Source organism: Castellaniella defragrans (assembly GCF_014203015.1).
Classification (GTDB): domain Bacteria; phylum Pseudomonadota; class Gammaproteobacteria; order Burkholderiales; family Burkholderiaceae_B; genus Castellaniella; species Castellaniella defragrans.
In genome coordinates this window covers 1-112,475 of record NZ_JACHIB010000004.1, presented here as the reverse complement: position 1 = coordinate 112,475, position 112,475 = coordinate 1, and the positions used below count along the sequence as shown (strand labels likewise).

104 protein-coding genes and 4 tRNA genes (1 of these 108 running past the window's edge) are annotated in these 112,475 nt (G+C 69.6%); 67 read left to right on the top strand and 41 right to left on the bottom strand.

Annotation, left to right across the window (positions count from 1 at the left end; translation table 11 throughout):
• From rpsA to cysM, 8 genes are all read left to right on the top strand, one after another.
• Positions 1-1,703 carry the 3' portion of a 30S ribosomal protein S1 gene (rpsA, locus tag HNR28_RS04340; RefSeq protein WP_043686168.1) on the top strand. 10 nt of this gene lie to the left of the window's left edge, so only the last 1,703 of its 1,713 coding nucleotides appear in the window; its start codon lies off the left edge, out of view; the stop codon is at positions 1,701-1,703.
• Positions 1,704-1,711: 8 nt separating this feature from the next.
• A complete protein-coding gene (locus HNR28_RS04335) occupies positions 1,712-2,056 on the top strand; it encodes an integration host factor subunit beta (protein WP_043686171.1) in 345 nt (114 codons plus the stop codon).
• Positions 2,057-2,180: 124 nt separating this feature from the next.
• Positions 2,181-2,504, top strand: coding sequence for a LapA family protein (locus HNR28_RS04330; RefSeq protein WP_043681460.1), 324 nt, complete (start codon positions 2,181-2,183; stop codon positions 2,502-2,504).
• Between the two features lie 16 nt (positions 2,505-2,520).
• Positions 2,521-3,786: a lipopolysaccharide assembly protein LapB gene (lapB, locus tag HNR28_RS04325; RefSeq protein ID WP_151024935.1), complete on the top strand. Its 1,266-nt coding sequence runs from the start codon at positions 2,521-2,523 to the stop codon at positions 3,784-3,786.
• Positions 3,783-4,841: a D-glycero-beta-D-manno-heptose-7-phosphate kinase gene (gene rfaE1 / locus HNR28_RS04320; protein ID WP_151024936.1), complete on the top strand. Its 1,059-nt coding sequence runs from the start codon at positions 3,783-3,785 to the stop codon at positions 4,839-4,841. The genes lapB and rfaE1 overlap by 4 nt, the downstream gene beginning before the upstream one ends.
• Complete coding sequence (gene rfaD, locus HNR28_RS04315) at positions 4,838-5,842, top strand: ADP-glyceromanno-heptose 6-epimerase (protein WP_151024937.1); 1,005 nt, start codon at positions 4,838-4,840, stop codon at positions 5,840-5,842. The genes rfaE1 and rfaD overlap by 4 nt, the downstream gene beginning before the upstream one ends.
• 187 nt (positions 5,843-6,029) lie before the next feature.
• The gene (locus tag HNR28_RS18290; RefSeq protein WP_184142523.1) at positions 6,030-6,758 is read left to right on the top strand and encodes a ComEA family DNA-binding protein; all 729 of its coding nucleotides are present in this window, start codon (positions 6,030-6,032) and stop codon (positions 6,756-6,758) included.
• A 142-nt stretch (positions 6,759-6,900) separates the two neighbouring features.
• Positions 6,901-7,806, top strand: coding sequence for a cysteine synthase CysM (cysM, locus tag HNR28_RS04305; RefSeq protein ID WP_151025389.1), 906 nt, complete (start codon positions 6,901-6,903; stop codon positions 7,804-7,806).
• A gap of 177 nt (positions 7,807-7,983) precedes the next feature.
• Here the strand turns inward: cysM and mltB are convergent, their stop codons facing one another.
• A complete protein-coding gene (mltB, locus tag HNR28_RS04300; RefSeq protein ID WP_151025390.1) occupies positions 7,984-9,207 on the bottom strand; it encodes a lytic murein transglycosylase B in 1,224 nt (407 codons plus the stop codon).
• A gap of 10 nt (positions 9,208-9,217) precedes the next feature.
• Between mltB and HNR28_RS04295 the strand changes: the two genes are divergently transcribed.
• The 8 genes from HNR28_RS04295 (at position 9,218) to HNR28_RS04260 (ending at position 16,894) form a co-directional block, all read left to right on the top strand.
• Positions 9,218-10,141, top strand: a complete 924-nt coding sequence (locus tag HNR28_RS04295; RefSeq protein ID WP_043681472.1) for a histone deacetylase family protein — start codon at positions 9,218-9,220, stop codon at positions 10,139-10,141.
• 72 nt (positions 10,142-10,213) lie between these two features.
• Entirely contained in the window at positions 10,214-10,963 is a 750-nt protein-coding gene (locus tag HNR28_RS04290) for an electron transfer flavoprotein subunit beta/FixA family protein (RefSeq protein WP_151025391.1), read from the top strand.
• A complete protein-coding gene (locus HNR28_RS04285) occupies positions 10,964-11,893 on the top strand; it encodes an electron transfer flavoprotein subunit alpha/FixB family protein (protein WP_043681477.1) in 930 nt (309 codons plus the stop codon).
• 165 nt (positions 11,894-12,058) lie between these two features.
• Complete coding sequence (locus tag HNR28_RS04280; RefSeq protein ID WP_043681479.1) at positions 12,059-13,873, top strand: acyl-CoA dehydrogenase; 1,815 nt, start codon at positions 12,059-12,061, stop codon at positions 13,871-13,873.
• Between the two features lie 114 nt (positions 13,874-13,987).
• Positions 13,988-14,629 (top strand): peroxiredoxin, encoded by a 642-nt coding sequence (locus HNR28_RS04275; RefSeq protein WP_043681481.1) that lies wholly within the window; start codon positions 13,988-13,990, stop codon positions 14,627-14,629.
• 592 nt (positions 14,630-15,221) lie between these two features.
• On the top strand, positions 15,222-15,473 hold the full coding sequence (locus tag HNR28_RS04270) for a hypothetical protein (protein WP_184142539.1): 252 nt from the start codon (positions 15,222-15,224) through the stop codon (positions 15,471-15,473).
• A gap of 128 nt (positions 15,474-15,601) precedes the next feature.
• A complete protein-coding gene (rplS, locus tag HNR28_RS04265) occupies positions 15,602-15,973 on the top strand; it encodes a 50S ribosomal protein L19 (RefSeq protein ID WP_043681486.1) in 372 nt (123 codons plus the stop codon).
• Between the two features lie 138 nt (positions 15,974-16,111).
• The gene (locus HNR28_RS04260; RefSeq protein WP_244978175.1) at positions 16,112-16,894 is read left to right on the top strand and encodes a CoA pyrophosphatase; all 783 of its coding nucleotides are present in this window, start codon (positions 16,112-16,114) and stop codon (positions 16,892-16,894) included.
• On the opposite strand, the gene HNR28_RS04255 is transcribed toward HNR28_RS04260, so the two are convergent.
• The 6 genes from HNR28_RS04255 to HNR28_RS04230 all read right to left on the bottom strand — a co-directional run bounded on the left by HNR28_RS04255 (position 16,887) and on the right by HNR28_RS04230 (position 22,223).
• Positions 16,887-17,639, bottom strand: coding sequence for an SDR family NAD(P)-dependent oxidoreductase (locus tag HNR28_RS04255; protein WP_151023816.1), 753 nt, complete (start codon positions 17,637-17,639; stop codon positions 16,887-16,889). The two genes, HNR28_RS04260 and HNR28_RS04255, sit on opposite strands and share 8 nt — an antisense overlap.
• A gap of 11 nt (positions 17,640-17,650) precedes the next feature.
• The gene (locus HNR28_RS04250; protein WP_151023817.1) at positions 17,651-18,406 is read right to left on the bottom strand and encodes an SDR family oxidoreductase; all 756 of its coding nucleotides are present in this window, start codon (positions 18,404-18,406) and stop codon (positions 17,651-17,653) included.
• A gap of 71 nt (positions 18,407-18,477) precedes the next feature.
• On the bottom strand, positions 18,478-18,936 hold the full coding sequence (locus tag HNR28_RS04245) for a carboxymuconolactone decarboxylase family protein (RefSeq protein WP_151023818.1): 459 nt from the start codon (positions 18,934-18,936) through the stop codon (positions 18,478-18,480).
• 117 nt (positions 18,937-19,053) lie between these two features.
• Positions 19,054-19,959, bottom strand: a complete 906-nt coding sequence (locus HNR28_RS04240; protein WP_151023819.1) for an RNA polymerase sigma-70 factor — start codon at positions 19,957-19,959, stop codon at positions 19,054-19,056.
• Between the two features lie 127 nt (positions 19,960-20,086).
• Positions 20,087-20,986: a ribosome small subunit-dependent GTPase A gene (gene rsgA, locus HNR28_RS04235; RefSeq protein WP_151023820.1), complete on the bottom strand. Its 900-nt coding sequence runs from the start codon at positions 20,984-20,986 to the stop codon at positions 20,087-20,089.
• On the bottom strand, positions 20,979-22,223 hold the full coding sequence (locus tag HNR28_RS04230) for a M48 family metallopeptidase (protein ID WP_043681501.1): 1,245 nt from the start codon (positions 22,221-22,223) through the stop codon (positions 20,979-20,981). The genes rsgA and HNR28_RS04230 overlap by 8 nt, the downstream gene beginning before the upstream one ends.
• Positions 22,224-22,278: 55 nt before the next feature.
• Between HNR28_RS04230 and orn the strand changes: the two genes are divergently transcribed.
• The 5 genes from orn to pgsA all read left to right on the top strand — a co-directional run bounded on the left by orn (position 22,279) and on the right by pgsA (position 26,870).
• Entirely contained in the window at positions 22,279-22,824 is a 546-nt protein-coding gene (gene orn, locus HNR28_RS04225; RefSeq protein ID WP_043681504.1) for an oligoribonuclease, read from the top strand.
• Positions 22,825-22,890: 66 nt separating this feature from the next.
• A complete protein-coding gene (gene acpS / locus HNR28_RS04220) occupies positions 22,891-23,331 on the top strand; it encodes a holo-ACP synthase (RefSeq protein WP_249043870.1) in 441 nt (146 codons plus the stop codon).
• Positions 23,328-24,404 (top strand): beta-N-acetylhexosaminidase, encoded by a 1,077-nt coding sequence (gene nagZ / locus HNR28_RS04215; protein WP_151023822.1) that lies wholly within the window; start codon positions 23,328-23,330, stop codon positions 24,402-24,404. The genes acpS and nagZ overlap by 4 nt, the downstream gene beginning before the upstream one ends.
• Positions 24,367-26,190, top strand: coding sequence for an excinuclease ABC subunit UvrC (gene uvrC, locus HNR28_RS04210; RefSeq protein WP_043681510.1), 1,824 nt, complete (start codon positions 24,367-24,369; stop codon positions 26,188-26,190). The genes nagZ and uvrC overlap by 38 nt, the downstream gene beginning before the upstream one ends.
• A gap of 110 nt (positions 26,191-26,300) precedes the next feature.
• Positions 26,301-26,870: a CDP-diacylglycerol--glycerol-3-phosphate 3-phosphatidyltransferase gene (gene pgsA, locus HNR28_RS04205; RefSeq protein ID WP_043681514.1), complete on the top strand. Its 570-nt coding sequence runs from the start codon at positions 26,301-26,303 to the stop codon at positions 26,868-26,870.
• A gap of 114 nt (positions 26,871-26,984) precedes the next feature.
• On the opposite strand, the gene queF is transcribed toward pgsA, so the two are convergent.
• Entirely contained in the window at positions 26,985-27,815 is an 831-nt protein-coding gene (gene queF, locus HNR28_RS04200; RefSeq protein ID WP_043681518.1) for an NADPH-dependent 7-cyano-7-deazaguanine reductase QueF, read from the bottom strand.
• A 317-nt stretch (positions 27,816-28,132) separates the two neighbouring features.
• Here queF and aceA point away from each other — a divergent pair, with 317 nt between their 5' ends.
• From aceA to HNR28_RS04150, 10 genes are all read left to right on the top strand, one after another.
• A complete protein-coding gene (gene aceA / locus HNR28_RS04195; RefSeq protein ID WP_151023823.1) occupies positions 28,133-29,452 on the top strand; it encodes an isocitrate lyase in 1,320 nt (439 codons plus the stop codon).
• Positions 29,453-29,731: 279 nt separating this feature from the next.
• Positions 29,732-30,682 carry a P-type ATPase gene (locus HNR28_RS04190; RefSeq protein WP_043681523.1) on the top strand — a complete coding sequence of 317 codons (951 nt, stop codon included), beginning with the start codon at positions 29,732-29,734 and terminating at the stop codon, positions 30,680-30,682.
• 7 nt (positions 30,683-30,689) lie between these two features.
• Positions 30,690-30,851 (top strand): cbb3-type cytochrome oxidase assembly protein CcoS, encoded by a 162-nt coding sequence (ccoS, locus tag HNR28_RS04185; protein ID WP_043681526.1) that lies wholly within the window; start codon positions 30,690-30,692, stop codon positions 30,849-30,851.
• 87 nt (positions 30,852-30,938) lie between these two features.
• Positions 30,939-32,420 carry a cytochrome-c oxidase, cbb3-type subunit I gene (ccoN, locus tag HNR28_RS04180; protein WP_043681529.1) on the top strand — a complete coding sequence of 494 codons (1,482 nt, stop codon included), beginning with the start codon at positions 30,939-30,941 and terminating at the stop codon, positions 32,418-32,420.
• 12 nt (positions 32,421-32,432) lie between these two features.
• On the top strand, positions 32,433-33,089 hold the full coding sequence (ccoO, locus tag HNR28_RS04175; RefSeq protein WP_043681531.1) for a cytochrome-c oxidase, cbb3-type subunit II: 657 nt from the start codon (positions 32,433-32,435) through the stop codon (positions 33,087-33,089).
• A gap of 1 nt (position 33,090) precedes the next feature.
• Positions 33,091-33,267, top strand: a complete 177-nt coding sequence (locus HNR28_RS04170; RefSeq protein ID WP_043681534.1) for a cbb3-type cytochrome oxidase subunit 3 — start codon at positions 33,091-33,093, stop codon at positions 33,265-33,267.
• Positions 33,260-34,162 (top strand): cytochrome-c oxidase, cbb3-type subunit III, encoded by a 903-nt coding sequence (gene ccoP, locus HNR28_RS04165; protein WP_043681537.1) that lies wholly within the window; start codon positions 33,260-33,262, stop codon positions 34,160-34,162. Before HNR28_RS04170 ends, ccoP begins: the two co-directional genes overlap by 8 nt.
• A gap of 95 nt (positions 34,163-34,257) precedes the next feature.
• Positions 34,258-35,763: a cytochrome c oxidase accessory protein CcoG gene (gene ccoG / locus HNR28_RS04160; RefSeq protein ID WP_151023824.1), complete on the top strand. Its 1,506-nt coding sequence runs from the start codon at positions 34,258-34,260 to the stop codon at positions 35,761-35,763.
• A gap of 19 nt (positions 35,764-35,782) precedes the next feature.
• Positions 35,783-36,007: a hypothetical protein gene (locus HNR28_RS04155; protein ID WP_151023825.1), complete on the top strand. Its 225-nt coding sequence runs from the start codon at positions 35,783-35,785 to the stop codon at positions 36,005-36,007.
• A gap of 47 nt (positions 36,008-36,054) precedes the next feature.
• On the top strand, positions 36,055-36,288 hold the full coding sequence (locus tag HNR28_RS04150) for a hypothetical protein (protein WP_043681544.1): 234 nt from the start codon (positions 36,055-36,057) through the stop codon (positions 36,286-36,288).
• Positions 36,289-36,454: 166 nt separating this feature from the next.
• Here the strand turns inward: HNR28_RS04150 and HNR28_RS04145 are convergent, their stop codons facing one another.
• Positions 36,455-37,132, bottom strand: a complete 678-nt coding sequence (locus tag HNR28_RS04145) for a helix-turn-helix domain-containing protein (RefSeq protein WP_052355669.1) — start codon at positions 37,130-37,132, stop codon at positions 36,455-36,457.
• A gap of 355 nt (positions 37,133-37,487) precedes the next feature.
• Here HNR28_RS04145 and nirK point away from each other — a divergent pair, with 355 nt between their 5' ends.
• Positions 37,488-38,894 carry a copper-containing nitrite reductase gene (nirK, locus tag HNR28_RS04140; protein ID WP_184142520.1) on the top strand — a complete coding sequence of 469 codons (1,407 nt, stop codon included), beginning with the start codon at positions 37,488-37,490 and terminating at the stop codon, positions 38,892-38,894.
• Between the two features lie 135 nt (positions 38,895-39,029).
• Here nirK and HNR28_RS04135 read toward each other — a convergent pair whose 3' ends face one another.
• Positions 39,030-41,033, bottom strand: a complete 2,004-nt coding sequence (locus HNR28_RS04135; protein WP_052355670.1) for a ligand-gated channel protein — start codon at positions 41,031-41,033, stop codon at positions 39,030-39,032.
• A gap of 433 nt (positions 41,034-41,466) precedes the next feature.
• Between HNR28_RS04135 and HNR28_RS04130 the strand changes: the two genes are divergently transcribed.
• From HNR28_RS04130 to thpD, 5 genes are read left to right on the top strand one after another with little or no spacing between them, the layout of a single operon-like run.
• Positions 41,467-42,003, top strand: coding sequence for a MarR family winged helix-turn-helix transcriptional regulator (locus HNR28_RS04130; protein WP_043681550.1), 537 nt, complete (start codon positions 41,467-41,469; stop codon positions 42,001-42,003).
• Positions 42,000-42,536, top strand: a complete 537-nt coding sequence (ectA, locus tag HNR28_RS04125) for a diaminobutyrate acetyltransferase (protein ID WP_170288407.1) — start codon at positions 42,000-42,002, stop codon at positions 42,534-42,536. Before HNR28_RS04130 ends, ectA begins: the two co-directional genes overlap by 4 nt.
• A gap of 20 nt (positions 42,537-42,556) precedes the next feature.
• Positions 42,557-43,864, top strand: a complete 1,308-nt coding sequence (gene ectB, locus HNR28_RS04120; protein WP_043686219.1) for a diaminobutyrate--2-oxoglutarate transaminase — start codon at positions 42,557-42,559, stop codon at positions 43,862-43,864.
• Complete coding sequence (locus HNR28_RS04115) at positions 43,861-44,262, top strand: ectoine synthase (RefSeq protein ID WP_043681553.1); 402 nt, start codon at positions 43,861-43,863, stop codon at positions 44,260-44,262. The genes ectB and HNR28_RS04115 overlap by 4 nt, the downstream gene beginning before the upstream one ends.
• 12 nt (positions 44,263-44,274) lie before the next feature.
• Positions 44,275-45,195 (top strand): ectoine hydroxylase, encoded by a 921-nt coding sequence (gene thpD, locus HNR28_RS04110; RefSeq protein WP_242404285.1) that lies wholly within the window; start codon positions 44,275-44,277, stop codon positions 45,193-45,195.
• A 14-nt stretch (positions 45,196-45,209) separates the two neighbouring features.
• Here thpD and ehuA read toward each other — a convergent pair whose 3' ends face one another.
• From ehuA to ehuB, 4 genes are read right to left on the bottom strand one after another with little or no spacing between them, the layout of a single operon-like run.
• Positions 45,210-46,022, bottom strand: a complete 813-nt coding sequence (gene ehuA / locus HNR28_RS04105) for an ectoine/hydroxyectoine ABC transporter ATP-binding protein EhuA (RefSeq protein ID WP_043681559.1) — start codon at positions 46,020-46,022, stop codon at positions 45,210-45,212.
• Positions 46,023-46,028: 6 nt separating this feature from the next.
• Entirely contained in the window at positions 46,029-46,721 is a 693-nt protein-coding gene (ehuD, locus tag HNR28_RS04100; protein WP_043681561.1) for an ectoine/hydroxyectoine ABC transporter permease subunit EhuD, read from the bottom strand.
• Positions 46,722-47,393 (bottom strand): ectoine/hydroxyectoine ABC transporter permease subunit EhuC, encoded by a 672-nt coding sequence (gene ehuC, locus HNR28_RS04095; RefSeq protein ID WP_043681564.1) that lies wholly within the window; start codon positions 47,391-47,393, stop codon positions 46,722-46,724.
• Positions 47,394-47,411: 18 nt separating this feature from the next.
• Positions 47,412-48,272 (bottom strand): ectoine/hydroxyectoine ABC transporter substrate-binding protein EhuB, encoded by an 861-nt coding sequence (ehuB, locus tag HNR28_RS04090; RefSeq protein WP_043681566.1) that lies wholly within the window; start codon positions 48,270-48,272, stop codon positions 47,412-47,414.
• 512 nt (positions 48,273-48,784) lie between these two features.
• Between ehuB and aroG the strand changes: the two genes are divergently transcribed.
• The 6 genes from aroG to mnmA are packed head-to-tail and all read left to right on the top strand — an operon-like array spanning position 48,785 to position 56,330.
• Positions 48,785-49,876: a 3-deoxy-7-phosphoheptulonate synthase AroG gene (gene aroG / locus HNR28_RS04085; RefSeq protein ID WP_151023845.1), complete on the top strand. Its 1,092-nt coding sequence runs from the start codon at positions 48,785-48,787 to the stop codon at positions 49,874-49,876.
• Positions 49,877-49,933: 57 nt separating this feature from the next.
• Positions 49,934-51,346, top strand: a complete 1,413-nt coding sequence (locus HNR28_RS04080; protein ID WP_151023826.1) for an FAD-binding oxidoreductase — start codon at positions 49,934-49,936, stop codon at positions 51,344-51,346.
• 16 nt (positions 51,347-51,362) lie between these two features.
• Positions 51,363-52,859: an FAD-linked oxidase C-terminal domain-containing protein gene (locus HNR28_RS04075; protein ID WP_151023827.1), complete on the top strand. Its 1,497-nt coding sequence runs from the start codon at positions 51,363-51,365 to the stop codon at positions 52,857-52,859.
• Between the two features lie 11 nt (positions 52,860-52,870).
• A complete protein-coding gene (gene glcE / locus HNR28_RS04070; protein ID WP_151023828.1) occupies positions 52,871-53,965 on the top strand; it encodes a glycolate oxidase subunit GlcE in 1,095 nt (364 codons plus the stop codon).
• 9 nt (positions 53,966-53,974) lie between these two features.
• Positions 53,975-55,204 (top strand): glycolate oxidase subunit GlcF, encoded by a 1,230-nt coding sequence (gene glcF / locus HNR28_RS04065; protein ID WP_151023829.1) that lies wholly within the window; start codon positions 53,975-53,977, stop codon positions 55,202-55,204.
• A gap of 7 nt (positions 55,205-55,211) precedes the next feature.
• The gene (gene mnmA, locus HNR28_RS04060) at positions 55,212-56,330 is read left to right on the top strand and encodes a tRNA 2-thiouridine(34) synthase MnmA (RefSeq protein ID WP_043686225.1); all 1,119 of its coding nucleotides are present in this window, start codon (positions 55,212-55,214) and stop codon (positions 56,328-56,330) included.
• A gap of 24 nt (positions 56,331-56,354) precedes the next feature.
• Here the strand turns inward: mnmA and HNR28_RS04055 are convergent, their stop codons facing one another.
• Complete coding sequence (locus HNR28_RS04055; RefSeq protein WP_043681577.1) at positions 56,355-56,969, bottom strand: glutathione S-transferase N-terminal domain-containing protein; 615 nt, start codon at positions 56,967-56,969, stop codon at positions 56,355-56,357.
• Between the two features lie 314 nt (positions 56,970-57,283).
• Between HNR28_RS04055 and purB the strand changes: the two genes are divergently transcribed.
• On the top strand, positions 57,284-58,660 hold the full coding sequence (purB, locus tag HNR28_RS04050) for an adenylosuccinate lyase (RefSeq protein WP_043681580.1): 1,377 nt from the start codon (positions 57,284-57,286) through the stop codon (positions 58,658-58,660).
• Positions 58,661-58,925: 265 nt separating this feature from the next.
• On the opposite strand, the gene HNR28_RS04045 is transcribed toward purB, so the two are convergent.
• Positions 58,926-59,001, bottom strand: a tRNA-Lys gene (locus HNR28_RS04045).
• Positions 59,002-59,166: 165 nt separating this feature from the next.
• Here HNR28_RS04045 and HNR28_RS04040 point away from each other — a divergent pair.
• From HNR28_RS04040 to HNR28_RS04010, 7 genes are all read left to right on the top strand, one after another.
• Complete coding sequence (locus HNR28_RS04040; RefSeq protein WP_151023830.1) at positions 59,167-59,409, top strand: hypothetical protein; 243 nt, start codon at positions 59,167-59,169, stop codon at positions 59,407-59,409.
• 174 nt (positions 59,410-59,583) lie between these two features.
• Positions 59,584-60,327 carry a carbonic anhydrase gene (locus HNR28_RS04035; RefSeq protein WP_151023831.1) on the top strand — a complete coding sequence of 248 codons (744 nt, stop codon included), beginning with the start codon at positions 59,584-59,586 and terminating at the stop codon, positions 60,325-60,327.
• A gap of 18 nt (positions 60,328-60,345) precedes the next feature.
• Positions 60,346-61,062 (top strand): response regulator transcription factor, encoded by a 717-nt coding sequence (locus HNR28_RS04030; RefSeq protein WP_043681587.1) that lies wholly within the window; start codon positions 60,346-60,348, stop codon positions 61,060-61,062.
• Entirely contained in the window at positions 61,059-62,381 is a 1,323-nt protein-coding gene (locus HNR28_RS04025; protein WP_043681590.1) for a sensor histidine kinase, read from the top strand. Before HNR28_RS04030 ends, HNR28_RS04025 begins: the two co-directional genes overlap by 4 nt.
• Positions 62,382-62,433: 52 nt before the next feature.
• Entirely contained in the window at positions 62,434-63,114 is a 681-nt protein-coding gene (locus HNR28_RS04020) for a methyltransferase family protein (protein ID WP_170288408.1), read from the top strand.
• Positions 63,115-63,211: 97 nt separating this feature from the next.
• Positions 63,212-64,126, top strand: coding sequence for a M14 family metallopeptidase (locus HNR28_RS04015; protein ID WP_043681593.1), 915 nt, complete (start codon positions 63,212-63,214; stop codon positions 64,124-64,126).
• Between the two features lie 4 nt (positions 64,127-64,130).
• Positions 64,131-65,063 carry a 2-hydroxyacid dehydrogenase gene (locus tag HNR28_RS04010; RefSeq protein WP_043681596.1) on the top strand — a complete coding sequence of 311 codons (933 nt, stop codon included), beginning with the start codon at positions 64,131-64,133 and terminating at the stop codon, positions 65,061-65,063.
• Positions 65,064-65,129: 66 nt separating this feature from the next.
• Here HNR28_RS04010 and HNR28_RS04005 read toward each other — a convergent pair whose 3' ends face one another.
• The 7 genes from HNR28_RS04005 to HNR28_RS03975 form a co-directional block, all read right to left on the bottom strand.
• Positions 65,130-66,212 carry an ADP-ribosylglycohydrolase family protein gene (locus tag HNR28_RS04005; protein ID WP_043681599.1) on the bottom strand — a complete coding sequence of 361 codons (1,083 nt, stop codon included), beginning with the start codon at positions 66,210-66,212 and terminating at the stop codon, positions 65,130-65,132.
• Positions 66,173-67,708 carry a GGDEF domain-containing protein gene (locus HNR28_RS04000; protein ID WP_151023833.1) on the bottom strand — a complete coding sequence of 512 codons (1,536 nt, stop codon included), beginning with the start codon at positions 67,706-67,708 and terminating at the stop codon, positions 66,173-66,175. Before HNR28_RS04000 ends, HNR28_RS04005 begins: the two co-directional genes overlap by 40 nt.
• 171 nt (positions 67,709-67,879) lie before the next feature.
• On the bottom strand, positions 67,880-68,647 hold the full coding sequence (locus HNR28_RS03995; protein ID WP_151023834.1) for a hypothetical protein: 768 nt from the start codon (positions 68,645-68,647) through the stop codon (positions 67,880-67,882).
• A gap of 15 nt (positions 68,648-68,662) precedes the next feature.
• Positions 68,663-68,989, bottom strand: a complete 327-nt coding sequence (locus HNR28_RS03990; RefSeq protein WP_151023835.1) for a BON domain-containing protein — start codon at positions 68,987-68,989, stop codon at positions 68,663-68,665.
• A gap of 213 nt (positions 68,990-69,202) precedes the next feature.
• Complete coding sequence (locus HNR28_RS03985; protein WP_151023836.1) at positions 69,203-70,072, bottom strand: DMT family transporter; 870 nt, start codon at positions 70,070-70,072, stop codon at positions 69,203-69,205.
• 401 nt (positions 70,073-70,473) lie between these two features.
• On the bottom strand, positions 70,474-70,977 hold the full coding sequence (locus HNR28_RS03980; RefSeq protein ID WP_151023837.1) for a GNAT family N-acetyltransferase: 504 nt from the start codon (positions 70,975-70,977) through the stop codon (positions 70,474-70,476).
• Positions 70,974-71,255 (bottom strand): type II toxin-antitoxin system TacA family antitoxin, encoded by a 282-nt coding sequence (locus HNR28_RS03975; RefSeq protein WP_151023838.1) that lies wholly within the window; start codon positions 71,253-71,255, stop codon positions 70,974-70,976. Before HNR28_RS03975 ends, HNR28_RS03980 begins: the two co-directional genes overlap by 4 nt.
• Positions 71,256-72,166: 911 nt before the next feature.
• On the opposite strand from HNR28_RS03975, the gene HNR28_RS03970 reads away from it, so the two are divergent.
• Positions 72,167-72,853, top strand: coding sequence for a metallophosphoesterase (locus HNR28_RS03970; protein ID WP_151023839.1), 687 nt, complete (start codon positions 72,167-72,169; stop codon positions 72,851-72,853).
• 108 nt (positions 72,854-72,961) lie between these two features.
• Here HNR28_RS03970 and HNR28_RS03965 read toward each other — a convergent pair.
• Positions 72,962-73,038: transfer RNA gene (locus tag HNR28_RS03965), tRNA-Met, on the bottom strand.
• A 286-nt stretch (positions 73,039-73,324) separates the two neighbouring features.
• Between HNR28_RS03965 and HNR28_RS03960 the strand changes: the two genes are divergently transcribed.
• Positions 73,325-74,854, top strand: coding sequence for a sensor domain-containing diguanylate cyclase (locus tag HNR28_RS03960; RefSeq protein ID WP_170288409.1), 1,530 nt, complete (start codon positions 73,325-73,327; stop codon positions 74,852-74,854).
• A gap of 271 nt (positions 74,855-75,125) precedes the next feature.
• Here the strand turns inward: HNR28_RS03960 and HNR28_RS03955 are convergent, their stop codons facing one another.
• The 6 genes from HNR28_RS03955 to mnmH all read right to left on the bottom strand — a co-directional run bounded on the left by HNR28_RS03955 (position 75,126) and on the right by mnmH (position 82,034).
• On the bottom strand, positions 75,126-76,928 hold the full coding sequence (locus tag HNR28_RS03955) for an FMN-binding glutamate synthase family protein (protein ID WP_151023841.1): 1,803 nt from the start codon (positions 76,926-76,928) through the stop codon (positions 75,126-75,128).
• Positions 76,929-77,001: 73 nt separating this feature from the next.
• Positions 77,002-77,490 carry a DUF3293 domain-containing protein gene (locus HNR28_RS03950; RefSeq protein ID WP_184142517.1) on the bottom strand — a complete coding sequence of 163 codons (489 nt, stop codon included), beginning with the start codon at positions 77,488-77,490 and terminating at the stop codon, positions 77,002-77,004.
• A 140-nt stretch (positions 77,491-77,630) separates the two neighbouring features.
• Positions 77,631-78,269 (bottom strand): DNA-3-methyladenine glycosylase I, encoded by a 639-nt coding sequence (locus tag HNR28_RS03945; protein ID WP_151024825.1) that lies wholly within the window; start codon positions 78,267-78,269, stop codon positions 77,631-77,633.
• A 39-nt stretch (positions 78,270-78,308) separates the two neighbouring features.
• Positions 78,309-79,835, bottom strand: coding sequence for a helicase HerA-like C-terminal domain-containing protein (locus HNR28_RS03940; protein ID WP_151024826.1), 1,527 nt, complete (start codon positions 79,833-79,835; stop codon positions 78,309-78,311).
• Positions 79,836-79,861: 26 nt separating this feature from the next.
• Positions 79,862-80,923, bottom strand: coding sequence for a selenide, water dikinase SelD (gene selD, locus HNR28_RS03935; protein WP_043681623.1), 1,062 nt, complete (start codon positions 80,921-80,923; stop codon positions 79,862-79,864).
• 34 nt (positions 80,924-80,957) lie between these two features.
• Positions 80,958-82,034, bottom strand: a complete 1,077-nt coding sequence (mnmH, locus tag HNR28_RS03930) for a tRNA 2-selenouridine(34) synthase MnmH (protein WP_151024827.1) — start codon at positions 82,032-82,034, stop codon at positions 80,958-80,960.
• A 205-nt stretch (positions 82,035-82,239) separates the two neighbouring features.
• Here mnmH and HNR28_RS03925 point away from each other — a divergent pair, with 205 nt between their 5' ends.
• Complete coding sequence (locus tag HNR28_RS03925; protein WP_170288475.1) at positions 82,240-83,457, top strand: GDSL-type esterase/lipase family protein; 1,218 nt, start codon at positions 82,240-82,242, stop codon at positions 83,455-83,457.
• 35 nt (positions 83,458-83,492) lie between these two features.
• On the opposite strand, the gene HNR28_RS03920 is transcribed toward HNR28_RS03925, so the two are convergent.
• The 5 genes from HNR28_RS03920 to rnr all read right to left on the bottom strand — a co-directional run bounded on the left by HNR28_RS03920 (position 83,493) and on the right by rnr (position 89,020).
• Positions 83,493-83,568: transfer RNA gene (locus HNR28_RS03920), tRNA-Val, on the bottom strand.
• A gap of 103 nt (positions 83,569-83,671) precedes the next feature.
• Positions 83,672-83,950, bottom strand: a complete 279-nt coding sequence (locus HNR28_RS03915; RefSeq protein WP_043681629.1) for an HU family DNA-binding protein — start codon at positions 83,948-83,950, stop codon at positions 83,672-83,674.
• Between the two features lie 252 nt (positions 83,951-84,202).
• On the bottom strand, positions 84,203-85,444 hold the full coding sequence (locus tag HNR28_RS03910; protein WP_151024829.1) for a cystathionine gamma-synthase family protein: 1,242 nt from the start codon (positions 85,442-85,444) through the stop codon (positions 84,203-84,205).
• Between the two features lie 173 nt (positions 85,445-85,617).
• Positions 85,618-86,370, bottom strand: coding sequence for a 23S rRNA (guanosine(2251)-2'-O)-methyltransferase RlmB (rlmB, locus tag HNR28_RS03905; protein WP_170288477.1), 753 nt, complete (start codon positions 86,368-86,370; stop codon positions 85,618-85,620).
• A 208-nt stretch (positions 86,371-86,578) separates the two neighbouring features.
• A complete protein-coding gene (rnr, locus tag HNR28_RS03900; RefSeq protein ID WP_184142513.1) occupies positions 86,579-89,020 on the bottom strand; it encodes a ribonuclease R in 2,442 nt (813 codons plus the stop codon).
• 108 nt (positions 89,021-89,128) lie between these two features.
• On the opposite strand from rnr, the gene HNR28_RS03895 reads away from it, so the two are divergent.
• From HNR28_RS03895 to HNR28_RS03885, 3 genes are all read left to right on the top strand, one after another.
• Positions 89,129-89,213, top strand: a tRNA-Leu gene (locus HNR28_RS03895).
• Positions 89,214-89,605: 392 nt separating this feature from the next.
• On the top strand, positions 89,606-90,457 hold the full coding sequence (locus HNR28_RS03890; RefSeq protein ID WP_151024831.1) for a helix-turn-helix transcriptional regulator: 852 nt from the start codon (positions 89,606-89,608) through the stop codon (positions 90,455-90,457).
• A gap of 356 nt (positions 90,458-90,813) precedes the next feature.
• Positions 90,814-92,859 (top strand): TonB-dependent siderophore receptor, encoded by a 2,046-nt coding sequence (locus HNR28_RS03885; RefSeq protein ID WP_244978174.1) that lies wholly within the window; start codon positions 90,814-90,816, stop codon positions 92,857-92,859.
• Between the two features lie 188 nt (positions 92,860-93,047).
• Here HNR28_RS03885 and HNR28_RS03880 read toward each other — a convergent pair whose 3' ends face one another.
• Entirely contained in the window at positions 93,048-93,197 is a 150-nt protein-coding gene (locus tag HNR28_RS03880; RefSeq protein ID WP_170288476.1) for a hypothetical protein, read from the bottom strand.
• 59 nt (positions 93,198-93,256) lie between these two features.
• Positions 93,257-93,478 carry a hypothetical protein gene (locus tag HNR28_RS03875; RefSeq protein WP_151024832.1) on the bottom strand — a complete coding sequence of 74 codons (222 nt, stop codon included), beginning with the start codon at positions 93,476-93,478 and terminating at the stop codon, positions 93,257-93,259.
• A gap of 191 nt (positions 93,479-93,669) precedes the next feature.
• Between HNR28_RS03875 and HNR28_RS03870 the strand changes: the two genes are divergently transcribed.
• The 4 genes from HNR28_RS03870 (at position 93,670) to HNR28_RS03855 (ending at position 100,856) form a co-directional block, all read left to right on the top strand.
• Positions 93,670-94,440 carry an SDR family NAD(P)-dependent oxidoreductase gene (locus tag HNR28_RS03870; protein WP_151024833.1) on the top strand — a complete coding sequence of 257 codons (771 nt, stop codon included), beginning with the start codon at positions 93,670-93,672 and terminating at the stop codon, positions 94,438-94,440.
• A 260-nt stretch (positions 94,441-94,700) separates the two neighbouring features.
• Positions 94,701-95,546 carry a substrate-binding periplasmic protein gene (locus HNR28_RS03865; protein WP_211369316.1) on the top strand — a complete coding sequence of 282 codons (846 nt, stop codon included), beginning with the start codon at positions 94,701-94,703 and terminating at the stop codon, positions 95,544-95,546.
• 34 nt (positions 95,547-95,580) lie between these two features.
• Positions 95,581-98,631: a hybrid sensor histidine kinase/response regulator gene (locus tag HNR28_RS03860; protein WP_244978173.1), complete on the top strand. Its 3,051-nt coding sequence runs from the start codon at positions 95,581-95,583 to the stop codon at positions 98,629-98,631.
• Complete coding sequence (locus tag HNR28_RS03855; RefSeq protein ID WP_249043915.1) at positions 98,628-100,856, top strand: EAL domain-containing response regulator; 2,229 nt, start codon at positions 98,628-98,630, stop codon at positions 100,854-100,856. The genes HNR28_RS03860 and HNR28_RS03855 overlap by 4 nt, the downstream gene beginning before the upstream one ends.
• A 106-nt stretch (positions 100,857-100,962) precedes the next feature.
• Here HNR28_RS03855 and HNR28_RS03850 read toward each other — a convergent pair whose 3' ends face one another.
• The 4 genes from HNR28_RS03850 to HNR28_RS03835 are packed head-to-tail and all read right to left on the bottom strand — an operon-like array spanning position 100,963 to position 106,027.
• Complete coding sequence (locus HNR28_RS03850; RefSeq protein ID WP_151025392.1) at positions 100,963-102,771, bottom strand: solute carrier family 23 protein; 1,809 nt, start codon at positions 102,769-102,771, stop codon at positions 100,963-100,965.
• Between the two features lie 60 nt (positions 102,772-102,831).
• On the bottom strand, positions 102,832-103,800 hold the full coding sequence (locus tag HNR28_RS03845; protein ID WP_043681660.1) for an ABC transporter permease: 969 nt from the start codon (positions 103,798-103,800) through the stop codon (positions 102,832-102,834).
• Positions 103,797-104,813, bottom strand: a complete 1,017-nt coding sequence (locus tag HNR28_RS03840; protein WP_084330565.1) for an ABC transporter ATP-binding protein — start codon at positions 104,811-104,813, stop codon at positions 103,797-103,799. Before HNR28_RS03840 ends, HNR28_RS03845 begins: the two co-directional genes overlap by 4 nt.
• 50 nt (positions 104,814-104,863) lie before the next feature.
• On the bottom strand, positions 104,864-106,027 hold the full coding sequence (locus HNR28_RS03835; protein ID WP_043681663.1) for a COG1470 family protein: 1,164 nt from the start codon (positions 106,025-106,027) through the stop codon (positions 104,864-104,866).
• Between the two features lie 265 nt (positions 106,028-106,292).
• Here HNR28_RS03835 and HNR28_RS03830 point away from each other — a divergent pair, with 265 nt between their 5' ends.
• The 6 genes from HNR28_RS03830 to HNR28_RS03805 all read left to right on the top strand — a co-directional run bounded on the left by HNR28_RS03830 (position 106,293) and on the right by HNR28_RS03805 (position 112,384).
• Entirely contained in the window at positions 106,293-107,123 is an 831-nt protein-coding gene (locus HNR28_RS03830; protein WP_184142507.1) for an energy transducer TonB, read from the top strand.
• A 9-nt stretch (positions 107,124-107,132) separates the two neighbouring features.
• Positions 107,133-108,053, top strand: coding sequence for a MotA/TolQ/ExbB proton channel family protein (locus HNR28_RS03825; protein ID WP_409364704.1), 921 nt, complete (start codon positions 107,133-107,135; stop codon positions 108,051-108,053).
• A gap of 1 nt (position 108,054) precedes the next feature.
• Positions 108,055-108,618 carry an ExbD/TolR family protein gene (locus HNR28_RS03820; protein WP_184142504.1) on the top strand — a complete coding sequence of 188 codons (564 nt, stop codon included), beginning with the start codon at positions 108,055-108,057 and terminating at the stop codon, positions 108,616-108,618.
• A gap of 94 nt (positions 108,619-108,712) precedes the next feature.
• Positions 108,713-109,387: a response regulator transcription factor gene (locus HNR28_RS03815; RefSeq protein ID WP_151025577.1), complete on the top strand. Its 675-nt coding sequence runs from the start codon at positions 108,713-108,715 to the stop codon at positions 109,385-109,387.
• Positions 109,388-109,442: 55 nt separating this feature from the next.
• A complete protein-coding gene (locus HNR28_RS03810; protein ID WP_151025576.1) occupies positions 109,443-110,501 on the top strand; it encodes a sensor histidine kinase in 1,059 nt (352 codons plus the stop codon).
• 8 nt (positions 110,502-110,509) lie between these two features.
• Positions 110,510-112,384 carry a potassium transporter Kup gene (locus HNR28_RS03805; protein WP_084330566.1) on the top strand — a complete coding sequence of 625 codons (1,875 nt, stop codon included), beginning with the start codon at positions 110,510-110,512 and terminating at the stop codon, positions 112,382-112,384.
• Positions 112,385-112,475: the final 91 nt, after the last annotated feature.

Sequence of the window (112,475 nt, the reverse complement as noted above, 5' to 3'; positions counted from 1 at the left end):
TTACCACCGAAGCCGCCCTGGGCGGTGAAAGCTTTGCCGATCTGTTTGCCGCCAGCATCAAGGATCAGAACATGCGCTCCGGCGAGGTCATCTCCGCCGAAGTCGTGCGCGTCGACCACAATTTCGTCGTGGTCAACGCCGGCCTCAAGTCCGAGGCCTACATCCCCCTCGAAGAATTCCTGAACGACCAGGGCGACCTGGAAGTGCAGGGCGGGGACTTCGTCTCCGTCGCCATCGATTCCCTGGAAAATGGCTACGGCGACACCATCCTGTCGCGCGACCGCGCCAAGCGCCTGTCGGCCTGGCTGCAGCTCGAACAGGCCCTGGAATCCGGCGAACTGGTCAACGGCACCATCACCGGCAAGGTCAAGGGCGGCCTGACGGTCATGACCAACGGCATCCGCGCCTTCCTGCCGGGCTCGCTGGTCGATCTGCGTCCCGTCAAGGACACCACCCCCTACGAAGGCAAGACCCTCGAATTCAAGGTCATCAAGCTCGACCGCAAGCGCAACAACGTCGTGCTGTCGCGCCGCGCCGTGCTCGAAGCCAGCATGGGCGAGGAACGCGAAAAGCTGCTCGAAACGCTGCACGAAGGCGCCATCGTCAAGGGCATCGTCAAGAACATCACCGACTACGGCGCGTTCGTGGACCTGGGCGGCATCGACGGCCTGCTGCACATCACCGACATGGCCTGGCGCCGTGTCCGCCACCCCTCCGAAGTGCTGCAGGTGGGCCAGGAAATCGAAGCCAAGGTCCTCAAGTTCGACCAGGAAAAATCCCGCGTCTCGCTGGGCGTCAAGCAGCTGGGCGAAGATCCCTGGATCGGCCTGGGCCGCCGCTACCCGCAAGGCACCCGCCTGTTCGGCAAGGTCACCAACCTCACCGACTACGGTGCGTTCGTCGAAGTCGAAGCCGGCATCGAAGGCCTGGTGCACGTCTCCGAAATGGACTGGACCAACAAGAACGTCGATCCGCGCAAGGTCGTGACCCTGGGCGAAGAAGTCGAAGTCATGGTCCTGGAAATCGACGAAGACCGCCGCCGCATCTCGCTGGGCATGAAGCAGTGCCGCCCGAACCCCTGGGAGGATTTCGCCTCCAACTTCAAGCGCGGCGACAAGGTCCACGGCGCCATCAAGTCGATCACCGACTTCGGCGTGTTCGTCGGCCTGCCCGGCGGCATCGACGGCCTGGTGCACCTGTCCGACATCTCCTGGTCCGAGACCGGCGAAGAGGCCGTGCGCAACTTCAAGAAGGGCGACGAGATCGACGCCGTGGTGCTGGGCATCGACACCGACAAGGAACGCATCTCCCTGGGCGTCAAGCAGCTCGAAGGCGATCCGTTCAACAACTTCGTGGCCACCTACGACAAGGGCGCCGTCCTGTCGGGCACCGTGAAGTCCGTCGAACCCAAGGGCGCCGTCGTGACGCTGTCCGTGGACGTCGAAGGCTACCTGCGCGCCTCGGAAATCTCCGCCGGCCGCGTCGAGGACGCCACCACGGTCCTGCACGCCGGCGACCAGGTCGAAGCCATGATCATCAACATCGACCGCAAGGCGCGTTCGATCCAGCTGTCGATCAAGGCCCGCGACAACGCCGAGACGGCCGAAACCATCCAGCGCATGACCGAAGCCAGCGCCTCCTCGGGCACCACCAACCTGGGCGCCCTGCTGAAGGCCAAGCTCGACCAGCAGCGCGACGAGTGATGCCTGGCCTGACCAAGTCCGAACTCATCGCCGTGCTGGCGGGCCGCTATCCTCAACTGGCGGCCCGCGACATGGACTTTGCTGTCAAGACGGTCCTCGACGCGATGGCCGATGCGCTGGCCCAGGGCCAGCGCATCGAAATCCGCGGCTTCGGCAGTTTTTCCCTCTCGCGGCGCCAGCCGCGCGTGGGACGCAATCCCAAGTCGGGTGAAAAAGTGCATGTGCCGGCCAAGCTGGTGCCGCACTTCAAGCCCGGCAAGGAACTGCGCGAACGCGTGGACCAGGGCCCCGGCGGCGGCGACGCCGACGAGCCCGCCACCGTGGCCGATCTGTACCAGGCCCGCATGATGTGACGCGGGCCGGGCCGCGCCATCGCGGCCGATACGACGGGCGGTGCCTCCTGCGAGGCCCCGCCCGTTTTCATTACCGATTCCCTTTCCGTTTACAATGGCGGGATTGCCCCGAGGAGCTTGTCGCATGCGCTACCTGGTCTGGATTCTGCGGCTGGTGATCTTTGTCATCGTGCTGCTTTTCGCCCTCAAGAACACGGCGCCGGTGGATGTCGGCCTGTTCGCCGACCACGTCCTCAGCCAGGTTCCGCTGATCGTCGTGATGCTCGCGGCCTTCGTCCTGGGCGTGGCCTTCGGCCTGCTGATGGCGGCCACGTCCATGCTGCGCCGCCGCCGCGAGATCAATCGCCTGCGCCGCGAGCTCGCCCGCGTCCAGGATGCCCTGGATCATCCCCAGGCCGCATCCGCCCCGGTGATCCCCGAAACCGTCGCGCCGCTGGCGCCCCTGTAAGTCCGGGGGGCGGGCCGTGGATTTCGAGCCCTGGTGGCTGATCATCGTCCCGGTGCTGTTCGGCCTGGGCTGGCTGGCGGCGCGCTTCGACTTCCGCCAGATGCTGTCGGAGACCCGGGCGCTGCCCGATTCCTACTTCAAGGGCCTGAATTTCCTGCTCAACGAGCAGCCCGACCGGGCCATCGACGCCTTCGTCGAGGTCGCCAAGCTCGATCCGGAAACCACCGAACTGCATTTCGCCCTGGGCAGCCTGTTCCGCCGCCGGGGCGAGATCGAGCGCGCCATCCGCGTGCACCAGAGCCTGCTTTCGCGCGGCGACCTGCCCCTGCCGGACCGTGAAAACGCCCAGCTGGCCCTGGCCCAGGACTTCCTCAAGGCCGGCATGCTGGACCGCGCCGAACAAGGCTTCCGGGCGGTGCTGCAGACCCGCCACGATCTGGAGGCCCTGCGCGCCCTGGTGCGCATCCACGAATCCGAGCACGACTGGGACAAGGCGATCGACACCGTCCAGCAGCTGCGCGCCCGCATCGACGAGCCCGTCCCGCAGCTGGCGCACTACCACTGCGAGCGGGCGCAGGCGCTGATGGAAGCCAGAACGCCCGATTTCGACGCCGCCGCCCAGGCCCTGGACGCCGCCGAGAACGCCGTGCGCCGCAACGGCTCCACCCCCGCCTCCGAAACCCGCGTGCGCATGCTGCGCGCCCGCTGGGCGGCCCTGCGCGGCGACCTGGAATCCCAGCGCGCGCACCTCCAGGACGTCCTGTCCACGGCGCCCGAATTCTCCGGCCTGGTGGCCCAGCCGCTGCTGGACTGCTACGCCGCCCTGGGACGCGCCGCCGAGGGCCTGTCGCTGCTGCGCGAGCAGTACGGGCGGCTGCCCACGCTCGACCTGTTCAACGTCATCTTCCGCGCCCTGCGCGCCACGGAAGGCGCCGTCCCGGCCTGGGCCTTCGCCCGCCAGGCGCTGCGCGCCCATCCCTCGCTGCTGGGCCTGGACCGCCTGCTGGAAGTCGAGCTCGCCCAGGGGGGGGGCGAACGCGCCGGGCGCACGGCGGAGGCCGCGCCGGACGTTTCCCCGGGCGGCGGGGGCCTTCCCGGCGAGCCGCTGGTGCCGGGGGCCGACCTGGGCCTGCTGCGCAGCATGATCCACAAGCACACCCAGCGCCTGGACCGCTACGCCTGCGGCCACTGCGGCTTCGAGGCGCGGCGCTATTACTGGCAATGCCCGGGCTGCAACACCTGGGAAACCTACCGGCCGCGCCGCCTGGAGGAAATTCGATGACCACGCGCCAGAGCGCAGGCCTCGCCGGTCACGCCGGGGCCGAGCGAGGCGGTTCCCATTCGGAGCCGAAGGCTCCCCTGAATAGTGGCGGCGGAGCGCCGGCCCGCGGACCGGAGTCCGTCACCGTATTCCCGGTCCAGGCGGCCGCCGCCGCCCGGATCCTCGTCGCCGGCGACATCATGCTGGACCGCTACTGGTTCGGCGAAGTCGACCGCATCTCGCCCGAGGCGCCCGTGCCGGTGGTGCGGGTCGCCCGCCGGGAAGACCGCCTGGGCGGCGCGGCCAACGTCGCCCGCAACATCGTCGCCCTGGGCGCCCGCGCGGGGCTGCTGGGCGTGATCGGCACCGACGAGGCCGGCGACCGTGTGCGCGCCCTGGCGCGCGAGGCCGGCGTGCGCGACCACCTGGTCGAGGACGCCGAAGGCATGGACACCACCCTGAAGATGCGGGTGCTGGGGCGCCAGCAGCAGCTGCTGCGGGTCGATTTCGAGCAGGGGCCGGGCGCGCGCGCGCTGGACGCCCTGGACGCGGGCCTGGCCGAGGCTCTGGCGGACTACGACCTGCTGGTGCTGTCCGACTACGCCAAGGGCGCCCTGTCCCGGGTCGAGCCCATGATCCGCGCGGCGCGCGCGCGCGGCATCCCGGTGCTGGTCGATCCCAAGGGCCACCGCTACCCGCGCTACCGCGGGGCCACCCTGGTCACGCCCAACCGCAGCGAGATGCAGGACGCCGTCGGCCGCTGGGATTCCGAGGACGACCTGACGCGCCGCGCCCAGGCCCTGCGCCAGGAACTGGAACTGGAAGCCCTGCTGATCACCCGCTCCGAGCAGGGCATGACCCTGTTCACCGCCGAAGGCCGCCAGCACGCGGACGCCCAGGCGCACGAAGTCTTCGACGTGTCCGGCGCGGGCGACACCGTGCTCGCCACCCTGGCCGTCGCCCGGGCTGCCGGCCTGGACTGGTTCGATGCCATGACCTGGGCCAACCGCGCCGGCGGCATCGTCGTCGGCAAGCTGGGCACCTCCATCGTCACCGCAGAGGAATTGACATCATGATCGTGGTCACCGGCGCGGCCGGCTTCATCGGCAGCAACCTGGTCCGCGGCCTGAACGCGCGCGGCATCACCGACATCCTGGCGGTCGACGACCTGACCGACGGCGACAAGTTCCGCAACCTGGCCGACCTGCAGATCGCCGACTACCAGCACAAGGACGATTTCCGCCGCCGCGTGCTGGCGGGCGAGCTGCCGCGGCCCGAAGCCGTGTTCCACCAGGGCGCCTGCTCCGACACCACGGAGCGCGACGGCCGCTTCATGATGGACAACAATTTCCGCGTCACGCTGGAACTGTTCGAGTACTGCCAGGCCCGGGAAGTCCCCTTCCTGTACGCCTCCTCGGCCGCCGTGTACGGGGCCGGCCCGCGCTACGTCGAGGACCCGGCCTGCGAGGCGCCGCTGAACGTCTACGGCTATTCCAAGCTGCTGTTCGACCAGGTGCTGCGCCGGCGCATGGACCGCCTCACGGCCCAGGTGGTGGGCCTGCGCTATTTCAACGTTTACGGTCCGCGCGAGCAGCACAAGGGCCGCATGGCGTCGGTGGCCTTCCACAACATGAACCAGTACGCGCGCGAAGGCCACGTGCGCCTGTTCGGCGGCTGGGACGGCTACCCGGACGGCGGCCAGCAGCGCGACTTCGTCTTCATCGACGACGTGGTCAAGGTCAACCTGCACTTCCTCGATCACCCGGAAGTCTCCGGCATCTTCAATTGCGGCACCGGACGCGCCCAGCCCTTCAACGACGTCGCCCAGACCGTGGTCAACAGCCTGCGCGTGCACAAAGGCCAGCTCGCCCTGCCGCTGGAGGAACTGGCGGCGGGCGGGCAGCTGCGCTACATCCCGTTCCCGGACGACCTGAAGGGCCGCTACCAGAGTCACACCCAGGCCGACCTGGCCCGGCTGCGCGCCGCCGGCTACACGGGCGCCTTCAGCGACGTGCAGACGGGGGTGAACGCCTACGTCGCCCGGCTGCTGGAATCGGGGCGGCTGACGGTCGGCTGATCCCGGGCGGGGCGCCCGCGCCGCGGGCCGGCCGGGTCGGCGGCGCGCCGCCGGCTGCCGCAGCCTGCGTCGCCGGCGCACGCGCGCCGCGCGTGTTTTCCCGGACGGACATTCCGGATCAAGACCCCCTCCATGCGCCGCCCGTCCAGGGCATCATGACCGGACCCTCACACCACAGGAGTCGGTCATGAATCCTTTTCTGCACGAGACGGCCGGCCGGCCGGCGGCCGCGTCTTCCGATGCCGTCCGCACCCGCCCGGATGATGGGTCGCGGATCCGCATTCCCGGCCCCGGCGCGCCGGCCGCCGGCCTTGCGGGGCTTTCGGGCCTCTCCCGGCCGGCGGGCGCCCCCGGGCCTTGCGTTCCCGATGCCGCGGCCCGGGGGCGGTCGGGCGTCCGGCGCGCCGTCCGGCCGCACGTACACCGCCTGTCGCGCCTGCTGGCGGCGGCCGGCGTCGCCGCCCTGGCCTGGGCCGGCGCGGCGGGCGCGGTGGACCTGAACACCGCCACGCTGGACCAGCTGCGCGGCATCCGCGGCATCGGCCCCAAGACCGCCCAGGTCATCCTCGACGAACGCGAGCGGGGCGGACGCTACCTGTCGTTCGCCGACCTGTCGGATCGCGTGCGCGGCATCGGCCCGCGCCGCGCCCAGGCCCTGCAGTCGGCGGGCCTGACCATCGACGGCGGCGGCACGCGCCTGTCGGGGCAGGGCGCCGCCGCCCGGGCCGCCGCCGGGGCGGCCGGCGCCGGTGGCCCATCCGGTTCATCGGGCTTGCCCGGCCCGGCGGGCGCTTCGGGGACAGCGGGCGCTTCGGGGGCAGCGGGCTCGTCCGGGGCAGCGGGTTCGCCCGGCCTGCCCGGCGCGCCAGGCTCGGCGGCTGCGGCTGCGGCGCGGCCGGCGGCGGGCAGGCGCTGAGCCCGCGCCGCTCGTCCCCGGGCCCGGGATGTGCGCACCGGACAGGCGCGGCATGCCGCCCGGTATGCCGTCTTCTCATAAGCATATTCCGGTCCTGGGGACAAGCCCGGCGCGGCGGATGGGCGGGTGTATGATTTCGTCCATGAAAACCTACCCCACCATCGAAGACGTCATCGGTTCCACGCCTCTGGTGCGCCTGCAGCGGCTGCCGGGCGACCTCGGCGAGCCGCGCGGCAACGTGATCCTGGCCAAGCTGGAAGGCAACAATCCCGCCGGCTCGGTCAAGGACCGCGCCGCCCTCAGCATGATCCGGCAGGCCGAATCGCGCGGCGACATCCGTCCCGGCGACACCCTGATCGAGGCGACCAGCGGCAACACCGGCATCGCCCTGGCCATGGCCGCCGCCGTGCGCGGCTACCGCATGATCCTGATCATGCCCGACAACTCCTCCCAGGAACGCTGCGCCGCCATGACGGCCTACGGGGCCGAGCTCATCCTCACGCCCGCCCAGGGCGGCGGCATGGAATACGCCCGCGATCTGGCGCTGCGGATGCAGGCCGAGGGCAAGGGCAAGGTCCTGGACCAGTTCTCCAACGCCGACAATCCCCGCGCGCATTACGAAACCACCGGCCCGGAAATCTGGGAGCAGACCGGCGGCCGGATCACCCACTTCGTCAGCGCCATGGGCACGACCGGCACCATCATGGGGGTGGGGGCGTTCCTGCGCGAGCGCAATCCGGCCGTGCGCATCATCGGCGCCCAGCCGGCCGAAGGCGCGCACATTCCCGGCATCCGCAAGTGGCCCGAGGCCTACCAGCCCAGCATCTACGATCCGGCCGGCGTCGACGCCTTCGAGCCCATCACCCAGGAGCAGGCCGAGACCATGGCGCGGCGCCTGGCCGCCGAGGAAGGCATCTTCGGCGGGATCTCCTCGGCCGGCGCGGCCGTGGCCGCGCTGCGCGTGGCCGCCACGGCGCACGATGCCACCATCGTCTTCATCGTCTGCGACCGCGGCGACCGCTACCTGTCCACCGGCGTCTTCAACTGAACGCTGGACGATCTGGGCACCGGACGACCTGAACACTGGACGACCTGGGCACCGAACGAACCGGTCACCGAACGCGCCGGTCATCGAACGAATCGGTCACCGAACGAACCGGACGCTGAACGACCTGGGCACTGAACGAACGGGCCGCCAGGCCGCGGGGGCTCCCGGCCGGCAGCCTCAGCCGCGGGGGAGGCGTCCCGCGGCCGCCCGCGCTCCCGGCCCGTCGAGCCGGTTCGGATCGCCGTAGCCGATGCGGTCGGCGATCTCGTGCGCCAGATCCGCCACCGACGCCGCGTAGAAATAGCTGCGGTTGTAGTGGGTGATGGCGAAGAAATTGGGCGTGGCGCAGCGCACCTCGTGGGTGCCGCGGATCTCGTCGCGCAGGTCGATCACCCCCAGCGGCTGGGCCTGCCAGGCCGTGCCGCCGCCCGGCAGCGCCCGGGCGCCCGCCGCCCGCAGCGCGGCCCAGTCGGTTTCGGGCTTCAGGCCGTCCTGGGCCCGCCGCACGGCATCGGCGGGCAGGGCCACGGGGGCGAAGACCGGCACGCCCCGCACCCAGCCGTGCGCCTGCAGGAACGCCGCCACCGAGGCGATGGCGTCTTCCGTGTTGCCGGCCAGGTCCACGCGGCCGTCGCCGTCGCCGTCCGCGGCGTAGCGCATCAGGCTGCCCGGCATGAACTGGGGCAGCCCCATGGCGCCCGCGAACGAGCCTTCCACGACCCGCGCATCCAGTTCCCCCCGGTGGTCCAGCACGATCAGGTCGGCCAGCTGTTCGCGGAACATCGCCTGGCGCTCCGGCCGGTTCGGGTCGGGATAGCGGAATCCCAGCGTGGCCAGGGTGTCCAGGACACGGTGGTCGCCGGTGTAGCGGCCGTAGACGGTCTCGATGCCGATGATGGCGACGATGATCGAGGGCGGCACGCCGGTGCGCGCGCTGGCGCGGTCCAGCGCGGCCCGGTGCGCCTGCCAGAACGAGACGCCCTCGCGGATGCGCACCGCATCGACGTGGCGCTGGCGGTAGCTGGTCCAGGCGCGGCGGATGCGGCCCGTGCGCGCGGGCGGCGCCATCAGGCGGGCCGCCGTGGCGTCGTAGCGGGCCTCGGCCAGCAGGGCTTCCACGCCGTCCAGGGGCAGGGCGTGCGCCTGCGCGGTTTCGCGGGCGAAGGCCTGCACTTCGGGCAGCAGGCGGCCGTCGGCGCCGAGGAAATCGCCGCGCACGGGCGCCTGTTTCCCAATGGAAAGTGTTCTGCTAGAATTAATACGATCGTTTGAAACAATTGTTTGATTCGTTGTCCCCGCAAGGGCGGCGGCGGACGGTCCGGAATCGCTATGGCTGCTGGCGCAGCCCGAAATGAAAAGCGACGCTACGGCAACTTGCAAAATACGGGTTGGTCTGAACATAATCGCCCTTATGGAGACACTCTATATTACCCATCCGGCCTGCCGGCTGCATGAGATGGGGGCCTGGCACCCCGAATCCCCCCAACGCCTGGATGCGGTGGCCGATCAGCTGGCCGCCAACGGCTTGATGGATTTCCTGTCTCACCGCACGGGGCGCCCGGCCCGGCCCGAAGACGTGCTGCGGGTGCACACGCCGGAATACCTGGCGTATCTGCGCCAGCACGCGCCGGCGCACGGCTATTTCCCGGTGGATCCGGACACGATCATGAACCCGGACACCCTGCAGGCGGCCTGGGCGGCGGCCGGCGCCGGCCTGACGGCCCTGGACGAGATCATGGCCGGCCATGCGCAGACCGCCTTCTGCGCCATCCGTCCGCCGGGCCATCATGCCTGTCCCGAAAAGGCCATGGGCTTCTGCTTCTTCAACAACATCGCCATCGCGGCGCGCTACGCCCTGGACCACTACGGCCTGTCGCGCGTCGCCATCGTGGATTTCGACGTCCACCACGGCAACGGCACCGAAGAAGTCTTCCTGAAGGAAGACCGGATCCTGATGTGCAGCTTCTATCAATACCCGCTGTTCCCGGATACCCGCCACGAAGACCTGGGGCCGAACATGCTCAACATCCCGGTCGATGCGTATTCCGGCGGCGACGTGATCCGCACCCTCGTGTCGAAATACTGGCTGCCGGCGCTGCGCAGTTTCCAGCCCGAGCTGATCCTGGTGTCGGCGGGCTTCGACGCCCACCGCGAGGACGACATGGGCAGTCTCAAACTGGTCGAGGCGGACTACGCCTGGATCACCGAACGTCTGGTCGAGATCGCGGCCGAATCCGCCCAGGGGCGGATCGTCAGCTTCCTCGAAGGCGGTTACGACCTGTCCGCCCTGGGGCGCAGCGCGGTGGCGCATGTGCGGGCGCTGGGCGGTTACTGATGGGGCCGCGCGCGGTGCGATTCGTCGCCGGGCGCGGCCGTCCTGTTTTCTTTCCATTCTGGAGTATGCTCGATGAAGGTCCTGGTACCGGTCAAGCGCGTGGTTGACTACAACGTCAAGGTACGCGTGAAATCCGATCACACTGGCGTGGACATCGCCAACGTCAAGATGTCGATGAACCCGTTCGACGAAATCGCGGTCGAGGAAGCGGTGCGGCTGAAGGAAAAGGGTGCGGCCGCCGAGATCGTGGCGGTGTCGTGCGGGGTGGCGCAGTGCCAGGAGACCCTGCGCACGGCCATGGCCATCGGCGCGGACCGGGGCATCCTGGTGCAGAGCGATGCCGAGCTGCAGCCGCTGGCGGTGGCCAAGCTGCTCAAGGCGCTGGTGGACAAGGAGCAGCCCGGGCTGGTGGTGCTGGGCAAGCAGGCGATCGACGACGACGCCAACCAGACCGGCCAGATGCTGGCCGCGCTGCTGGACTGGCCGCAGGCGACCAACGCGAGCCGCGTGGAGGTGCAGGGCGATCGCGTCCAGGTCACGCGCGAGGTCGATGGCGGCCTGGAGACGCTCAGCCTGGCGCTGCCGGCGGTGATCACCACCGACCTGCGGCTGAACGAGCCGCGCTACGTGACGCTGCCCAACATCATGAAGGCGAAGAAAAAGCCGCTGGACACGGTCACGCCCGAGTCGCTGGGGGTGGACGTGGCCCCGCGCCTGAAGACGCTGAAGGTGGCCGAGCCGCCCAGCCGCGCGGCCGGCGTGATCGTGCCCGACGTGGCGACCCTGGTGGACAAACTCAAGAACGAAGCGAAGGTGGTTTGAATGAGCATTCTGGTCATAGCTGAACACGACAACGCCCAGCTGGGGGCGGCGACGCGCAACGTGGTGGCGGCGGCTGCGGCCATCGGCGGCGAGGTGCACGTGCTGGTGGCGGGCTCGGGCGCGCGCGCGGTGGCCGAGCAGGCCGCGCAGGTGGGCTCGGTGAGCAAGGTGCTGCTGGCCGACGGCGCGGCGCTGGCCGAGGGGCTGGCCGAGAACCTGGCCGCGCAGGTGCTGGCGGTGGCCGGCGGCTACGGGCACATCCTGTTCGCGGCCACGGCCTCGGGCAAGAACGTGGCCCCGCGCGTGGCGGCCAGGCTGGACGTGGCGCAGATCTCGGACATCGTGGCGGTGGAGTCGGCCGACACGTTCGTGCGGCCGATCTACGCGGGCAACGCGCTGGCGACGGTGCAGTCGGGCGACGCGAAGAAGGTCATCACGGTGCGCACGACGGCGTTCGACGCGGTGGCGGCCGAGGGCGGCGCGGCGGCGATCGAGACGGTCGAGGCGGTGGGCGATGCGGGCAAGTCCTCGTTCGTGGGCCGCGAGCTGGCCAAGAGCGACCGGCCGGAGCTGACCGCCGCGAAGGTGGTCGTCTCGGGCGGGCGCGGTCTGGGCAGCGCGGAGAACTTCAAGATCCTGGATCCGCTGGCCGACAAGCTGGGCGCGGCGCTGGGCGCGTCGCGCGCGGCGGTGGACGCGGGCTACGCGCCCAACGACTGGCAGGTGGGCCAGACGGGCAAGATCGTGGCGCCGCAGCTGTACGTGGCCGTCGGGATCTCGGGGGCGATCCAGCACCTGGCGGGGATGAAGGACTCGAAGGTGATCGTGGCGATCAACAAGGACGCCGAGGCGCCGATCTTCGGGGTGGCCGACTACGGCCTGGTGGCCGACCTGTTCCAGGCCGTGCCCGAACTCGTCCAGGCGCTCTAAGCCTGATCTGACCAAGCTCGCGGGGATGAGCCCGGACACGGGACAGTCCTAGTGGACTGTTCCGTGCCTGGCGAATCCAAGCGGCTTGCGAGCCGCGCGGTGGATACAAGCCGAAGGCGCGGCGTTGGGGGGCCTTTTTAGGCCCCGCGCACCACAGGAATTGCCATGACATACCAGGTTCCCATCCAGGATATCCGTTTCATTCTGCGCGAGCTGGCCGACCTGCGCGGCGTGCTGGCGCTGCCGGGCTTCGAGGAGGTCTCCGAAGACCTCGTCGATGCCGTGCTGGAGGAAAACGCGCGCTTCGTCGAACAGGAGATCGCGCCGCTGAACCGCGCGGGCGACACCGAGCCGGCCCGCTGGAGCGAGGACGGCGTGCGCACCACGCCCGGCTTCAAGGCGGCGTTCCAGGCCTTCGCGCAAGGCGGCTGGCAGGGCCTGCCGCACGAGGCCGAACTCGGCGGCCAGGGGCTGCCCAAGCTCGTCGCCGCGCCGGTCACCGAAAGCATCAACGCCGGCAACCTGGCCTTTTCCCTGTGTCCGCTGCTGACCGACGGCGTGATCGAGGCCCTGTCCATGGTGGGCTCGGACGCGCAGAAGGCCCGCTTCATCCCGCCCCTGCTGGAAGGCCGCTGGACCGGCACCATGAACCTCACCGAGCCGCAGGCCGGCTCCGACCTGGCCCTGCTCAAGAGCCGGGCCGTGCGCCAGGACGACGGCAGCTACCGCATCACCGGCCAGAAGATCTTCATCACGTATGGGGATCACGACATGGCGGAGAACATCATCCACCTGGTGCTGGCGCGCACGCCGGACGCGCCCAAGGGCGTCAAGGGCATCTCCCTGTTCATCGTGCCCAAGTTCCTGGTCCGGGACGACGGCAGCCTGGGCGCCCGCAACGACGTGGTGTGCGCGTCCCTCGAGCACAAGCTCGGCATCCACGGCAGCCCGACGGCGGTGCTGCTGTACGGTTCGGGCCAGGGCGAGGCGGGCGAGGGCGGCGCCGTCGGCTACCTGATCGGCGAGGAGAACCGCGGCCTGGAATACATGTTCATCATGATGAACGCGGCGCGCTACGCCGTCGGCCTGCAGGGCGTGGCGGTGTCCGAACGCGCGCTGCAGCATGCGGCGGCCTATGCGGCCGAGCGCATCCAGGGCAATGCCCTGGAAGGCTCCGCCGGCCCGGTGCCCATCGTGCGCCATCCCGACGTGGCGCGCATGCTGGGGACCATGCGCGGCCTGACCGAAGGCGCGCGCGCCGTCGCCTACGTGGCGGCCGGCTACCGCGACAAGGCGGCCCATCTGGCGGACGAGGCGGAACGCGCCCGCTGCAAGGCCATCTACGAATACTTCGTGCCCATCGTCAAGGGATTCTCCACCGAATCCTCCGTCGAGGTCGCCTCGCTGGGCGTGCAGGTGCATGGCGGCATGGGCTTCATCGAGGAAACCGGCGCCGCCCAGTATTACCGCGACGCCCGCATCCTGCCCATCTACGAAGGCACCACGGCGATCCAGGCCAACGACTTTATCGGCCGCAAGCTGGTGCGCGACGGCGGCGCCGTGGCGCGCGGGCAGATCGCCGGGATGCGCGAGACGGCCGCGGCCCTGCGGGCGGCCAGCGGCGTGCATGCCGATGCGCTGGCCATGATCGGCGAGCGCCTGGACACGGCGGCCGGCGCCTACGAATCGGCGCTGGCCTTCGTGCTGGAGCACGTGCGCGAGGACATCCGCGGCGTCTTCACCGGCAGCGTGCCGTGCCTGATGCTGGCCGGCACCGCGCACGCCGGCTGGCAGCTGGGGCGCTCCGCCCTGGCCGCGGCCGCGGCCATCGGCGAGGGCTCGACCGACGCCTTCCACCCGAACAAGATCGCCACGGCCGTGCAGTACGCCGCCCACGTGCTGCCGCGCACGCTGGCGCTGCAGTCGGCCATCCGGGACGGCGGGCTGGTGGACCGCTATGTGCGCCAGGCGCAGATATAGACATAACGATCCGGTATTTCAATAGCTATTTATATTCTGCAAAAATCTTAAGTGTCTAAACCAATTCGCCGCCCGGATCGTCCGGGCGGCAGACACTTGAAACAGGAGCTATTGATGGCCACTCTGCGTCTGGGCGACACCGCCCCCGATTTTGAACAGGAATCCTCCCTGGGCAAGATCAAGTTTCACGAATTCCTGGGCGACAGCTGGGGTGTCCTGTTCTCCCATCCGGCCGACTTCACGCCCGTCTGCACCACCGAGCTGGGCTACACCGCCATCCTGTCGGGCGAATTCGCCAAGCGCGGCGCCAAGGTGATCGCCGTCTCGGTCGACGGCAAGCAGTCGCACATCGACTGGATCAAGGACATCAACGACACCCAGAAGACCGACGTCCAGTACCCGATTCTGGCCGACGAGGACCGCAAGGTCGCGACCCTCTACGACATGATCCACCCGAACGCCAGCACCACCGCCACGGTGCGCTCGGTGTTCGTCATCGACCCGAACAAGAAGATCCGCCTGATCCTGACCTACCCGGCCAGCACCGGCCGCAACTTCGACGAGATCCTGCGCGCCCTGGATTCCCTCCAGCTGACCGACAACTACAGCGTCGCCACCCCGGTGAACTGGAAGCAGGGCGAGGACGTCATCATCGCCCCCTCGATCAAGGACCCGGCCGTCCTGAAGGAAAAATTCCCCAAGGGCTACACCGAGATCCGCCCCTACCTGCGCATCACGCCGCAGCCGGACCTCTGATTCCCCGATCAGGTTCCGGACCGGATTCCGCATCGGATCCTGTACCCGATCCCCCGCATGCCGGCCCCGCTGCGGGCCGCCCCGACCCCGGCCGCCGGACCCCGTCCGGCGCCGGGGTTTTCGTTTTCGCTGAGCAAGCTGGCGAGCCTGGTGGATCGGTCCCGGGAGCGGAACAGGGCCTTGCAGGCCGCGATGCCCGGCAGGCGCCGCCGGCGGTTTCCGGTCCTGCCGCAGTAGCGGCCCTGTGTTCCAGGGGCGCAGGGTGCGGGGCGTGCCGGCTTCGCCGCCGGCACGGCATCGTCGCCCTCGTTGTCGGATGGATCGGCCAGCGTGGCTGCGCCCGGCGCGGGAACGACGCATGCGGGATTCCTTCCGGAAATTCTCCTCTTGCATCCACCACTGTTTCTTTGTACAGTATCTGCGAATACTGGATAAAACAACAGTTCCGGCGGCTTTCACGCCGGGCGCACCTTGGAGGTTCGACATGGCGGGATCGATGGCTTGGAATGGGGCGTGGGGCTGGAATGGCGCGCACGCGGGCGCTACCGGGCGCGGCACGGCTCGCGGTCCGGCGCACGGCGCGGCGCGGGCCTTGCGTCCGCATGCCCCGGGCGTGCTGCAGGGGCCCTGGGTGCCGGGCGGCTCGTGGGGCGGCCGGCCGGCGGGGCACCCCGTCCGGCGGGGGCGGCCTGCGCGGGCGGCGGTGCGGGTCCATCGGCCCCGTGCCGGCCTGGGGCTGGGCTGGCGCCGTCTGGCGGCGCTGGCGGGCGATGTCCTCATGGTTCTCACCTGGGCCGCCATGATCCCCGGCATGATGTGGCTGGGTGCGGCCGCCGGGTTCTGATGGGTTCCGATGGCTGTGCGGCCGCCGGGTTCTGATATAATCCCTGGTTTGCATCCTCTGGCCCGGTCTTCCCAATACATTCACATTCGTGATCAAAACCCGGTGCCCATGATGCCCTGGAGCCTATCTTGAACCTGATCGAAACCCTCGAAAAAGAAGAAATCGCGCGCCTGACCGAAGGCCGCACCATCCCCGAATTCGCCCCGGGCGACACGGTCGTCGTGAACGTCAACGTGGTCGAAGGTTCGCGCAAGCGCGCCCAGGCCTATGAAGGCGTGGTCATCGCCCGTCGCAACCGCGGCCTGAATTCCGCCTTCACCGTGCGCAAGATCTCCTCGGGCGAAGCCGTCGAGCGGACCTTCCAGCTGTATTCCCCGCAGATCGCCTCGATCGAGGTCAAGCGCCGGGGCGATGTCCGCCGTGCTAAACTGTATTATCTGCGCAACCTGACGGGCAAGGCCGCTCGCATCAAGGAAAAGCTGGTTCGCAAGGCCGTCTGATCGCGGCATCGCGGATCGATCCAAGGGCACCCGTTCGGGTGCCCTTGTTGTTTTTGCCATCGGGATTTCATGTCGTATCGGATGCCGGCCCCGGACAGGGAACGAGTCGCAGGGTTCGATCCCCAGGTCCAGCCCATCTTGCCCTGCACGCCCTTGCCGCCCCTGCCCGCGGCAAGTCTGCGGCTGGACGCCATCCGCGAGGCGTTCCAGCATCCGGTCGAATGGCGGGTCGAGCCCCTGTTCGCCCAGGCCTTCGTCCCCGGCGGGGATTCCTATGCCCGGGCGCGCCAGGCCGCGGTCCTGATGCCGCTGGTCCAGCGCAAGGCCGGCCTGCACGTGCTCTTCACGCGCCGCGCCGCGCACCTGCATCATCATGCCGGCCAGATCAGTTTTCCGGGCGGACGCATCGAGTCCACCGACAGCGGACCGATCGCGGCGGCCATCCGTGAAACCCGCGAGGAAATCGGCGTCGATCAGCGCTTCGTCCAGGTCATCGGCACGCAGCCGACGCTGCTGACCACGACCCAGTTCCTAATGACGCCGGTGATCGGCGAACTGCTGCCGGGCTTCCACATCCGGCCCGACGCATCCGAGGTGGCCGAGGTCTTCGAGGTGCCTCTGGCGGTCCTGATGGACCCCGGCCGGCACGTGCTGCACCGGATGGAATCCGCCCTGGGCCACGGTCGATGCTATTTCGCGATCCGCTGGCAGTCCCATTTCATCTGGGGCGCCACGGCGATCCTGATCCGCAATTTCTACCACTTCCTGGCGGCCTCGCAGGGCATCGTCGCCCCGGGCGTCGCACCCCAGGGCGTCGTTCCTGAGAGCGCCGTTCCGCAGGACGCCGTTCCGCAAGAAGAAATCCCTCAGGAGGAAGCCCCGCACGGGGCCGATCCTCAAGGCGGCAACGACCTCAAGTGACGTCCAGGCCGCCGTCGACGCAGAGGACTTGGCCGGTGATCCAGGCGGCCCCGGGCGCGGCCAGCGAGACGATCCAGGGTGCGATGTCCTCGGGTTCACCGCGCCGACCCAGCGGGATCCTGGCGCGTTCCTCGGCCTTCACCGCCTCGATCCGGGCGGGCGTCAGTTGCATGCGCTCCTGCAGGAAGCGGGTTTCGGTCGGTCCCGCGGCGACCGCGTTGACGCGGATGCCGTCCGCCGCGAGCTCCAGCGCCCAGCAGCGCGTCATGTGCTCCAGGGCCGCCTTGCTGGCGGCATAGTGCGAGAGTCCCGCGGCGGCCTTGTGGCCGAAGGTGCTGGACACGTTGACGATGGCCCCGGCGCTCGCCTTCAGGTGGGGCAGGGCGGCGCGCGCAAGCAGCGAGGGGCCGACGACGTTGGTGGCGAAGATCGCGGCGATGCGTTCGGCGTCGGCCTGCGCCAGCGGCAGGAGGGCTCCGGCACCGGCGTTGTTGACCAGGACGTCCAGCCGTCCCCAGCGCCGGAGGGTGGTGGCGATGGTGCGTTCCGCATCCGCCGCGCTGGCCGCGTCCGCGACGATATAGTCGATGCCCGGCGTCTGCCGGGCGACGGCGGCCAGGCGGGCCTCGTTTCTGCCGGTGATCACGGCGCGGGTGCCGGCCGCTGCGAAGGCCCTGGCCGCCGCCAGGCCGATGCCGGCTCCGCCGCCGGTGATGAGCGCGATCCGGGGTGTGGCTGTCTGCATGGAACCTCCCATCAGTGGGCCGGCACGGCTTGGGCCGCCAACCAGTTTTCCAGGGACAGGGTTCCGAGCCTGGCCTGCGCGCCGGGCATCAGGGTCGTGTCGTCGATCCGGTCGCCGAAATACAGCGCGTCGTCGTCCTGGACGATCCTTGCCGCGGCCGGTGCCGGGAGCGCTTTTCGCAGCAGGTCGGTCAGGCGGAACGGCGCGGGGCCCGCGACCTCGCGCAGGCCGTTCAGGGGCGGTTCGACGGCAACTCGGGCGAGTGCCGCGGCGACGTCATCCGCGGCCATCGGTTGCAGCAGGGCGGCGGGTGCCCGGATGATCCCGTCCCGCGTGAAGGACTGGGCGATGGCATCCAGGAATTCAAAGAACTGCGTGGCGCGGACGATCGTGTAGGGAAGCGGGCCGTCCGCGATCAGAGACTCCTGGGCGATCTTGGCACGGAAGTAGCCGCTTTCGGGCAGGCGCTCGGAGCCCACCACGGACAGCGCGACGTAGTGGCGGATGCCGGCTGCCCGTCCTGCACGCAGCAGCTTGCCGGTGGAGGCGCGGAAGAACGCCATCACGGCGCCGTCTTCAAAGGAGGGGGCGTTGGTGACATCGATCAGGACCTCGGCGCCTTGCAGCGCCTGGTCCAGGCCTTCGCCGGTCACCGAGTTCACGCCCGAGGAGGGCGCGGCGGCCAGCACGCGGTGGTCCGCCTGCCGCAGGCGCGCCGAGAGCTTGCGGCCGATGAGGCCGGTGCCGCCGATAATGACGATGTTCATCAGGGTTCCTTGAGTGAAAATGGGGATCGGAGGGCGCGCGCCCTCCGGGAAATGGCGGGGACGGGCCGCGTTCAGTCGATCGGTTTCGCGGGGATGGGCGCGCGCATGCCGATGGCCATCCGGTTCCAGGCGTTGATCGCGGCGATCATCCAGCAGAGTTCGACGATTTCCTGGTCGCTGAATTCGGCCTGGAGCGCCGCGAAGTCGGCATCCCGGTCGCCGTGCCGGTCGGCCAGGCGTGTCATGGTCTCGGCCCAGTTCAGCGCCGCCCGTTCGCGGGCGCTGTAGAGTTCGGTCTCGCGCCAGGTCGGGAGGCTGTTGATGCGCTGCCAGGTCTCGCCGTTCTTGCGCAGGTCGCGCGCGTGCATGTCCAGGCAGAAGGCGCAGCCGTTGATCTGCGAAACGCGGGTCTGGACCAGATCCGTCAGGATCGGCCCCAGGGCGGAGCCGGAGAGGGTGGCGTTGACGCCGGCCATGGCTTTGTAGGTCCTGGGCGCGATGTCCGTCCAGTTCAGGCGGGGGTACGACATGGAATCACCTCGAGTGGAAAGTGGAAGGGTTCACACTCAAGACGGACGGCACGGCCGTGTTGTGACGGCATCGTCCGAAAAATTTTTCCGGCCCGGTATCCTGGGCCGGTGCGCGGATCAGGCTTGAACGCTCAGTTCACAGCCCAGGAGCCGCGCGAGCCGCGCCAGCTTGTCGGGGTTGCGCTGCGCGTGGATGCGGGTGATGCGCGCGCCGTCGGTCTCCAGGTACTGCGCCGATTCCAGCCTGCCGTCGATGAAGCGCAGCAGCCGCCATTGGCCCGCGGCGAGGGCGATTTCGCAGCGCACCCGGCCGCGGAAGCGCAGGCAGGTCGCCAGGTAGAGCTGCGCGATGCGCTGTCCGCCCCGCAGCGGCACGCCGAAGCTGGCGACCTTGCCGCCGCCGTCGCCGACCAGCTGGGCGTCGGCCGCCAGCACCGATTTGAGCGCGGTGAAGTCGCCGCTCGACGCCGCCTGGGCGAAGGCCCGCAGCAGGTCGCGCTGCGTCTCCGGCGCCACGGGCGCCGGCTTGCGCTCGTCCTTGAGCCGGGTCCGGGCGCGGTGCACCAGCTGGCGGCAGGCGGCCTCGGTCCGGTCCAGCACCCGGGCGATCTCGCCGTAGTCCTCGTCGAACACGTCCCGCAGCAGGAAGGCCGCGCGCGCCTCGGGCGAGAGCCGTTCCAGCACCGCCAGCAGGGCGTAGGAGACGTCGTGCGAGCGCTCCAGCGCCTGTTCCGGCGAGGGCGCGGGATCGGCCAGGTCCGCCAGGTCGGGCTCCGGCAGCCAGGCGCCGGCGTAGTGCTCCCGCCGCGCCTTGGCGGCCCGCAGCCGGTCGATGGACAGCCGGGTCGTGACGGCGACCAGCCAGGCCTCGATGTTCGCCAGGGCGCCCTGGTCCGCCGCGTGCCATTTCAGCCAGGCGTCCTGGACGACGTCCTCGGCCTCGGCCCAGGAGCCGAGCATGCGGTAGGCGATGCCCTGCAGGCGGGGCCGGTGGAGATTGAAGGTAAGGGTCGCGTCGCTCATGTCGGCATCCAGACGATCGAGGCCCCCATTTTGTGACAACCCGGACCCTCGGACCAGGGTCGCAGCGGGAATCGGCGTTGCGCCCATGGCCCGGTTCCAGGGGAGGGCTCAACCGGAATCGCAGACGCTAATACCGCTTTCCCGCCTCGTTTTCCGCCAGGATGCGCATGTAGAGGGCGTGGCGCTCGGCGCGCACCTCGCCGCGCGCGACGGCCGCCAGCACGCCGCAGCCCGGTTCGTGGCGGTGGGTGCAGTTGTAGAAGCGGCATTCGGCGATCGGCCCGGCGAATTCCGGGAAGCCCTGCTCGATGTCGTGGGCGCTCAGGTGCTGCAGGCCGAAGGCCTGGAAGCCGGGCGAGTCGATCAGGCCGCCGCCTCCGGGCAGGGCGTAGCGCTGCGTGCGGGTGGTGGTGTGGCGGCCGGTGCCCAGGGCCTCGGAATGCGCCTGGGTCGCCGCCAGGGCCTCGGGCACCAGCGCGTTGAGCAGGGTGGACTTGCCCATGCCGCTCTGGCCCAGCAGCAGCGTGAGGCGGCCCTGCAGGCGGGGGGCCAGCAGGGCGCGCACCTGGGCCGCGTCCAGGGCGCTGAGCATGATGACCGGCGTGCCCAGCGATTCGACGGTCGCCAGCCGCGCGCGGGCGGCGGCGGCGCCGGGCAGGTCGGCCTTGTTCAGCACGATGAGCGCCGGCACGCCGGCGCTGGCGGCCGCCACCAGGGCGCGGCCGGTCAGGTCGTCGGAGAACCCGGGGTCGGAGGCCAGCACCAGCAGCAGCTGGTCGATGTTGGCGGCGAACTGCTTGCTGCGCTGGGCGTCGGAACGGTAGAACAGGTTGCGGCGCGGCAGGATGTCGAGGATGACGCCTTCCTGGCGGCCCTCGGGGCGCACGCGCACCCGGTCGCCCACGGCCGGACCGGCCTTCTTGCCGCGCGTGTAGCATTGGCGCTGGCCGCCGCCGTCGATCTCGACGTCGTAGTGGCGGCCATGAGCGGCGATGACGAGGCCCTGCAGCGCGGCGGGTTCAGGCATCGCGCAGGTGCGCGATGCGCACGGGGGCCGGCGGGTGGCTGTCGTACCAGGCCGAATGGATCGGATCCGGCGTCAGCGTGGCGGCGTTGTCGTCGTAGAGCTTGACCAGCGCGCTGGAGAGCGGCGCCGCGCCGCATTGCCGCACCGCGTAGCGGTCGGCCTGGAATTCGTCGCGCCGCGACAGCAGGCTGGCGATGGGCGTGGACCAGAACGTCAGCACCGGCAGGGCCAGCATGAACAGCACCAGGGCCAGGCCGTCGTTGGGCCGGCCCAGTTGCGGGACGACGCCCAGGCCGGTGTAGAACCAGAGCTGGGTGGACAGCCACGCCAGCAGGTGCAGCAGCACGCCGGCCGCGGCGAAGCTGATGACGATGCGCCGCAGGATGTGGCGGTGGGCGAAATGGCCCAGTTCGTGGGCCAGGACCGCCTCGACCTCGTCGGTGTTCAGGCGCGCGAGCAGGGTGTCGAAGAACACGATGCGGCGGTGGCGGCCGAAGCCGGTGAAATAGGCGTTGCCGTGGGCGGAGCGGCGCGAGCCGTCCATGACGAACAGGCCCGACAGGCCGAAGTGGCAGCGCTTGGCCAGGGCGTGGATGCGCTGGGCGAGCTCGGGGTCGTCCAGCGGGGTGAAGCGGTTGAACAGCGGGGCGATGAAGCTCGGGTACAGCCACAGCACGAGCAGGTTGAAGCCCACCCACACGCCCCAGGCCCACCAGGCCCAGTCGGTGCCGGCCGATTCCATGATCCACAGGATGGCGGCCAGCAGCGGGGCGCCCAGCACCAGGGTGACGGCCAGCATCTTCAGGGCGTCGGTGACGAACAGGCGGGGCGTCATGCGGTTGAAGCCGAAGCGGGCCTCCAGGCGGAAGGTGCGCCAGGCGGAGAAGACCAGCCCGACGGTGCCCAGCAGGGCCAGTACGACGCCCACCAGGGCCATCTGGCGCCAGAGCTCGGATTCGATGAGGCGGCCCAGGGCCAGGTCCAGGGCTTGCAGGCCGCCCAGCAGGGTCAGGCCCAGCAGCACGGCGGCCTCGACGATGCGTTCGATCATGGCGAGCTGGCAGCGCGCCACGGTGTAGTCGGCGGCGCGCTGATGGCTGTGCAGGCCGACGCGGTCGGCGAAGGCCGCGGGGACCGTGTCGCGGTGCGCCAGCACGTGACGGATCTGCCGGCGCGCCAGCCAGTAGCGCAGCAGCAGGTCACCCACCAGGCAGGCGAGAAACAGGAGGGTCAGCATGTCCGTCCGGCCAATGTGCGAAAATCGATTCTTTGCTAGCAGAGGATTATAGGATATGGCCGCGAACGATCAGCGCCTGATCTGGCTGGACATGGAAATGTCCGGCCTGGATCCCGAAAAGGAACGCATCCTGGAGATCGCCATGGTCGTCACCGAGCCCGACCTGACCCCGGTGGCGCAGGCGCCGGTGCTGGTGATCCACCAGGACGCCGCCGTGCTGGACGGCATGGACAAATGGAACCAGTCCACCCACGGCAAGAGCGGCCTGATCGACAAGGTCAAGGCCTCGACTCTGACCGAATCGCAGGCCGAGGACATCCTGCTGGAATTCCTGGCCCCGCTGGTGCCGGCCGGCAAGTCGCCGATGTGCGGCAACACCATCGGCCAGGACCGCCGCTTCATGGTCAAATACATGCCCCGGCTGGAAGCCTATTTCCATTACCGCAACCTGGACGTCAGCACGCTCAAGGAACTGTCCCTGCGCTGGAAGCCCGAGGTCTACCGCAGCTTCGTCAAGGCGAGCAAGCACGAGGCGCTGGCCGACATCCAGGAATCGATCGACGAACTCAAGCATTACCGGGAACATTTCATCCGGCTGTGACGCCCGCCGGGCCGCCCGCGCGGCGGCCCGCGCAGCGTTCCACCGCCGTTTCTTCGGAGCCTGTCCGTGTCCAGTGCAGCCATCGCCGGCATCGGCACCGACCTGCTGCGGGTCGAGCGCATCGAGCGCATCTACGCGCGGCACGGCGACCGCTTCGTGCGCCGCATCCTGGGCGCCGACGAGCAGCTCGTCCATCGACGCCGCCGGGCGCGCGATCCGCGCCGCGGCATCCTCTACCTGGCGACCCGCTTCGCGGCCAAGGAAGCCTTCTCCAAGGCCATCGGGCTGGGCATCCACATGCCCATGACCTGGTCCCGGGTGCAGATCCTGAACCGGCCCGGCGGCGCGCCCGAAATCCGCTTGTCCGGCCCCCTGGCCGACTGGTACGCCGTCCGTTTCGGCCGGGCGCACGTGTCCATGACCGACGAGGCCGACATGGTGGCGGCCTTCGTCGTGATCGAGGCCCTGCCCGCCGGACTCCACCCCAAGGAAAGCACCGCATCATGACCCCGCACCAGCACACGCATTCCGGCGGCGGCGCCGCCATGCCTCCGGGCCCCGTCATGGTCGACGTGGCCGGGCTCGAACTGAGCGGGGCCGAGCGCGCGCGCCTGCGCCACCCGCAGGTCGGCGGCGTGATCCTGTTCGCGCGCAATTTCTCCGACCGGGCCCAGCTCGCGGCCCTGTGCGCCGCCATCCACGGCGCGCGCGACGAACCCCTGCTGATCGCCGTGGACCACGAAGGCGGCCGGGTGCAGCGCTTCCGCACGGACGGCTTCACCCCGCTGCCGGCGATGCGGATCTTCGGCCAGTGGTACGACCGCGACCCCCAGGCCGCCCTGCGCGCGGCCACCGAGACCGGCTTCGTGCTGGCGAGCGAACTGCGCGCCTGCGGCGTGGATTTCAGCTTCACGCCGGTGCTGGACCTGGATTACGGCGTCAGCCAGGTGATCGGCAACCGGGCGCTGCACGAGGACCCGGCCGTCGTGGCCCTGCTGGCCCGCGCGCTGATCCAGGGCCTGTCCCAGGCCGGCATGGCGGCCTGCGGCAAGCACTTCCCGGGCCACGGCGCGGTGGCGGCCGATTCCCACCTGGCGATTCCCGTGGACGACCGGCCGCTGGAAGACATCCTGGAGGCGGACGCGGCGCCGTACCGCTGGCTGGGCGACCTGGCCCTGCCGGCCGTGATGCCGGCCCACGTCATCTATCCCCGGGTCGCGCCCGAGCCGGCCGGCTTCTCGCGCCGCTGGGTGACCGACATCCTGCGCGGCCGGATGGAATACGACGGCGTGGTGTTCTCCGACGACCTCACCATGGAAGGCGCGAGCGTGGCCGGCGACATCCGCGCCCGGGCCCTGGCCGCGCTGGCGGCCGGCTGCGACATGGTGCTGGTCTGCAACCGTCCCGACCTGGCCGACGAGCTGCTGGCGGCCCTGGCCGGCCGGTCGCCGGACCCCCAGGCCGCGCGCCGCATCCGGCGGCTGATGCCGTCCCGGCCCGCGCCCGACTGGACGGGGCTGCTGTCCGATCCGAGGTATCTCCGTGCCCGAAGCCTTCGATCTGAAAACCTTTCTATCTGATCTGCCGCACCTGCCGGGGGTCTACCGCCACATCGACGCCCAGGGCGAGGTCCTGTACGTCGGCAAGGCGCGCGACCTGAAGCGCCGCGTCAGCTCGTATTTCCAGAAGTCCGGCCACGGCCCGCGCATCGAGCACATGCTGGCGCGCGTGGCGCGCACCGAGATCACGGTCACGCGCACCGAGGCCGAGGCGCTGATCCTGGAAAACAACCTGATCAAGCGCCTCAAGCCGCGCTACAACATCCTCTTCCGGGACGACAAGTCCTACCCCTACCTGCACATCACCGCGCACGAGATCCCGCGCATCGTGTACTACCGGGGCAGCACCCACGGCCCGGGCCGCTTCTTCGGCCCCTATCCCAATTCCTGGGCGGTGCGCGAGACCATCCAGATCCTGCAGAAGGTCTTTCGCCTGCGCACCTGCGAGGACAGCGTCTACGCCCACCGCACGCGTCCGTGCCTGCTCTACCAGATCGGCCGCTGCTCGGCGCCCTGCGTCAACCTGATCTCGCCCGAGGACTACCGGGCCGACGTCGAGCGCGCCATCCGCTTCCTGGAAGGCCGGGCGAGCGAGGTCATGGACGACATCGAGCGGCGCATGACCGCCGCCGCCGAGCGCCAGGACTTCGAGCAGGCCGCCGTGCTGCGCGACCAGATGCGCGCGCTGGCCAAGGTCCTGCAGCAGCAGACCATGGAGCAGGTGGGCGACGACAGCGTCGACGTCATCGCGGTGGAGCCCGCGGGCGGGCGCGTGTGCGTCAACCTGGCGATGGTGCGGGCCGGGCGGCACCTGGGCGACAAGCCGCTGTTCCCCACCCAGGCGCAGGACGAATCCCCCGAGGAGGTGCTGAGCGCCTTCGTGGCGCAGCACTATGCCGACAACCCGGCCCCGCCCGTGCTGGTGTGCTCGCACGCCCTGTCCGACCCCGACCTGCCGGCGCTGCTGGCCGAGCAGCACGGCCACCGCATCCGCGTGCTGACCCGGCCCCAGGGCGCGCGCCGCGCCTGGCTGGAGCAGGCCCAGCGCAATGCCCGGATGGCGCTGGCGCAGCGCCTGTCCGAATCCAGCGCGCGCGAGGCGCGCACCCGGGCGCTGGCCGTGGAGCTGGACCTGGACACGGACGACGCCGCGCTCGACGCCCTGCACATCGAGTGCTTCGACATCAGCCATACCTCGGGCGAGGCGACCCAGGCGTCCTGCGTGGTGTACCGCCACCACGCCATGCAGACCTCGCTGTACCGGCGCTTCAACATCGCCGGCATCGAGCCGGGCGACGACTACGCCGCCATGCGCCAGGCGCTGACGCGGCGCTACGCGCGGGTGGCCGACGGCGAGACCGAGATGCCCGACGTGGTGCTGATCGACGGCGGCGAGGGCCAGGTCGGGGTCGCGCGCCAGGTCTTCGTCGAGCTGGGCCTGGACGTCAGCCGCATCGTCGGGGTGAAGAAGGGCGACCACCGCAAGGTCGGCCTGGAGACCCTGGTCTTCGTCGACGGCCGCCCGCCGGTGGCGCTGGGGGTGGAATCGGCCGCCCTGATGCTGGTGGCGCAGATCCGCGACGAGGCCCACCGCTTCGCCATCACCGGCATGCGCGCCCGGCGGGCCAAGGCGCGCAACGTTTCGCGCCTGGAGGACATCGAGGGCGTGGGCAAGCAGCGGCGCCAGAACCTGCTGGCGCGCTTCGGCGGCTTCAGCGGGGTGGCCGACGCCAGCATCGACGAACTGCGCAGCGTCGAGGGGATCTCGGAAGCCCTGGCCGAGCGCATCTACCACGCGCTGCGGTAGGGGCGCCGCGCATTTCGCCGGGCCTGGCGGCTGCATGGGGCGTGCCGCGGGCCGGGGGCGGGCCAGTGTGCGGGCGGCGGGCGGTTCCTTCAGGTAGTATTACGCTTATCATGCCGCTCAATATCCCCATCGCCCTGACCTGGCTGCGCATCGCCATGATCCCCCTGATCGTGGGGCTGTATTACCTGCCGGACGCCTGGACCGGATCCGGCTGGCGCGACACGGCCGCCGCCCTGGCCTTCATCGTGGCCGCCGTCACCGACTGGCTCGACGGCTGGCTGGCGCGGCGCTGGAACCAGACCTCGGCCTTCGGCGCGTTCCTGGACCCGGTGGCCGACAAGCTGATGGTCTGCGCGGCGCTGCTGATCCTGCTGAACCTGGACCGCGTCGATTCCCTCATCGCCCTGGTGATCATCGGCCGGGAAATCACCATTTCCGCCCTGCGCGAATGGATGGCGAAGATCGGCGCCAGCAGCAGCGTAGCGGTCCACTGGCTGGGCAAGTTCAAGACCGCCGCGCAGATGGTCGCCATCCCCTGCCTGCTGTACTGGCAGCCCCTGGAAGGCGTGCCCACCCACATCGTCGGCGAAGTCCTGATCGTGATCGCCGCCATCCTCACGGTCTGGTCGATGTGCTACTACCTGAAAAAGGCCTGGCCGGAGATCCGCGACCGGTCCTAGGCCGCCCCGGGGCGGGCCGCGCCGCCCGCCTCTCCAGGCGTGCGGCCCGCGCTTCCGGCATTCCTCGCCATCCCCGGCGCCCTTCGGCGCGCCCGGCGCGCTTCCGGTGCCTCTTTACTGCCGCAGCGTGCGCGTCTGGCCGATGTCGGTGGGCTGGTGGCTGGCCCGCCAGGGATTGATGTCCAGCCCGCCGCGCCGGGTGTAGCGCGCGTAGACCAGCAGTTCCTCGGGCGCGCAGCGCCGCATGATTTCCCCGTAGATCTTTTCCACGCACAGCTCGTGGAATTCCTGGTGCTGGCGCAGGGACACGATGTAGCGCAGCAGCCCGGCGTGGTCGATGCGCGGGCCGGCGTAGCGGATCTGCAGGCTGGCCCAGTCCGGCTGCCCGGTCACGGGACAGTTGGATTTCAGCAGCTCGGACACCAGGACCTCGCGCACGAAGGGGGCGGGCTCCGACAGCACCAGGCTGTCGGGCCGCGGCGTCCGGCCGGCCTCGAAATCCAGGTCCTGGTCGTCGATGCAGGTGCCGCGCAGCGGCGCGCAGCTGAGCTCGAAGGCCGGGCGCACCGACAGGATCTCCACGTGCACCGGTTTGCCGCAGGCGCGCGACAGGTCGGTGTGCAGGCGCTGGCGCACGATGTCCGCGTACTCGAAGCGTTCCTCGTTGTAGCTGTTCAGGTAGAGCTTGAGCGACTTGGATTCGATCAGGCTGGGGCTGTCCATCGGGACGGTGAAGCGGCCGATCGCCACGACCGGCTTGCCCTTGGCGTTCAGCCAGGACAGCTCGTAGGCGTTCCAGATGTCGGCACCATGGGTCGCCTGGGGCAGGTCCAGCCCGGCGCGTGTGTCGGCGCGGGCGATGGGAAACAGCAGGGCCGGGTCGTAGTGGGCCGAACCCGGGGTGGAGCGTCCCAGTGGGCTGGCGGAAAGGGAATCGGGGTTCATGGCGTGGGGAAAAGACGGTCTGGTGTCCCGCAGGGGGGACGGCGCTCCCATTCTACCGCCGCCGCCCGCGCCGCCCGGGTCGTTTTTCACATGATGGCATTTTTATTTCATGATGTGAAAGAGAAATGCTGCGCTGCCCTTTCCCCCTTTTCATTGTCAGAAATATAATTTCATGACATGGAATAAAAATGTTAACAATATGATTATAAAGAGAAAAATTTTCTATCTTATATAAGATAGAAGTCATGTGTGCAGCGCATCATCGGCGTAGACTGTTTCCCATCGACGATCCATTTTTTCTTCTCAGGAGCATCATCATGACCTCTCGCGAAACCGAAGTGCGCAATCTGCAACGCAGCTGGGCCGAGGACGCCCGCTGGCAAGGCATCAAGCGGGGCTACGGCGCCGACGAAGTGGTGCGGCTGCGCGGCTCGGTGGTGGTGGAGCACACGCTGGCGCGCCGCGGCGCCGAACGGCTGTGGGATCTGTTGCACACCGAGGACTTCGTCAACGCGCTGGGCGCGCTGACCGGCAACCAGGCCATGCAGCAGGTCAAGGCCGGCCTGAAGGCCATCTACCTGTCGGGCTGGCAGGTGGCGGGCGATGCCAACAACGCCGGCGAAATGTACCCGGATCAGTCGCTGTACCCGGCCAACTCCGTGCCCAGCGTGGTCAAGCGCATCAACAACACGCTGACCCGCTGTGACCAGATCCAGTGGATGGAAGGCAAGAACCCGGGCGACGCCGGCTACATCGATTACTTCGCCCCGATCGTGGCCGACGCCGAAGCCGGCTTCGGCGGCGTGCTGAACGCCTTCGAGCTGATGAAGTCCATGATCGAGGCGGGCGCCGCCGGCGTGCACTTCGAGGACCAGCTGGCCTCCGTGAAGAAATGCGGCCACATGGGCGGCAAGGTGCTGGTGCCCACCCGCGAGGCCGTGGCCAAGCTGGTGTCGGCCCGCCTGGCGGCCGACGTGCTGAACGTGCCGACCCTGCTGGTGGCGCGCACCGACGCCGAGGCCGCCGACCTGCTCACCAGCAACATCGACGAGAACGACGCGCCCTTCGTCACCGGCGAGCGCACCGTGGAAGGCTTCTACCGCACTCGCGCCGGCCTGGACCAGGCGATTTCCCGCGGCCTGGCCTACGCGCCCTACGCCGACCTGATCTGGTGCGAGACCTCCACGCCCAACCTGGAATACGCGCGCAAGTTCGCCGAGGCCGTCCACCGCCAGTTCCCGGGCAAGATGCTGGCCTACAACTGCTCGCCCTCGTTCAACTGGAAGAAGAACCTGGACGACGCCACGGTGGCCAAGTTCCAGCGCGAGCTGGGCGCCATGGGCTACAAGTTCCAGTTCATCACGCTGGCCGGCTTCCACGCCCTGAACTACAGCATGTTCGAGCTGGCCCACGGCTACGCCCGCACCCAGATGAGCGCCTTCGTGGAACTGCAGCAGAAGGAATTCGCCGCGGCGGACAAGGGCTTCACCGCGGTCAAGCACCAGCGCGAAGTGGGCGTGGGCTATTTCGACGCCGTGACCCAGACCATCGAGGGCGGCCAGTCGTCCACCACGGCGCTGACCGGCTCGACCGAGGAAGCCCAGTTCGACCAGGCGCATGAAACCCAGGTGGCCTGATCCCGGGCGGCCTGAACGCAGAGAGACGAGTTGAGAGAGGGCAGGGATGGGCCCGGGCGCGGATGAGTCCTCCTGAGGACGGGTCCGCGCCAGGCGAATCCGAGCGGCCTGCGGGCCGCGAGGAGGAGCGAGGGGCTCCCCTGCGGTGTGCTTTCGGGAAGGCGGATGCCTTCCCGTTTTTTTTGGGTGCCTGGCGGGTCCCGGGCCGTGGCCGGGGTGAAAAATAAGTTTTGATCTGTATCAAGGTTCACATCCCGGCTCGTGGCTATAGTCCACCCCATGCGCAGCCCCTCTCTATTCACCCCTCCGCCGAACATGTCCGATGCCATGCGCCGCGCCCGGCGGCACATGCTCGCCCGCACCGGGCTGGCCTGGCTGGTGATGATGCAGGTCATGATGCTGGCCTTCCCGGGGTACCTGCGCCACGGCGCGCGCGCGCCCGACGCCCAGCAGTCCCTGGAGCAGGCCATCGTGCTGATGAACTGGCTCAGCCTGGTGCTCTGCGTCCCGCTGGTCCTGTACTGTGCCTGGCCAGTGTGGCGCGGCGCCTGGCGCTCGCTGTCGCGGCGGCGCATCGGCATGGACGTGCCCGTGGCGCTGGGCATCCTCGCCGCCTTCGTGCCCAGCGTGGCCGCCACCTGGCGCGACACGGGCGAAGTCTATTTCGATTCGGTGTCCATGTTCGTGGCCTTCCTGCTGACGGCCCGTTTCCTGGAGACCTGTGCCCGGCAGGCCGTCAGCGGCCAGTCCCCCGAGGCCCGGGACGCCGCGCTGCTGCGCTCGGCCGACCGCCTGGCCTTCTGGTTCGTCTGCGCGCAGATCCTGCTGGCCGCCGCCGTCGGCCTGTACTGGTGGCACGCGCAGCCCGGCCAGGCCCTCGCCGTGACGGTCGCCCTGCTGGTCATAAGCTGTCCCTGTGCGCTCTCCATGTCGGTGCCGGCCGCCCTGGCCGCCCGCCATGCGGCGCGCCTGCGCGCGGGCGCGGACGGGGTGCGCGACCCCGCCGCGCTGGATCGCGCCATGCGGCGCATCGCGCGCCAGAATCTCCATGGATCCCTCGCCTGGCATCTGCTGATGGCGCCGCTGGCGGCCGTCGGCTGGGTGCAGCCCTGGGTGGCCGCCATCACCATGCTGCTGTCCTCCCTGGCCGTCGCGGCCAACGCCTGGCGCCTGGTGCGCCCGGCCGGCGGCGGCGTGGCCGGGCGGCGGGCGGCCGCCCAGCCCGTCTGAGGCCGCCATGGACGCGCTGTTCCTGCTTCTGCCGATTTCCCTGCTGTTCGTCCTGGGAATCGGCGTGGCGTTCTGGTGGGCGATCTTCGCCGGCCAGTTCGACGACACCCGGGATGCGGCCTCCGCCATCCTGGACGATGACGATCACGCCCACCCCGGGGGGCCTTGACCTAAATCAAGGAGGTTTCGAGGCGGGTAGGGGATTATTCAGCTTTTCAAAAATTCACTTATTAACCTTGTTCTGAGGGGAACGCTTATGGGCACGACCGGTACAGCCGGAACACCGGCCGAAACCTTCAATTACGGCGTCGTCCGACAGTTCACCATCGCCACGATCTTCTGGGGCGTGGTGGGCATGGCTGTCGGCGTGCTGATCGCTTCGCAGCTGATCTGGCCGGAACTGAACTTCAACACGCCGTGGCTCAGCTACGGGCGGCTGCGGCCGCTGCACACCAACGGGGTGATCTTCGCCTTCGGCGGCAGCGCCCTGTTCGCCACGTCCTACTACGTCGTGCAGCGTACCTGTCAGGTCCGCCTGTTCTCCGACAAGCTCGCCGCCTTCACCTTCTGGGGCTGGCAGGCCGTGCTGGTCGGGGCGGTGATCACCCTGCCCCTGGGCTATACCTCGACCAAGGAATACGCCGAACTCGAATGGCCCATCGACATCCTGATCACGCTGGTCTGGGTGGCCTACGCCATCGTGTTCTTCGGCACCATCGCCAAGCGCCGCGTCAGGCACATCTACGTGGCGAACTGGTTCTTCGGGTCCTACATCCTGACGATCGCCCTCCTGCACATCTTCAACAACCTCGAACTGCCGGTGTCGCTGTGGAAGTCCTATTCCGCCTACGCCGGCGTGCAGGACGCCATGGTGCAGTGGTGGTACGGCCACAACGCCGTGGGCTTCTTCCTGACCACCAGCTTCCTGGGCATGATGTACTACTTCGTGCCCAAGCAGGCCGGCCGCCCGATCTATTCCTACCGCCTGTCGATCGTGCACTTCTGGGCGCTGGCCTTCACCTACATGTGGGCCGGTCCGCACCACCTGCTGTACACCTCGCTGCCCGACTGGACCCAGTCGCTGGGCATGGCGTTCTCGCTGATCCTGCTCGCGCCGTCCTGGGGCGGGATGATCAACGGCATCATGACCGTCTCGGGCGCCTGGCACAAGCTGCGCACCGACCCGATCCTGAAGTTCCTGGTGGTGGCGCTGTCCTTCTACGGCATGGCGACCTTCGAGGGCTCCATGATGTCCATCCGCACGGTCAACGCGCTGTCGCACTACACCGACTGGACGGTCGGCCACGTGCACGCCGGCGCCCTGGGCTGGGTGGCGATGATCACCTTCGGCTCGCTGTACTACCTGATCCCGCGCCTGTACGGCCGCGAAAGCATGGCCCGCCCGGACTACATCAACCTGCACTTCTGGCTGGCGACGCTGGGCGTGGTGCTGTACATCGCCGCGATGTGGATCGCCGGCGTGATGCAGGGCCTGATGTGGCGCGCCACGGGCGAGGACGGCATGCTGACCTACAGCTTCGTCGAGGTCGTGAAGTCCACCTACCCGTTCTACACCATCCGCATGATCGGCGGCCTGTTCTTCCTGTCGGGCATGGGCCTGATGGCCTGGAACACCTGGCTGACGGTGCGCGGCCAGCCCCGGGTCAATCCGGTGGTGCCCCTGGAAACCCCGCACGCACACGCCGTTCCCCAAACCGCCGTGCCGGCATCGGCCTAAGGAGTTGTGACCATGTCTGGTACCAAGAAACGCTTCTCCCATGAAATGCTGGAGCGCAACGTCGGCCTGCTGATCTTCTTCAGCATCCTGGTGGTGTCGTTCTCCGGCCTGGTGCAGATCATCCCGCTGTTCTACCAGCACTCCACCACCACGGCGGTCGAGGGCGTCAAGCCCTACGAGGCGCTGCGGCTGGTGGGCCGTGACGTCTACATCCGCGAAGGCTGCGTGGGCTGCCATTCCCAGCAGATCCGCAAGCTGCAGTCCGAAGTCCAGCGCTACGGCCCGTATTCCATCGCCTCGGAATCGGTCTACGACCACCCCTTCCTGTGGGGCTCCAAGCGCACGGGTCCGGATCTTGCCCGCGTCGGCCAGCGCTATTCCGACGAATGGCACCGCATCCACCTGCGCAATCCGCGCGACGTGGTCAAGGAATCCAACATGCCGGCCTATCCCTGGCTGCAGAAGAACTCGGTCGAGGGCGCCGACGTCCAGGAACGCATGAAGGTGCTGCGCACCCTGGGCGTGCCCTACACGGACGAGGACATCGCCGCCGCGCCCGGGCAGCTCAAGGGCAAGACCGAGGAAGACGCGGTCGTGGCCTACCTGCAGGGCCTGGGCGTGGGCGGGCGCGCCGCCGCGCAGCAGTCCATGGTCGACGGAGGGCGCTGAGATGCTCGGCATCATCAACGGGATCGTGACGGCGCTGGGGATGGCGACGTTCCTGGGCATCGTGTGGTGGGCCTGGTCGACGCATCGCGCCGAGGCCAACCGGCAGGCGGCGATGCTGCCCTTCGCCCTGCCCGAGGAATATCAGAACGACAAGAATACCGGGGAATCAAATGAGTGATTTCGTCAGCAGTTTCTGGAGCTACTACATCGCGGTCATCGCCCTGGGCGGGATCGCCTGGTGCGTGTACCTGCTGTTCTCGCAGCGCGCCTGGCTCAAGCGCAACGTCGAGCAGGTCGAGAACACCGGTCACGTCTGGGACGGCGACCTGACCGAGCTGAACAACCCCGTGCCGCGCTGGTGGACGGTGATGTACCTGGGCCTGTGCATCTTCGCGCTGGGCTACCTGGTGCTGTATCCCGGCCTGGGCACCTGGAAGGGCACGCTCGGCTTCACGGCCGGCAAGCAGGTCCTGCAGGAACAGGAAGCGTTCAATGCGCGCATCCAGCCCGTGTACGAGCGCTTCCGCGACATGCCGATCCCGGACATCGCGCGCGACGCCCAGGCGCAGGACATCGGCCAGCGGCTGTTCCTGAACAACTGTGCCCAGTGCCACGGCTCGGACGCCAGGGGCGGCCGCGGCTTCCCCAACCTGACCGACGGCGACTGGCTGTACGGCGGCGCGCCGGAACAGATCCAGCAGACCATCACGGAAGGCCGCCACGGCGTGATGCCGGCCTGGAGCGCGGCGATCAAGCCCGAAGAGGCCTCCGCCATCGCCCAGTACGTCCGCTCGCTGTCGGGGCTGGCGCACGACCCGCTGCGCGTCAATGCCGGCCGGCGCGGCTTCGAGACCTACTGCGTGGCCTGCCACGGCGCCGACGCCAAGGGCAACCAGGCCCTGGGCGCGCCCAACCTGACCGACGACGTCTGGCTGTACGGCAGCTCGGAGGCCACCATCGTCGAGACCATCCTGAAGGGCCGCGACAACCAGATGCCGGCCCAGAAGGAACACCTCACGCCCGAGCAGATCCGCCTGCTGACGGCCTGGGTGTGGAGCCAGTCCAACCGCTAGACCGCCGGCCGGCCCCGCGACGGGGCCGGCCGACCCTCTCATATCAACCATAAGAGCCTGTCACACAGACCAGTCATCCAGGGACCGAGGACATCATGCAGAAGGAACCCCCGCAACAGGCCGCAGCGCAGACGCCGCGCGATGCCCCGGCCTGGCAGCCCGCGCGCAGGATCCGCAAGGGCTCGGGGGGAGGCGCCTCGCCGCAGGTGGAAAAGGCGCTCGCCGAGGTCCGCTCCAAGATCTACCCGCGCTCCGTCCAGGGAAACTTCGCGCGCATCCGCGTGCTGATGGTGTTCCTGACCCAGCTGGTCTTCTACGGCCTGCCCTGGATCGAATGGAACGGCCGCCAGGCGGTGCTGTTCGACCTGGGGGCGCGCAAGTTCTACCTGTTCGGCATGGTGCTGTGGCCCCAGGACGTGATCTACCTGACGGTGCTGCTGGTGCTGTCGGCCTTCGCCCTGTTCCTGTTCACCGCCATGGCCGGGCGGCTGTTCTGCGGCTACGCCTGTCCGCAGACGGTCTACACCGAGCTCTTCATGTGGATCGAGGCCCGGGTCGAAGGCGACCGCCTGGCGCGCATCCGCCTGGACGAGCAGCCCTGGAACCTGCGCAAGCTGCGCATCAAGGCCACCAAGCATTTCCTCTGGGTCGCCCTGGCCCTGTGGACGGGCTATACCTTCATCGGCTATTTCGCGCCGATCCGCGACCTGGGCGCGCACCTGATGGCCTTCGACCTCGGCCCCTGGCAGTGGTTCTGGATGCTGTTCTACGCCTTCGCCACCTGGGGCAACGCCGGCTTCATGCGCGAGGCCGTGTGCAAGTACATGTGCCCCTACGCGCGCTTCCAGAGCGTGATGGTGGACGACGACACCTTCGTCGTGACCTACGACCACGTGCGCGGCGAGCCGCGCGGCGGGCGCTCGCGCAAGATCGACCACAAGGAAGCCGGCATGGGCGACTGCGTGGACTGCAGCCTGTGCGTGCAGGTCTGTCCCACCGGCATCGACATCCGCGACGGCCTGCAGTACATGTGCATCGGCTGCGGCGCCTGCGTCGATGCCTGCGACACGGTGATGGACAAGATGGGCTACGAGCGCGGCCTGATCCGCTACACCTCCGGCAACGCCATCACGGAACGCCTGAGCCAGTCGCAGGTGCGCCGCCGCATGCTGCGTCCCCGCGTGCTGGCCTATTCGGCCCTGCTGGGGGCCATCGCCGTCGCGTTCGTGTTCTCGCTGGCCACGCGCACCACGCTGCGGGTGGACGTGATCCGCGACCGGGGCGCGCTGGGCCGCGAGGTCGCCGGCGGTCTGATCGAGAACGTCTACCGGCTGCAGATCATCAATTCGGACGAAAGCCCGATCGAACTGGACCTGCGCGCCACCGGCGTGCCGGGCCTGGCGCTGCAGACCGCCGACCAGGGCGCCACCCGGGTGCGGGTCGAGGGCTCGGCCACCCGGCTGGTGCCGGTGGTGCTGCGCGCGCCCGCCGACGGGCTCAAGCCCGGCCTGTACGACATCCAGTTCGAGACCCGCGGCGAGCGCGGTTCCGGCGAGGCCGCCTCGGTGATCGAGCAGTCCAGCTTCTATGTACCGAACTAGGTCCCGAGAGGAAAACACCATGACATCGAAGACACGCGAGACGGACGGACTGTCCGAAGGCCAGCCCTGGTGGCGCCATCGCTGGCCCTGGCTGCTGATCCTGGGCCCCGCCGTGGCAGTGGTCGGCTGCGTCATCACCATCGTGCTGGCGTTCCAGTCTTACGGCGATCAGGCTATCATCGATGGCGGGGTCCGGCAGGGCCTGGTCGTGGCCGCGCCCCCGGCCCCGGCGGCGCAGCGCTGAATTCACTGTTCACGTATGGGAGACAGGCCTTGCACGCACGCAATCTGATGTGGATACTCTGGCCGTCCTTTCTCATGGCGGGCGCCGCGAGCGCGGTCGTGTTCGCGCTGGTCGATCCCCTGGACGTCGTGTTCCTGGGATACCTGCGCGCGGGCCGCCTCACGGTGTACACCGTGGGCTTCTTCATTTTCTGGATCATGGCGGCCCTGTCCAGCGCGCTGACGCTGCGCATCGCCCCGCGCGGGGTGGAGCTGGACGAATTCGGCGATCCCGTGGAATAAAGAGCCCCCACGCTGCGCAGCCTACGGCCGCTTGCATCCACCTCGCGGCCTGCATGCCGCTCGGATTCACCAGGCGCAGGCCAGTCCGCAGGGACTGCCCCGCGTCCAGGCTCATCCCCCCGAGGGGGCGCTTTTCGCCTTGGGGCGGCCCGGCGGCGAAAAGGGCCTAGCTGCAGTCGGTGCCCGACAGGGCCTGCAGGCCGGCCATGTCCAGGATGTGGACCTCGCGCTGCTGGACCCGGATCAGGCCCTCGCGGGCGAAGCGCGAGAACAGCCGGCTGACGGTCTCCAGCGTCAGGCCCAGGAAATTGCCGATTTCCTCGCGGCTCATGCGCAGGATGAATTCGTAGGGCGAATAGCCCAGCACCTGCAGGCGCTGGGACAGGTTCAGCAGGAAGGCCGCCAGGCGCTGCTCCGAGCGCAGGCTGCCCAGCGCCAGCAGCAGCTGGTGCGAGCGGCCGATCTCCTTGCTCATCAGGCGGCGCAGCTGGCGCTGCAGCGAAGGCAGCTGGGGCGCCAGCTGGTCCATTTCGTCCAGCCGGATGATGCAGACCTCGGAGTCTTCCAGCGCGATGGCGTGGGACACCTGCTGGTCGGTCATCAGCCCGTCCAGGCCCAGGACTTCGCCGGGCAGCAGGAAGCCGGTGATCTGCACCTGGCCGTTGGCGTCCTCGATCTGGGTCTTGATCGAGCCGGAGCGCAGGCCGTAGATGGCATCGGCGACGTCGCCCTGGCGGTACAGCGTGCCGCCCTTGGGCAGGCGGAAGCGTTCCTTGATCAGCTCGTCCATCTTGGCCACGTCCTGGCGCGTCATGCCCAGCGGCAGGCAGATGGCATTCAGCATGCAGGTGGAACATCGCGTCGACTCGGGCGCCACGGCAATGCGCCGGGGCGCGTTGATCCTGCGGATCGGCCCGGAAGAGGGAGGGTCAGCCAGCAAAATTAGAACCTGCCAAAAAAAATGAGCGCCAGGGAAAGGCCCCTGATCTCGTGAGGGATTATAAGTTCTTTGCCGGAACATTTGGGGTCTGGACTATCCTTTTCCGGCAGGCCGGGCGCGAAACTTGAGATTTGTCGGCTTTTCGCGCCTGTTTCCCCACGCTTGACGGGGTGTTACCGTATAGTAGATTGACAGAGAAAGTGCGGGCCTACAATATCCAGGCAGAAAATATTTCGTCTTCAATCAATCAGGGGAAATCATGAATCTTTTCGGGCGATTGCTGGGCGGCTTCCTGCTGTGCGTGGCCGGCCTGGGGCTGGCGGGTACGGCGTGGGCCGACCATGACGATGCGTCGGGCGGCAGCCAGGCGGTGACCTACAAGCCGGACGTCATCTTCACGCTGCGCACGTCGATCTCCGGCGGCAAGCTGGTGTTCATCGGCGAGCGCGGGCCGATCGCCGATGCGGTCAATCCCGATCTGAAGGTGCCCGAAGGGGCGGTGGTGCAGATCAACCTCATCAACGCCGACGGCGCGACCCACGACATCGCGGTGCCGGAATTCCATGCGCATTCGGACCAGATCTCGGGCAAGAACGCGGCCACGGCCATCGTGTTCCGCGCGGCCAAGAACGGCACCTTCGAATACCTGTGCACGCTGCCGGGCCACAAGGCGGCGGGCATGGTCGGCAAGCTGATCGTGGGCGAACCGTCCCAGGAAGCCAAGGTCGAGGCGCCGCAGATCGCGCACGATCCGTCCATCGTCGGCACGCCGGTGGGCAAGCGCGGGCCGCAGAAGATCACGGTGGACCTGCTCACCACGGAAGTCGAGGGCCGCCTGGGCGACAACAGCACCTACCGCTTCTGGACCTTCAACAACAAGGTGCCGGGGCCGTTCATCCGGGTGCGGGTCGGCGACGACGTCACGGTCAACGTGTCCAACGCCAAGGACAGCACCCACATCCACTCGGTGGACTTCCACGCGGTCACCGGGCCGGGCGGCGGGGCCGCCGTGACCCAGGTGCCGCCGGGCCAGACCAAGTCCTTCTCCTTCAAGGCGCTGCACCCCGGCCTGTTCGTCTACCACTGCGCCACGCCGATGGTGGCCCAGCACATCACCAACGGCATGTACGGCATGATCCTGGTCGAGCCCGAGGGCGGCCTGTCCAAGGTGGACCGCGAGTTCTACGTCATGCAGGGCGAGCTCTACACCGCCCAGGCGCACGGCAGCAGCGGCCTGCAGGAATTCTCGCTGGAGAAGCTGCTGGCGGAAAATCCCGAGCACATGATGTTCAACGGTGCCATGGACTCGCTGACCAAGATCTACAACATGGAATCCAAGGTCGGGGACACGGTGCGGATCTTCTTCGGCGTCGGCGGGCCGAACCTGACCTCCAGCCTGCACCTCATCGGCGAGGTCTTCGACCGCGTCTATGACCAGGCTTCCCTCACCAGCAAGCCCCTGACCGACGTGCAGACGACGCTGGTGCCGCCGGGCGGGGCCACGATGGTGGAGTTCAAGACCGACTACCCGGGCCGCTACATGCTGGTGGACCACGCCCTGTCGCGCATGGAGAAGGGCCTGGCCGGGTTCCTCACCGTGAAGGGCAAGGAAGACCCCGCGATCTTCCACAGCGACGAGCCGATCGACCCGCATTCGGGGCATTGAACCCCGGGGCCATCGATGCCCCGGGGCACCGATCCCCGGGGCATCGGTCCCCCCGGCCGGCTTGCCCGGCCCGGGGGAAAGGCGGCCAAAAAGGCCTCCGCAAGTCCGTTGCGGAGGCCTTTTTTGCAGGGGCCGTCAGAAGCCGACGGTCATCTGCGCCCAGTAGCGGCGGCCGTCGAGCACCGTGTCGAAGTCCTCGTAGTCGATGCGCTTGTCGAGGACGTTGTAGACCCCGACGCCGAAGCTCGTGTGCTTGTTCAGGCGGTAGTTCAGCCCGACGTCGACGAAGGTGTGCGACGGGGTGCCGTCGGCCATGGCGGTGCGGCTCAGGTATTCGGACGTGCGGCCGCGGAAGTTGACCCGCGACCACAGGCCGATGCGTTCCGTGGCGTCCCAGTCCAGGGTCGCGTTGGCCATGTGGCGCGGCATCTTGTTCAGCGGCTGGCCCTCGAACGGCCCGCTCTTCTGCTTCGAGTGGGTATAGGTGTAGTTCGCGGCCAGGCGCAGGCGTTCGGTGACGGACCAGGTCGCGGTGGCTTCCACCCCGCGCATCACGGCCTTGTCCACGTTGATGCGCTCGCTGATGAACTTGTAGCCCTGGTCGCCCGGCTGGACGTGGCAGTTCGGCTGGTTGGCGGGATCCGTGCAGGTGCGGACTTCGGCGATCTTGTCCTTGAAGTCGGTGTTGAACAGGGTGAGGCTGGCGCTCAGGTTGCTGCGGTTGTCCCAGACCACCCCCAGTTCCTGGCTGAGGCTTTTTTCCGGTTTCAGGTCGGGGTTGCCCATGATGATCGCGGGGACGCCGCCGCCGCCGGTAATCTGGCCCCAGTCGGCCACGGCCTGGCGCAGGCCGGGCGCCTTGAAACCGGTGGACACGCCGCCCTTGACGCTGAGCGTGTCGCTCGCGTGCCAGACGCCGTACAGGCGCGGCGTCCAGTGGCTGCCGTAGTGCTCGTCGTGGGTCATGCGCAGCCCGCCCGTCAGGGCGAAGCGTTCCGTCAGCGACCATTCGTCCTCGGCGAACACGGCCCACTGCTTGCGTTCGAGGCGGTTCACGCTGGCGGCGTACTGGTTGCCGCCGTCCCGCAGCTCCTCGCGCAGGAACTGGAAGCCGCCGGTCAGCGTGTGGCTGGCCAGGGGCAGGGTCCATTGGGTGTTGAATTCGGTGTTCGTCAGGAACATGTCGCGGCCGGGGTTGGCCGTTTCGTCGCGCTGGACGTAGGTGTTCGAGGTGGCCCAGCCCCAGCGGCCGGCATGCCGCAGGGAATAGAGGTCGCGCGCGTACTTGGACTCGGACAGGACGTTGGGCGTGCACGCGCCGCGCGCGCAGTTCTCGCGCGCGACCGTCTTGCCGGGCGTGGCGGTGCGCGTCTGCAGGGTGCGGCCGACTTCCGCGACCAGGTCGTGGTCGGCGTTGGGCGTCAGGGTCAGCTTGAGGGTGCCGGAGCGGGTGTCCTGCCGGTTGAAGCCGTTGAGGATCTCGTCCTCCTGGCGGCGGACCTGCTGGCCGTAGAACTGCAGGCCCAGGCGGTCCTCCTGGATGGGGCCCGCCAGATAGACGCTGCCCTGATGGATGTCGCCGGAATCGCGGTCTTCCTGGAAGGTGCCCTCGGCGCGCACGGAGCCGGTCCATTCCTTGTGGACCTTGCGCGTGATGATGTTGATCACTCCGCCCATGGCCTCCGAGCCGTAGAGGGAGGACATCGGGCCGCGGATGACCTCGATGCGTTCGATCGCCTGCAGCGGCGGCAGCCAGCCCTGCTCGATGCCGGCGTTGTCGCTGTTGGGGCGGGTCTCGCGGGAGTTCTGGCGCTTGCCGTCGATCAGGATCAGGGTGTAGGCCGAGGACATGCCGCGGATGCTGATGTCGCTGGAGCTCGCCCCGCCGGTGACGACCACGCCGGGCACGTCCTTCAGGGCGTCGGTGATGTCCCGGTAGGACCGTTTTTCGAGTTCCTCGCGCGGCAGGACGCTGATGGAGGCGGGCGCGTCCTCGACGGCCTGCTCGTAGCCGGTGGCGGTGACGACGACCTGGTCGAGCTGCTTCACGTCGGATTGCGCCGAGGCCGCCAGGGGCAGCAGCCCGGATGGCAGGGCGAGGACGAGGGCGAGCGGAACGGGGCGGAGAATGGGAGGCATGGTGTCGGGGCGCGGGGCCGGATGGGTTGAAAAAGCCGGGTGATCGCCGGGGGACCGCTGGGCGATCGCCGGATGGTGGCCAGGGAAATCGCCGGGTGACCCTCGGACGCTCTTCAAATGAACTTCAGATGGTCTCCAGGCGGTGGTCGGTGTTCGTTCAGCATTCATTCAGGAACATGAATGGGCGAAATGTTAACGAGAATGATTCTTCATAGCAAATATCATTTGAAAATGATGGGTAGTGGATCGATTTACATGGCCTTGTGATGTATCCGGCGGCGTGCCGGAGCGTGCAGCGTCCCGTTCCGGAGAGCGCTTCCTCCCGTTCCGGAGAGCGCCGCTTCCGCTTCCGCTCCCCGTTTCCTGTTGACCCGCATGATTCATGGCCTTATCATTTCAATAGAAATTAATTTCCTGAGGATCTTCCATCGCCATGAACAACCAGACGGATGCGCAGCAGGCCTACGACCTGCGGATCCTGCGGGCCCTGCGCCGCATCACCCGGGCCGTGGCCCTGCATTCCCGGCAGCTGTCGGCCTGCAGCCACATCACCGGCCCCCAGCTGGTCTGCCTGCGGACCGTGATCGAGAAAGGGCCGATGACGGCCACGGCCATCAGCCGCGAAGTCCACGTCAGCGCCAGCACGGTCGTGGGCATCCTCGACCGGCTGGAGGACAAGGGTCTGATCGTGCGCGAGCGCGGCCGCGCCGACCGCCGCATCGTGTTCGTCAGCGCCACCGACGCCGGGCGCGACCTGGCGCGCGACACGCCCTCGCCGCTGCAGCAGAAGCTCGCCGAGGCGCTGCAGGCGCTGCCCGAGCTGGAGCAGGCCACCATCACCCTGTCGCTCGAGCGCGTGGTGGGCCTGATCGAATCCGGCACCGGGCTGGCGCATGCGGCCGATCCGCAGTCCCCCATGCTGGACGTTCCCGTGGGCAGCGTCGCGCCCGAATCCGGGCTGGTGGTTTGACCGCGGGACCGACGCCGGACACCGGGGCGCGGCTGCGCCCGCCGGCCCGCGCGGACGGGCCGGCCCTGCGGGACCTGGTGGCGCGCTGCCCGCCGCTGGACCTGAATTCCGTCTATCTCTACCTGCTCCTGGCGGAGCATTTCTCCGATACCTGCATCCTGGCCGAGGATGCGGCCGGCCTGCTGGGGATGGCGACGGGCTACCGCCCGCCGGGCCGGGACGACACGCTGTTCGTCTGGCAGGTGGCGGTGGATCCCCGGGCGCGCGGCCGGGGACTGGGCCTGGGCATGCTGCTGGGCCTGCTGTCGCGCCGGGCGCCGCGCCCGGCACGCTGGATCGAGACCACGGTGGGGCCCGCAAACCGGGCCTCCCGCAGGCTGTTTTCCCGGCTGGCCGCCCGCCTGGGCGCGCCGCTGGGCGAGACGGCCCTGTTCGACGCCGCGCTGTTCGGCGCGGACGCGCACGAGGCCGAGCCGCTGCTGCGCATCGGCCCGCTCACCCCGCCGGTCCCCGGAGCGGACCGGATTCCATGAACGATGAAAAGGAGGACCCCATGGACTTGAAAATCTTCGACCGGATGGAGTCGGAAGTCAGAGGCTACGTCCGGTCGTTTCCGGTCATTTTCAGCAAGGCGCGCGGCTCGGAACTGTATGACGAGGACGGCCGCCGCTACATCGACTTCTTCAGCGGCGCGGGCACCCTGAACTACGGGCACAACAACCCGGTCCTGCGCGAGCGCATGATGGCGTACCTGGAGGCCGACGGCGTGACGCACGGCCTGGACATGGCCACCAGCGCCAAGAAATACTTCATGCAGACGCTGGCCCGGCTGGTGCTCGAACCGCGCGGGCTGGACTACGTGCTGCAGTTCACCGGCCCCACGGGCACCAACGCGGTCGAGGCGGCGCTCAAGATCGCGCGCCAGGTCAAGAACCGCCAGAACGTGATCTCCTTCACCCACGGCTTCCACGGCGTGTCCGGCGGCTCGCTGGCGGCCACCGCCAACCGGAAATTCCGCAAGGCCGCCGGCGTGGCCCTGGGCAACATCAGCTTCATGCCCTACGACGGCTACTTCGGCCCGGACGTGAACACCATGGCCTACCTGGAACGCATGCTGGACGATCCCAGCAGCGGCCTGGATCATCCGGCGGCGGTGATCGTCGAGACGGTGCAGGGCGAGGGCGGAGTGAACGTGGCCTCGCAGCGCTGGCTGCGCGAGCTCGAACGCCTGTGCCGGCGCCACGACATGCTGCTGATCGTGGACGACATCCAGGTGGGATGCGGGCGCACCGGCAGTTTCTTCAGCTTCGAGGCGGCGGGGATTTCGCCGGACATCGTCACGCTGTCGAAGTCCCTGTCGGGCTTCGGACTGCCCATGTCGCTGGTGCTGCTGCGCCGCGAACTGGACGTCTGGGAACCCGGCGCGCACAGCGGCACCTTCCGCGGCAACAACCTGGCGTTCGTCACGGCGGCCCAGGCGCTGGAGACCTACTGGGCCGACGGCGCGCTGAGCGAGGAGGTCGCGGCCAAGGAGCGCCTGGTGCGCGACTGGCTGGAAAACCTCGCGCACAGCTGCCGCGACGCGGGCCTGGGGGTGCGCGGGCGCGGGCTGATCCAGGGCCTGGTCGCGCCGGTGGGCGAGGGCCTGGCCGGCCGGATCGCGCGCCGGGCCTTCGAGCAGGGCGTGGTGATCGAGACCTCGGGCGCGCACGACGAGGTGCTGAAGGTGCTGCCGGCCCTGACCATCCCGCGCGAACTGCTGCAGCAGGGGCTGCAGATCATCGAGCGCAGCGTGGGCGAGGTCCTGGCCGGCGCGGGCCGCCCGACCCGCACGCTGAAGGTCGCGGGAGGCGGGCAATGATCGTGCGCAACGTCAGGGACGTCATCGGGACGGACCAGGAAATCGTCACGGACAACTGGACCAGCCGCCGGGTGCTGCTGGCCGCCGACGGCATGGGGTTCTCCTTCCACGAGACGGTGATCTTCCCGGGGACCGAGACGCACATCCACTACCGCAATCACCTGGAGGCCGTCTGGTGCATCGAGGGCGACGGCGAGATCGAGACCATCGCCGACGGCCGCAGGTACGCCCTGGGCCCCGGCGTGGTCTACGCCCTGGACCGGCACGACGAGCACTGGCTGCGCGGCGGCGAGCGGCCGCTGCGGGTGATCTGCGTGTTCAACCCGCCGCTGACGGGCCGCGAGGTCCACGACGCCTCCGGCGTCTATCCGCTGGCGGCGGATGCCGCCGGCGCCTGACCGGGGCCTTTCATGGGAGACGATGACGAGATGAAGGATTTCTACGTATCACGGACGGGGCGGGACGCGGCGCTGATCGCGCGCGGCGAGCCCGTGGTGTATGGCGAGGGCCGCTATGCCGATGCGCTCGACGAGGGGCAGCTGCAGGCCTACGAACGGGACGGCTTCCTGATCCTGCCTGGCGTGTTCGGCGCCGCGGAGATCCAGGCGCTGCGCGAGGAAGCCCAGGCGCTGGAGCACGATCCGGCGGTGCGCGAGGGCGAGGAGGTGATCCGCGAGCCGGGCGGCACGGCGCTGCGCTCGATCTTCCGCGTGCACGAGCTGGGGCGGCGGCTGGCCGAGCTGCCGCGCGATCCCCGCCTGCTGGACGTGGCGCGCCAGATCCTGGGCTCCGAGGTCTACATCCACCAGTCGCGGGTGAACATGAAGCCCGCGCTCGACGGCAAGGAGTTCTACTGGCATTCGGACTTCGAGACCTGGCACGTGGAAGACGGCATGCCGGCGATGCGGGCGCTGAGCTGCTCGGTGCTGCTGACGGACAACACGGCCTTCAACGGGCCGCTGATGCTGATCCCGGGCTCGCACCGGCAGTTCGTGGCCTGCGTCGGCGAGACGCCGGAAGACCACTACCGCACCTCGCTGCGCCGCCAGGAAGTCGGGGTGCCCGATCCCGTCAGCCTGCGCCTGCTGGCGGAGCGCGGCGGGCTGGAGGCGGCGATCGCGCCCGCCGGATCGGTGGTGTTCTTCGACTGCAACACGCTGCACGGCTCGGCCGGCAATCTCTCGCCCTGGCCGCGCAGCAACGTCTTCATGGTCTACAACAGCGTGGAGAACCGCCTGCAGGCGCCGTTCCATGGCATGAAGCCCCGGCCCGAGCACATCGCGGCGCGGCGTTCGGCCGAGCCGCTGACGCCGCTGCGGGCGGCGGCCTAGCGGACCCCCGCCCCTCAGGCGCCCTGGCGGGCGTCAAGGAAGTTCTTCAGGAACTCCCGGGTGCGCTCTTCCCGCGGCTCGGCGAACATGACTTCGGGCGGCGCCTGCTCCACGATCACGCCGCGGTCGAAGAAGCACACCCGGTCCGAGATCTGGCGGGCGAATTCCATCTCGTGGGTGACCAGCAGCATGGTCAGGTCGTGCTCCTCGGAGAGGCGGCGGATCACGGTCAGCACCTCGCCCACCAGCTCCGGGTCCAGGGCCGAGGTCGGCTCGTCGAACAGCATGATGTTCGGCCGCATCGCCAGCGCGCGGGCGATGGCCACGCGCTGCTGCTGGCCGCCGGAGAGCTGGCTGGGGAACTTGTCGGCGTGCTCGGTCATGCCGACCAGGTCCAGGTATTCGTGGGCGCGCCGCTCGGCCTCGTCCTTCGGCAGGCCCAGCACGTGGATGGGCGATTCGGTGACGTTGCGCCGCACCGTCATGTGGGGAAACAGATTGAACTGCTGGAACACCATGCCCATTTCCTTGCGCATGGCGCGCAGGTGGGCTTCCCCCGCGGGCACGGGGCGGCCGTCGCGGTATTCGTGCCACAGGGGCTTGCCGGCCACGTGGATCATGCCCGCGTCGATGGTCTCCAGCGTCATCAGGATGCGCAGCACCGTGGACTTGCCCGAGCCCGAGGGGCCGATGATGGTGACTTTCTCGCCCTTGGCCACCTGGAAGTCCAGGTGGTCGAGCACCAGAGCGTCGCCGAAGCGCTTGACGACCTGGTCCATGACGATGATGGGATCGGCCGGGACGGAAGGATTCGAGGCGTCGTTCATGTCGGTTCAGCGTAGGGGGATGCCGCGCTTGGGCAGGCGTTCGTCCAGCAGGCGCACGCCGGCCGAGGCGACCAGGGTCAGGATCAGGTAGAGCACGCCCACCAGGGTCAGCGGCACCATGTAGTTGAAGCTGCGGTCGCCGATGATGCGCGCGACGTTGAGCATTTCCAGGATGGACACCACGGACAGCACCGGCACGTCCTTCATGATGGACACCAGGTAGTTGCCCAGGGCCGGGATGATGCGGGGGATGGCCTGGGGCAGGACGATGACCGCGAAGGTGCGCAGGGGCGAGATGTCCAGGGCGCGCGCGGCCTCAGTCTGGCCCCGGCTGATCGATTCCAGCCCGGCGCGGTAGACCTCGGACATGTAGGCGCTGTACTGCACCCCCAGCGCCAGCGCGCCCGTCAGGAAGGCGGGCAGCACCAGCCCGTATTCCGGCAGCACGTAGTAGAGAAAGAACAGCTGCACCAGCAGCGGGGTGTCGCGCAGGAATTCCGTGAACACCCGCGCCGGCCAGGCGATCAGCCGGAAGCGCACGCTCTTCAGGGCCGCCAGCACCAGGCCGAGCGCGGCGCCGACGACGAAGCCCAGCAGGGTGGCCTCGATCGTGACGACCAGGCCGCGCAGCAGGATGGGCAGGATCGACCAGGCGAAGATCCAGTCGTTGGCCGTGTTCCATTCGATGCCGAAGAGCATTCAGATCCCCTTGGGGCGCCAGCGCCCGACGCGGGTTTCCAGCAGCCGCATCAGCCCGGCCAGCACCAGCGCCATGCCGAAATACATCAGCAGCAGCAGGGTGTAGACCCCGATGCTGTCCTGGGTGAAGTTGCGCACGCGCTCGGCCTGGAAGGCCAGGTCGCCCAGGCCGATGAGCGAGACCAGGGCCGTGTCCTTCAGGTTCTGCACGGCCAGGTTGCCGAAGCTGGGCATCATTTCCGGCACGGCCTGCGGGATGGCGATGCGCCAGAGGATCTGGCGCGGCGTGAAATCCAGCGCCTTGGCCGCCTCGTGCTGGCTGCGCGGCACGGCCTGGATGGCGCCGCGCACCACCTCGGCCCCGTAGGCGCCGATGTTCAGGCTCAGGGCCAGCGTGCCCGCCACCACCGGCGGCAGGCGCAGGTCCACGCCCAGGGCCTGGCCCAGCACCGGCAGGGCGAAGAACAGCCAGAACAGCTGCACCAGCAGCGAGGTCCCGCGGAAGACCTCGATCAGGGCGATCGAGGCCCAGCGGCAGGGCGCGGACCGGGACAGGCGGCCGATGCCGAACAGGAAGGAGAACAGCCCCCCCAGCAGGGTGGAATACAGGGCCAGCCGGATCGTGACCCAGGCGCCCTGCATCAGGGGGTTCAGGTAGGACAGCCAATCCATGCGGAGCGCGGACCGGCCTTACCCGGCGCAGAGCTGCGCCGTGCTGCGCTCGAAGGACTGCGAGGCGTCCTCGGCGGAAAAGCCGTAGCCGCTCATGATCTTCTTCCAGTCCTCGGTCTTCTTGAATTTCGCCAGCTCCTGGTTCACGGCGTCGCGCAGCGCGCCCGAATCCTTGGAGAAGGCGAAGCCGCCCCAGCTGCGCACGGGCTGACCGTCCACCACCGGGTCCTTGAAGTCGCGCGCGGCCTCGGCCTTGCCCCGGCTCTTGGCGGCCAGTTCGCCGACGGTGAGGCTGGTGGCGGCGTAGCCGTCCGCGCGCCCGGTGGTCACCGTGGAGATGGCGTCGGCGTTGTTGGCGATGGTGACGATGCGGCTGGCGGGCACCTTCAGCGCCTGCAGGATCTCCAGCTGGTCGGCGCCGGCCATGATGGCGATCTTGTGGTCCGAGGCGGCGAAGTTCTCATAGTCGTGGAGGTTCTTCGGGTTGCCCTTGGCGACCAGCAGGCCCTCGCCATAGGAGCTGTTCGGCTCGGAATAGAGCACCTGCTCGCAGCGCTGCGGCAGGATGGCCATCTCGGCGGCCACCATGTCGTAGCGGTCGGCCTGCAGGCCGGGGATCAGCGAGCCGAAGGCCGTGGTGGTCCATTCGATCTTGCCGATGCCCAGGGCCTTGGCGATGTGCTTGGCCACGTCCGGTCCCACGCCCTTGGCTTCTCCGTTCAGGTCCATATAGCCGTAGGGGATCTCGTTGGCGATGGCCACGCGCAGCGTGCCGCCGTTGCGCAGGGCGTCGAGGTCGGCCGCCTGCGCGGCGGCGCCGGGGCCCAGGACGCAGGCGGCGGCCGCGGCCAGCAGCCAGGGTTTCAGTGCGGTTTTCATAGAGGGTCTCCTGGATGTGTGCATATGAAATGATCTCTTGGCGAATGATGCATTATAGAATGATTTCAGCACGAATCAATTGACTGGAAATGTCCGGAGCGCGAACCCCGGCGTGAAACCCGGCCCGCGCGGAAAATCCTTCGGGAGTCGCCGGAGCAATTTTCTGGCCGTGGAGGGCGGGGGGCGTGCTAGGATTCACCCATCAATTCATGCGGAACGTCCGGATCGCATGGAAAAGGCTGGGGGAGCGTAGGAAATCCTTCGGGCGCGAAAAATCCTGCAGGGATCGCCGGAGCAACTTTCTTGCTCCAGGGGTGGTGACTGTGCTAGGATTCACCAATGCACTCGATTCCTTATTTTTTCTACTTTTTTACGTTTCCAAAGCCGCCGGTGGAGGAAGGGAATCGCTGTACTAAAAGGTAGACCACACATTCCCGAAAAAGCCGCCGGCGCTGCCAGGCGGCTTTTTTGTTGCCGCCTTCCCGCATCCGGCCCATGAATGGAGCATGACCGTGTCACACAATACCGACGATACCCGCATCCGAGAAATCCGCGAGCTGGCCCCGCCCGCCCACGTGATGCGTGAATTTCCCTGCACGGCGGACATTTCCCGCACGGTGCACGATGCGCGGCGCGCCATCCACGACGTGCTCTACGGCGCGGACGACCGCCTGGTGGTCGTGGTCGGGCCGTGTTCCATCCACGACACCCAGGCGGCCATGGAATACGCCCGCCGCCTGGCGCCGCAGCGCGAGCGGCTGGGCGCCGACCTGGAAATCGTCATGCGGGTGTACTTCGAGAAGCCCCGCACCACGGTGGGCTGGAAGGGCCTGATCAACGACCCGGGCCTGGATGGCAGCTTCGACATCAACCAGGGCCTGCGCACCGCGCGCGAGCTGCTGATCGACATCAACGCCCTGGGCCTGCCGGCCGGCACCGAGTTCCTCGACATGATCACGCCGCAGTACATCGCCGACCTGGTGTCCTGGGGCGCCATCGGGGCGCGCACCACGGAAAGCCAGGTGCACCGCGAGCTGGCCTCGGGGCTGTCCTGCCCGGTGGGCTTCAAGAACGGCACCGATGGCAACACGCGCATCGCCATCGACGCGCTCAAGGCCTCGTCGCAGCCGCACTACTTCCTCTCGGTCACCAAGGGCGGGCATTCCGCCATCGTGTCCACGCGCGGCAACGAGGACTGCCACGTGATCCTGCGCGGCGGCAAGGCGCCCAACTACCAGGCCGAGCACGTCCAGGCGGCGGCCGCGGCCCTGGAAAAGGCCGGCATGCGCCCGCGCGTCATGGTGGACGCCAGCCACGCCAACAGCAGCAAGGACTACGCCCGCCAGCCCCTGGTGATCGAGGACATCTGCACCCAGGTCGAGGCCGGCGACATGCGCCTGTTCGGCGTCATGGTGGAAAGCCACCTGGTGGGCGGCCGCCAGGACCTGGTGCCGGGCAAGCCCCTGGTGTATGGTCAGAGCATCACCGACGGCTGCGTGGACTGGGACACGACGGTGGCCGTGCTCGACCGCCTGGCCGCCGCGGTGCGCGCGCGCCGCCAGGCCGTGGGCGCGGCGGCCGAGCCGGTCGGCAGCGCCGCCTGAAACGTTCCGCCCGGCGGGCCCGCGGGTCCGCCGGCTTCCGAGTAGACAGGATCGAACATGGATACCTTGCACATCGCCCAGCGGGCCCGGCCCTTGCCGGATGGCTTCCTCGACGCGCTGGCCGCGCGCTTCGGCGAGCGCTGCTCCACGGCGCAGGCGGTGCGCGAGCACCATGGTCGCGACGAATCCCCGTATCCGGTCATGCCGCCCGACGCGGTGGTCTACGCCCGGGACGTGGACGAGGTCGCCTGGGTGGCGCGCCATTGCCACGACCACGGCATCGCCCTGATCCCCTACGGCGCGGGCTCGTCCCTGGAAGGCCACCTGCTGGCGGTCCAGGGCGGCGTGTGCCTGGACCTGTCCGGGATGGACCGGATCGTGGCCGTGCACGCCGAGGACTTCACCGCCACGGTGCAGGCGGGCGTGACCCGCAAGCAGCTCAACGAAGCCCTGCGCGACACCGGCCTGTTCTTCCCCATCGACCCGGGCGCCGACGCCAGCCTGGGCGGCATGGCGGCCACGCGCGCCTCGGGCACCAACGCCGTGCGCTACGGCACCATGCGCGAGAACGTCATGTCGCTGAAGGTCGTCACGGCCGACGGCCGCGTGATCGAGACCGCCAGCCGGGCGCGCAAGTCCTCGGCCGGCTACGACCTGACCCGCCTGTTCGTGGGCAGCGAGGGCACCCTGGGGATCATCGTCGAAGTCACCGTGCGCCTGTATCCGCAGCCCGAGGCCGTGTCCGCCGCGATCTGCAATTTCCCCGACCTGGACGCCGCCGTCCAAAGCGTGATCGAGGTCATCCAGATGGGCGTGCCGGTGGCCCGCATCGAATTCATGGACGCCCACGCCGTGCGGGCCACCAACCGCTACAGCCACCTGAGCCTGCGCGAATCGCCGCTGCTGCTGTTTGAATTCCACGGCAGCCCGGCCTCGGTGCGCGAGCAGGCCGAATCGGTGCAGGCCATCGCGCGCGAGCACGGCGGCCAGGATTTCCAGTGGGCCGACCGCCCCGAGGACCGCAGCCGCCTGTGGACGGCGCGGCACAACGCCTATTTCGCCGGCCTGCAGCTGCGCCCCGGCTGCCGCTCCAGCACCACCGACGTGTGCGTGCCGATCTCCCGGCTGGCCGAATGCGTGGGGGAAACCGCGCGCGAGCTGGACCAGGCGAGCTTTCCCTACACCATCGTGGGCCACGTGGGCGACGGCAACTTCCACGTGCTGATGCTGCTCGACCCGGACGATCCGGACGAATGGGCCGAATCCGAACGCCTGAACCAGCGCCTGGTGGCGCGCGCCATCGCCATGCAGGGCACCTGCACCGGCGAGCACGGCGTCGGCCTGCACAAGCAGGCCTTCATGCGCGCCGAGCACGGCCAGGACGCCCTGGACGTGATGGCGGCCCTGAAGGCCGCGCTGGACCCGCGCAACGTGCTCAACCCCGGCAAGATTCTGCCGCCGGCCGCCTAGGCGCCGAAGGACTCCCATGGACATCGCCAGCCCCGCGGACGAACGGCACGCCACCGTGCCCGATTTTCCCGGCTTCCTCGCCCGCATCGCCCGCGACGTGCCGGCGCACTGCATCCTCACCCGGCCCGACCAGACCCGCGTCTACGAGTGCGATGGGCTGGCCCTGTACCGCGAGCTGCCCCCCGTCGTGGTGCTGCCCGAAAACGAGGCCCAGGTCATCGCCATCCTCAAGGCCTGCCACGAACACAACGTGCCGGTGGTGCCGCGCGGCTCGGGCACGGGGCTGTCGGGCGGCGCCACGCCGCATCCGCAGGGCGTGGTGATCGGCCTGGCCAAGCTCAACCGCATCCTGCGCCTGGATCCCGCGACCTGCGTGGCCGTGGTCGGCCCGGGGGTGCGCAACCTGGCGATCTCCGAGGCGGCCGCGCCCCACGGCCTGTACTACGCGCCGGACCCGTCCAGCCAGATCGCCTGTTCCATCGGCGGCAACGTGGCGGAAAACTCCGGCGGCGTGCATTGCCTGAAATACGGCCTGACGGTGCACAACGTGCTGCGCGTGCGCATGGTCACGGTCGAGGGCGAGATCGTCGAGCTCGGCGGCGAGGCGCCGGACGCCCCGGGCCTGAACCTGCTGCAGGCCTTCATCGGCTCCGAGGGCATGCTCGGCCTGGTCACCGAGGTCACGGTACGGCTGATTCCGCGCCCGCAGCTGGCGCGGGTGGTCATGGCCAGCTTCCCCAGCGTCGAGCAGGCGGGCGAGGGCGTCACGCGCATCATCGCGGGCGGCATCATCCCGGCCGGGCTGGAGCTGATGGACAAGCGCTCGGTGCACATGGTCGAACCCTTCGTGCAGGCCGGCTACGACCTGGAGGCCGAGGCCATCCTGCTGTGCGAATCCGACGGCACGCCCGACGAGGTGGCCGAGGAAATCGCTCGCATCGAGGCGCTGCTGCGCGAGGCCGGCGCCACCCGGCTGCAGACCTCCGCGTCCGAAGCCGAGCGCCTGAAATTCTGGGCCGGGCGCAAGAACGCCTTTCCCGCGGCCGGGCGCATCTCGCCCGATTACTACTGCATGGACGGCACCATCCCGCGCCGCCACCTGGGCAGGGTGCTGGCGGCCATCGCCGGGATGGAGACGCGGTTCGGCCTGCGCTGCGCGAACGTGTTCCACGCCGGGGACGGCAACCTGCATCCCCTGATCCTGTTCGACGCCAACCGGCCCGACGAGGTCGAGCGCGCCGAGGCCTTCGGCGCCGCCATCCTGGAACTGTGCGTCCAGGTGGGCGGCACCATCACCGGCGAACACGGCGTGGGCCTGGAGAAGATCAACCAGATGTGCACGCAGTTCACGCGCGAGGAACTGGACGCCTTCGCGGCGGTCAAGCGCGCCTTCGATCCCTACGGATTGCTCAATCCGCTCAAGCTCATCCCGACGCTGGTGCGCTGCGCGGAATACGGCAAGATGCACGTCCACCAGGGCGAAGTCCGCTTCCCCGACATCCCCCGGTTCTAGGAATCCCCCTCATGGAATTCGTACTGTCCGAACTTTGCGAGCAGGTCGTGACCGCGCGCGCGGCCCAGCGCCCGCTCCTGATCCGGGGCGGCGGCACGCGGCTGTTCTACGGCGGTCCGCTGCCGTCGGAAGACGCCGCGTCCTGGCTGGAGCTGTCGGCCTATCGGGGCGTGGTCGGCTACGAGCCGTCCGAGCTGGTGCTGACGGCGCGGGCCGGCACGCCGCTGGCGGAAATCGAGGCGCTGCTGGCGTCGCGGGAACAGATGCTGGCCTTCGAGCCGCCGCGCTTCGGCGCCGCCGGCACCCTGGGGGGCTGCGTGGCCTCGGGCCTGTCCGGCCCGCGCCGCATGGTGGCCGGCTCGCTGGCGGATTTCGTGCTCGGCACGCGCCTGCTGAGCGCCGACGGCAACGTGCTGTGCTTCGGCGGCGAAGTCATGAAGAACGTCGCCGGCTACGACGTCTCGCGCCTGCTCGCCGGATCCCTGGGCGTCCTGGGGGCGCTGGTGGAAATCTCGCTGAAGGTCGCGCCGCGGCCGCACCGCGAGGCCACGCGCGTGCTGGCGCTGGACGAATCCGCGGCCCTGGAACGGTGCCTGCGCTGGCGGTCGCGGCCGCTGCCCGTGTCGGCGACGGCCTGGATGGCCGATGCCTCGGGCGCCAGCGGGAAACTGTGGGTGCGCCTGTCGGGCAACGCATCGGCCGTGCGCCAGGGCCTGGAGGACATCGGCGGCGAGTCCCTGGACGACGAGGCCGCCGACGCCTTCTGGCTGGGCCTGCGCGACCAGACGCACCCGTTCTTCCGCCAGCGGCCCCTGTGGCGCATCGTCCTGCCCGCCGGCGCGCCCGCGCTGGGCCTCGCGCCCGTGCTGCACGAATGGGGCGGTTGCCTGCGCTGGCTGGCCGGGCCGTACGATGCCGCGGCGCTGCGCGACCGGGTCCAGTCGCTGGGCGGCTCCGCCTGCCTGTACCGCCGCGAAGGCGCGCCCGCCGGCGTGCCGACCTTCCATCCCCTGGCCGACGGCGTCCTGCAGATCCACCGGCGGCTGAAACGGGAATTCGATCCCGCCGGGATCTTCAACGCCCATCGGCTGTATCCGGAACTCTGAGGACCCACCATGCAGACTCAACTCGCGGACTGGGCGCGCGATACCGATTTCGGCCGGGAAGCCGACGAGATCCTGCGCCGCTGCGTGCATTGCGGCTTTTGTCTGGCGACCTGTCCCACCTACCAGATCCTGGGCGACGAGCTCGACAGCCCGCGCGGGCGCATCTACCAGATCAAGCAGGTCCTGGAAGGCGCCGAGCCCACCTTCGTCACCCAGCAGCACCTGGACAGGTGCCTCACCTGTCGCAACTGCGAGACCACCTGTCCGTCGGGCGTCCAGTACGGCGCCCTGGTGGACATCGGCCGCCAGATCGTCAGCGAGCGCGTGCGCCGGCCGCTGCGCGAGCGCCTGGTGCGCGAGGCCCTGCGCCGCCTGATGGGCTCGCCCTGGTTCGGCCCCCTGTACCGGATCGGCGTCTGGGTGCGGCCCGCGCTGCCGGCCGTGCTGCGCGCGAAGATCGCGCAGGCGCGCCCGGCCGGGCCGCTGCCGGCCGAGCCCGGCCGCCATGCGCGCCAGGTGCTGATGCTGGCCAACTGCGTGCAGCCGGCCATGATGCCGTCCATCGACGCCGCCACGCTGCGCGTGCTGGACGCGGTCGGCGTGGGCACGCGCATCGCCGCCGGATCGGGCTGCTGCGGCGCCATCAACTTCCACCTGGACGCCCAGGAGGCCGGCCGCGACCAGATGCGCGCCAACGTGGACGCCTGGCTGCCGCTGCTGGAATCCGGCGAGGTCGAGGCCGTGATCGTCAACGCCTCGGGCTGCGGCGGCATGATCAAGGACTACGCCCATCACCTCAAGCACGACCCGGCCTATGCCGAGCGCGCCGCGCGCCTGATGCCCTACGTCAAGGACATCGCCGAATTCCTCGCGCCGATGGCAGCCGAGGTGCGCGCGAAGATGCGCCGCGCGCCCGGCCGCAGCGCCTTCCATCCGCCCTGCACGCTGCAGCATTGGCAAGGCCTGCGCGCCGTCACCGAGCGGCTGCTGGCCGACCTGGGCTTCGATCTGCAGGCCTTCGGCGAATCGCATCTGTGCTGCGGTTCGGCGGGCACCTATTCGATCACCCAGCCGGCGCTGTCGAAATCGCTGCGCGACCGCAAGCTGCAGGCGATCCAGACCACGCTGCCCGACACCATCGTGTCCTCCAACATCGGCTGCATCTGCCATCTCCAGAGCGGCACCGGCACGCCGGTGCGCCACTGGATCGAAACCGTCGACGAGGCCCTCCATGACTGACCGGCGCGTGACTGACCAGCCCACGCGCGGCGCCCGGGTCGTCATCGGCATGTCGGGCGGCGTGGATTCCTCGGTGTCGGCCTGGCTGCTCAAGCAGCAGGGCTACGAAGTGGTCGGCCTGTTCATGAAGAACTGGGAGGACGACGACGACAGCGAATACTGCTCGTCGCGCCAGGACTGGCTGGACGCCGCCAGCGTGGCCGACGTGGTGGGCGTGGACATCGAGGCGGTCAATTTCGCCGCCGAATACAAGGACCGGGTGTTCGCCGAGTTCCTGCGCGAATATTCCGCCGGCCGCACGCCCAATCCGGACGTGCTGTGCAACGCGGAAATCAAGTTCAAGGCCTTCCTGGACCACGCCATGGGGCTGGGCGCCGACTACATCGCCACCGGCCACTACGCCCGGGTGCGCCGCGCCGCCACGCCGCGGGGGCCGCGCAGCCAGCTGCTGAAGGCGCTGGACGGCACCAAGGACCAGAGCTACTTCCTGCACCGCCTGAACCAGGACCAGCTCGCGCGCACCCTGTTTCCCCTGGGCGAGCTGCCCAAGACCGAGGTCCGCCGCATCGCGCGCGAGATCGGCCTGCCCAACGCCGCCAAGAAGGATTCCACGGGCATCTGCTTCATCGGCGAGCGGCCGTTCCGCGAATTCCTGAACCGCTACCTGCCTACGAAGCCGGGGCCGATGCTGACCCCGGAGGGCCGCGAGGTCGGCCGCCACCAGGGCCTGGCCTTCCATACCCTGGGCCAGCGCAAGGGCCTGGGCATCGGCGGAGTGCGCGGCGCCCAGCGCGGGGACGGCACGGCCGACGCCTGGTACGCGGCCCGCAAGGACCTGGAGAACAACGTCCTGTACGTCGTCCAGGGCCACGACCACCCCTGGCTGCTCAGCGAACGCCTGCGCGCGCAGGACGCCAGCTGGGTGGCGGGCGAGCCGCCGGCCCCCGGCGCCTACGCCGCCAAGACCCGCTACCGCCAGGCCGATGCCGCCTGCGTCCTGGAAGCGGGGCAGGGCGCGGGGGATTTCGCGCTGCGCTTCGACGAGCCCCAATGGGCCGTGACGCCGGGCCAGTCGGCCGTGCTGTACGACGGCGACGTCTGCCTGGGCGGCGGGATCATCGTCTAGGGCTCGGGCGGCGGCGCGCGGGATCTACGCGGCGGGCGGCCTGGTCGTGGCGAAGGAGGGCCGGGCGTCGAGCTTTTCGGTCAGGCGGGCCAGGTGGGCGTGGTCGGCGCGCCAATCCAGTTCCGGGAAGCGCAGGTCCAGGTAGCCCAGGGCCGCGCCCACGGCGATGTCGGCCAGGCACAGGTTGACGCCCATGCAGTAGGACTGCTCGCCCAGGAGCTGTTCCATGTAGTTCAGCCCGGCGCCGATCTTCTGGTGCTGGCGGGCGATCCAGTCGGGGTTGCGCTGGGGCTCGGGGCGGCGGTGGGCTTCGATGAAGGCCGCCGCGGCGGCGTCCATGACGCCGTCGGCCACGGCTTCCCAGCGCTTGACTTCCACGCGTTCGCGCCCCGGAGGTGGGATCAGCCGCCCGACCGGCGAGAGCGTATCCAGGTATTCCACGATGACGCGCGAGTCGAACAGCGCGCCGTTCTCGTCCATGATCAGACAGGGCACCTTGCCCAGGGGGTTGTGCGCCGTGACGTGGGTCGCGGGCCCCCAGGGGTCGTCGAGGACCAGCTCGTAGTCGAGCTTTTTCTCGGCCAGCACGATACGGACCTTGCGGACGTAGGGGCTGGTCAGGGAACCGATCAATTTCATGAGGAAACAGGATAGTCCAGGGCTCGAAAAGTATAGCAGGACGACTCCCCCGAGCCCGGGTGTCCGGCGTGTTTTGTCCTTTTTTTGCCCGGCGGCAAGCGTGTGGTGTGGTATATCCGCCCAGTCTTCGGCCCGGTCCTGGCCCGGTCTCCGCCAGGTCCGGAGGCGCGGACGGGCGGGTGCTAGAATCCTGGCTTGGGATGCGCCTCGCCCGTCGCCGGATCCGGGGCGCCCCGCCGGTCGCCGTTCGTTCCTCTGTCCCGCGCGCCCCGGCCTCGTGTCCGGGCGGCCGCGCCTTCTCGTTCCCGTCGATGATGCATATTGATTCTTCCCTCAGCGCGCTCAATGCGCTGTCGCCCCTGGATGGGCGCTACGCGGCCAAGGCCGACGCCCTGCGGCCCTTCCTGTCCGAAGCCGGCTTCATGGCGCACCGGGTCGAAGTCGAGATCGCCTGGCTGATCGGCCTGTCCGACGCCGGGCTGCCCGAACTGCCCGCCTTCTCGGCGGCGGCGCGCGCGCGGCTGCGGCAGCTGGTGCGGGATTTCTCCGAGGCCGACGCGGCCCGCATCAAGGCCATCGAGCGCACCACCAACCACGACGTGAAGGCGGTGGAATACTGGCTCAAGGAGCGGGTCGCCGACGACGCCGAACTGTCCCGCGCGGCGGAATTCATCCATTTCGCCTGCACCTCGGAAGACATCAACAACACCTCCCACGCCCTGATGCTGGGCCGCGCGCGTTCGCAATGCGTGGTGCCGGCGCTCGAATCGGTCGCCGCCCGCCTGCGCGAACTGGCGCGCCAGCACGCCGACCAGCCGCTGCTCTCGCGCACGCACGGCCAGCCGGCCACGCCCAGCACCATGGGCAAGGAATTCGCCAACGTCGTCGCCCGCCTGGAGCGCGCCCTGGAGGCGATCCGCGCCGTGCGGCCCCTGGCCAAGATGAACGGCGCCACCGGCAATTACAACGCCCATCTGGCGGCCTACCCGGAAATCGACTGGCCCGCGTTCTCCCGCGAGGTCCTGAGCGGCCTGGGGCTGACCCAGAATCCTTATTCCATCCAGATCGAGCCGCACGACTGGATGGCTGCCCTGTTCGACGCGATCGCGCGCGCCAACACCATCCTGCTGGACCTGAACCGCGACGTCTGGGGCTACATTTCCCTGGGCTACTTCAAGCAGCGCCTGAAGGACGGCGAGGTCGGCTCGTCCACCATGCCGCACAAGGTCAACCCGATCGACTTCGAGAATTCCGAGGGCAACCTGGGCCTGGCCAACGCGATGCTGCGCCACCTGTCGGAAAAGCTGCCGGTCTCGCGCTGGCAGCGCGACCTGACGGACTCCACCGTGCTGCGCAACCTGGGCGTGGCGCTGGGTTACGGCCTGGTGGCCTACGAGGCCTGCCTGCGCGGTCTGGGCAAGCTGGAGCTGAACCCCGCCGCCATCGACGCCGACATCGACGCCTGCTGGGAAATCCTGGCCGAGCCCGTGCAGACGGTGATGCGCCGCTACGGCCTGCCGCAGCCCTACGAGCAGCTGAAGGCCCTGACGCGCGGCAAGGGCATCACCGAAGAAGCCCTGCGGGAATTCATCGCTGGCCTGGATCTGCCCGACGAACCCAAGGCCCGGCTGCTGGCCATGACGCCGCGCAGCTACACCGGCCTGGCGGCCCGCCTGGCGGCGCAGATCTAGGAAGCAGGAAGGCCCGCGCCGGGGCGCGGTTCAGGACGCGGGCCGGAAACTGCTGGATATGCGACGACCCTACCTATCGGCCGGAAGTGGGAACAACCGTGTCCGATGAGTGCCCATCGCCCGTTCATGGGGCAGAGTCCAGGAGGCGATCGAGGTTGATCGACAGCCCCTGAAATGCCTGCATAGCGCCTATATGGAAACCAAAAACAAAAAGGCCAGTTCCGAAGAACTGGCCTCAGCGCTTGATCTGAGTGCTTGATATTCCTGGTGGGCTGTGAGTGACTCGAACACTCGACCGACGGATTAAGAGTCCGCTGCTCTACCAACTGAGCTAACAGCCCGTCGCAATGATTTGCGAAGAACGAAACTATACACCTTTTTGCCGGCCTGCGCAAAAAGGCATGTGACAAAGCATGCGGCTTGTTGGCGCAACGTGAGAATGTCCGCATCCCCCTGTGCGAACCTGTTATAAAAACGACATGCGTATTCCAGCACGAGAAGAACACATGCCCGGCCGAGTCGTGATTCGATGCAGCATCGCGCTGCTGTTCGCCGCCCTGGTCTCCGGCTGCTTCGGGGGCGGCGGCCCGACCCGGCAGGCGGACCGCGGCGGCGAATGCCAGTGGAACCGCAGCCGGTGCCTCTACGAGGGTTCCTACGAGCCCGGCGAGCGGGACTATGCCGAACAGGAAGCCAAGGAACTGAACCGGGCTTCGCTGGAACGGCTGCGGCGCAGCGCCGGCAGGTAGTCTCCCGGCCCGTGCTCCCGGCCCGTGGCGGAACGGACGGGCCGTGCCGGTGGATCGGGACGCCGGGATTCCGCCGGGGTTCCGCTTTCCAGGCGGGGCGCGGGCTGGTTATGATGGCTGCGCGATGCCCGTGCGGATCGCGCCGTGCCCGGACCCCCTGCAGGAGACACTGGAATGTGTGATTCGACATGCTGCGCGGAAGCGGCGGCGCACTCCCGCCGTTCCTTCCTACGATCCTCGCTGGCCGCCGCCCTGGCGGTCGCCGCCGGCGGCGCGCTGCCGGGCGGCCTGGCCCTGGCGCGCACCGCGTCCCCGCCCAAGCCGCAGAACGTCCTCGATCCCGATGCCGCGCTCGCGCGGCTGACCGAGGGCAATGCGCGGTACGTGTCCGGGGTGACCCGGCGCCACGATTTCGCCCACGAGCGCCCGGCCCTGGCGGCGGGGCAGAATCCCTACGCGGCCGTGCTGGGCTGCGCGGACTCGCGTGTGGTGCCCGAATACGCCTTCGATTGCGCCCGGGGAGACCTGTTCGTCACCCGGGTGGCGGGCAATTTCGTCAATGTCGACATGCTGGGCAGCCTGGAGTATTCGGTGGCGGTCCTGGGCGTGCCGCTGATCCTCGTGCTCGGACATGACAAGTGCGGCGCGGTCGCGGCGGCGGTCAAGGCCATCACGGAATCGGCGCAGTATCCCGGCCGTATCCCTTCGCTGGTGTCGGCCATCGCGCCCGCCGTGCAGAAAGTCCAGGACGGCGGAGGCGATCTGCTGGCGGCCGCCACCGCACAGAACGTCCGCGACAACGTCGCCGCCCTGGCCGAGCGTTCGACCATCCTCGGCGACGCGGTGCGGGCCGGCAAGCTGCGGCTCGCCGGCGCCGTCTACCGGCTCGATACCGGCCGGGTCGAGTTCCTGGGCTAGGGCGGACAGGCGCTGGCCATGACGGAGGCGGCCGGCGCGCGCGTCCTGATCGTCGAGGACGAGCCGACGCTGGCGGAAAATTTGTACGGCTATTTGGAGCGCCAGGGTATGGCGCCGGACGTGGCCTACGACGGCCATGGAGCGCTGGCCCTGCTGCACGGGTCGGTCTTCGACGCCGTGGTGCTGGACCTGGGCCTGCCCGGCCTGGGCGGGCTGGACGTGCTGCGCGCCATGCGGCGGGAACCCATGCTGTGGCGGCCCGTGCTGGTGTTGACGGCGCGCGAGCGGCTGGAGGACAAGCTCCTGGCCTTCGACCTCGGGGCGGAAGACTATCTGGTCAAGCCCTTCTCCCTGGCCGAGGTCGCGGCGCGGCTGCGCGTCCTGACGCGGCGGGGGCAGGGCGGCGAATCCGGCCCCCTCGTCCACGGGAATCTGCGCTACGACCCGCATTCGCAGGCGGTGACCCTGGCCGGCCGGCCGCTGATCCTGCCGCGCAAATCGGTGCTGCTGCTGGCGGCCCTGCTGCGGCCGGCGGGCGGCCTGGCAACCCATGCCCACCTGACGGCGGCGTTGTGGCCCGACGGACCGCCGTCCGACCGTGCCCTGCACGACCAGGTGCGCCTGCTGCGCCGCCGCCTGCGCGCGGAGCGAGGACCCGACATCGTGGCCGAACCCGGCCGGGGCTGGCGTTTGGCGCCGGTGCCGGACGACGCGGGCGGCGGGGACGCGGCATGAGGCTGAAACAGCCGTCCTCCCTGGCCCGGCGGGTCACCTGGGCCGTCACCGGCACCGCCGCCGTATTCCTGCTGGTCATCAGCCTGCTGGCCTACGGGACTTTTGCGCGCATGGAGGACGACCTGGTCGACGAAGTCCTGTCGGGCCAGATCGCGGCCTTGCGCGACGATCTCGGGGCGGGACTGTCCGTGTCGGCGATCCAGCCGCCGCGCTGGAGCGAAGGAGGGCGCGTCCGGACCTGGGTGCTGCCGGCGGATCGGCCGCCTCCCCTGGAAGGGATGTTCGCGGCGGGGCCGGGCGGCCGGGAAATCGTGCAGGCGGGCCGGACGTGGCACACCTGGGTCGAGACCGTCCCCCAAGGCCTCCTCTACGTTCGCTACGACGCCACCGCGCACGAGGACCGGGTCCGGTCCTTCGGTTGGATCCTGGCGGGCGGAGCCGTGTCGGCGCTGATCTGCGCCTGGCTGCTGGCCCGGCGGCTGGCGCGCCGGGTGGTGGCGCCGATCCGCGCCGTATCGGACCGGCTCTCGGCCTGGGAGGGCGGGGCGTTCGCCGACGAGGCGCCCGGGGGCGACGAGGCGCTGCAATTGATCGGGGCCTTCAACCGCATCCAGGACCGGATCGACCGCTCCGTGGCGTTCGAGCGCCAGTTCGCCGCCAATCTCGGTCACGAGCTGCGCACGCCGCTGGCCGCCCTGCGCTCCGATTGCGAAATGGCCCTGCTGGACGCCGGTCCGGGGACGTCCCTGGCAGCGCGCCTGGCGCGCATGATGGTCCAGGTCGACGCCGCCGCCAGCAGCCTGGCGGGCGCGGCGGCCCTGAACAGCGCCGATCCGGCCCGGGTGCGCCGCGTCGGCCTGTCGCAGGCCCTGGAGCAGGCCTGGTTCGCCCTGGAACCCATGGCCCGCGCGCGCGGCCTGGCACTGGATTCGCGCATTCCGCCGGACGAGAGCCTGTGCCTGGACCCGGACGCCCTGCTGATCGTGCTGCGCAACCTGCTGCGCAACGCGATCGAGCACGCTGCGCCGGCCACGCTACGGGTCTGTCTGGATCAGGACGGCGTCCTGGTCCTGCGCGACGATGGGCCGGGCATGGCGCCCGAACGCCTGGCGCGGGTGCGGGAGTGGCGCGCCGGCCGGGCGGATCTGTCCGCGGCGGACGCATCCGAAACCGGCCATGGGCTGGGCCTGGGCATCGCCCAGCGCGTCTGCGAGCTGCGCGGCTGGCGGCTGAGCGTGGACTCGACTCAGGGCGGCTCCGATAGCGGAACGACCTTCAGGCTGGACCTCCATTCAGCTTCCGGTCAGCGGAATTCGTAGCGGATTCGTGGCCCTCGGGGCTATGGTGAGCGCTGTCCGACCAGGAGCCATCATGTCTTTGTCCGCCTGCGCTTCCCCCGGCACCCCCGCCGCCCGTTCCAAAGCCGACATCGATTCCGTCTGGGAACGCCTGGCCCATGCCCAGGTGCTGCGCCGCCGCGCGCTGGGCGTCCTGGGGGCGCTGACCGTGCTGGCGCTGCCCTGGGTCGGTTCCGCCTGGCCGGAGGCTGGCTGGGTCAATCAGAGTCTGGAATGGGCGGGCCTGATCCTGATGGCGCTGGCGCTGCTGGGGCGTTGCGCCTGCATGCTGTACCTGGGCGGGCGCAAGGGCGCCGACCTGGTGGCGGAGGGGCCTTACTCGGTCTGCCGCAATCCCCTGTACGTCTTCTCCATCCTGGCCGTCCTGGGCATCGGCCTGCAGACCGGCAGCTTGACGGTAGGGCTGGTCCTGGCCCTGGCGGCCTGGGCGGTGTTCCGCTGGATCGTGGGCGAGGAGGAGCGGATGCTGCGCGCATCCTTCGGCGCGCCGTTCGAGGACTACTGCGCGCGGGTGCCCCGGTTCCTGCCCCGTCCGTCCGCCTGGCGTTCGCCGCGGCACGTCACGGTCGATCTCCAGGGCGTCTGGAACACGGTGCGCGACGCCCTGCCGTATTTCCTGTCGATTCCCGTGTTCGAGGCCATCGAGGCCTTCCAGGAAGCGGGCTGGCTGCACGTCCGGCTGTGGCTGTATTGAGCTGAGCATCCGGCGGCCTGTGCGCTGATCCCGGGCTCCGGCGCCGCATGCCCCTGTGATACAGTCCCAGACGGTTTTTCAGCCTGGAGTCCGCTTCATGCAGTCCCCGTTCTACCCGATCGGCACCCCCGGCGTCCCCTGGGGGGAAGCCGAAATCGCCGCCTGGCTCGCCCGCCAGCGGCGCCGGCGCAGCTATGCCGACGAAGTCCTGACGGTCGTCGACCGCCTGCGCGACCGTTTCGACGTCGTGCAGTACGGCCAATTGGACTATGCGCCCGATGCATATCCCCTGTTCGCGCTGCGCAGCCGCGGCTGGCGCGACGACCGGCCGGCGGCGCTGGTCACGGGCGGGGTGCACGGCTACGAGACCAGCGGCGTGCACGGCGCGCTGCGCTTCGCCGATCTGCACGCGGCCGATTACGCGGGCCGCCTGGACCTGATGATCGTCCCCTGCGTCAGCCCCTGGGGCTACGAGCGCATCCACCGCTGGAATCCCCGGGCGCTGGACCCGAACCGGTCCTTCCGCCCCGGCAGCCCCGCGCCGGAGTCGGCGGCATTGATGGCGCTGGTGGCGCCGTTCGCCACTCGGGTGCGGGTGCACATCGACCTGCACGAAACCACCGACAGCGACGAGTCCGAGTTCCGGCCCGCGCTGGCGGCGCGCGACGGCCGGCCTTTCACACCGGGCGGCATCCCGGACGGCTTCTACCTGGTGGACGATACCGAGTCTCCCCGGCCCGAATTCCAGGCCGCCGTGATCCGTGCGGTGGCCGAAGTCACCCACATCGCCCCGGCCGATGCGCACGGCGAGATCATCGGCTCGCCCGTGGTCGCTCCGGGCGTCATCCGCTACGCCTTGCGCTCCCTGGGGCTGTGCGCCGGCATCACGGACGCGCCCTACCGCACGACGACGGAAGTCTATCCCGACAGCCCGCGGGCCACCCCCGAGCAATGCAACGCGGCCCAGGCCGCAGCGGTGCGCGCGGCGCTGGACTACGCTTTGGAGCATTGACGGCATGGAGATCGTTTTCGCCTCGCAACTGGAAGCCGATCCGCAGGCCTGGGTAGCGGCCCTGCGCACCGCGCTGCCCGACGCCCGGGTGCGCCTGTGGGGCGACGGCGAGCCGGAAGGCCGCGCCGATTTCGCCGTGGTGTGGGCGCCGCCGGCCGACCTGTTCGCCCGCGAGCCGCGCCTGCGCGCCCTGTTCAACCTGGGCGCCGGGGTCGACGCCCTGCTGCGCCTGCCGGGCCTGCCCGACGATCTGCCCCTGGTGCGGCTGGAAGACGGCGGCATGGCGGTGCAGATGGCGGAATACGCGCTCTACCATCTGCTGCGCGAATCGCGCGACTTCGGCCGCTACGAGCGCCAGCAGGCCGAAGGACTCTGGCAGCCCCTGGCCGACATCGACCGCGATGCCTGGACCGTCGGCGTCCTGGGCGCCGGCGCCATGGGCGCGCGGGTCGCCCAGGCCTGCGCGGCCCTGGAATACCCGACGGCGGTCTGGTCGCGCAGCGGCCGCACCGTGCCGGGCGTCGAGGCCTACGGCGGCGAGGCGGACCTGGCCGCGTTCCTGGCGCGCACGCGCGTGCTGGTGAACGCGCTGCCGCTGACCGACGCCACACGGGGCATCCTGTGCCGCCGCACCTTCGAGCAGCTGCGGCCCGACGCCGTGGTGATCAACATCGCCCGGGGCGGGCATCTGGTCGAGGCCGACCTGCTGGCCGCCCTGGACGGCGGGCGCCTGCGGTCGGCGGCCCTGGACGTCTTCGAGCGCGAGCCCCTGCCGCCCGGCCATCCTTTCTGGTCCCACGCGCGCATCCGGGTCACGCCGCACGTCGCCGGCGCCAGCCTGATGGACGGGACGGTGCGCCAGATCGCCGGCAAGATCCGCGCCCTGGACCGGGGCGAGCCGGTCACCGGCGTCGTGGACCGCAGCCGGCAGTATTGAGGGATCGAGGGCGTTTGCCCCGGAGAAGGCGTTTGCCCGGGGCCGCCGTCCCGGCATCCGCTCCGGTCAGGCCTGCGCGGCCGCCTGGCGCGCCAGCCGGCCGGCGCGTTCCAGGCGCTGCGCGCCGTGCTCCAGCGGTTCGATGAAGCGGGCCGGGATCGCCTGGATGCCGCCGATGGCGCCGCACAGGGCGCCGGTCAGCATCGCCCGGGCCTGGTTCTGGCCGCCGCCGTTGACGGCGTGCAGGACGGCCGACTCGAAATCGTCCTGGAAGCGGCCGGCCAGGTAATAGGCGGCGGGGAACTGGTGGTAGACCGCGCAGGGCATGCCGTACACCAGCGAGGCCTTCCAGGCTGGCTCAATGCGGATGTCCGGATCCCGCGCGGCGCGCAGGATGCCCGACACCGTCAGCAGGGCGTCGGGCGAAGGGAACTGGCCGGCGGTGCGCGGCGCTTCCGGCCCCGGCGGCGGGGTGTCCTCCCCGGCCGAGGTCACGCTGTGGAAGGGCAGGGCGCCGCTGCGCACCAGCGCCATCAGCCGGTCGGACGTGGCCGCGTCCAGCGGCTCGCCGCGCACCAGGCTGCCCAGCACGCAGCCGTAGGCCACGGTCATGGCCATGACCGTCGTGTCGCGCTGGGTCAGCGCCGTGTTCGCGGCGCAGTGGCGCGCCAGATCGGCCGGCTGGCGGGCGTAGCGCACGGCCAGCGCCAGGATGCGCTCGGCCGCCTCGGTGGTGTCGGCCAGGCCCGCCACCCGGCCCCAGGGCAGGCCCTGGCCCACCCGCAGGCGCCAGGTCTCGCGGATCGACTGGCTGGTGTAGCCGCCCGGCCCGTTCATGGGCGTGCCGTCCAGCAAGGGGAAGAAATCCTCGTCCAGCCGGCGGCAGAAATCCGCCTCGTCGTAGCCGCCGCAGGCGTCCAGGGATTGCGCCAGCAGGTCCAGGATGAAGCCGGCCTGGCCCGACTGGCCGGCCCGCAGCCCCGCATGGTAGCGGTCGGGGCGGGGATCCGTGTAGCCGTCGATCCAGTCGCCGTAGTCGCGCCGCAGGGCGTCCAGGTCGTAGTACCAATGCGGGCCCAGGGCCAGGGCGTCGCCGACGTAGGCGCCGATCAGGGCGCCTTGGGCGCGTTGTTCAAGGGTGGGTGCCATGCCGGATCCTCCGTCGTGTCCGATGCGTCCGATGCCTCGGCGGCGCCGCCGCCGTACGCGTGCACCCGGTTGCGGCCGCCGCGCTTGGCCTGGTACATCGCCTGATCAGCATACGCCAAAAGCCCCGAGAGGGAGGCAAGCGGCGCCTGCGAGTCGTGCACCGTGCCGATGCTGACGGAAATCTTCAGGGGCGCGCCGCCGTTCAGGGAAATCTCCAGCCCGGCCACGCGGCCGCGCAGGCGTTCGGCGATGTCGTTCGCGTCCTGCTCCGAGGTGTCGGGCAGGAACAGGGAGAATTCCTCGCCGCCCAGGCGGCCGAACAGGTCGCGGGGGCGCACGACGCCGCGGATGGTTCGCGCGAAGGCCTTCAGGACCTGGTCGCCGGCGGCGTGGCCATGGCGGTCGTTCAGCAGCTTGAAGTGGTCGATGTCCATCATCAGCAGGGCATTGCCCTGGGGCGGCGCCGGCGTGCGTCCCAGGTGCTCCTCGGCGCTGCGCAGAAAGGCCTGGCGCGACAGGGCGCGGGTCAGGCCGTCGTGGTCCAGGGCCACGTGCAGGGACGAGATCAGATCGCTGCGGGCCGCCAGGATGCCGGATACCAGCAGGGGCGAGGCGACCAGCAGCAGCACGCCCAGCCGCAGGGACACCATGTCCCAGGCATGGAAATGGAGGCCTGCCAGCGGCTGGCTCGTGCCCAGCGGCAGCCAGCCGTTGGCGATGCCCAGCATCACGGCGAGCGCGGTCACCAGGGTGAGCCAGGCCGTCGTGATCTGGCGGTACGCCAGGGCGCAGTACATCAGGGCCGGAATGGGGAAGGCGATGGCGCCCGGCCCGCCCAGCACGAAGCACAGCGACAGGCTGGCGGCCAGCGCGACGAAGGGCAGCAGCAGGGTTCCGCTGAAGAGGCGCTTGCGCAGGGAGGCCCAGGAGTGGCGGCGGTCGCCGCGCAGCCGCAGGCGCCGGGGCAGGAGCATGATCGGCGGCAGGAAGGCGCTGTAGCTGAGCAGCTGGCCGAAGAACCAGTTCAGGGCGATCGTCGTCCACTGGCCGCCGGGCCGCAGCCAGGGCGTGAACGCCAGGGCGATGGCCGCGTTGGTGGCGGCCGCCGCCGCGCAGGCCGTCAGCACCTGGCCGATGGCCCGGGGGCTGCGCAGGCGCGGCGGCGACCAGGGAGACGACAGGATGATCCAGGCGACGAGCGCGCCGGAGAGGTCCGTGATGCCGTAGCCCACGGCGGCCGGCCAGCGCAGGCCTTGCAGGATGCTTGCCAGGGCCAGGCCGCAGAGCGCGCCCGCCCAGGACAGCGGGTGGGCCAGGGCCGGATGGCGGATCAGCAGGGCGGCCAGCAGCGCATTGGCCGGCCAGAGGATCGAAAGCCCCCCCTCGGGCTGGGTCAGCTGGCCCAGGAACGAGCACAGGAGCGCGAATGCCGCGAGCAGGGCAGCCTGAATGGGCTTCCGGCAGCATTGTGTGCGGAGACGGAAAACCAGGGACATGGAAGCGGGAATCTGGATGAGAGGAATGCCGCGTTCCAAATGTAACAGAAGGTGGACGCCTTGTCTCCCGTGGCCTGCACCGTGGCCTGTCCCATGCCGGCCGGCCCGCAGGCCGCGTCGATCCGCGTCGGCCCGCGCGCCGGTCCGCGCGTCTCGCCTGCGGTCCCGTGCTCAGCCGGCCGGCGGGCGGCGGCTCCGCTGCCAGGCCAGCACGGCCTGCCCGGCCAGCGCCATGATGCGATCATGGCGTTTCTTGGGCCAGGCCTGGCGCAGCGAGGCGAACAGGCATCGGGTGCCCGACTGGGCCAGTTCCGGAGCGCCCGGGTCTTCCAGCAGGCGGATCTGGATGTGGGCCAGCGTGTCCGCCGCCAGGCGCCAGCCCAGTTCCGGCATGCCCGCCTCCAGCGCCAGCAGTTGGCCGCCCAGGGTCCGGATCACGGGCTCGACCGCCTCCAGGCTGGCGCCCGCGCCCATGGCGTGCCACAGCGCCAGGTGGATCTGGCGGCGCAGCGCGATCTTGAAGTCGATGGCCGTGGCCTCGGCGGCATCGAGTTGCTCGAACCGGTGCTGGAAGCGGGCGTCTTCCTCCGGGTCCAGCCCGGTGCGCAGGGCGCCGATCAGCGCGGTCAGGGAGGGGATCGCCTGGATGCCGAAGGCCTGGCTGAATGCCAGGCCCCATTGGTCCAGTCCGGCCAGCAGCAGCGCCATCCGCACGGCGCGGACGTCGTCGCCCGGACCGGCACGCACCCAGTCCAGGCATTGCGTGCGCAGTGCGTCCGGGGGAACAGGGGCGGATTCCGCCGCCGCCGCATGGCGGAATGCCTGCGTGAAGGCGTCGCGCGCCAGGTCGGCCGCCTGCGCCTGGACCCCCGGCGGGGCCAGCGCGGCGAGCGGATCGTCGAGGTCGGCGGGGGCGTCAGCGGTGCGGGCGTCGGTCATGGCGCCCGCATTGTCTCACGGTTTGACGACCAGGCCGTTGTGCACGCGCGTCACGCCCTTGACCGAGCGGGCCACTTCGCCCGCGCGATCCTTTTCGTGCTGGGACTTGGCGAAACCGGAGAGCTGCACCGTCCCGCCGTCGATGGTCTTGACGTTGATGTTCGCCGCCGAGGTCGTGGGATCGTTGGCCAGCTTGGCCTTGACCTCGGCCGTGATGGCCGAGCCGTCGATGTACTGGCCGACGGTTTCCTGCTTGCGGGCGACGGAGCAGCCCGAGATCATGACGGTGGCGGTGCCGGCCAGGGCAGCCATGGCGATGAGGCGGGCGATGTTCGATTTCATGATGTGTGTCCTCCTGTGAGCGGGATGTTTTGCTGCATTCGGAATCACGGTAGCACGTGGCATGCCTGGATGCACGTGGCTGGACGCACGTCCCTGGATGCGCGCGTCCGCCCGGAGGGCCGGGGTCATGCGGGCCGCTCCTGCCCCGCACGTCCCTGGATGGGCGCGTCCGCCCGGAGGGCGCCGGCGGCATGCCGGCCGCCGCGCTCCTGCTCAGCGGCGCCGCCGGGTCGACAGGGCCACGTAGATGCCGCTGGCGGCGATCGTCAGCGCGCCGACGTAGAACCAGGCGTCGGGGAGCTCATCCCAGAAAAACCAGCCGAGCAATCCCGCCGATATCAGGCCGAAATAGTCGAACGGAGCCACCACCGAGGCGGGCGCGATGCGGAACGCCTGGGTGATCAGCCCCAGCCCCGCCGTGCTGCAGAGGGCGATCCCGATGAAGCCGGGCAGGTGCGCCCAATCGATCGGCTTCCAGACGAGGGCCAGGGGCAGTCCGGCGAATATCAGCTGGCCGAGGACGATGTGGAACATCGTCGTGAACATGCTTTCGCGGGCGCCGATGCGCTTTGCGCTGACCATCATGACGGCGTAGCCGAGCGCGGTGGCCAGCGGCAGCAGGGCGGCCCACTGGATGTTGCCCGGACTGGGCCGGACGATGACCATGACGCCGGCAAATCCGGCCAGGATCGCCAGCCAGCTGCCTTTCGAGACCTTTTCGCCGAGGAAGGCGACGGAAATGGCGGTGACGAACAGCGGCGCGCAGAACGCGACGGCGGTGTTCTCGGCCAGCGGAAGCATCGTCAGGCCAAGGTAAAAGCAGGAAGCGGAGGCGACGTTGAGGGCGCCGCGCAGCAGATGCACGCCGATGTGCTGGGTGCGCAGCGCCGTGCGCCCACTCAGGAACAGTACCAGCGCGGCGACCAGGGGAAGGGCGATGAGCGCGCGCAGAAAAAGGAGCTGGAGGGGGGAATAGAAGGCGCCCAGCCACTTGGCCAGGCCGTCGCTGATGGTCAGGCAGAATATGCCGACCAGAATGCAGCCGATGCCAGCCCGGATGCTGCTTTGCGGTGATGCTGCCATGCTCGTGGAACTCTGATGCGGTGGGTGGGGCCGGCGCGGCGCGGCAACGGGATGCCGGCCGGGGCGCCGGCCAATCGCGTAGAGTAGCGTTCCGCGGGAGGGTGGGCAAGACGGGTGGGCAAGGCGGGCGGGCAAGACGGGTGGGCACGGCGCGGCAATCCGTCAGAAACCGAGCCGGCCAGGAATGGAAAAGGGCCTGGCGATCAATCGCCAGACCCTTGGTGTCCCTGGTGGCGCATCCCTGATGCGAACAGGGGACTTGCGGATCATGATTCAGTTTGATTGTGCAGCATTGGTGTGGCTTTGTCTTTGCAATCAAGTGGTTAGATCAGTCATCCGTCGCTACGCTATGGATACGCTATGTTTTGCTATGCGGTTGACGCTTGGTTGACACTGAAATGCTACTTTGGAGAAGTCCGGACAGTCGCCAGTGGCAGGAACAGGGTCAGTGGTGAATCAGGCAAAGCAATGAAGCCATGATGTTGATAGAAGGCTGAGGCTGCATCGTCCTTGGCATCCACCATCATGGCAAAGGCCGCAATCTCTGCTCTGGCAGCGCGATCAAGCGCATCGGCCAGCAGCGCACCTCCTAGCCCCTGTCCTTTGAAATCTTGATCGACGGCCAAGCGGCCCATACGAACCGCTGGAACAGTCGGGTAGCGAGGCAGTTTTTTACCGATATTGGCGGGAAGATCAGTTAGCAAGACACTGGAGGAAGCCACGGTGTAATAGCCCGCAATACGCTGATCATCAGCCAATGCAACATAGCAAGCAGCGACACGACGGCGAACATCCTGCGAGGCGTGCGTCTGCAAGTAGCGATTCAGGGGTTCCGAATCACTATTGAATGCAGCGCGATTGTGCGTGCTATCCAACAAAACAAGCTGGAACGGCATACTGCTCATTCAGCACTCAGGAGTTTGCTACGGCGAGCAAAAGCGCGCTTCAAGGCAGGTGTTTGCTTGGGTGGTGACAGCAGCGCCTGTGCAAAGCACTCCTGATCGGCCATCGACAAACGGATGACCTCGGCCTGTTCGATGACGCGTTGTGCAGCGTCCTGGACAGCGGTGACCACGAAGTCGGTCATGGTGCGCCCCTGAAGCTCAGCGGCGCGTTTGAGCATCGAATGCAGATCGGTACTGATTCGGGCTTCGAGACGGGCGGTAGAGATGGTTGCAGGCATGGTAAGAGACCTCCTTGAAAAAGGATACGGCAAATTGCCGTACATGTCAACCATATGCACTCTTGGGCATTCGCGCAATTTGTGATTCTGATCTCAAAGTTTCCTGAAGATCCAGGAAGCTATCCACCATAATCCTGAGCCGATCAGAACCAGCACAATCAGCGTGATCAGATAGACCCACGCAGTAGACAAAAACAAAAAAACACGACCCATGCCGTGTGCACAAGCAACAATAATTCGATCTAGAAATTGCATCAAGCCAAGCCTAATTTAATCAGAAATCACAAACCAAGAGGCTATGAGGCTGTTTGAAAATTCCCATACATAGCCAGAATCCTGGCTATTTCCTCATGATCTTTAACGCGCAACTTGGCACGTTTCTGGGCCAGACGGCTTCTCTCTGCTCTCAGCGCTTGCATAGTCACACCATCAAGTCTGTCTTGCTCCAATTCATCATGAATTTTGGCAGAGATCTGCGCTATTTCAGCACCAATAGCGTCACGAGCGCACTCATAGGCGATGGATTCTTCTTGAGTCCATTCCCGCTGCCATCCCCCTCGAATAGGCCACCAGCCAGCCCAGTCTGCGTACACGTGCCAGTGAGGCAGCGATACTAATAATAGTACTATTATTAGTATCAAAATTTGGTCATGACCAAATCGCAGTGGCTGGGAATGATGCCCCCAAAACCTTTGTCATGACAAAGGTTCACTGCTCCTGCCCTGGCACAGATTCGCTTCGCCGGGTACTCGCCCGGTCCCGGCAAGCCGGGCTGCGGTTTCCGTGCCCGTCCTTGACATGGCAGGCATCGGCTCGGTACGTTATAGCGATCAGATGGCGTTAGGACATGACGACCTGGCCATGATCACGTCGCCAAGACAAATTCAGCGTTACCGTCCCCCGGCAAAAGCATGACCTTCTGTAATCCCCTTGTGCAACGGTTCAGCGCCAACGAGTCAGGCCGAGACTTCGCGGTGGGCGATATACACGGCTGCTTTAGCAAGCTGGAAACTGCCTTGCGGGAGATCCGGTTTGCGCCAGAATTCGACCGGCTGTTTTCGGTGGGTGATCTGGTGGATCGCGGGCCGGAATCCCAGCATGTGCTGGATTGGCTGGATCGACCCTGGTTTCATGCCATCTGTGGCAACCATGATTTGATGGCTTGGCGCAGGGCCGTCGGTGATCCGTATCCTGCGGTCGATCATGTGAAGCACGGCGGCCAATGGCTGGATCAGCACAGCAAGGCCAAGCAGGAGCGCATCGCGCAGCGTCTACGCGAGTTGCCGCTGGCGATGGAGGTGGGCACTCCGCAAGGTGTGGTTGGCATCGTACATGCCGATTTCCCGTATGACGACTGGCAGGCCATCCATCATGAACGATTCAGCGCCGGCGATCGGGAGACCTGTCTGTGGTCGGCGGATCGCTACCGCACACGGTACATGCAGCCCATCAGAAATGTGCGCGCCGTAGTCCATGGGCATGTCACCCTGTCCAGAATGGCGCAGTTGGGCAATGTCTTCTACATCGATACGGGCGGTTGGCGTGAGGGTGGGCAGTTCACGCTGCTGGACTTGCAGACGCTGAAGGTGGCCGGCTGATCCTGCGTGCTGATCCTGCGTTGACACTGGGTTGACAGTCAAGCCGCAGGCAACAAAAAAGCCACCGCAAAGAGTGGCTCTGATGCCCTGATCCAACAGGAAGAATTCTGGTGGCGCATCCCTGATTCGAACAGGGGACCTGCGGATTATGATTCCGTCGCTCTAACCGGCTGAGCTAATGCGCCAAAGCACGCCATTATAGGGGGTGAATTTTCGGCGCGCAAGTCGCTCCCCCCGGGGGCTCCCCCCCGGACAGCCAGGCCGGATGGAAATGCCCCGGCTGCCTCCCAAATAGAAATGTCCGGTTCAAGGGACGGCGGCGGCGTGTGGCGCCGCAGGATGCCGGGGAGCGCCCAGCCCGGCTGGCGTATAGTTCAAATTTAAAGAAAAAATCGGAGCGGGCTCGACCCCGCAGGGAGAGGCAGGCGGATGCGCATCCGACGATGGGCCGGGAGATTGGCCGGGATCAACTTGCGGCATCTCATCCTGTCGCTGGCCGTGTTCAGCGCGGCGGTGATGCTGGCGGGCGGGATGGCGGGGGCCTACCAGGTGCAGCGCCAGCAGCTGATGGCGAGCACGCTGGACGCCAACGAGGCCTTTGCCGCCAAGCTCGCCAAGACCACGTCCGATCTGCTGCTGCGGGCGCAGAGCAATCTCGCCTATGCGGCCGACCAGATGGAGCGCTCGGGGATGGCGCCGGCCGTGCAGCAGGCCGAGGTCGACCGGCTGCGCCGCCTGGAGCTGGGGTTCAATGCCGTGACGGTGGTGGACATACGGGGCATCGTCCGCGCGGCCGCGCCGGAATCGCTCGGCCTGAAGGGCCGCCAGCTGGATTCGGCGCAGTGGCGCGACCTGGTGGACGAGCGGGTGTCGACCATCAGCGCGCCGTTCGTGACGGTGCTGGGCAATCTGGCCATCGTGATCTCGCAGCCGCTGTTCGAGGCCGGGGGTCGTCCCGTGGGCCGCCTGTCGGCGACGATGTACCTGCGGGCCGACGGCGGCCTGCAGCGCCTGGCGCGCGAGCAATATTTCCGCGACGGCACCTACGTCTACGTGGTCGATTCGAGCGGGCGGCTCCTGTACCACCCGGAGACCGGGCGCATCGGCACGGTGGTGCTGGGCAATCCCGTGATCGAGGCCGTCCGCAAGGGCCGTTCCGGCCAGATGCGGCTGGTCAACAGCCGCGGCGTGGACATGCTGGCCGGATATGCCCACGTGGCGGCGGCCGACTGGGGAGTGGTGGTGCAGCGCCCCGTGCACGCCGCCCTGCAGGGGCTGAACGACCTGATGCTGCGGGTGCTGGGGCTGACGGTATGGCCGGCCCTGGCCCTGCTCGCGCTGCTGTGGCTGCTGTCGGGCTGGATCTCGCGCCCGCTGGGCGAGCTGTCGCAGATCATCCGCGATGGCGACCAGGAAGGCGGCCTGCGGCGGATCGCCGCGGTGAACTGCTGGTATCTGGAGGCGCAGCGCCTGCGCGGGGGACTGCTGGAAGCGTATGGGCGGGTCCGCACCCAGATGGGCGAGCTCTACAGCGCCGCGAATACGGATCCCCTGACGAGGCTGGGCAACCGGCGCGGGCTGGAGACCGCCTTGAAGGCCCTGGACGAACGGCGGCAGCCATTCGCCATGGTGGTGCTGGACATCGATTTCTTCAAGCGGGTGAACGATCGCCATGGCCACGACGTGGGCGACCGGGTGATCGCCGGCGTGGCGGATCTGATGCGGGCGCAGGCGCGCCAGGAAGATGCGCTGTTCCGCCTGGGCGGCGAGGAATTCCTGGTGGTGCTGCCGGCGACCGATCTGGACGGAGCCCTGCGGATCGCGGAGCGCCTGCGGGCCGGCATGGAGCGCGCGCGGATGCTGGGCGACGAGGTCGTGACCCTGTCGGCCGGGGTGGCCGCCTGGGACGGCGGCGCCGCGGAGCAGACGCTGAAGGCCGCCGACCAGGCCCTGTACCGGGCCAAGCAGGGCGGACGCAACCGGGTGGAAGCGGCCCCCTGAATGCGAAGGCCCCGCCTTTTGGCGGGGCCCTGCTGCCGCTGTGGGCAGCTGCACCGCATGGGAGCGGTGCAAAGTCAACGCCTTCGAGGCGTGATGGACTACCATCGGGTAGCGATTCCAGTATAGATCGGCCGGAATTCCAGACCATAGGTGAATTCCCTGATTTCGCTGTTTCCCTCGTTTTCCATCCAGGCGGGGGCCGCTGGGCACCGGGCCATGGAACCCTGCCGTGCGGCGCGCAGGCGGCTTCGCCCGGGGCCTGCAGGCGCCCTCACGCCGTGTCTTTCGCCCCGGCACTCGCCCCGTTTGCCGCCGAGGCCCGCACCGCGTTGCGCACCGTGCTCCGCGCCGCGTTTTCCGCCCCGTTTTCCGCCCCGTTTGCCGCGGCATCCGTCCCGGGCTGCGCGGCCGGATCCCGGTCCGGCGCGGCGGTGGTGTCGGCATGGCCGGACAGGGCCGCGCTCAGGCTGTAGAGCGGCTCGAAGGATTCGGCCTGCGCCATCGGCCAGGCGGTGCGAAAGATCGTGTTGCGGAAGCGGCCTTCCAGCAGCTCGCCCTTTTCCAGGTCGGGAAACAGGGCGGACAGGACGCGCACTTCGCCGTTGGCGATGCGCCGCGCGATGTGGTGCGGGCGCAGCTGGTTGGGATGGGTCAGGCCGGCCGCGCCGAGCAGTTCGCCCAGGGCCTTGAGCGTGTTGGCGTGGTAGTTGGCCACGCGCACGGATTTGTCGGCCACCACCAGGGCCTGCTGGCGCTTGGGATCCTGCGTGGTGACGCCGGTGGGGCACAGGCCGGTGTGGCAGGTCTGGGCCTGGATGCAGCCGATGGCGAACATGTAGGCGCGGGCGCTGTTGCACCAGTCCGCGCCCAGGGCCATGATGCGCGCCATGTCGAAGGCGCTGATGACCTTGCCCGAGGCGCCCAGCCGGATGTGCTCGCGCAGGCCGATGCCCACCAGCGTGTTGTGGACCAGGCGCAGGCCTTCGCGCAGCGGCGTGCCGACGTGATCGACGAATTCGATCGGGGCCGCGCCCGTGCCGCCCTCGGCGCCGTCGACCACGATGAAGTCGGGCGTGATGCCGGTGGCGAGCATGGCCTTGGCGATGGCGAACCATTCCCAGGGGTGGCCGATGCACAGCTTGAAGCCGACCGGCTTGCCGCCCGACAGTTCGCGCAGCCGCGCGAGGAACCGCATCATTTCGATGGGGGTGCCGAAGGCGCCGTGGCTGGAGGGGGACACGCAATCCACGCCGACCGGCACGCCGCGCGCGGCGGCGATTTCCAGGGTGACCTTGGGCGCCGGCAGGATGCCGCCGTGGCCGGGCTTGGCCCCCTGCGACAGCTTGAGCTCGATCATGCGGATGTTGTCGCGGCGGGCCATGTCGGCGAACCGCTCCTCGGAAAAGCGGCCGTTCTCGTCGCGGCAGCCGAAGTAGCCCGAGCCGATGTTCCAGATCAGGTCGCCGCCGTGCTCCAGGTGGTAGCGGCTGACGCCGCCTTCGCCCGTGTCGTGGGCGAAGCGGCCGAGCGCCGCGCCCTTGTTCAGGGCCATGACGGCGTTGGCCGACAGGGCGCCGAAGCTCATCGCGGAAATGTTGAAGACCGACAGGCTCACGGGCTGCCTGCAATCCGGCCCGCCGACGGTGATGCGGAAGTCGCTGTCCGGGACGTGGGCGGGCACCATGGCGTGGTTGATCCACTCGTAGTCGTTGCCGTAGACGTCGCCCTGGGTGCCGAAGGGGCGCTGGTCCATCTGCTGCTTGGCGCGCTGGTACACGAGGGAGCGGTCCACGCGCGAGAAGGGCAGCTTGAGCGTGTCGTCCTCGAAGAAATACTGGCGCACCTCCGGCCGGACGTATTCAAACAGGAAGCGCAGGTTGCCGATCACCGGGTAGTTGCGGCGGATGGCGTGGCGGGTCTGGCGCAGGTCGTAGATCCCCAGCAGGCTCAGGCCCAGGAACAGCAGACAGGGCAGCCACCAGGCGGCGCTGAAGGACAGGGCCAGCAGGGCGCACAGCAGGGTCAGGGCGATGACGGCGTGGAAGGTGGTGTGGCGGGTGAACAGGCGGGACATGGACGGGCTCCGGGGCGTCGGGCGATCCGCCTACCTTAGCAGATGGGCGGCGGTCCGCATCGGCCGGCCCGTTTCAGTCCGCCCCGTGTCCGTCCGCCCCGTGTCCGTCCGTGCCGGCGGGCCCGCATCGAGCGGTCCACGCCAGCCGCGCCACCGTGTCCGGTCCGCACCAGACCAGGGCGTTCTGCCCGAAGCGGCGCGCCAGCCGCAGCCCCGCGTCCAGCGACAGGCCCGGGATCCACAGGCTGGGCTCGTCGGGCCACAGGCCCCGCGGGTCCAGGCCCCGGCCCGGCAGCCAGGCGTGGCCCAGCCCTGCGACCGCCCGCCGCAGCGCGCGCAGGCGGCGGGCGTTGGCGGCGGGGCGCAGGCGGCGGCTGCGCGGGTTGCAGGCGGTGAGGAAGACGCCGCCGTGCGGCGCGAGGGCGCGCAGCGCCGGATGCGCCTGGCCGATGCGCAGCACGAGCGGCGGGTCGGTGTCGATGCGGTAGTGCGCGGCCCGGTAGGCCTGCGCCAGCGGCGAGGCGGCCGGCCCCGGGGGCGCGCCGCGGGGTTCCGTGAGCATGGGGCGATGTTCCATGGGCGTGCTGCGGTGTGCCATGCGCGCGTTGCGGTGGTTCATGGGGGCGCGTTGCGGTGCTTCATGTGGGTGCGCTGCGGTGCTCCATGTGCGGGCGCGCGGCCTCGTGGACCCCGGCGCCCCGCCTAACCCGCCAGCGCCCGATGGCGGTGGCAGTCCGTGGTGTGGTCCATCAGGCAGCCGATGGCCTGCAGGTAGGACTGGCAGATGGTCGGGCCGACGAAGGTGAAGCCGTGGCGCTTGAGCAGGCGGCTCAGGGCCTCGGCCTCGGGGCCGGCGACGGGCGCGTCTTCCGGGGCCGCGTAGTGGTGGATGACCGGCCGGCCGCCGACCACGGACCAGACCAGGCCGACCGGGTCGGGCAGGGCCAGCCAGGCGCGGGCGTTGGCGCCGGCGGCGCGCAGCTTGAGCCGGTTGCGGATGAGGGTGGCGTCCTGCATGCGGTCCTGGACCCAGGCCTCGTCGGTGCGCGCCAGGGCCTCGGGGTCGAAGTCCAGCAGCGCGGCGCGCAGGGCCTCGCGCCGGCGCAGGATGGTGATCCAGGACAGGCCCGCCTGGAAGCCTTCCAGGATCAGCATCTCGAACAGGTGCCGGGGGTCGCGCGAGGGCACGCCCCATTCGCCGTCGTGGTAGCGCACGTACAGGGGATCGTCGGTGCACCAGCGGCAGCGCACGAGGTCCGCCGCGGCGGGGGCGGCGGACGAGGTCGCCGGTGCGGCGGGCACGGTGGCCGGCGCCGCAGTTGCGGGGGATCGGGTCGACATGCGCGTCCTGTCCTGCATCATGGGCTCGGTCGCGTGGCCTCAGCGCCGCCGGCCGCCGACCAGCGAGCCCAGCAGGCCGCGCACCAACTGGTTGGCGGCGTTGCGCACCATGCTCTTGGCGACCGACTGCACCACCCCGTCGCGGCGTCCGCCGCGCGGCCCGGTGGAGCCGAACAGGAAATCGCCCAGGACGCCGGCGATGCCGTTGCCCTCGCCTGCGGGCGCCTCGGCGCGGCCGGCGCCGTCAGCGGCGGCGCCGCGCGTCCCGGCGGGCGCGGCCTCCCCGGACTGGGCGCGCCGCAGCAGGATCTCGTAGGCGGATTCGCGGTCCAACGCCTGGTCGTACTTGCCGGCCAGCATGGAGGCGCCCAGCAGGGCCTGGCGTTCCGCCGCCGTGGCCGGCCCGATGCGGCTGCCGGGCGCGGCCATCCAGACGCGCTGCGTGGGGGTGGGCTGGCCCTTGGAGTCCAGCAGGGACACCAGGGCCTCGCCCACGGCCAGTTCGGTGATCGCGGCCTCGATGTCCAGCCCGGGATTGGGCCGCATGGTCTGCGCGGCGGTCCTGACGGCCTTCTGGTCCCGCGGGGTGTAGGCGCGCAGGGCATGCTGCACGCGGTGGCCCAGCTGGCCCAGCACGGTGTCGGGGATGTCGGCCGGGTTCTGGCTGACGAAATACACGCCCACGCCCTTGGAGCGGATCAGGCGCACGACCTGCTCGATCTTTTCCAGCAGGGCGGCGGGCGCGTCCTTGAACAGCAAATGGGCCTCGTCGAAGAAGAACACCAGCTTGGGCTTGTCCAGGTCGCCCACTTCCGGCAGGCGTTCGTACAGGTCGGCCAGCATCCACAGCAGGAAGACGGCGTACAGGCGCGGGGACTGCATCAGCCGGTCGGCGGCCAGGATGTTGACCATGCCGCGCCCCTGGGCGTCGGTGCGCATCCAGTCGAAGACGTCGAGCATGGGCTCGCCGAAGAAGGTGTCGGCGCCCTCGGATTCCAGGCGCAGCAGGCTGCGCTGGATGGCGCCGATGGACGCGGCGGACACCTGGCCGTAGCGGGTGCGCAATTCGGCGGCGTGGTCGGCCACGTGCTGCAGCATGGCGCGCAGGTCTTTCAGGTCCAGGATCAGCAGGCCCTCGTCGTCGGCGACGCGGAAGGCCAGGTTCAGCACGCCTTCCTGAGTGTCGTTCAGGTCCAGCATGCGCGCCAGCAGCAGCGGCCCCAGGTCGGACACCGTGGCGCGGATCGGGTGGCCCTGCGCGCCGAAGATGTCCCAGAGCGTCGTCGGGCTGGCGCCCCAGGCGGGCTCGGGCAGGCCCAGGTCGGCCAGGCGCCGGGCGAGCTTGGGCGAGGCGGCGCCCGCCTGCGAGATGCCCGAGAGATCGCCCTTGACGTCGGCCATGAAGACTGGCGTGCCGATGCGGGAGAACGATTCGGCCAGGACCTGCAGGGTGACGGTCTTGCCGGTGCCGGTGGCGCCGGTGATGCAGCCGTGGCGGTTGGCCAGCTGGGGCAGCAGGGCGGCCTGGACGTCGGCGTTGCGGGCGATGATCAGGGGATCGGCCATGGGGACTCCGGGGCGTGGGACGGCAATCAGGATACTCGAATATGGGCGGGGCCGGCTTCCAGGCGGCCGATGCGCGCGGCCTGCGCGAAGCCGTCGGCGCGCAGCAGGGCGAGCACCTCGTCGGCGGCTTCCGGCGCGCAGGCGACCAGCAGGCCGCCGGAAGTCTGCGGGTCGGTCAGCAGGGCGCGGGCCTCGTCGGGCAGGCCCGCGTCCAGGGTGGTTTCGGCGCCGCAGGCGTTCCAGTTGCGCTCGGACGCGCCGGTGCGGATGCCCTCCCGGGCCAACTCGGGGGCGGGCGCGAGCCAGGGCAGCCTGGCGTAGGACACCTCGGCGCGCAGGCCCGAGCCCCGGCACATTTCCAGGGCGTGGCCCAGCAGGCCGAAGCCGGTCACGTCGGTCAGGGCGTGCACGGCGTCGAGCCCGGCCAGGCGCGCGCCCGGAGTGTTCAGCCGGGTGGCGCTGTCGATCATGGCGCGGTAGCCCTCGGCGCCGAGCCGGTCCTTCTTCAGCGCGGCCGACAAAATGCCCACGCCCAGCGGCTTGCTCAGGATCAGGACGTCGCCCGCGCGGGCGCGGTCGTTGCGCTTGATGCGGTCCGGGTGCGCCAGGCCGATGACGGCCAGGCCGTAGATCGGCTCGACGGAGTCGATCGAATGGCCGCCCGCGATGGGAATGCCGGCCTGCTGGCAGACCGAGGCGCCGCCCGCCAGGATGGCGGCGATGGTGTCGTGCGGCAGGGCCTTGATCGGCATGCCGACGATGGCCAGCGCCAGGATGGGGCGCCCGCCCATGGCGTACACGTCCGACAGCGCGTTGGTCGCGGCGATGCGGCCGAAGTCGCGCGGATCGTCGACGATGGGCATGAAGAAGTCGGTCGTGGCGATCAGCGCCTGCTCGTCGTTGAGGCGGTAGACGGCGGCGTCGTCGGACGACTGCGTGCCCACCAGCAGGTCGGGAAAGGATCCGGCGGGCAGGGCGTCGCGCATCAGGCGCGCCAGCACGTCCGGGGCGATCTTGCAGCCGCAGCCGCCGCCGTGGGACAGCGAGGTCAGGCGGGGAACGGAAGTCGGGGTGTCGGGAGCGTTCATGGAGGCGGATGATCCGGGAATGGAAGGGCGCAGTTCAGGCCGGGACGCGCAGCTGTTCGATCAGGGCGCGCGCCTGGGCATGGCCGTCGTCGGCGGTGGGGTCGTAGTCGAAGGTCGCGGCCTCGCCCAGGCCGGCGTAATGGGAGTCGCTGCTGCGGCGGTAGGCGGGGTCGTAGTGGGTTTCCACCAGCGCCTGGAACAGTTCGGCGCGCCGGCCCGCGGCGATCAGCGCCTGCCAGTCGCGCACCGTCTGGCGGCTGTGCAGGCCGATCAGCCGCTCCAGCGTCCGGCCGAAGTCGTCGGGCGCATCGAACAGGTGGGCGTAGTCCTGCAGCAGGAACGAGACCCGCTGCTGCAGGGCCGCGCGCACGCGCACGCAGCGGCCGGCGTGCATGGCCTGCAGCAGCGTGTCGGGCAGGCTCAGCTGGCCGATGCGCCGGCTTTCGGCCTCGACGAAGACGGGGCGGGCGGGGTCCAGGGCCTCGATGGCCCGCAGCAGGGCGGACTCGAAGCCGCGCTGGCTGGGCTGCGGCCGGTCCGGCAGCGCGCCCAGCAGCGAGCCGCGATGGCGCGCCAGGCCCTCCAGGTCGAGGATCTGGGCGCCGGCCGCGCCCAGCGATTGCAGCAGGCGGGTCTTGCCCGAGCCGGTGGGGCCGGTCAGCACGATGCAGTCCAGGCCGGCCGGGCGGGTGGCGAGCGTGTCGATCACGTGGCGGCGCCAGGTCTTGTAGCCGCCGTCCAGCTGGCGCGCGCGCCAGCCGATCAGGTTGAACCAGGCCGTCATGGCGCCCGAGCGCTTGCCGCCGCGCCAGCAGTAGATCAGCGGCCGCCAGCTGCGCGGACGGTCGGCGAAGATCGTCTCCAGGTATTCGGCGATGTGGCGCGCGACCAGGGCGGCGCCCAGGCGCGTGGCCTTGAAGGGCGATTCCTGGGCGTACATGGTGCCGATCAGGACGCGCTCCTCGTTGCTGAGCACGGGTGCGTTCAGGGCGCCGGGGATGTGGTCGTCGGCGTATTCGGCCGGCGTGCGCACGTCGACGATCTCGTCGAACTGGCCAAGGGCGTCCAGGCCGCAGCGCTGCGAGCCCGGGGGATGCGGTGTGGGGTTCATGGCGGGGATTGTAAATCCGCGCGCAGACGGATGCCGCCGCACGCCGCCGACTCGGCTACACTGGAACGCGCTGGAACGTGCCGCCGCGATGGCCTGGGTGCCGCGCGGCGGCCCGCCAGTCCGTTTCGTTCCGGTCAAGTTCTCCGGGGAGACTTCCATTCGCCCGATCACACGCATCAAGGCGGCGCGCCTGCTGCCTTCGTTCATGGCGGCGCTGCTCATGGCGGCGGCCTGCCAGATTGGCCCCGCGCGGGCGGCCTCGCCCGGCGCCTCCGGCGCTTCTCCGGCCTCCCGGCCGGCGCACGCCCAGGCGCTGCGGGATTTCGGCGATCCCCGCGCCGGCCGTCTGGCCGAGCGCTTCTGGGCGGTCGAGGCCGGCCGCTCCGAGCGGCCGTTCGCCATCGTGCAGTTCGGCGATTCGCACACGGCTTCCGACGCCTTCACGGCGGGGCTGCGCGTGGGCCTGCAGCAGCGCCTGGGGGATGCCGGCGTGGGCTGGCTGCCGCCCATGGCCGTGCCGGGGCAGGGCCATCAGCGCGTCAATCTCGAATCGCAGGGCTGGCGGCTCACCAGCAGCCTCGACCAGGCGTCCGACGCCTTTCCGCTGGGAGGCGACATCGCCTCGCCGGCGCAGGCCGGCGCGGTCACGCGGGTGGCCTCCTGGGCCCCGGACCAGTCCCCTTACCTGGCGACCGTGCTGGTGCGCCCCGGTGGCCGGTCGGGCCTGTTCGTCGAAAATCCCGACGGGCGGCGGCTGCCCCTGGATGGCGGCGAGCCGGTCGGCGGCTGGTCCTACGTGCAGGTCCCGGTGCGGCTGCCGTTCCAGATCGTGGCGCCCGCGGCGGGCGCCGCCGAAGTCGGCGGGATCTGGCTGCGGCGCGCCGACACGAGCGGCGCGCTCGTGTCTCCCATCGGCGTCAACGGCTCGCGCCAGGACATCTGGACGCGGTGGTCGCCCGGCTGGCTGGACCAGTTGAGGCGGTCGGGCTCGGACCTCGTCATCATCGCCTACGGCACCAACGAAGCCTTCAACGGCCAGCTCGATCCGCAGGCTCTCGCCGCCGGCCTGGCGCAGGGCATCCGCCAGGTGCGCCAGGCCCTGCCCGAAGCCGCGGTGCTGCTGCTGGGGGCGCCCGGCGCCCTGGATCCGGGCAAGCCTGCGGCGCTGCCTTGCGGCGAGCGCGGCGTGCCGATGCACGAGACGGTCAAGCGCGTCCAGCTCGACGTGGCGCGCCAGGAAAAGACGCTGTACTGGGATTGGGAGGCCGCGATGGACGGGGACTGCCCCATGCTCGACTGGCAGGCGCGCGGCTGGGTGGGACCCGACCTGATCCACTTCACGCAGGAAGGCTACCGGGAAAGCTCGCGGCGGTTCTATCGGGCGCTGATGAATTTCTTCGAGCGCAGCCGCGGCCGGCGCTAGCGGGCGGACTGCCGCGGGGCCGGCGTGCCGGGCCGTGGTGGGTGCTGAGGGGCTCGAACCCCCGACCTACGCCGTGTAAAGGCGCCGCTCTACCAACTGAGCTAAGCACCCGGCCGTGTGGCGCCCGCCGGACCTCCGGCAGGCGTGGCATTGTAGCTTGAAAAAGCAAAAGGCCACCGTATCGCGGCGGCCTTTCATGCGATGCGGCGCTGGATTACTTGGCGTTCACGGCGTCCTTCAGGGCCTTGCCCGGACGGAACTTCGGCACGCGGGCCTTCTTGATCTTGATTTCCTCGCCGGTGCGCGGATTGCGGCCGGTGCGCGCGGCGCGCTCGGACACGGCGAAGGTGCCGAAGCCCACCAGGGTGACCGAGCCCTTCTTCTTCAGGGTGGTCTTCACGGCGCCCACGAAGGCTTCCAGGGCGCGGCCCACGTCGGCCTTGGAGAGATCGGTCTTGGAGGAAATATGCTCGATCAGCTCGGTCTTGTTCATTGATGAAATACCCCTGAGGTTTATTGTGGCCTGGCGGACGATCCGCCAGACGTTTGATGGATGATGGTCTGTCGCAGCCAAGCCGATCCGGTTTCCGCGGCCGTAATGCGGCGGGACCCCCGGTTCGGAGGCTAAGGCGTATTAAGCCTTTGAATGCCTGGAGTGTCAAGAACAAATCACTGGAAACCCGCGTGGTTCCTGACGTTTGTTAAAAATCCCGTCATCGGGTAGGGGTATACCCCCAAGCCCGAATCAGGCCCCCACGGCGTCCAGCGCCCGGGCGAAATCGCCGATCAGATCGGCTTCGTCTTCGATCCCCACCGAGATTCGCAGGAAACCGTCGGGGATGCCCATGAGGGCGCGGCGCTCCGGCCCCATTTCGTAGTAGATGGTGTGGGCGGCGGGCAGGACCAGCGTGCGGTTGTCCCCCAGGTGCGTGGCCAGGGCGGCGACGCGCAGGCGGTTCAGGCAGTCGAAGACGTCCACGTGGTCGTGCAGCTCGACGCCCAGCAGGCCGCCGTAGCGGCCGCCGAACCACTGCGTGGCGCGCGCGTGCTGCGGGTGGCTCGGCAGGCCGGGATAGTGGACCCGGCTGACCTGCGGGTGCGTTTCCAGGAAGCGCGCCAGCGCCAGGGCGTTGGCGCAGATGCGGTCCATGCGCAGCGCCATGGTCTCGGCCCCCGCCGCGATGCGGTGGGCCACGTCCGAGGACAGCGTGCCGCCCATGTCGCGCAGGCCTTTCTTCTTGATCTGCAGCAGGCCCCAGCCGCGCGGGTCGCCCTTGCGGTATTGCTCGTAGATGTGCGGGAAGCCGGACCAGTCGTACAGCCCGGTCTGGGTGACGGCGCCGCCCAGGGCGTTGCCGTGCCCGCCGATGTGCTTGGACAGGGAATTGACCACCAGCGAGGCGCCGAAATCCCGGCCCGGGGCCAGGTAGGGCGAGGACAGGGTGCTGTCCACCACGTAGACCAGCCTGCGCGCGCGGCACAGTTCGCCGATCGCCTTCAGGTCGGCGATCTGGGTGCCGGGATTGGCGATGGTCTCGACGAAGACCATGCGGGTGTCGGGCCGGATCGCCGCCTCGACCTGGGCGGCATCGGTCGCGTCCACCAGGCTCAGCTCCACGCCGAAGTTCTCCAGCGTCATCAGCAGGCTGTTGGTGTTGCCGAAGATGTACTTGCTGGCGATCAGGTGGTCTCCCTGGCGCAGCAGGGCGAAGAAGATGGCGTTCAGCGCCGCCATGCCGGTGGCGAAGGCCACCGTGGCCTGGGCGTGTTCCATGTCCGTGACCTTGGCCTCCAGCGAGGCCGTGGTCGGCGTGCCTTGGCGGGCATAGGTGTAGCCCGCCTTGCCCTGGAACACGGCGGCGAGCTCGCGCGCGTCGGTGTAGGCGTATTCGGTGGACGGATGGATGGGCTGATGGATGGCGCCGTGCTCCAGCTGGGCGCGGTGGTCGGCGTGGACGAGCCGGGTGGTGAAGCCTTGATCGGACATGGGAAGACGGTGCGGTCGGATTGAAATGGAAAGGCGCGGCCCCTGCGGGCGCGCCAGCCGGGACATTATGCGCTTTTTTGCCATGGGGCCGCGTCATATGGCAACAGCTCCCGTGGGGACGGCGGGCGGCCAGCAGGGAGGCCTTGCGGCCACCCGGGCCGCGCGGCTCGGGCTCAGGCCGGCGTCAGCCGTTGGCGCACGGTCTCGTACAGGCAGACCGCGCTGGCGACGCTGACGTTCAGGCTTTCGACGGAGCCCCGCATGGGGATGGACACCAGTTCGTCGCAGGTCTCCCGGGTCAGGCGGCGCATGCCTTCGCCTTCGGCGCCCATCACCCAGGCCATGGGCCGGCGCGCATCGACCTGGTGCAGGCCGTGCGGCGCGGCGTCGTCCGTGCCCACCAGCCAGATGTCGCGCTCGCGCAGGGCGCGCAGGGTGCGCGCCAGGTTGGTGACCGTCAGATAGGGCACGGTGTCGGCCGCGCCGCAGGCCACGCGCTGGACCGTGGCGTTCAGGCCCACAGCCCGGTCCTTCGGCGCGATCACGGCGTGCACCCCGGCGGCGTCGGCCGTGCGCAGGCAGGCGCCCAGGTTGTGCGGATCGGTGACGCCGTCGAGCACCAGCAGCAGGGCCGGCTCGCCGCGGTCTTCCAGGGCGTCCAGCACCTCGTCCGCCGAGACGGCCAGGGGCCGGGGGCGGGCCAGGGCGACGATGCCCTGGTGGCGCACGCCGCGCGCCAGGCCTTCCAGGCGCTGGGCGTCGGCCGCGTGCCAGCGCACGTTCGCGGCTTCCAGCTGTTCGATGCAGCGCTGCATGCGGGCGTCCTGGCGCGCGGTGTCCAGGTAGACCTCGCGGATGGAGTCCGGGGCGTGGCGCAGGCGCGCCTGCACGGCGTGGAAGCCGGCGAGGATTTGTTGGGATGACATCGGGCAAGGCCTATCGGGAGTGGGCGGGGCGGCCCGCCGCGCGCGGCGGCGGAGTCCTTGCCGGAATTGTAGTGCTTGCGGGGAAGGTGTTCGCCGCGAGGGCATGTAGGGAAGGACCCGCTTGGGAGGGGCTGCGTGGGCGGCGGGCGCCGGGGACGCATTCTCCGTCCCCGGCGCCCGCCGCCGGCCTCCCGGGCCGCGGACCGGATCAGGACCGCCGCTTGTGCGGCGTTTCCTGGCGCGCGGCGCGCTTGGCCTCGGCGCGGCGCTGGCGCGCCGTGGTGCCGCGCAGGGCGGCGGGCTTGGCGCCGGCGGCCTTCTTGTGCGGCCGGGAGGTGGAGGAGCGCGGCTCGCCTTCGATCTCGGCCTGGAGCGACTTGAAGTCCTCGCCCTTGACCGGGCGGAAGTCGATGCGCCGGGCTTCCAGGTCCACGCGCGACACCTGGACCTGAAGGGCGTCGCCCAGCTGGTAGCGCAGGCCGGTGCGCTCGCCGCGCAGTTCGTTCAGGGCCTCGTGGTACTGGAAGTAGTCGCCGCCCAGCTCGGAGATGTGCACCAGGCCTTCCACGTAGAGCGTGTCCAGCGTGACGAACACGCCGAAGCTGGTGACGCTGCTGATCCGGCCGCTGAAGACTTCGCCCACGTGCTCGCGCACGAACCAGCATTTCAGCCAGGCCTCGACGTCGCGCGAGGCCTCGTCGGCGCGCCGTTCGCGGGCCGACAGCAGGGCGCCCAGGGCCTCCCAGGCATCGTGCTCGCGGACCTTCGCGGGCAGGGCGGGATCGGCGGGCTGGCCGGGCAGCACCGGCGGCTGGTAGCGGCGCTGGTGCAGGATGCCCCGGATCACGCGATGCACCAGCAGGTCCGGGTAGCGCCGGATGGGCGAGGTGAAGTGCGCGTAATGCGCGTAGGCCAGGCCGAAGTGGCCGGTCTGCTCGGGGCTGTAGATGGCCTGTTGCATCGAGCGCAGGCACATCGTCTGGATCGAGGCGAAGTCCGGGCGCGCCCGGCTGGCCTGCATCAGGCGGGCGTAGTCGGCGGTCGAGGGATCGTCGCCGCCGTCCAGGGTCAGCCCCAACTGGCGCAGGAAGGCGCGCAGCGTCTCCAGCTTTTCCGGGGTCGGGCCGTCGTGCACGCGGAACAGCGCCTGGGCCTTGTTGCGCACGATGAAATCCGCCGCGCAGGTGTTGGCCGCCAGCATGCATTCCTCGATCAGGCGGTGGGCGTCGTTGCGCGCGTAGGGCTCGATGCGCTCGATGCGGCCCAGCGGGTTGCAGACGATGCGGGTCTCGATCGTGTCGAAGTCGATGGCGCCGCGCTTGCGCCGGGCCTGCTCGAAGGCCTGGAACAGGTCGTAGGCCGTCTGCACGTGGGGCAGCAGATCGCCCAGGCTCTGCCCCGCCGGGCCGCCGGGCTGCTGCAGGGCCGTCCAGATGTCGGTGTAGGTGGTGCGGGCGTGGGAATGGATGACGGCTTCGTAGAACTGGTAGGCGGTGACGGTGCCCGCCTTGGCGCCGCCCGCCGGGATCATCATGTCGCACACCATCACCAGGCGGTCGACGTCCGGATTGAGCGAGCAGATGCCGTTGGACAGGGCTTCCGGCAGCATGGGGATGACGCGGCGCGGGAAGTACACGCTGGTGCCGCGGTCCAGGGCGTCCTCGTCCAGCGCCGTGCCGGGCCGCACGTAGTGGCTGACGTCGGCGATGGCGACCAGCAGCCGCCAGCCGGGCCGCGCGCGCTTGGCCGTGCCCAGGTCGGCGGGCATGCAGAACACCGCGTCGTCGTAGTCGCGGGCGTCCTCGCCGTCGATGGTGATGAAGGGCACGTCGCGCAGGTCGATGCGCCCGGCCCAGTCCTCCGCGCGCACGTGGTCGGGGATCGAGGCCAGCTGCCGGCGCGTGGCGTCGGAGAATTCCACCGGCACGTCGAACTTGCGCACGGCGATCTCGATCTCCATGCCGGGGTCGTCGATCTCGCCCAGGACCTCGATCACGCGGCCCAGGGGCTGGAGATAGCTGGCCGGCTGGCGCAGGATCTGCACCGTGACCACCTGGCCGGGCTCGGCGCCCGCCGTGTCCTGGGGAGCGATCAGGATGTCGTGCTTGATGCGCTGGTCCTCGGGCGCGACGATGAAGGCGCCGTGCTCCTTCAGGAAGCGGCCGACCAGCTTCAGCGTGCGCCGCTCGACGACCTCGACGATGGTGCCTTCGGGGCGGCCGCGGAATTCGCCGGATTCCTTTACCCGCACGCGGTCGCCGTGCAGGACCTTCGCCATTTCGTGGGGCGACAGGAACAGGTCCTGGCCGCCTTCGTCGGGGACCAGGAAGCCGAAGCCGTCCCGGTGTCCCTGGACGGTGCCGGTGATGAAGTGCGTGTTGTTGCAGATTTGCAACCTTCCCTGGGGGTTGTAGCGCAGCTGGCCGTCGCGTTCCATGGCCTTGATGCGGCGGATGAAGCCCGTGGACAGGGGGATCGCGGCATGGGTGGCGTCGGCGAGGGCTTCCAGGGACAGGGGCTTGCCCGCCTCGCGCAGGGTGTCCAGCACCTGCTCGCGGGTGGGGACGTCGGGGTCGAAATCAGAGGGGAGACTGTTCGCTGGCGGGTTGGAAGCGTCGCGGTTATTGTCGTTGTTGGTTCGCTTTTTCAAAGGCTGTTTGCATCCAAAAAAATTGTGTTGTATAGTTCTGTCTTCGCTGAACGACGCGCCAAACAACGCAGCGGATCGGCGAAGACAATAGCATACACGTTATGCAGTGCCCAGGTGGCGGAATTGGTAGACGCGCATGGTTCAGGTCCATGTGCCGCAAGGTGTGGAGGTTCGAGTCCTCTCCTGGGCACCACTTCTTGGTTTCAAGAAGTCCAATGCAGTCCGATGTCCTCCGGCATCAAAAAGCGAAACCCGCATAGACACTCAGTCTTGCGGGTTTTTTGCTTTGTGCGGGTCTGCGCGGCCGGTGTTCATTTGGTCGAAGCCGCCGGTTTCGGGCTGAAACGATCCGTCTGATGTACCCGTTTGAGTACCTTGGCCGTGGAGCAGACGTGAGGGCGAGACACGGGAGCACCCGCACCGGGCGGAACTGTAGCCGATAAATAAGATTGATTCTTATTTCCAGTATAATGCCTTCGCATGGAAAAATCGGACATTTCCCGCACCGTCCGGGTCGGGCATCCCCGCATGCTTCGCCCGGTGGAATCGGCGGGGGATCCGGAGCATTTCCGTTCAGGATGAACGATGCAGCCTTCTCAATGGTCACGGCGGTTTTCCGCGGACATGACGATGTCGGCGGGATCGGTCGTGCTGGAAGATGCGCTGGAAGTGACCGCGCCCGTGTTCGAGGGCCTGCAGGTCATCGTGTCGCTCAACAGCCGGCTGCGCAGCCGCGTCAATGGCCGGGCTCCCTTCGAGATCGCGGAGCCGGGCGCCTATCTGGTGGTGGCTTCCGGCCGGCACGAGGGCTACGATCGGCTCGAACCGGGCACGCTGCAGCAATTCGTCCGTGTCGGCATCGAAGCGGGAAGCGCCGCGCGCCACGGGTTCGATCTGCATCGGATCGCCCGCAGCGGATGCAGGCGCTTGTACGGCGAAGACATCACCGTCTTGCATCGCCCCTTGACTCCGGCGCTCAAGGCCATTGCGATACAGGCCCTGATCTGCCCGTTCGGGGGGACGATGCGGGACGTCTACCTGGCGGGCAAGGGGCTGGAATTGGCCGCGGTCGCCCTGGAGGGCCTGGCCGATGGAAACGATGCCCGCAAGAGGCGGCTGACCGGGGCGGATACGGAACGCCTCTGGTACGCCCGCGAGCTTGCCGTTCGGCATCACCAGGAACCGCTCACGCTGCATGAATTGGCCCGACGGGCGGGGATCAACGTGAACAAGCTGAATGCCGGATTTCAGCAGTTGTTCGGCATGAGCGTTTTCCAGTACGTCCAGGACCACCGTCTCAAGCAGGCCTACCAGATGCTTTCGACCGGCACCTATTCGGTGTCCGAGGTCGCCGCGTTCGTGGGCTATGCGATTCCGCATTTCTCCGTGCTGTTCAGGAAGCGCTTCGGCTTCTCTCCGAAGCAGCTGAAGAACTGATCCGGTTCCCCGGGCGCTGGCCTGTGAAGACGGGCCCATCGTCCCGCAAGCTCGTCTTCCCCGGGAAAAAACGAAAGTAATGGTGCCGTTCGCTTAAGAACTTTCGAGGCAGCATCCCTAAACTTCGATGAGATCAATTCTCATTCAATATGTAATCAAGGATGCTCCCGATGCTTATCCCGGACCGGCCGCTCGTCCGCCCCCTTCTCTTGCCCTCCCGGAGCGCCTTGCCGGCAGCGCTGGCAATGGCCATGCTGTGCGGGCTGCCGACGCAGGCCTGCGCGCAATCGGCGTCCACCGCCGGGGGCGAAGCGGCGACTTTGCCCGCCGTGACCGTCCGGGGCCAGGCCCCCGGCATGCCGACGGAGGGAACGGGCTCCTACACCGCCGCGGGCGCGACGGTGGGCTCGAAAATCCCGGCCACGCTGAAGGAGACGCCGCAGTCGGTGTCGGTCATCACGCGCCAGCGCATGGAGGATCAGAACCTCGCCACGCTCGATCAGGTCATGGGCCAGGCGACGGGGGTGACCGTGGACCTGAGCGGCACCGCCGTCATCCCGACGTACTACATCCGCGGCTATCCCGTCGAGTATTTCCAGTACGACGGCGTGCCCATTCAGACCGGCGGCGCGTCATGGTCCCAGCCCGACATGATCATGTTCGACCGGGTGGAGGTGCTGCGCGGCGCGGGCGGCCTGTTCAACGGCGCCGGCCAGCCGGGCGGCGTCATCAATCTGGTCCGCAAGCGCCCGTTCGCCGACCGGCAGTTTTCGGGTTCTTTGAGCGCGGGTTCCTGGGATGCCCATCATGGCGAACTGGACTACAGCACGCCGCTGAACCAGAGCGGCTCCGTGCGGGGGCGCCTGGCGGCGGCCTACGACGACCGCAAATCCCCTGTCGATTACGCCAACGGCCAGCGCACCTCGCTGTATGGGATCATCGAGGCGGACCTGACGCCGCAGACGACCGTTTCCTTTGGCGGCGGGTATCAGAAACGGGATTGGCTGCCGGCGATGATGGGCGTGCCGCGCTACAGGGATGGCGGCGATCTGGAACTGCCGCGCAGCACGTTCCTGAGCACGCCGTGGACGCGCTGGGACTTCGAGACGACGCAGGTCTTCGCCGACCTGACGCACACGTTCGATCCCGCCTGGGAACTCAAGCTCAGCGCGGTCTCCGACCACGAAACCAGCGATCTGAAATATGCCTATGTGGCGGGTGCGGTGGACCGGACCACCCTGGCCGGGCCGATGCTCAGCGGGGGTGCGAATGCCTACGACAATGCGCAATTGGGGCTGGACGCGAACCTGAGCGGCGCATTCCAGGCCTTCGGCCGCCGCCACGAACTCGTCCTCGGCGCCAACTGGTACGACCGGACGGCCGACTCGCAAGGCGGGCGGCTGGCCGGCTTCGGCGGAACGCCGGTCGACGTCTTCGATTTCGATCCCTCGTCCATCCCCGATCCGGGCGAGCCCGCCTGGACGAGCGACAGCCGCAGCAAGACCCGGCAGTACGGCATGTATGGTGCGACCCGGCTCAGGTTGGGCGATCCCCTGACCCTGCTGTTGGGCGGGCGGGTCAGCTGGTGGGATACGCAGGCCTACAACCGGCTGACCGGCGCACAGACCTCGGATTACGAGCAGGATGCGCGCTTCACGCCTTACGCCGGCATCGTCTATGACGTGACTCCCCATTGGTCCGTCTATGCCAGCTATGCCGACATCTTCCGCGTCCAGAGCAACTACAAGGACGAGAACGGCAGCGGTCTGCCCCCCGTGACCGGCGCCAGCTACGAGGCGGGCGTCAAGGGCGCCTATTACGGCGGCCGGCTCAATCTCGCTTTTTCCGTGTTCCGCATCGAGGAAACGAACCGCGCCGTCCAGGTGACGCCCACCGTGATCGATGGCTGCTGCCATGCGGCCCACGGCAAGGTCCGCAGCCAGGGATTCGAGGCGGAGATTTCCGGGGAAGTGCTGCCCGGCTGGCAATTGGCGGCGGGCTACACTTTCAATACGGCCAGATACCTGCGGGACGCGACCTATGAGGGACAGCCATTCCGCAGCATCGCACCGAAGCATTTGCTGCGTCTATGGACTTCGTACCAGCTGCCCGGGCAATGGAACGCCTGGAACATCGGCGGCGGCGTCGACGTGCAAAGTGGCACCTACAGCCAGGGAGGCAATCCGGGCGTGCGCGTCAGCCAGGGCGGATATGCCGTTGCCAGCCTGCGCGCGGGCTACCGGATCGACAAGACGTGGTCCCTGGGGCTGAACGTCAACAATCTGTTCGACAGAAGGTATTACTCCCGCCTCGGCTCGGCAGGCGCGTTCGGACCGGCGAATTTCGGCAACGTGTACGGCGAGCCGCGCAGCGTCACGCTCACCCTGAGGGTGAAGCTGTGAGCGGGCTTCCGGCCGATGTGCGGCCGGTAAGAAGGCAGCAAGGCGGATGGACATGGCACGGCGGCGTCCGCTCTGGCTGCGGATCATGGAGGAGAGATGCGCCGCGGGCCATCGCAGTGCAGCGCCGCGGGCCACGGCAGCCGCAAGCCCCGTGGCTGTGAAAGCGCCGTGGGCTAGGCCGTCATGGACTATGTGCGCGAGTCCGGCCGCCTGACCACCCTCATCGGCGGCTTTTCCTTGGGCGGCAGCTTGACCTCGTCTTCATCGGGCTGGGGCACGTCGTCGGGCTCCGGTTTGGGCACGGTGGGCTCGGGAGGTTCGTTGGTGTGGTCGCTCATGGCATCTCCTTGCAATCGCCGCGGGGCGCCGGGCCGGAGCAATTCGCATGCCCGCCGCGCTACAGCGTCGGTGTCTTGCCCGGTTCCACGGGTTCCGGCGGCCCGCCCGGATGGCCGGGGTGCGTCGGGTAAGGGGTGGGCCGTCCCGGTTTGGCCGGCACGTCGATGCCGGGTCTGCCGGCGGGCCGGCCGCCTTTTCCGGCGTCGGTGCCGGGCACCCTGCTCGTTTCGCCGGGCGGCTCGCGCTTGAGCGGATCGGTATCGGGCGTGGGCTTCGTCATGGGCATGCTCCTGCGGGGTGGACGGCAGGAAGGGGCAAGGAGTGTGCCCGGCTGCCTAGATGCCCGGATGCCCGCGCCCCCCCGATGCCCCCGATGCCCCGGATGCCCGGAGGACGGCCGCGAAGGAGTACCATCGCAGATTTGGAGGCGGGTCCGGCGACCGGCCCGCAGGCGGAGCATTCAGAGGACCTATGAACGATTCCACACAGCAACAGATCGCCCTGGTGACCGGGGCTTCCGCGGGCTTCGGCCGCGCGATCTGCGAACGTTTCCTGCGCGACGGCTACCGGGTGATCGCCGCCGCGCGCCGGATGGAGCCGCTGCTGGAACTGCGGCAACAATACGGCGAGGCGCTGCTGCCGGTGTCCCTGGACGTGCGCGACGAGCAGGCGATCGCCGCCATGAAGGCGTCCCTGCCCGAAGGCTGGCGCGACATCGACGTGCTGGTCAACAACGCCGGCCTCGCCCTCGGGACCGAGAAGGCGCAGGAGGCCGTCCTGCGGGACTGGCGGACGATGATCGACACCAACGTCACCGGCCTGGCGCTGATGACGCACGCCTTCCTGCCGGGCATGGTGGCCCGGAAGCGCGGGCTGATCGTCAACATCGGCTCGGTGGCCGGCAAATATCCCTATCCGGGCGGCAACGTCTATGGCGCCACCAAGGCCTTCGTGGCGCAGTTCAGCCGCAATCTGCGCGCCGACCTCGCGGGCACGGGGGTGCGGGTGACGGACGTGCAGCCCGGGCTGTGCGGCGACACCGAATTTTCCCTGACCCGCTACCGGGGCGACCGGCAGAAGGCGGATTCGGTCTACGCCGGCGCCCATCCGCTGGGGCCGGACGACATCGCCGAGACGGTCGCCTGGGTGGCCTCGCTGCCGCCGCGCATCAATATCAATGCGATCGAGGTCATGCCGACCTCACAGTCGTTCTCCGCGCTGACCATCACGCGGGACGCCTGACCGGGGGATCGGGACGGCCGCCGGGCGGCGCCCGGCTCGGGGCAGGCGCGGTCCCGCCAGGGCCGCCGGTCCGGCAGGCGCGGCCTTCCGCGCCGCCCGCCGCCCGGTGATACCTTGATACATGCCCTGTGCTATCCTGAACTTCTCCTCGATGCGACGGGCCGGAACAGGCCCGCGCATCCGACGGCAACCAGGGGAGGATCGGGGTGCGACGCTTGGTGACGAACAAAGGTTCCCGCGTCCGGCGATGGGCGATGTGCATGCGCAGGCTGCTGCCGGCCATGTTCGCGGTGTGCGCGTTCGGGACGGCGGCCGCGGCGGATCGCACCCTCAGCTACTTCCCCGTCGGCCCCATCTACGAATACCGCTGGAAAGTCCTCGAACTGGCGCTGGACCACGTCCGGCGGGACGAGGGCGTGGCGTTCGGGCTGCGGCCCTTCGCCGAGGACGTGACGCAGAACCGGGCCGTCAGCCTGCTGCAGGCCGGTGCGATCGACGTCATCGCGCTGGGCACCAACGACGAGCGCGAGGCCCGGATGCTGCCCGTCAAGTTCGACATTTCCCGCGGGATCGTCGGCTACCGGGTCTTCCTGATTGCGGCGTCCGACCAGGAACGGATCGCGCGCATGGACGACGAGGCGTTCAGGAAGAACCTGACCTTCGGCCTGAACGGCCAGTGGGCCGACGTGCCCGTCATGCGCGCCAACGGCTACACGGTACTGACCTCCACGGATTACGAGAGCCTGTTCGGCATGCTGGCCGCGCACCGCTTCGACGCGCTGCCCCGGGGGATCGGCGAGGCGGCGGTCGAACTCGCCGCCCGGCAGGAAGCCTATCCCCAGCTGACCATCGAGCGGACCCGCGCCCTGTTCTTCCCGTATCCCATCTATTTCTGGGTGAACCGCCAGGACGCGCAGCTGGCCGCCCGGATCGAGCGGGGCCTGCGGGCGGCCCTGGCCGACGGGTCCCTGCGCACGCTGTTCGAGGCCCATCACGCCGCGATGATCGCGGACCTCGGCCGCAGCCGCCGCCGGGTCATCCGGCTGGACAATCCCCTGCTGCCGCCGGGATCGGCGGAAATCGATACGCAATGGTGGTGGCGTTGAGGCGGGGGGAGGCGGGGTGAAGGCGCAATCGACCTTGTCCAGGCGCTTGCTGCGGTTCATGCTGCCCTGGTATCTCCTGGCGACCCTCGGCATGGTGGTGGTGCAACTGGCCATCCAGTATGTCGGCATCAGCCGGGCGATCGCCGAGGACCTGGCCTCGCTGGGCCGCACCATCGAGCCCGCCGTGACCAACGCCGTCTGGGAGCTCGACCGCGACCGGATGATCGAGGCGCTCGACGGGGCGCGGCAGAACGCGATCGTCTCGGGGGCGCGCATCGAATCGCCGGACGGCGCCCTCCTGGCCGACAGCGGCTGGCCGCGCGAATCCGCCGATGCGCCCGAGCCGGTGTTCTTCGTGCACGGGCAGTCGGCCGCCACGCCGCTGCGCCACGCCACGGCCGGCGGCGAGCTGCAGCTGCTCGGCGTGCTGCGGCTGCATGCGGCGCCCTCGGTGATCTGGGACCGGCTCAAGTACGGCTTCGCGGTGGCGCTGCTCAATTCGGTGGTGCTCAGCGGCGTGCTGTGGCTGCTGTTCGTCTGGACGATCCGCTACCGCCTGTCGAACACGCTGGCGGCCGTCGTGTCCGCGGTGAAGAACTGGCGCTTCGGCACCGACGACACCGCGGCCGAGCCGCTGTCCTATCCGTATTCCGACGAGCTGGGCGAGCTGGTGGACGCCTTCCGCGAGAGCCGCCTGCGCCTGTCGGCCTCGATGCGCGAGCTCGATGCGCTGAACCACGACCTGGAATCCATCGTTTCGGCGCGGACCCGGGAATTGCAGCGGGCCAAGGAGACTGCCGAATCCGCCACGCGCGTGAAGTCCGATTTCCTGGCCACCATGAGCCACGAGATCCGCACGCCGATGAACGCCATCCTGGGGATGCTGTACCTGGTGCTCAAGGAAGACATGCCGGCCACCGTGCGCGGCCGGCTGGTCAAGGCCCAGGGCGCCGCGCAGTCGCTGCTGGGCATCATCAACGACATCCTGGATTTTTCCAAGCTCGAAGCCGGCAAGCTCGCCCTCGAGCAGGTCGAGTTCGACCTGGAACTGGTGCTGGAGCGGCTGGTGGACGCCGTCGGCCTGCAGGCCGACGCCAAGGGCATCGAGCTGCTGATCCGGCACGATCCGGCCATCCCGACGCTGCTGGTGGGCGACCCCCTGCGCCTGGGCCAGGTGCTGCTCAACCTGTGCGGCAACGCCGTCAAGTTCACCGAGCAGGGCGAGGTCGAGCTGGCCCTGCATTGCCTGGAGCGGGACGAGGAGGGCGTCAGGATCCAGGCCTGCGTGCGCGACACCGGCATCGGCATGGAGCCGGGCCGGATCCACACGCTGTTCCAGAAATTCACCCAGGCCGACCAGTCCACGACGCGCCGCTACGGCGGGACGGGCCTGGGCCTGACGATCAGCCGCAGCCTGGTGGACCTGATGGGCGGGCACCTGTGGGTGGAATCCTCCGAGCCGGGGCACGGCACGACGGTCTGCTTCACCGCCCGGCTGGCCGTGGCGCACCAGGCCCAGACCCGGCAGCGCCAGCTGCTGGAGCGGGTCGGGCCGCGGCTGCTGGGCTGGCGCGTGCTGGTGGTGGACGACAATCCGGTGTCGCTGGAAATCCTCTCGGACATGCTGATGTATTTCCAGGTGGACGTGAGCACCGCCAGCCATGGCGCGCAGGCCCTGACCATGCTGCGGCAGGCCAGCGGCCAGCCGTACGACCTGGTGCTGATGGACTGGCGCATGCCCGGCATGCACGGCGACGAGGCCGCCCGGCGCATCCGCGCCGATCCCTGCATCGCGCACCAGCCGAAGATCGTCATGGTCACCGCCTACGGCAGCGAGGACGTGATGCGCCGGGCGAACCAGGCCGGCATGGACGGCTTCCTGATCAAGCCGGTGTCCCCGTCCTCGCTGCTGGACACGATGCTGACCGTGCTGGGGCGCGGCACGCTGCCGGACGCGGGCGCCGGGGCGCCCGGGCCGGGGGCGCGGGCGGGGCGCGCCGGCCTGGCCGGCGCCCGGATCCTGCTGGTCGAGGACAACGACATCAACCGCGAATTCGCGGTGGAGCTGCTGCGCGGCGAGGGCGTGGCGGTGGACGAGGCGGTCAACGGGCAGGAGGCGGTCGAGCGGATCCAGCGCAAGCACTACGATGCCGTGCTGATGGACATCCAGATGCCGGTCATGGACGGCCTGCAGGCGGCCCGCCGCATCCGCCGCCTGGGCCAGGCGCCGGGCGGCGCGCGGTTCGCCGAGCTGCCGATCATCGCCATGACGGCGCTGGCCATGGCCTCCGACGCGCAGGCCAGCCAGGACGCCGGCATGAACGACCACATCGCCAAGCCGATCGACCCCGACCACCTGCTGGCGACGATCTCCCGCTGGATGAAGGCCCCCGGCCTCCCGGTTCCCGGCGCCGAGCCGGGCGGGACGCCCGCCGGGCCGGCCGGGCATGGGGGCGAGCATGCGGGCGGGACGCCGCGCCTGCCCGCGGACCTGCTGGCCCTCGGGCACCTCGACGCGGCCGACGGCGTGCGCCGCATCGGCGGCCGGCCCGCGCCCTACCGCAAGCAGCTGCGCCGCTTCCGCGCGCAGTACGGCGGCGCCATCGAGACATTGCGGGAACTGCTGGCGCAGGGGAACACGGCGGCGGCCGAGGCGCATTGCCATGCCCTGAAGGGCGTGGCCGGCAATCTCGGCGCGCGCGCGCTGTTCGCCCACGTGTCCGAGATCGACGCGCTGCTCAAGCAGGACCAGGTGCCCGACGCCGCGCAGCTGGACGCGGCCGAAACGCTCCTGCGCGGCGTGCTGGCGGACATCGATTCGCTGGCGGACGAGGCGCCGCCGCCGGCGCCCGCCGTGCCGCCGACGCCCGCCGCGCTGCGCGCCCTGGTCGAGCGCCTGCGGCGGGCGCTCGGCACCGACCTGGGGGCCGTCGAGCCGCTGCTCGACGAGCTGGACCGGGGCGCGGCCGGCACGCCCCTGCAGCCGGCCGTGCGCGAGATCGCCGCGCGCATCGACCGCTTCGAGCTCGATGCCGCGCTGGCCCCGCTGGCATCCCTGCCCATTCCCCCGGAGGACGCCCCGTGATCCCGAACCCTCCCGCGGCCGGATCGCCCGCCCGCGCCGGCGGGCGCCCCCGGCTGCTGATCGTCGACGACGCCTCCGTGAACCTGCACACGCTGGTCGGCATGTTCCGCGACGAATACGCCATCTCCGCCGCCACCAGCGGCCGCAAGGCCCTGGAACTGGCGCGGCGCGAGCCGCGGCCCGACCTGATCCTGCTCGACATCCAGATGCCGGACATGGACGGCTACGAGGTGCTGGCGGCCCTGAAGCGGGACGCGGCGACGGCGGACATCCCGGTCGTCTTCGTGACCGCCCTGGCCGAGGCGGCGGACGCGGCGCGCGGCCTGCTGATGGGCGCGGCGGACTACGTCACCAAGCCCATCAATCCGGAACTGTTCCGCGTCCGGGTGAGGAACCAGCTCGAACTCAGGCGCTACCGCCGCATGCCGGCGGCCTTCGACTTCGCGCTGCAGGCGGCCGATGCGCCGCTGCCGGCCCTGCTGGTGGTGGACGACGTGCCGGAGAACATCCACGAGCTGCTGGCCGCCCTGCGCGACGAATTCCGCATCCTGGTGGCCGGCGACGGCGCCCGGGCGCTGGAGATCGTGCAGGGGCCGGCGCCGCCCGATCTGGTCCTGCTCGACGTGGTGATGCCGGGGATGGACGGCTACGAAGTCTGCCGGCGCATCAAGTCCACGCCGGCCGGCCAGCGCATCCCGGTGATGTTCGTCACCGTGATCGACGACACGCGCGACAAGGTGCGCGGCTTCGCCCTGGGGGCGGCCGACTACGTGACCAAGCCCTTCGACATCGAGGAGGTGCGCGCGCGGGTGCGGGCCCATCTCGAACTGGCGCGCCTGCGCCGCTTCCTGGAGGACCTGGTGGCGCAGCGCACCGCCCTGCTGCGCGTGAGCGAGGAAAAATACCGCATCCTGGCGCACCGCGACCCGCTGACCGGACTGCCCAACCGGGTGCTGTTCGCGGAACTGCTGGCCCACTCCATCCAGATGGCCCAGCACGCCGCCATGCGCTTCGCCCTGCTGTGCCTGGACCTGGACAAGTTCGCCGCCATCAACGAGACCCTGGGGCACGGGCCCGGCGACCGGGTGCTGGTCGAAGTGGCGCAGCGGCTGCGCGGCCTGCTGCCCGAGCGCGACGCCCTGGCGCGGGTCGGCGGCGACGAGTTCTACGTCATCCTGGACCGCGACCAGGGCGAGCGGGGCGTGGCCCTGGCGGGCCAGGGCATGCTCGACGCCCTGGCGGCGCCCTTCGTCCTGGACGGCCAGGCGATCTACGTGAGCGCGAGCATCGGCGTGGCGCTCTATCCCGAGGACGGCGCGACGGCGGACGAACTGCTCAGCCGGGTGGACGCGACGCTGCACCAGGCCAAGGCGGACGGGCGCGGCAGCCTGCGCTTCTTTTCGCCGGAGATCATGCTGCGCGCCCGGGAGCGCCTGTCGCTGGAGGCCGAGATGCGCCGCGCGCTGGAGCGCGGGGAGTTCCGCGTGCACTACCAGCCGCAGCTGCACCTGTACGAGCGCGCGGTGACGGGGCTGGAGGCGCTGGTGCGCTGGCAGCATCCCGGGCGCGGCCTGATCGCGCCGGGCGCGTTCATCGCCCTGGCCGAGGAAAGCGGCCTGATCGTGCCGCTGGGCAACTGGGTCCTGCGCGAGGTCGGCCGCCAGATGCGCGCCTGGCTCGACGAGGGCCGGGCGCCGGGCTACGTCGCCGTGAACCTGTCCGCGCTGCAGCTGGGCAGCGAGGGCTTCGTCGATTCGGTGCAGGCCGTGCTGCGGGAAAACGGGCTGGCGCCCGGCTGCCTGGAGCTCGAAATCACCGAGAGCTGCCTGATGGCCGACCGCAGCCGCGCCATCGCCACCCTGGAGACGCTGCGCGGCCTGGGCGTGCGCCTGTCGATCGACGACTTCGGCACGGGCTATTCCTCTATGTCCTATCTCCAGCACCTCCGGGTGCACCGGCTGAAGATCGACATGTCGTTCGTCCGCGACCTGGAGACCAATCCCGGCAACGTGTCCATCGTCACGGCGATCATCGCGCTGGGCCACAGCCTGGAGCTGGACATCGTCGCCGAAGGGGTCGAGACCGCCGAGCAGCTGGCCCGCCTGCAGCGCCTGGGCTGCGACCTGATCCAGGGCTACCTGGTCGGCCGGCCGGTGCCCGCCGCCGAGGCGCTGGACCTGCGCTTCGCGCCCGGCCATCCCCTGGCCGGGCTGCTGTCCGCCTGAAGCCGCGGGCGGCGCCGCTGCGCGGCCAGGCGAACCGGCGAGGCGATCCGGCCCCGGACGCGGCCCGGAATGCGGTCCCGGACGCAGTCCCGGACGCGGCCCCGGCTCAATGGTCGAAGTGCAGGCGCAGGTAGGTCAGCCCGTCGCGCCGGCCGGACTGCAGGCGGTCGGCCAGGCCGCGCAGCATGATGCCCGAGATCCCCGACAGGGCCTGGTCCAGCGCGTGCTGGAAGGCGGCGTCGTCGATGTCGAGCAGGTCGGCCGGCGCATGGGCCGCGTGGCCGCCCAGTTCGAGTTCGGGCCCGTCGTGCAGCAGCTCGATGTCCAGATTGTGTTCGTCGAAACTGCCGCGGATGCCGCGCAGCCGCCGTCCGCCGCCGCTCTGGATGGCTTCGGCGGCCTCCAGCGCGGCCTGGGCGGCGCGCCGCACCACGTCGCGCCGGGCGCTCCAGGTGGCCCCCTGCGTCTCGACGAAGTCCACCACCCGCTGGATCGGCTCGGCCGCGACGTGGATGACCGTGTCGGCCGCGGCGCCGGCGGCCTCGTCGAAGGATTGCTGCGCCTGGCGCGAGATCCCCAGGCGGAACAGCAGGTTCAGCGCGATGGCGCTCAGGCCGGCGATGATGATGCCGTTGCCGACCACGAAACGCAGCGATTCGGGGGCGCGGCCGGCGAGTTCCGGCATCAGGATCACGCCCATGCCGAGCACGAAGGACAGGCCGATCATGAAGATGCCGCGCGAGTCCAGGGCGCGCGAGGCGATCAGCTCGATGCCCGAGACGATCAGGTAGGCGGCGGCGTAGATCTCGATGGCGCCGATCACGGCGGTCGGGATCAGGGTCAGCGCCAGCGAGGCCTGCGGCAGAAAGGCGATCAGGGCCAGCAGCAGGGCGGTGAGCAGCCCGATCCAGCGGGAGGTCGAGCGGCTGATGTGCGCCAGCGCGATGTTGGCCGACGAAGCGACGTTGGGCAGGGCGCCCAGCCAGGCGCCCACGATGTTGCCCAGGCCGCAGGCGCGCATGCCGCCGCTGATCATGCGCATGTCGGGGCGGCGCCAGTCGGAGTCGTTCATCTTGTGCAGCAGCACCACGCAGCCGAAGACGTCCAGCTGGGTCATGAGCGCGAGCACGGCGACGGCCACCAGGATGCCGGCGTCGATGTCGAAGACGGGCATGGGCGGGTGCGGCAGGCCGAACACCGGGGCGCTGGCGAGCGCTTCCCAGCCGTGCAGCTTGCCGGTGAGGGCCGACACGGCCAGGCCGGCGAGCAGGCCGCCCAGCAGCGCGGCCAGCTTGCCGCGCTGGCTGCCCCAGATCGACAGGCCCACGATCGTCGCCAGGGTGGCCGCGCCGATCAGGATGTCGGCGCCGTCCAGGCCGCCGCTTTCCGCCAGCCCGGTGACGTGCCGCAGGGCCGGCTCGATGAGCGACAGGCCGGCCACGCAGACGATGATGCCGGCCACGGTGGGCGGCAGGATGGTGCGCAGGTACGGCATGAGCGAGCCGGTGCCCAGCGCCACCGCGCCGTTGATCAGGCCGACCAGCACCAGGCCGCCCAGGCCGTACTGGGCGGCCAGCATGCCCGACAGGGCGACCAGCAGCGGATCGGGGATGTGGACCAGCAGCATGCCCGAGCCCAGCCGCCCGCCCCAGGCCTGCAGGAAGGTCGAGGCCGCCATGCCCAGGATGGTGGCCGTGACCATGGCCTGGGTCGTCGCGGCGTCCAGGCGGCCGATCTTGGCGGCCGCCAGCACGTAGGCGATCAGCGTCAGCGCGGTGGCGACGTGCTGCAGCGCCAGGCTGGCCAGCGTCGCCGCCGGGGGCCGCTCGTCGACGGCGTACAGTAGTTCGGGAGGGCGCTTGAAGCGGGGCAGGGCGGGAAGCTGCAGGCGGGACGGGCGGGATGGGCGAGCCATGGCGGGCGGGTTCCGGGTTGGGTGCCCGCGAGTGTATCATCCACCCCCCCGCGGGCTTCCTCAGGCCCGCACCTCCTGCCGCTGGAACGCGATGTACGCCAGGGTGAACAGCAGCACGACCGCCGCGATCAGGCCGGTGAACTGCGGCCAGACGATCGCCAGGCTTTCGGACAGCGGCAGCGGGCTGCCCAGCAGGGCGCCCTGCAGCTGCGACAGGAACACCGGCCCCAGGCTGCGGGTGGACGGGTTCAGCAGGGTGATGGCGGTGTCGTTGAACAGGGTGGCGGGCGAGACGTGCAGCAGGCCGTTCTGCCAGGCCAGGGCGTGCAGGTCCAGTCCGCCGCCCATCAGGGTCGCCAGGTCGGGCGGGGCGATGGCGCGGGCCAGCGCGGGAGCCAGCATGGGCCACAGCAGGGCGCAGAACAGCCACAGGCCCAGGGCGACCAGCGCCGAGGTCGAGGCCGAGCGGAACAGCACCGAGCACAGCAGGGCGACGGCCAGCCAGACGCCGGCGTAGGCCAGCGCGGCGAGCAGGAACGCCAGGGACCGCACGACTTCCTCGCCGCTGGGCGGCACGCCCAGCAGGATCAGGCCGGCGCCCATGACCAGCAGCCACAGGCAGACCAGGCTGATGGCCAGCGCGGCCAGGCCGGCGAGGAACTTGCCCAGCAGCAGGGCGTCGCGGTAGAGGGGCTGCGACAGGATGCGGCTCAGGGTGCGGCGGCCGTATTCGCCGTTGATGGCATCGAACCCCAGGCCGATGGCGAGCAGCGGGATCAGGAAGCCCAGCAGGGCGGCGAAGGAGGGCAGGGGCGCGCGCGCATCGGTGAACAGGCGCAGGAACACGAAGGGGTCCGAGGCGGTCGTCTGGCGGATGCCTTCGATGGCGCCGTACAGGGCGGCCGCCGCGGTCAGCACGACCAGCCATTCCAGCAGCCGCATGCGCGCGCTGCCCAGGTGGTCGGCGAGTTCCTTGGACAGGACGGCGCCCAGGCCGTGCCAGGGCGAGCCGATGCGGGTCGTGCTCATGTCGGGGTGTCCTCGGTGAAGGTCTGACGGTAGATGCGGTCCAGGCTGGGGGTGTCCACGGCCAGGTCGCGCAGCTGCGCGCCCGCCAGGACCGCCGCCTGGGCGGCCTGGGCGCGCACGTCGCTCTCGGCCTGCAGGACGTAGTGCCCCGGGCCCTGGACGCGCACGCCGCCCACGCCGGGGACCGCGGCCAGGACGGAGCGCAGCTCGGGGCCGTCGGCGTGGAGGTGGACCTCGTGGCTGTGGCCGCCCAGTACCTGGCGGGCCAGGTCCCGGACCGGGCCCATCAGGGCGATGCGCCCGGCGTTGAACAGGGCGACCCGGTCGCAGATGCGCTGCATCTGGTCCAGCAGGTGCGAGGACAGCAGCACGGTGACGCCGTCCTCGCGCAGGGCTTCGATCATGCGCAGGAACGCCTCGGTGGACTGCGGGTCCAGGCCGGAGGTGGGTTCGTCCAGGATGGCGATGGCGGCCCGCTTGAGCAGGATCTCGGCCAGGCCCAGGCGGCGGCGCATGCCGTGGGAAAACGTGCCCGCGCGCTGGTCGATGCGGTCCAGCAGGCCGACGCGCTCCAGCGCCTCGGCGATCCGCCCGTCCCGTTCCTGCCGCGGGATGCCCAGCAGGCGGGCGGTGTAGCGCAGGTTGTCGCGCGCGCTCAGGTGGTCGTAGAAGCCGACCGAATCGGGCATGTAGCCGACCTGGCGCTTGACGGCCAGCGGATTGCGCCAGGGGTCCTCGCCCAGCACGCGCACCTGGCCGCGCGTGGCCTCGGTCAGGCCCAGCAGCATCAGGATCGTGGTGGTCTTGCCGGCGCCGTTGGGGCCGAGCAGGCCGAAGACTTCGCCCGGCCGCACCTGGAAGTTCAGGGTCTGGACCACGGCGCGGCCGCCGTAGTCCTTGCCCAGCCCGCGGACGTCGATGGCCGGCGCGTCCGGAGCCGGGACGGGGCGGCCGGACGGGCCCGCGGCGGGCGTGCGGGCGGATGACAGGGCAGGTGGCGGGGCGGATGACATGGCCGATGGCATGGCGGGTGTCGGGGCGGGCATCATGGCGGACGGCCCGTTCAGCGGCGGCCGTAGCGCGCCACCGCGCCAAGCAGCGCGAGCAGGGCCACGGCGATCAGGATGGCGCCGCTGACCCCCCACAGGGCCGAGGTCGTGACCGAGACGCGCAGGTCGCCGTCGGCCGACTGGCCGGCCGAGCGCGCGTGCAGCTTGACCATGTAGTCGCCCGACAGGGACTGGGCCGAGGGCGTGATGCGGGCCTGGACTTCGGCGGTCTTGCCCGGCTCCAGCAGGGCGATGCGCGCGGGCTCGAATTCGATCTTCCAGCCCTCGGGCGCCGTGCCCTCCAGCGCGATGTCGCGGGCGGCGGCGGTGCCGCCGTTGCGCAGCACCAGCGGCATGGCGCGGGTGTCGCCGATCTGCGCGTCGGTGCTCATCAGCCCGTCGCGGCCCGCCAGGTCCAGCGCCGGCTGGCCGGTGATGTCGAGCTTCAGGACCGTGCTCGCCCGGACGCCGTCGGCGGCGGCCTCGACTTCGATCGAATGCTCGCCCGACTGCGCCGATGCGGGCGGGCGCACGTGCAGCTTGACGGTCTTGGATTCGCCGGCCTTCACGGGGACGGCGCTGATCTGCTGGGTGCCGTAGCCCTCGGTGAAGGACGTGTCGAAATACTGCGGAGCCCGCGCCGCCAGGCTCGCCAGGACGTCGTGGCCGCTGGCGTTCTTCACCGTCAATTGATAGTCGAAGGCGGTGCGGGCCGAGCCGGTCAGCTGCGGCAGTTCGGGCTGGATCGACAGCTGGGCGGGCAGCTGGTCGGCCAGGGCGACCTCGATGGGCAGGCTCAGGCGCCGCTGGGCGCCGTCGGCGTGCACGGTCAGGGTATGGCGCGATTCCGCGCCGCCTTGCGGAATGTCAAGCTGCAGTTGCAGCGGCAGCGTATCATCGCTGCCAGGCATGGCCGCTTCGACGGGGCGGCCGTTGCCCAGCAGGGTGGCCTTCCAGCCCGCGGGCACGCCCTCCACCGACAGCGCCAGCCGCTCGGGCGGGGTGGCGCGGTTGCGCAGCTGCAGGGCGATGGTCGAGGTCTCTCCGGCCTTCAGGGTCAGGGCGGGGTAGTCGGTGGACAGGTCGATGCCGGGCGGCGCGGTTTCCGCGGCCGGCGCGGCGGTCTGGAAGCTCAGGGCGCACAAGGCGGCGACCCACAATGCGAGGTGTCTGGACATGGTGTCGTTCGGCTTTTCGTTCAGGTTGATCTGCCCGGTCCGGATCCGGTCTCCAGACGAAGGGACCAGCCGGGACGGCTCCGAGTTTCAAGAAAAATGTGATTTTTTGTTTCCGGACGGACGGCGGATGGCTTCGGCAGCCCCCTTGTCGCCCTCCTTGTCATTCCTCGGCACCGCCGCATCATGACCTCACCGCCATCCTTGTATTGAGAACCGTTATCATTCCTGCTAACATCACGCTTTCGCCCCTGCTGTCCGCTGGTCCATGTCCTCCGGTTTCACCTCGCGTCTTGCCCCGCTGAAGATCGTCGCCGCCTGCACGGCCCTGGGGCTGCATGCGGCCGTGCTCGCCATGGTGCTGTCGGCGCCGGTGGTCGAGGTGGCCCTGGGCCAGCCCGAGGCGCTGGACGTGCAGTTCGTCGAGCTGGGCCCCGCCATCGAACCCGAACCCGTGGCCGCGGCCGAGCCCCCGCCGGTGGAAACACCGCCCGAGCCGGAACCCGAGCCCGTGGTCGAACCCGAGCCCGAGCCCGAACCCGTGGTCGAGCCGGAGCCCGAACCCGAGCCCGAGCCGGTCGTCGAGACGCCCGAACCCGAATCCATCACCGAGCCGCCTCCGCCCGAGCCCAAACCGGAGCCGAAGCCGGAACCCAAGCCCAAGCCCAAGCCGAAACCCCGGCCCAGGCCGGAACCGAAGCCGCAGCCCAGGCCGGTGCCGCCCGCGCCGCAGGTCAGCGTGGCGCGGGACGCCGCGGCGGGCGGCGCGCGCCAGGCCTCCGAGGCGCGCGGCGAGCCGCGCGCCGTCGATCCCGACCGGCCCCGCGCCATCGGCCAGGTGGACTATCTGGGCAAGCGGCCCAGCCCGGTGTATCCGCGCATCTCGCAGCGCCGCGGCGAGCAGGGGCGGGTGGTGCTGCGCGTGCTGATTTCTCCGCTGGGCCAGGTGGCCAACGTCTCGGTGCGCACGTCCTCGGGATATGCGCGCCTCGACGAGGCGGCGGTGGAGGCCATGCGCCAGGCGCGTTTCCGTCCGTACACGGAAAACGGCATCGCCTACAAGGCGCTGGTGGACATTCCTTTCGATTTCGTCTTATAGGACAGGAACATGATGCTCGATCTGATCGCAAGCGCGGCGCTGACGCTCGCCCAGGCCGCGGGGCCGGATGCCGCGCAGGCCGCCGCGCACGCGGCGCCGGCGGTGTCGGCGGCCGCCGACGTGGCGGCGACCGCGGCCGCCACGGGGACGGCGACGGCCGCCCAGGCGGCGCTGGCGGCCGGCGCCATGGAAACCGGCGGCCAGGGGGTGCTGCATTTCATCGGCCAGAGCGACGCGGTGGGCAAGTCCCTGTTCGTCTTCCTGATGCTGATGTCCCTGGCGAGCTGGTACCTGATCCTGGCCAAGGGCCTGACGCACCTGCGTATCCGCCGCCGTTCGCGCAAGTTCCTGTCGGAATTCTGGGCCGCCAGCTCCCTGGAGCAGGTGGAAAACGAGATCTCCACGCACGGCGCGGACGAGCCCTTCGCGCACCTGGCCAGCCACGCCATCCACGCGCAGAAGCACCACACCAAGTACGGCGCGCTCAAGCTGGAGGAAAGCGGCTCGACGGCGGCCTTCGTGACGCGCACCATCCGCAAGGTCATCGACGAGGAGACCGCGCGCCTGGAAAACGGCCTGACGGTGCTGGCCTCGGTGGGCTCGACCGCGCCCTTCGTCGGCCTGTTCGGCACGGTGTGGGGCGTCTATCACGCCCTGCTCAGCATCAGCATGACCGACGGCGTCACCATCAACCGCATCGCCGGCCCCGTGGGCGAGGCCCTGATCATGACCGGTCTGGGCCTGGCGGTCGCCATTCCCGCCGTGCTGGGCTACAACGCCTTCGTGCGCGTCAACCGCGTCTACCTGGCGCAGCTCGACGCCTTCGCGCACGACCTGTTCACCTTCCTGACCACCGGCCAGCAGGTGGCCGACGGCAGCCACGAGCGCAACGGCCGCACCATCAGCCTGGCCAGCCACCGGGGAGCCTGACATGGCGTTCGGCAGCTTCGATTCCAAGGGACCGGGCACCACCATGTCCGAGATCAACATGGTGCCGCTGATCGACGTGATGCTGGTGCTGCTGGTGATCTTCATCATCACCGCGCCGCTGCTGAGCCACTCGATCCGCATCAACGTGCCGCAGGTCACCGCCCAGCCGATGGAGCAGAAGCCCGCGGTGATCGATCTCGCCATCGATCCGTCCGGAGCGCTGTTCTGGAACGAGCAGCCGATCGCCGAGGAAGACCTGCAGGCCCGCTTCGCCAGCGAGGCGGCGGCCGATCCCCAGCCCGAAGTCCGCATCCGCGCCGACGTGGAGACCCGCTACGGCCTGCTGGCGCGGATCATGGGGGCGGCGCGCCAGGCGGGCATGAAGCGCCTGGGCTTCGTCACCACGCCGGGGCAGGCGGCCCCCGCCGCGGCGGCCGAAGGCGCCGCCGCCGCGGGCGCCTCCGGAGCACCGGCCCGCCCGGCCACGCCGGCCCCGGCTCCCGCCGCGTCCGCGCAGCCTCCCGCGGCGCCGCCCGCCGCCGCGCCGGCCCCCGGCGGCGGCTGAACGCGCGTTCCCGGCGTTCAAGCAACCGTCAACTATGTAACGCAGGCCCTCCAGCGGTGACGCGGCGTGACCGCTTCAGGCTAGAATCACCGTCATGAGAGTCCTGGTCATCGAAGACGACGCCACCCTCGGCCACGCCCTGCAGGAATTCCTGGGCGGCCAGGGCTATGCCGTCGATTGGCTGAGGTCCGGCGACCGCGTCGAAGGCGCGCTCGCCGGGCAGGCCTACGATCTGCTGCTGCTCGACCTGAACCTGCCCGGCCTGAGCGGCCTGGAAGTCCTGCAGCGGCTGCGCGAAGGCGGATCCCAGGTGCCGGTGCTGATCCTCACGGCGCGCGACGGCCTGGACGACCGCGTCGCCGGCCTGGACGCCGGCGCCGACGACTACGTCACCAAGCCCTTCGAGCTGCCAGAACTCGCCGCCCGGGTACGGGCGCTCGCCCGCCGCCGCGCGGGCCAGGCCCAGACCATCCTGGAATGCGGCTCCCTGTCCTTCGACACCGTGGGGCGCCAGATCCGGGTGGACGGCAAGCGCCTGGCCCTGTCCGTGCGCGAACTCTCGGTGCTGGAAATGCTGATGGCGCGGCCCGGCCGGGTGGTGACCAAGCAGCAGATCGTCAATTCCCTGTCGGCCTGGGATGCCGATTTCAGCGAGAATGCGGTCGAAGTCTACGTCTACCGCCTGCGCAAGCGGCTCGACGGCACCGGGACCAGCATCCAGACGGTGCGCGGCTTCGGCTACCTGCTCGACGTCGATCGTGCCGCCTGAGTCCACCGCCGGCCCGCCTTCCGGCCGCGGGGCGCCGGGTCTGGTCGAGCGCCTGATGCCCCGGGACTCGCTCGCCCGCCGCCTGGTCCGCCGGCTGCTGCCGGCCTTTTTCATTCTGGTGGCCATCGATCTGCTGGCCACCTGGTTCATGACCGGCGTGATCCGTCCCCAGCCCTGGCTGCTGCGCGACCTGTTCTGGACCATGATGCTGACCCAGGGCCTGCTGGTGGCGCTGTTCGTCTGGGTCCTGATTTCCGGCATCCGTTCCGAGCTGGCCTCCATCAACCGCCTGGCCGACGACATCCGCCAGCGCTCCATCGAGGACCTGCAGCCGCTCGACCTGGCCGGCCTGCCCGGCGAGATCGCGCCGCTGGTCCTGCATTTCAACGACCTGCTGGTGCGCCTGGACGATTCGGTGCAGGCCCAGCGCCGCTTCATCGGCCACGCGGCGCACCAGTTGCGCACCCCCCTGGCCGGCCTCAAGGTCGAGTCCGAGCTCATGCTCGGCCAGGATCTGCCCGAGGACATCCGCGTGCGCGCCGGGCGCATCAAGTCCGTGACCGACCACATGATCCGCATGGGCCAGCAGCTGCTGGTGCTGGCGCGCGCCGAGCACGCGGTGCGGCCGCGGGACAGCTTCGTGCGCCTGGACCTGTGCGAATGGATGCGCCAGGCGGGCGCCGAATGGCTGGGGCGCGCGCGCGAGCGCGCCATCGACCTGCAGCTGGTGGCGCCCGAGGACCCGGTCTGGGTGGACGGCGACCCGGTGCTGCTGGAGGAACTGCTGGGCAACCTGATCGACAACGCCCTGCGCTACGGCCTGGGCGCGCGGCGCATCGTGCTGCGCGTCATGGCCAATCCGCCCTCGTTTTCCGTCGAGGACGACGGCGCCGGCATCCGCGCCGAGGACCTGGACCGCGTCTTCGAGGCCTTCTACCGCGCCGCCGACGCGGGCCAGGGCGGCTCGGGCCTGGGGCTGGCCATCGTGCGCGAGATCGCGCGCGCGCACGGCGCCTGGTGGAAAATCGCCAGCCGGCCCGCGTTTTCCGGCACGCGGGTGTCCCTCGTCTTCCCCGGCCCCCGGCTGGGCGCCTGCCTCACGCGGGCCGAATAGCACAGAGTATGAGCATGCAGAAAGACAATCCGCGGGCCGCCCTGCTGATCGGCGCCCTGGGCGTCGTCTACGGGGACATCGGCACCAGTCCGCTGTACACGATGAAGGTCGCCCTCTCGGGCGCGGGCCGCCCCGACGTCGAGCACGTCCTGGGGATGCTGTCGATCCTGTTCTGGATGCTGATCCTGGTGGCGTCGCTGAAATACGTGACCTGCATCCTGCGCGCCGACAACCGCGGCGAGGGCGGCACGCTGGCCCTGATGGAGCTCGCCCTGCGCGGCCGCAGCGGGCCTTCCCGCTGGCGCCTGGCCCTGCTGGGACTGATTGGCGCCAGCCTGTTCTACGGCGACAGCATGATCACCCCCGCGATCTCCGTCCTGTCCGCCGTCGAAGGCATCGGCATCGTCTCGCACCGGCTGGACGCCTGGGTGGTGCCGATTTCGGTGGTCGTGCTGCTGGCGCTGTTCATGTTCCAGTCGCGCGGCACCGGCGCGGTGGGCAAGCTCTTCGGGCCGGTGATGCTGTGCTGGTTCCTGGTGCTGGGGGGCCTGGGCGCCTGGCGCATCGTCGGCCAGCCCGAGGTCCTCCAGGCGGTCAATCCGGTCTGGGCGGCGCGCTTCATCGGCGACGCCCCCTGGGAGACCTTCCTGGCGCTGGGCGCGCTCGTCCTGGCGCTGACCGGCGCCGAGGCGCTGTACGCCGACATGGGGCATTTCGGCGGCCCGGTCATCCGTCGCGCCTGGTTCTCCCTGGTGCTGCCGGCGCTCGTCCTGTGCTATTTCGGCCAGGGCGCGCTGCTGCTGAGCGACCCGGAGGCCATCCGCAATCCCTTCTTCCTGCTGGCGCCCGACTGGGGCCTGATCCCGCTGGTGGCGCTGGCCACGCTGGCCACGGTGATCGCCTCGCAGTCGGTGATCTCGGGCGCGTTTTCCATGACGCGCCAGGCGGTGCAGCTGGGCTACTGGCCGCGCATGGTGATCCAGCACACCTCGGCGCGCGAGGAAGGGCAGATCTACCTGCCGCGCGTGAACTGGCTGCTGCTGCTGGCGGTGCTGGTCCTGACGCTGTCGTTCGGCTCTTCCGACCGCCTGGCGCACGCCTACGGCTTCGCCGTCACCGGCACGATGCTGATGACCTCGCTGCTGGCGTTCGCCGTGCTGCCCCGCCATGCGCGCGGCCTGCGCCGCCTGGCCTGGCTGGCGCTGATTTCGCTGTTCCTGACGATCGACGTGCTGCTGTTCTCGTCCAACACGCTCAAGCTGCACGAGGGCGGCTGGCTGCCGCTGGTGGTGGGCATCGGCCTGCTGACGCTGATGGTGACCTGGAAGCAGGGGCGCCAGCAGGTGCACGACACGCTGGCGGGAGACCAGCAGCCGCTCGCCAGCTTCATGGAATCCCTGGAGGCCTATCCGCCCACCCGCGTGCCGGGCACGGCGGTGTTCATGAGCATGATCGTCGGCACGGTGCCGCCCGCGCTGCTGCACAATTTGAAACACAACAAGGTCCTGCACGAGCAGGCGCTGTTCCTCACGATCGAGGTGGCCGACGTGCCCTACGTGCCTTTCGGCGAGCGGGTGCGGATCGAGCGGGTCAGCCGCGGCGCGTGGCAGGCCGTGGCGCGCTGGGGCTTCAAGCAGGAGCCGAACGTGCCCCAGGTGGTTGAGCAGATCGGGCAGGAGGTGCCGGAACTGAACCTCGAACCCATGCAGACTTCGTATTTCCTGTCGCGCCAGACCGTGATCGTGGTGCGCCGCCTGCCCTGGTACCAGAGCTGGCGGCGGCATCTGTTCGCCTTCATGGCGCGCAATGCCAGCCGCAGCACCCGGTTCTACAAGATTCCGCCCAACCGCGTGGTGGAGATGGGCATGCAGATGGAGCTCTAGCCCGGAAATTTCGTCAGGCGGGTAAAAAGGAATAGGCGATTCTTGCCCGAGGGCTTATGGTTATTGGTTCTCACGCCAAACAACCAAAAAG

Coding starts and splice junctions, on each gene's coding strand:
- selD (WP_043681623.1), bottom strand. CDS start 80,923: ATGAACGCTCCCGACACCCCGACTTCCGTTCCCCGCCTGACCTCGCTG.
- HNR28_RS03815 (WP_151025577.1), top strand. CDS start 108,713: ATGAGAGTCCTGGTCATCGAAGACGACGCCACCCTCGGCCACGCCCTG.
- HNR28_RS03940 (WP_151024826.1), bottom strand. CDS start 79,835: ATGGCCGATCCCCTGATCATCGCCCGCAACGCCGACGTCCAGGCCGCC.
- HNR28_RS04020 (WP_170288408.1), top strand. CDS start 62,434: ATGTCTTTGTCCGCCTGCGCTTCCCCCGGCACCCCCGCCGCCCGTTCC.
- queF (WP_043681518.1), bottom strand. CDS start 27,815: ATGAACCCCGATTCCCTTTCCGCCAGCCCACTGGGACGCTCCACCCCG.
- pgsA (WP_043681514.1), top strand. CDS start 26,301: ATGCCGCTCAATATCCCCATCGCCCTGACCTGGCTGCGCATCGCCATG.
- HNR28_RS03945 (WP_151024825.1), bottom strand. CDS start 78,269: ATGTCGACCCGATCCCCCGCAACTGCGGCGCCGGCCACCGTGCCCGCC.
- HNR28_RS18290 (WP_184142523.1), top strand. CDS start 6,030: ATGAATCCTTTTCTGCACGAGACGGCCGGCCGGCCGGCGGCCGCGTCT.
- HNR28_RS03955 (WP_151023841.1), bottom strand. CDS start 76,928: ATGTCCCGCCTGTTCACCCGCCACACCACCTTCCACGCCGTCATCGCC.
- HNR28_RS04295 (WP_043681472.1), top strand. CDS start 9,218: ATGGAGACACTCTATATTACCCATCCGGCCTGCCGGCTGCATGAGATG.
- HNR28_RS04115 (WP_043681553.1), top strand. CDS start 43,861: ATGATCGTGCGCAACGTCAGGGACGTCATCGGGACGGACCAGGAAATC.
- rsgA (WP_151023820.1), bottom strand. CDS start 20,986: ATGCCTGAACCCGCCGCGCTGCAGGGCCTCGTCATCGCCGCTCATGGC.
- HNR28_RS03865 (WP_211369316.1), top strand. CDS start 94,701: ATGCGCAGGCTGCTGCCGGCCATGTTCGCGGTGTGCGCGTTCGGGACG.
- HNR28_RS03985 (WP_151023836.1), bottom strand. CDS start 70,072: ATGGCAGCATCACCGCAAAGCAGCATCCGGGCTGGCATCGGCTGCATT.
- HNR28_RS04055 (WP_043681577.1), bottom strand. CDS start 56,969: ATGAAATTGATCGGTTCCCTGACCAGCCCCTACGTCCGCAAGGTCCGT.
- HNR28_RS04190 (WP_043681523.1), top strand. CDS start 29,732: ATGCGCAGCCCCTCTCTATTCACCCCTCCGCCGAACATGTCCGATGCC.
- HNR28_RS04290 (WP_151025391.1), top strand. CDS start 10,214: ATGAAGGTCCTGGTACCGGTCAAGCGCGTGGTTGACTACAACGTCAAG.
- HNR28_RS04230 (WP_043681501.1), bottom strand. CDS start 22,223: ATGCTGACCCTCCTGTTTCTCGCCTGCCTGGTGGGTGACCTGCTGCTG.
- HNR28_RS03995 (WP_151023834.1), bottom strand. CDS start 68,647: ATGACCGACGCCCGCACCGCTGACGCCCCCGCCGACCTCGACGATCCG.
- HNR28_RS04275 (WP_043681481.1), top strand. CDS start 13,988: ATGGCCACTCTGCGTCTGGGCGACACCGCCCCCGATTTTGAACAGGAA.
- HNR28_RS04145 (WP_052355669.1), bottom strand. CDS start 37,132: ATGCTGAATGCCATCTGCCTGCCGCTGGGCATGACGCGCCAGGACGTG.
- ehuC (WP_043681564.1), bottom strand. CDS start 47,393: ATGGATTGGCTGTCCTACCTGAACCCCCTGATGCAGGGCGCCTGGGTC.
- HNR28_RS03980 (WP_151023837.1), bottom strand. CDS start 70,977: ATGAGCAGTATGCCGTTCCAGCTTGTTTTGTTGGATAGCACGCACAAT.
- HNR28_RS03845 (WP_043681660.1), bottom strand. CDS start 103,800: ATGAGCACGACCCGCATCGGCTCGCCCTGGCACGGCCTGGGCGCCGTC.
- HNR28_RS04150 (WP_043681544.1), top strand. CDS start 36,055: ATGTGGATACTCTGGCCGTCCTTTCTCATGGCGGGCGCCGCGAGCGCG.
- ccoG (WP_151023824.1), top strand. CDS start 34,258: ATGCAGAAGGAACCCCCGCAACAGGCCGCAGCGCAGACGCCGCGCGAT.
- rlmB (WP_170288477.1), bottom strand. CDS start 86,370: ATGTCATCCCAACAAATCCTCGCCGGCTTCCACGCCGTGCAGGCGCGC.
- HNR28_RS03810 (WP_151025576.1), top strand. CDS start 109,443: ATGCCCCGGGACTCGCTCGCCCGCCGCCTGGTCCGCCGGCTGCTGCCG.
- HNR28_RS04135 (WP_052355670.1), bottom strand. CDS start 41,033: ATGCCTCCCATTCTCCGCCCCGTTCCGCTCGCCCTCGTCCTCGCCCTG.
- purB (WP_043681580.1), top strand. CDS start 57,284: ATGCATATTGATTCTTCCCTCAGCGCGCTCAATGCGCTGTCGCCCCTG.
- HNR28_RS04245 (WP_151023818.1), bottom strand. CDS start 18,936: ATGTCGTACCCCCGCCTGAACTGGACGGACATCGCGCCCAGGACCTAC.
- HNR28_RS04255 (WP_151023816.1), bottom strand. CDS start 17,639: ATGCAGACAGCCACACCCCGGATCGCGCTCATCACCGGCGGCGGAGCC.
- mnmH (WP_151024827.1), bottom strand. CDS start 82,034: ATGAACCCCACACCGCATCCCCCGGGCTCGCAGCGCTGCGGCCTGGAC.
- glcF (WP_151023829.1), top strand. CDS start 53,975: ATGCAGACTCAACTCGCGGACTGGGCGCGCGATACCGATTTCGGCCGG.
- nagZ (WP_151023822.1), top strand. CDS start 23,328: ATGACCCCGCACCAGCACACGCATTCCGGCGGCGGCGCCGCCATGCCT.
- HNR28_RS04330 (WP_043681460.1), top strand. CDS start 2,181: ATGCGCTACCTGGTCTGGATTCTGCGGCTGGTGATCTTTGTCATCGTG.
- HNR28_RS03970 (WP_151023839.1), top strand. CDS start 72,167: ATGACCTTCTGTAATCCCCTTGTGCAACGGTTCAGCGCCAACGAGTCA.
- rfaE1 (WP_151024936.1), top strand. CDS start 3,783: ATGACCACGCGCCAGAGCGCAGGCCTCGCCGGTCACGCCGGGGCCGAG.
- ehuD (WP_043681561.1), bottom strand. CDS start 46,721: ATGCTCTTCGGCATCGAATGGAACACGGCCAACGACTGGATCTTCGCC.
- ccoN (WP_043681529.1), top strand. CDS start 30,939: ATGGGCACGACCGGTACAGCCGGAACACCGGCCGAAACCTTCAATTAC.
- mltB (WP_151025390.1), bottom strand. CDS start 9,207: ATGTTCAGACCAACCCGTATTTTGCAAGTTGCCGTAGCGTCGCTTTTC.
- HNR28_RS03950 (WP_184142517.1), bottom strand. CDS start 77,490: ATGCTCACGGAACCCCGCGGCGCGCCCCCGGGGCCGGCCGCCTCGCCG.
- ccoP (WP_043681537.1), top strand. CDS start 33,260: ATGAGTGATTTCGTCAGCAGTTTCTGGAGCTACTACATCGCGGTCATC.
- HNR28_RS04240 (WP_151023819.1), bottom strand. CDS start 19,959: ATGAGCGACGCGACCCTTACCTTCAATCTCCACCGGCCCCGCCTGCAG.
- ehuA (WP_043681559.1), bottom strand. CDS start 46,022: ATGAACGACGCCTCGAATCCTTCCGTCCCGGCCGATCCCATCATCGTC.
- thpD (WP_242404285.1), top strand. CDS start 44,275: ATGGGAGACGATGACGAGATGAAGGATTTCTACGTATCACGGACGGGG.
- HNR28_RS04015 (WP_043681593.1), top strand. CDS start 63,212: ATGCAGTCCCCGTTCTACCCGATCGGCACCCCCGGCGTCCCCTGGGGG.
- HNR28_RS03850 (WP_151025392.1), bottom strand. CDS start 102,771: ATGGCTCGCCCATCCCGCCCGTCCCGCCTGCAGCTTCCCGCCCTGCCC.
- HNR28_RS03925 (WP_170288475.1), top strand. CDS start 82,240: ATGGCGGCGCTGCTCATGGCGGCGGCCTGCCAGATTGGCCCCGCGCGG.
- glcE (WP_151023828.1), top strand. CDS start 52,871: ATGGAATTCGTACTGTCCGAACTTTGCGAGCAGGTCGTGACCGCGCGC.
- HNR28_RS03910 (WP_151024829.1), bottom strand. CDS start 85,444: ATGTCCGATCAAGGCTTCACCACCCGGCTCGTCCACGCCGACCACCGC.
- HNR28_RS04170 (WP_043681534.1), top strand. CDS start 33,091: ATGCTCGGCATCATCAACGGGATCGTGACGGCGCTGGGGATGGCGACG.
- HNR28_RS04025 (WP_043681590.1), top strand. CDS start 61,059: ATGAGGCTGAAACAGCCGTCCTCCCTGGCCCGGCGGGTCACCTGGGCC.
- ectB (WP_043686219.1), top strand. CDS start 42,557: ATGGACTTGAAAATCTTCGACCGGATGGAGTCGGAAGTCAGAGGCTAC.
- HNR28_RS03990 (WP_151023835.1), bottom strand. CDS start 68,989: ATGAAATCGAACATCGCCCGCCTCATCGCCATGGCTGCCCTGGCCGGC.
- HNR28_RS04155 (WP_151023825.1), top strand. CDS start 35,783: ATGACATCGAAGACACGCGAGACGGACGGACTGTCCGAAGGCCAGCCC.
- HNR28_RS04040 (WP_151023830.1), top strand. CDS start 59,167: ATGCCCGGCCGAGTCGTGATTCGATGCAGCATCGCGCTGCTGTTCGCC.
- HNR28_RS03885 (WP_244978174.1), top strand. CDS start 90,814: ATGCCGACGGAGGGAACGGGCTCCTACACCGCCGCGGGCGCGACGGTG.
- ehuB (WP_043681566.1), bottom strand. CDS start 48,272: ATGAAAACCGCACTGAAACCCTGGCTGCTGGCCGCGGCCGCCGCCTGC.
- HNR28_RS03835 (WP_043681663.1), bottom strand. CDS start 106,027: ATGTCCAGACACCTCGCATTGTGGGTCGCCGCCTTGTGCGCCCTGAGC.
- HNR28_RS04280 (WP_043681479.1), top strand. CDS start 12,059: ATGACATACCAGGTTCCCATCCAGGATATCCGTTTCATTCTGCGCGAG.
- HNR28_RS03870 (WP_151024833.1), top strand. CDS start 93,670: ATGAACGATTCCACACAGCAACAGATCGCCCTGGTGACCGGGGCTTCC.
- HNR28_RS03915 (WP_043681629.1), bottom strand. CDS start 83,950: ATGAACAAGACCGAGCTGATCGAGCATATTTCCTCCAAGACCGATCTC.
- HNR28_RS03875 (WP_151024832.1), bottom strand. CDS start 93,478: ATGACGAAGCCCACGCCCGATACCGATCCGCTCAAGCGCGAGCCGCCC.
- ccoS (WP_043681526.1), top strand. CDS start 30,690: ATGGACGCGCTGTTCCTGCTTCTGCCGATTTCCCTGCTGTTCGTCCTG.
- aceA (WP_151023823.1), top strand. CDS start 28,133: ATGACCTCTCGCGAAACCGAAGTGCGCAATCTGCAACGCAGCTGGGCC.
- HNR28_RS03880 (WP_170288476.1), bottom strand. CDS start 93,197: ATGAGCGACCACACCAACGAACCTCCCGAGCCCACCGTGCCCAAACCG.
- HNR28_RS04285 (WP_043681477.1), top strand. CDS start 10,964: ATGAGCATTCTGGTCATAGCTGAACACGACAACGCCCAGCTGGGGGCG.
- orn (WP_043681504.1), top strand. CDS start 22,279: ATGGCCGCGAACGATCAGCGCCTGATCTGGCTGGACATGGAAATGTCC.
- HNR28_RS04075 (WP_151023827.1), top strand. CDS start 51,363: ATGGACATCGCCAGCCCCGCGGACGAACGGCACGCCACCGTGCCCGAT.
- HNR28_RS03830 (WP_184142507.1), top strand. CDS start 106,293: ATGTCCTCCGGTTTCACCTCGCGTCTTGCCCCGCTGAAGATCGTCGCC.
- ccoO (WP_043681531.1), top strand. CDS start 32,433: ATGTCTGGTACCAAGAAACGCTTCTCCCATGAAATGCTGGAGCGCAAC.
- HNR28_RS04035 (WP_151023831.1), top strand. CDS start 59,584: ATGTGTGATTCGACATGCTGCGCGGAAGCGGCGGCGCACTCCCGCCGT.
- HNR28_RS04250 (WP_151023817.1), bottom strand. CDS start 18,406: ATGAACATCGTCATTATCGGCGGCACCGGCCTCATCGGCCGCAAGCTC.
- HNR28_RS03820 (WP_184142504.1), top strand. CDS start 108,055: ATGGCGTTCGGCAGCTTCGATTCCAAGGGACCGGGCACCACCATGTCC.
- HNR28_RS04130 (WP_043681550.1), top strand. CDS start 41,467: ATGAACAACCAGACGGATGCGCAGCAGGCCTACGACCTGCGGATCCTG.
- HNR28_RS04005 (WP_043681599.1), bottom strand. CDS start 66,212: ATGGCACCCACCCTTGAACAACGCGCCCAAGGCGCCCTGATCGGCGCC.
- HNR28_RS03825 (WP_409364704.1), top strand. CDS start 107,133: ATGATGCTCGATCTGATCGCAAGCGCGGCGCTGACGCTCGCCCAGGCC.
- HNR28_RS04010 (WP_043681596.1), top strand. CDS start 64,131: ATGGAGATCGTTTTCGCCTCGCAACTGGAAGCCGATCCGCAGGCCTGG.
- rfaD (WP_151024937.1), top strand. CDS start 4,838: ATGATCGTGGTCACCGGCGCGGCCGGCTTCATCGGCAGCAACCTGGTC.
- nirK (WP_184142520.1), top strand. CDS start 37,488: ATGAATCTTTTCGGGCGATTGCTGGGCGGCTTCCTGCTGTGCGTGGCC.
- cysM (WP_151025389.1), top strand. CDS start 6,901: ATGAAAACCTACCCCACCATCGAAGACGTCATCGGTTCCACGCCTCTG.
- HNR28_RS03840 (WP_084330565.1), bottom strand. CDS start 104,813: ATGTCATCCGCCCCGCCACCTGCCCTGTCATCCGCCCGCACGCCCGCC.
- HNR28_RS03975 (WP_151023838.1), bottom strand. CDS start 71,255: ATGCCTGCAACCATCTCTACCGCCCGTCTCGAAGCCCGAATCAGTACC.
- HNR28_RS04030 (WP_043681587.1), top strand. CDS start 60,346: ATGACGGAGGCGGCCGGCGCGCGCGTCCTGATCGTCGAGGACGAGCCG.
- HNR28_RS04000 (WP_151023833.1), bottom strand. CDS start 67,708: ATGTCCCTGGTTTTCCGTCTCCGCACACAATGCTGCCGGAAGCCCATT.
- HNR28_RS03805 (WP_084330566.1), top strand. CDS start 110,510: ATGAGCATGCAGAAAGACAATCCGCGGGCCGCCCTGCTGATCGGCGCC.
- HNR28_RS04080 (WP_151023826.1), top strand. CDS start 49,934: ATGGATACCTTGCACATCGCCCAGCGGGCCCGGCCCTTGCCGGATGGC.
- HNR28_RS03890 (WP_151024831.1), top strand. CDS start 89,606: ATGCAGCCTTCTCAATGGTCACGGCGGTTTTCCGCGGACATGACGATG.